105 protein-coding genes and 7 tRNA genes (2 of these 112 cut by a window edge) are annotated in these 113191 nt (G+C 70.8%); 27 read left to right on the top strand and 85 right to left on the bottom strand.

The features are described from left to right. Together AB0Q90_RS27480 and AB0Q90_RS27475 are read left to right on the top strand one after the other, a co-directional pair. Positions 1–1523: the 3' portion of a hypothetical protein gene (locus tag AB0Q90_RS27480; protein WP_363164624.1), read on the top strand. It extends 403 nt beyond the left edge of the window; the window shows 1523 of its 1926 coding nt (coding positions 404–1926); its start codon lies off the left edge, out of view; its stop codon occupies positions 1521–1523. After that, on the top strand, positions 1520–2581 hold the full coding sequence (locus AB0Q90_RS27475) for a hypothetical protein (protein WP_363164625.1): 1062 nt from the start codon (positions 1520–1522) through the stop codon (positions 2579–2581). Before AB0Q90_RS27480 ends, AB0Q90_RS27475 begins: the two co-directional genes overlap by 4 nt. A gap of 60 nt (positions 2582–2641) precedes the next feature. On the opposite strand, the gene metK is transcribed toward AB0Q90_RS27475, so the two are convergent. The 13 genes from metK to pyrR all read right to left on the bottom strand — a co-directional run bounded on the left by metK (position 2642) and on the right by pyrR (position 16901). Then, positions 2642–3850, bottom strand: coding sequence for a methionine adenosyltransferase (gene metK, locus AB0Q90_RS27470; protein ID WP_363164626.1), 1209 nt, complete (start codon positions 3848–3850; stop codon positions 2642–2644). 238 nt (positions 3851–4088) lie between these two features. After that, positions 4089–5291: a bifunctional phosphopantothenoylcysteine decarboxylase/phosphopantothenate--cysteine ligase CoaBC gene (coaBC, locus tag AB0Q90_RS27465; RefSeq protein ID WP_363164627.1), complete on the bottom strand. Its 1203-nt coding sequence runs from the start codon at positions 5289–5291 to the stop codon at positions 4089–4091. A gap of 119 nt (positions 5292–5410) precedes the next feature. Next, positions 5411–5683 (bottom strand): DNA-directed RNA polymerase subunit omega, encoded by a 273-nt coding sequence (rpoZ, locus tag AB0Q90_RS27460; protein ID WP_003982715.1) that lies wholly within the window; start codon positions 5681–5683, stop codon positions 5411–5413. A 53-nt stretch (positions 5684–5736) separates the two neighbouring features. Next, entirely contained in the window at positions 5737–6294 is a 558-nt protein-coding gene (gmk, locus tag AB0Q90_RS27455) for a guanylate kinase (RefSeq protein WP_363164628.1), read from the bottom strand. Positions 6295–6354: 60 nt separating this feature from the next. Then, positions 6355–6678, bottom strand: a complete 324-nt coding sequence (locus AB0Q90_RS27450) for an integration host factor (RefSeq protein ID WP_003977346.1) — start codon at positions 6676–6678, stop codon at positions 6355–6357. A gap of 297 nt (positions 6679–6975) precedes the next feature. Then, complete coding sequence (gene pyrF / locus AB0Q90_RS27445; RefSeq protein WP_363164629.1) at positions 6976–7830, bottom strand: orotidine-5'-phosphate decarboxylase; 855 nt, start codon at positions 7828–7830, stop codon at positions 6976–6978. Continuing rightward, positions 7827–8933 carry a quinone-dependent dihydroorotate dehydrogenase gene (locus tag AB0Q90_RS27440; RefSeq protein ID WP_363164630.1) on the bottom strand — a complete coding sequence of 369 codons (1107 nt, stop codon included), beginning with the start codon at positions 8931–8933 and terminating at the stop codon, positions 7827–7829. The genes pyrF and AB0Q90_RS27440 overlap by 4 nt, the downstream gene beginning before the upstream one ends. 54 nt (positions 8934–8987) lie before the next feature. Beyond that, the gene (gene carB, locus AB0Q90_RS27435; protein WP_363164631.1) at positions 8988–12296 is read right to left on the bottom strand and encodes a carbamoyl-phosphate synthase large subunit; all 3309 of its coding nucleotides are present in this window, start codon (positions 12294–12296) and stop codon (positions 8988–8990) included. Continuing rightward, a complete protein-coding gene (gene carA / locus AB0Q90_RS27430) occupies positions 12289–13431 on the bottom strand; it encodes a glutamine-hydrolyzing carbamoyl-phosphate synthase small subunit (protein WP_363164632.1) in 1143 nt (380 codons plus the stop codon). Before carA ends, carB begins: the two co-directional genes overlap by 8 nt. Next, positions 13428–13988, bottom strand: coding sequence for a hypothetical protein (locus AB0Q90_RS27425; protein WP_363164633.1), 561 nt, complete (start codon positions 13986–13988; stop codon positions 13428–13430). Before AB0Q90_RS27425 ends, carA begins: the two co-directional genes overlap by 4 nt. Continuing rightward, complete coding sequence (locus AB0Q90_RS27420; protein ID WP_363164634.1) at positions 13985–15271, bottom strand: dihydroorotase; 1287 nt, start codon at positions 15269–15271, stop codon at positions 13985–13987. Before AB0Q90_RS27420 ends, AB0Q90_RS27425 begins: the two co-directional genes overlap by 4 nt. 5 nt (positions 15272–15276) lie before the next feature. Beyond that, positions 15277–16254 (bottom strand): aspartate carbamoyltransferase catalytic subunit, encoded by a 978-nt coding sequence (locus AB0Q90_RS27415; RefSeq protein WP_363164635.1) that lies wholly within the window; start codon positions 16252–16254, stop codon positions 15277–15279. A gap of 86 nt (positions 16255–16340) precedes the next feature. Further along, positions 16341–16901, bottom strand: a complete 561-nt coding sequence (pyrR, locus tag AB0Q90_RS27410) for a bifunctional pyr operon transcriptional regulator/uracil phosphoribosyltransferase PyrR (RefSeq protein WP_363164636.1) — start codon at positions 16899–16901, stop codon at positions 16341–16343. 252 nt (positions 16902–17153) lie between these two features. Here pyrR and bldD point away from each other — a divergent pair, with 252 nt between their 5' ends. Then, positions 17154–17654 carry a transcriptional regulator BldD gene (gene bldD / locus AB0Q90_RS27405; RefSeq protein WP_019059743.1) on the top strand — a complete coding sequence of 167 codons (501 nt, stop codon included), beginning with the start codon at positions 17154–17156 and terminating at the stop codon, positions 17652–17654. Positions 17655–17817: 163 nt separating this feature from the next. Here bldD and nusB read toward each other — a convergent pair whose 3' ends face one another. The 14 genes from nusB to AB0Q90_RS27335 form a co-directional block, all read right to left on the bottom strand. Continuing rightward, positions 17818–18252 carry a transcription antitermination factor NusB gene (gene nusB, locus AB0Q90_RS27400; RefSeq protein WP_363160659.1) on the bottom strand — a complete coding sequence of 145 codons (435 nt, stop codon included), beginning with the start codon at positions 18250–18252 and terminating at the stop codon, positions 17818–17820. Positions 18253–18254: 2 nt separating this feature from the next. After that, positions 18255–18821 (bottom strand): elongation factor P, encoded by a 567-nt coding sequence (gene efp, locus AB0Q90_RS27395; RefSeq protein ID WP_363160660.1) that lies wholly within the window; start codon positions 18819–18821, stop codon positions 18255–18257. A gap of 51 nt (positions 18822–18872) precedes the next feature. Continuing rightward, the gene (locus tag AB0Q90_RS27390) at positions 18873–19976 is read right to left on the bottom strand and encodes an aminopeptidase P family protein (protein WP_363160661.1); all 1104 of its coding nucleotides are present in this window, start codon (positions 19974–19976) and stop codon (positions 18873–18875) included. 117 nt (positions 19977–20093) lie between these two features. Next, a complete protein-coding gene (locus AB0Q90_RS27385; protein ID WP_363160662.1) occupies positions 20094–20939 on the bottom strand; it encodes a Pro-rich N-terminal domain-containing protein in 846 nt (281 codons plus the stop codon). Positions 20940–21103: 164 nt separating this feature from the next. Then, on the bottom strand, positions 21104–22195 hold the full coding sequence (aroB, locus tag AB0Q90_RS27380) for a 3-dehydroquinate synthase (protein WP_363160663.1): 1092 nt from the start codon (positions 22193–22195) through the stop codon (positions 21104–21106). Further along, positions 22192–22704 (bottom strand): shikimate kinase, encoded by a 513-nt coding sequence (locus tag AB0Q90_RS27375; protein ID WP_363160664.1) that lies wholly within the window; start codon positions 22702–22704, stop codon positions 22192–22194. The genes aroB and AB0Q90_RS27375 overlap by 4 nt, the downstream gene beginning before the upstream one ends. Next, positions 22701–23885, bottom strand: a complete 1185-nt coding sequence (gene aroC / locus AB0Q90_RS27370) for a chorismate synthase (RefSeq protein ID WP_363160665.1) — start codon at positions 23883–23885, stop codon at positions 22701–22703. The genes AB0Q90_RS27375 and aroC overlap by 4 nt, the downstream gene beginning before the upstream one ends. 181 nt (positions 23886–24066) lie before the next feature. Further along, a complete protein-coding gene (locus tag AB0Q90_RS27365) occupies positions 24067–24390 on the bottom strand; it encodes a hypothetical protein (protein WP_363160666.1) in 324 nt (107 codons plus the stop codon). Positions 24391–24437: 47 nt separating this feature from the next. Further along, positions 24438–25277: a shikimate dehydrogenase gene (locus AB0Q90_RS27360; protein ID WP_363160667.1), complete on the bottom strand. Its 840-nt coding sequence runs from the start codon at positions 25275–25277 to the stop codon at positions 24438–24440. Between the two features lie 11 nt (positions 25278–25288). Further along, a complete protein-coding gene (gene mltG / locus AB0Q90_RS27355) occupies positions 25289–26938 on the bottom strand; it encodes an endolytic transglycosylase MltG (RefSeq protein WP_363160668.1) in 1650 nt (549 codons plus the stop codon). A 121-nt stretch (positions 26939–27059) separates the two neighbouring features. Next, a complete protein-coding gene (gene ruvX / locus AB0Q90_RS27350; protein WP_186285820.1) occupies positions 27060–27524 on the bottom strand; it encodes a Holliday junction resolvase RuvX in 465 nt (154 codons plus the stop codon). Next, positions 27524–30196: an alanine--tRNA ligase gene (gene alaS, locus AB0Q90_RS27345; RefSeq protein ID WP_363160669.1), complete on the bottom strand. Its 2673-nt coding sequence runs from the start codon at positions 30194–30196 to the stop codon at positions 27524–27526. Before alaS ends, ruvX begins: the two co-directional genes overlap by 1 nt. Next, on the bottom strand, positions 30196–30546 hold the full coding sequence (locus AB0Q90_RS27340) for a hypothetical protein (RefSeq protein WP_363160670.1): 351 nt from the start codon (positions 30544–30546) through the stop codon (positions 30196–30198). The genes alaS and AB0Q90_RS27340 overlap by 1 nt, the downstream gene beginning before the upstream one ends. 10 nt (positions 30547–30556) lie before the next feature. Continuing rightward, positions 30557–31003 (bottom strand): DUF948 domain-containing protein, encoded by a 447-nt coding sequence (locus tag AB0Q90_RS27335; protein ID WP_363160671.1) that lies wholly within the window; start codon positions 31001–31003, stop codon positions 30557–30559. Positions 31004–31156: 153 nt separating this feature from the next. On the opposite strand from AB0Q90_RS27335, the gene AB0Q90_RS27330 reads away from it, so the two are divergent. Beyond that, positions 31157–33331 (top strand): regulator, encoded by a 2175-nt coding sequence (locus AB0Q90_RS27330; RefSeq protein ID WP_363160672.1) that lies wholly within the window; start codon positions 31157–31159, stop codon positions 33329–33331. Positions 33332–33361: 30 nt separating this feature from the next. On the opposite strand, the gene rpsD is transcribed toward AB0Q90_RS27330, so the two are convergent. The 5 genes from rpsD to AB0Q90_RS27305 form a co-directional block, all read right to left on the bottom strand. Further along, on the bottom strand, positions 33362–33976 hold the full coding sequence (gene rpsD / locus AB0Q90_RS27325) for a 30S ribosomal protein S4 (RefSeq protein WP_015661793.1): 615 nt from the start codon (positions 33974–33976) through the stop codon (positions 33362–33364). Positions 33977–34279: 303 nt separating this feature from the next. Beyond that, complete coding sequence (locus AB0Q90_RS27320; RefSeq protein ID WP_363160673.1) at positions 34280–35635, bottom strand: replication-associated recombination protein A; 1356 nt, start codon at positions 35633–35635, stop codon at positions 34280–34282. 43 nt (positions 35636–35678) lie between these two features. Further along, a complete protein-coding gene (locus tag AB0Q90_RS27315) occupies positions 35679–36335 on the bottom strand; it encodes a vitamin K epoxide reductase family protein (protein ID WP_363160674.1) in 657 nt (218 codons plus the stop codon). Between the two features lie 176 nt (positions 36336–36511). Further along, positions 36512–37774, bottom strand: a complete 1263-nt coding sequence (gene hisS / locus AB0Q90_RS27310) for a histidine--tRNA ligase (protein WP_363160675.1) — start codon at positions 37772–37774, stop codon at positions 36512–36514. A 13-nt stretch (positions 37775–37787) separates the two neighbouring features. Next, on the bottom strand, positions 37788–38498 hold the full coding sequence (locus tag AB0Q90_RS27305; protein WP_363160676.1) for an MBL fold metallo-hydrolase: 711 nt from the start codon (positions 38496–38498) through the stop codon (positions 37788–37790). Positions 38499–38677: 179 nt separating this feature from the next. Here AB0Q90_RS27305 and AB0Q90_RS27300 point away from each other — a divergent pair, with 179 nt between their 5' ends. Beyond that, positions 38678–39526, top strand: coding sequence for a peptidylprolyl isomerase (locus AB0Q90_RS27300; RefSeq protein ID WP_363160677.1), 849 nt, complete (start codon positions 38678–38680; stop codon positions 39524–39526). A gap of 136 nt (positions 39527–39662) precedes the next feature. Continuing rightward, positions 39663–40892 carry a DUF349 domain-containing protein gene (locus tag AB0Q90_RS27295; RefSeq protein WP_363160678.1) on the top strand — a complete coding sequence of 410 codons (1230 nt, stop codon included), beginning with the start codon at positions 39663–39665 and terminating at the stop codon, positions 40890–40892. A gap of 64 nt (positions 40893–40956) precedes the next feature. Here AB0Q90_RS27295 and AB0Q90_RS27290 read toward each other — a convergent pair whose 3' ends face one another. The 15 genes from AB0Q90_RS27290 to pgsA form a co-directional block, all read right to left on the bottom strand. Then, positions 40957–43491: a RelA/SpoT family protein gene (locus AB0Q90_RS27290; protein ID WP_363160679.1), complete on the bottom strand. Its 2535-nt coding sequence runs from the start codon at positions 43489–43491 to the stop codon at positions 40957–40959. Positions 43492–43767: 276 nt separating this feature from the next. Further along, positions 43768–44307 (bottom strand): adenine phosphoribosyltransferase, encoded by a 540-nt coding sequence (locus tag AB0Q90_RS27285; RefSeq protein ID WP_363160680.1) that lies wholly within the window; start codon positions 44305–44307, stop codon positions 43768–43770. After that, complete coding sequence (gene secF, locus AB0Q90_RS27280) at positions 44304–45416, bottom strand: protein translocase subunit SecF (protein ID WP_363160681.1); 1113 nt, start codon at positions 45414–45416, stop codon at positions 44304–44306. The genes AB0Q90_RS27285 and secF overlap by 4 nt, the downstream gene beginning before the upstream one ends. Position 45417: 1 nt before the next feature. Then, complete coding sequence (gene secD, locus AB0Q90_RS27275; RefSeq protein WP_363160682.1) at positions 45418–47193, bottom strand: protein translocase subunit SecD; 1776 nt, start codon at positions 47191–47193, stop codon at positions 45418–45420. A 135-nt stretch (positions 47194–47328) separates the two neighbouring features. Continuing rightward, a complete protein-coding gene (yajC, locus tag AB0Q90_RS27270) occupies positions 47329–47805 on the bottom strand; it encodes a preprotein translocase subunit YajC (RefSeq protein ID WP_363160683.1) in 477 nt (158 codons plus the stop codon). Between the two features lie 175 nt (positions 47806–47980). Continuing rightward, complete coding sequence (gene ruvB / locus AB0Q90_RS27265; protein WP_363160684.1) at positions 47981–49051, bottom strand: Holliday junction branch migration DNA helicase RuvB; 1071 nt, start codon at positions 49049–49051, stop codon at positions 47981–47983. Between the two features lie 21 nt (positions 49052–49072). Then, positions 49073–49678, bottom strand: coding sequence for a Holliday junction branch migration protein RuvA (gene ruvA, locus AB0Q90_RS27260; protein WP_363160685.1), 606 nt, complete (start codon positions 49676–49678; stop codon positions 49073–49075). Further along, positions 49675–50214: a crossover junction endodeoxyribonuclease RuvC gene (gene ruvC, locus AB0Q90_RS27255; RefSeq protein WP_363160686.1), complete on the bottom strand. Its 540-nt coding sequence runs from the start codon at positions 50212–50214 to the stop codon at positions 49675–49677. The genes ruvA and ruvC overlap by 4 nt, the downstream gene beginning before the upstream one ends. A gap of 120 nt (positions 50215–50334) precedes the next feature. Further along, positions 50335–51087 carry a YebC/PmpR family DNA-binding transcriptional regulator gene (locus AB0Q90_RS27250; RefSeq protein ID WP_363160687.1) on the bottom strand — a complete coding sequence of 251 codons (753 nt, stop codon included), beginning with the start codon at positions 51085–51087 and terminating at the stop codon, positions 50335–50337. A gap of 49 nt (positions 51088–51136) precedes the next feature. Beyond that, the gene (gene pdxT, locus AB0Q90_RS27245; protein ID WP_363160688.1) at positions 51137–51742 is read right to left on the bottom strand and encodes a pyridoxal 5'-phosphate synthase glutaminase subunit PdxT; all 606 of its coding nucleotides are present in this window, start codon (positions 51740–51742) and stop codon (positions 51137–51139) included. Next, on the bottom strand, positions 51742–52653 hold the full coding sequence (gene pdxS, locus AB0Q90_RS27240; RefSeq protein ID WP_363160689.1) for a pyridoxal 5'-phosphate synthase lyase subunit PdxS: 912 nt from the start codon (positions 52651–52653) through the stop codon (positions 51742–51744). Before pdxS ends, pdxT begins: the two co-directional genes overlap by 1 nt. Before the next feature lie 113 nt (positions 52654–52766). Next, the gene (locus tag AB0Q90_RS27235; protein ID WP_363160690.1) at positions 52767–53309 is read right to left on the bottom strand and encodes a hypothetical protein; all 543 of its coding nucleotides are present in this window, start codon (positions 53307–53309) and stop codon (positions 52767–52769) included. 74 nt (positions 53310–53383) lie between these two features. Then, positions 53384–54547, bottom strand: coding sequence for a glycosyltransferase family 4 protein (locus tag AB0Q90_RS27230; RefSeq protein WP_363160691.1), 1164 nt, complete (start codon positions 54545–54547; stop codon positions 53384–53386). Next, on the bottom strand, positions 54544–55452 hold the full coding sequence (locus tag AB0Q90_RS27225) for a phosphatidylinositol mannoside acyltransferase (RefSeq protein ID WP_363160692.1): 909 nt from the start codon (positions 55450–55452) through the stop codon (positions 54544–54546). The genes AB0Q90_RS27230 and AB0Q90_RS27225 overlap by 4 nt, the downstream gene beginning before the upstream one ends. Then, positions 55449–56183, bottom strand: a complete 735-nt coding sequence (pgsA, locus tag AB0Q90_RS27220) for a phosphatidylinositol phosphate synthase (protein WP_363160917.1) — start codon at positions 56181–56183, stop codon at positions 55449–55451. Before pgsA ends, AB0Q90_RS27225 begins: the two co-directional genes overlap by 4 nt. A gap of 202 nt (positions 56184–56385) precedes the next feature. On the opposite strand from pgsA, the gene AB0Q90_RS27215 reads away from it, so the two are divergent. Further along, a complete protein-coding gene (locus AB0Q90_RS27215; RefSeq protein WP_363160693.1) occupies positions 56386–58584 on the top strand; it encodes an elongation factor G-like protein EF-G2 in 2199 nt (732 codons plus the stop codon). Between the two features lie 208 nt (positions 58585–58792). Beyond that, the gene (locus AB0Q90_RS27210) at positions 58793–60454 is read left to right on the top strand and encodes a hypothetical protein (protein WP_363160694.1); all 1662 of its coding nucleotides are present in this window, start codon (positions 58793–58795) and stop codon (positions 60452–60454) included. A gap of 3 nt (positions 60455–60457) precedes the next feature. Here AB0Q90_RS27210 and AB0Q90_RS27205 read toward each other — a convergent pair whose 3' ends face one another. Further along, positions 60458–61015, bottom strand: coding sequence for an HIT domain-containing protein (locus AB0Q90_RS27205; protein ID WP_363160695.1), 558 nt, complete (start codon positions 61013–61015; stop codon positions 60458–60460). Positions 61016–61082: 67 nt separating this feature from the next. Here AB0Q90_RS27205 and AB0Q90_RS27200 point away from each other — a divergent pair, with 67 nt between their 5' ends. Further along, a complete protein-coding gene (locus AB0Q90_RS27200) occupies positions 61083–61739 on the top strand; it encodes a potassium channel family protein (RefSeq protein ID WP_363160696.1) in 657 nt (218 codons plus the stop codon). Positions 61740–61770: 31 nt separating this feature from the next. Here AB0Q90_RS27200 and thrS read toward each other — a convergent pair whose 3' ends face one another. From thrS to AB0Q90_RS27185, 3 genes are all read right to left on the bottom strand, one after another. Continuing rightward, entirely contained in the window at positions 61771–63747 is a 1977-nt protein-coding gene (thrS, locus tag AB0Q90_RS27195) for a threonine--tRNA ligase (protein ID WP_363160697.1), read from the bottom strand. Positions 63748–63859: 112 nt separating this feature from the next. After that, a complete protein-coding gene (locus AB0Q90_RS27190) occupies positions 63860–65080 on the bottom strand; it encodes a hypothetical protein (protein WP_363160698.1) in 1221 nt (406 codons plus the stop codon). Then, positions 65077–65643: a DUF4365 domain-containing protein gene (locus AB0Q90_RS27185; protein ID WP_363160699.1), complete on the bottom strand. Its 567-nt coding sequence runs from the start codon at positions 65641–65643 to the stop codon at positions 65077–65079. The genes AB0Q90_RS27190 and AB0Q90_RS27185 overlap by 4 nt, the downstream gene beginning before the upstream one ends. Before the next feature lie 191 nt (positions 65644–65834). Between AB0Q90_RS27185 and AB0Q90_RS27180 the strand changes: the two genes are divergently transcribed. Next, complete coding sequence (locus AB0Q90_RS27180; protein ID WP_363160700.1) at positions 65835–66560, top strand: 3'-5' exonuclease; 726 nt, start codon at positions 65835–65837, stop codon at positions 66558–66560. A gap of 40 nt (positions 66561–66600) precedes the next feature. On the opposite strand, the gene AB0Q90_RS27175 is transcribed toward AB0Q90_RS27180, so the two are convergent. Continuing rightward, positions 66601–66672, bottom strand: a tRNA-Val gene (locus tag AB0Q90_RS27175). Positions 66673–66711: 39 nt separating this feature from the next. Then, on the bottom strand, positions 66712–67158 hold the full coding sequence (locus AB0Q90_RS27170) for an SRPBCC family protein (RefSeq protein ID WP_363160701.1): 447 nt from the start codon (positions 67156–67158) through the stop codon (positions 66712–66714). Between the two features lie 85 nt (positions 67159–67243). Between AB0Q90_RS27170 and AB0Q90_RS27165 the strand changes: the two genes are divergently transcribed. Then, positions 67244–69658, top strand: a complete 2415-nt coding sequence (locus AB0Q90_RS27165; protein ID WP_363160702.1) for a hypothetical protein — start codon at positions 67244–67246, stop codon at positions 69656–69658. Positions 69659–69738: 80 nt separating this feature from the next. Here the strand turns inward: AB0Q90_RS27165 and AB0Q90_RS27160 are convergent, their stop codons facing one another. From AB0Q90_RS27160 to AB0Q90_RS27130, 7 genes are all read right to left on the bottom strand, one after another. Then, positions 69739–72477 (bottom strand): Tat pathway signal sequence domain protein, encoded by a 2739-nt coding sequence (locus tag AB0Q90_RS27160; protein ID WP_363160703.1) that lies wholly within the window; start codon positions 72475–72477, stop codon positions 69739–69741. A gap of 108 nt (positions 72478–72585) precedes the next feature. Beyond that, complete coding sequence (locus AB0Q90_RS27155; RefSeq protein ID WP_363160704.1) at positions 72586–73176, bottom strand: hypothetical protein; 591 nt, start codon at positions 73174–73176, stop codon at positions 72586–72588. Positions 73177–73209: 33 nt separating this feature from the next. Beyond that, positions 73210–74082 carry a carbohydrate ABC transporter permease gene (locus AB0Q90_RS27150; RefSeq protein WP_363160705.1) on the bottom strand — a complete coding sequence of 291 codons (873 nt, stop codon included), beginning with the start codon at positions 74080–74082 and terminating at the stop codon, positions 73210–73212. After that, the gene (locus AB0Q90_RS27145) at positions 74079–75035 is read right to left on the bottom strand and encodes a sugar ABC transporter permease (protein ID WP_363160706.1); all 957 of its coding nucleotides are present in this window, start codon (positions 75033–75035) and stop codon (positions 74079–74081) included. The genes AB0Q90_RS27150 and AB0Q90_RS27145 overlap by 4 nt, the downstream gene beginning before the upstream one ends. Before the next feature lie 14 nt (positions 75036–75049). Next, entirely contained in the window at positions 75050–76336 is a 1287-nt protein-coding gene (locus AB0Q90_RS27140; RefSeq protein ID WP_363160707.1) for an extracellular solute-binding protein, read from the bottom strand. Between the two features lie 419 nt (positions 76337–76755). Next, positions 76756–76827: transfer RNA gene (locus AB0Q90_RS27135), tRNA-Val, on the bottom strand. An 88-nt stretch (positions 76828–76915) separates the two neighbouring features. Then, positions 76916–77368, bottom strand: a complete 453-nt coding sequence (locus tag AB0Q90_RS27130; protein WP_363160708.1) for a TIGR02611 family protein — start codon at positions 77366–77368, stop codon at positions 76916–76918. Between the two features lie 191 nt (positions 77369–77559). On the opposite strand from AB0Q90_RS27130, the gene AB0Q90_RS27125 reads away from it, so the two are divergent. Continuing rightward, positions 77560–77973 (top strand): SsgA family sporulation/cell division regulator, encoded by a 414-nt coding sequence (locus tag AB0Q90_RS27125; protein WP_004002642.1) that lies wholly within the window; start codon positions 77560–77562, stop codon positions 77971–77973. A 253-nt stretch (positions 77974–78226) separates the two neighbouring features. Further along, on the top strand, positions 78227–78787 hold the full coding sequence (locus AB0Q90_RS27120; RefSeq protein WP_363160709.1) for a CGNR zinc finger domain-containing protein: 561 nt from the start codon (positions 78227–78229) through the stop codon (positions 78785–78787). 499 nt (positions 78788–79286) lie between these two features. Here the strand turns inward: AB0Q90_RS27120 and AB0Q90_RS27115 are convergent, their stop codons facing one another. Together AB0Q90_RS27115 and AB0Q90_RS27110 are read right to left on the bottom strand one after the other, a co-directional pair. Then, positions 79287–79439 (bottom strand): hypothetical protein, encoded by a 153-nt coding sequence (locus AB0Q90_RS27115; RefSeq protein WP_010351316.1) that lies wholly within the window; start codon positions 79437–79439, stop codon positions 79287–79289. Between the two features lie 154 nt (positions 79440–79593). Beyond that, positions 79594–80028: a hypothetical protein gene (locus AB0Q90_RS27110; RefSeq protein ID WP_363160710.1), complete on the bottom strand. Its 435-nt coding sequence runs from the start codon at positions 80026–80028 to the stop codon at positions 79594–79596. A 239-nt stretch (positions 80029–80267) separates the two neighbouring features. Between AB0Q90_RS27110 and AB0Q90_RS27105 the strand changes: the two genes are divergently transcribed. After that, complete coding sequence (locus AB0Q90_RS27105) at positions 80268–80801, top strand: DsbA family protein (protein ID WP_363160711.1); 534 nt, start codon at positions 80268–80270, stop codon at positions 80799–80801. A 12-nt stretch (positions 80802–80813) separates the two neighbouring features. On the opposite strand, the gene AB0Q90_RS27100 is transcribed toward AB0Q90_RS27105, so the two are convergent. Genes AB0Q90_RS27100 through AB0Q90_RS27090 form a run of 3 tightly spaced genes read right to left on the bottom strand, consistent with a single transcriptional unit; the run spans position 80814 to position 83553 of the window. Next, positions 80814–81638: a GNAT family N-acetyltransferase gene (locus AB0Q90_RS27100; protein ID WP_363160712.1), complete on the bottom strand. Its 825-nt coding sequence runs from the start codon at positions 81636–81638 to the stop codon at positions 80814–80816. Positions 81639–81691: 53 nt separating this feature from the next. Then, positions 81692–82513 carry an aminodeoxychorismate lyase gene (locus AB0Q90_RS27095; protein WP_363160713.1) on the bottom strand — a complete coding sequence of 274 codons (822 nt, stop codon included), beginning with the start codon at positions 82511–82513 and terminating at the stop codon, positions 81692–81694. Then, positions 82510–83553 carry a chorismate-binding protein gene (locus AB0Q90_RS27090; protein ID WP_363160714.1) on the bottom strand — a complete coding sequence of 348 codons (1044 nt, stop codon included), beginning with the start codon at positions 83551–83553 and terminating at the stop codon, positions 82510–82512. Before AB0Q90_RS27090 ends, AB0Q90_RS27095 begins: the two co-directional genes overlap by 4 nt. A gap of 188 nt (positions 83554–83741) precedes the next feature. Between AB0Q90_RS27090 and AB0Q90_RS27085 the strand changes: the two genes are divergently transcribed. From AB0Q90_RS27085 to AB0Q90_RS27065, 5 genes are all read left to right on the top strand, one after another. After that, positions 83742–83814: transfer RNA gene (locus tag AB0Q90_RS27085), tRNA-Gly, on the top strand. A gap of 39 nt (positions 83815–83853) precedes the next feature. After that, a tRNA-Cys gene (locus AB0Q90_RS27080) sits at positions 83854–83927 on the top strand. Between the two features lies 1 nt (position 83928). Then, positions 83929–84000: transfer RNA gene (locus tag AB0Q90_RS27075), tRNA-Val, on the top strand. 40 nt (positions 84001–84040) lie between these two features. Continuing rightward, positions 84041–84112, top strand: a tRNA-Val gene (locus tag AB0Q90_RS27070). Between the two features lie 34 nt (positions 84113–84146). After that, a tRNA-Val gene (locus AB0Q90_RS27065) sits at positions 84147–84218 on the top strand. 46 nt (positions 84219–84264) lie between these two features. On the opposite strand, the gene AB0Q90_RS27060 is transcribed toward AB0Q90_RS27065, so the two are convergent. The 4 genes from AB0Q90_RS27060 to AB0Q90_RS27045 form a co-directional block, all read right to left on the bottom strand. Next, a complete protein-coding gene (locus AB0Q90_RS27060) occupies positions 84265–84552 on the bottom strand; it encodes a zf-TFIIB domain-containing protein (RefSeq protein WP_363160715.1) in 288 nt (95 codons plus the stop codon). 80 nt (positions 84553–84632) lie between these two features. Then, the gene (locus tag AB0Q90_RS27055) at positions 84633–85583 is read right to left on the bottom strand and encodes an aminoglycoside phosphotransferase family protein (RefSeq protein ID WP_363160716.1); all 951 of its coding nucleotides are present in this window, start codon (positions 85581–85583) and stop codon (positions 84633–84635) included. A 269-nt stretch (positions 85584–85852) separates the two neighbouring features. Beyond that, entirely contained in the window at positions 85853–86032 is a 180-nt protein-coding gene (locus AB0Q90_RS27050) for a hypothetical protein (protein WP_363160718.1), read from the bottom strand. Between the two features lie 196 nt (positions 86033–86228). After that, positions 86229–86504: a hypothetical protein gene (locus AB0Q90_RS27045; protein WP_363160719.1), complete on the bottom strand. Its 276-nt coding sequence runs from the start codon at positions 86502–86504 to the stop codon at positions 86229–86231. A 196-nt stretch (positions 86505–86700) separates the two neighbouring features. Here AB0Q90_RS27045 and AB0Q90_RS27040 point away from each other — a divergent pair, with 196 nt between their 5' ends. Next, a complete protein-coding gene (locus tag AB0Q90_RS27040; RefSeq protein WP_363160720.1) occupies positions 86701–88116 on the top strand; it encodes a protein kinase in 1416 nt (471 codons plus the stop codon). 155 nt (positions 88117–88271) lie between these two features. Here AB0Q90_RS27040 and AB0Q90_RS27035 read toward each other — a convergent pair whose 3' ends face one another. The 9 genes from AB0Q90_RS27035 to AB0Q90_RS26995 all read right to left on the bottom strand — a co-directional run bounded on the left by AB0Q90_RS27035 (position 88272) and on the right by AB0Q90_RS26995 (position 100640). Beyond that, the gene (locus AB0Q90_RS27035; protein ID WP_363160721.1) at positions 88272–89090 is read right to left on the bottom strand and encodes an RNA methyltransferase; all 819 of its coding nucleotides are present in this window, start codon (positions 89088–89090) and stop codon (positions 88272–88274) included. A gap of 64 nt (positions 89091–89154) precedes the next feature. Beyond that, entirely contained in the window at positions 89155–90387 is a 1233-nt protein-coding gene (gene cobA, locus AB0Q90_RS27030; protein ID WP_363160722.1) for a uroporphyrinogen-III C-methyltransferase, read from the bottom strand. 204 nt (positions 90388–90591) lie between these two features. Further along, complete coding sequence (gene cobT / locus AB0Q90_RS27025) at positions 90592–94539, bottom strand: nicotinate-nucleotide--dimethylbenzimidazole phosphoribosyltransferase (RefSeq protein ID WP_363160723.1); 3948 nt, start codon at positions 94537–94539, stop codon at positions 90592–90594. A 365-nt stretch (positions 94540–94904) separates the two neighbouring features. Next, entirely contained in the window at positions 94905–96116 is a 1212-nt protein-coding gene (gene cbiE, locus AB0Q90_RS27020) for a precorrin-6y C5,15-methyltransferase (decarboxylating) subunit CbiE (RefSeq protein WP_363160724.1), read from the bottom strand. Positions 96117–96220: 104 nt separating this feature from the next. Next, the gene (locus AB0Q90_RS27015) at positions 96221–96859 is read right to left on the bottom strand and encodes a GNAT family N-acetyltransferase (protein ID WP_363160725.1); all 639 of its coding nucleotides are present in this window, start codon (positions 96857–96859) and stop codon (positions 96221–96223) included. Positions 96860–96991: 132 nt separating this feature from the next. Further along, positions 96992–97822, bottom strand: coding sequence for a MetQ/NlpA family ABC transporter substrate-binding protein (locus AB0Q90_RS27010; RefSeq protein ID WP_363160726.1), 831 nt, complete (start codon positions 97820–97822; stop codon positions 96992–96994). A gap of 92 nt (positions 97823–97914) precedes the next feature. Further along, complete coding sequence (locus tag AB0Q90_RS27005; RefSeq protein ID WP_363160727.1) at positions 97915–98640, bottom strand: methionine ABC transporter permease; 726 nt, start codon at positions 98638–98640, stop codon at positions 97915–97917. Beyond that, positions 98637–99668: an ATP-binding cassette domain-containing protein gene (locus tag AB0Q90_RS27000; RefSeq protein ID WP_363160728.1), complete on the bottom strand. Its 1032-nt coding sequence runs from the start codon at positions 99666–99668 to the stop codon at positions 98637–98639. Before AB0Q90_RS27000 ends, AB0Q90_RS27005 begins: the two co-directional genes overlap by 4 nt. Positions 99669–99989: 321 nt before the next feature. Continuing rightward, positions 99990–100640: an HAD family hydrolase gene (locus tag AB0Q90_RS26995; protein ID WP_363160729.1), complete on the bottom strand. Its 651-nt coding sequence runs from the start codon at positions 100638–100640 to the stop codon at positions 99990–99992. A 69-nt stretch (positions 100641–100709) separates the two neighbouring features. Here AB0Q90_RS26995 and AB0Q90_RS26990 point away from each other — a divergent pair, with 69 nt between their 5' ends. Beyond that, positions 100710–101069 (top strand): hypothetical protein, encoded by a 360-nt coding sequence (locus AB0Q90_RS26990; RefSeq protein WP_363160730.1) that lies wholly within the window; start codon positions 100710–100712, stop codon positions 101067–101069. 1 nt (position 101070) lies between these two features. Next, positions 101071–101493 carry a hypothetical protein gene (locus tag AB0Q90_RS26985; protein ID WP_363160731.1) on the top strand — a complete coding sequence of 141 codons (423 nt, stop codon included), beginning with the start codon at positions 101071–101073 and terminating at the stop codon, positions 101491–101493. A gap of 70 nt (positions 101494–101563) precedes the next feature. Here AB0Q90_RS26985 and AB0Q90_RS26980 read toward each other — a convergent pair whose 3' ends face one another. From AB0Q90_RS26980 to AB0Q90_RS26970, 3 genes are all read right to left on the bottom strand, one after another. Continuing rightward, entirely contained in the window at positions 101564–102061 is a 498-nt protein-coding gene (locus AB0Q90_RS26980) for a GNAT family N-acetyltransferase (protein ID WP_363160918.1), read from the bottom strand. A gap of 45 nt (positions 102062–102106) precedes the next feature. Next, positions 102107–102613 (bottom strand): sigma-70 family RNA polymerase sigma factor, encoded by a 507-nt coding sequence (locus AB0Q90_RS26975; RefSeq protein ID WP_363160732.1) that lies wholly within the window; start codon positions 102611–102613, stop codon positions 102107–102109. A gap of 74 nt (positions 102614–102687) precedes the next feature. Then, on the bottom strand, positions 102688–103854 hold the full coding sequence (locus AB0Q90_RS26970) for a glycerophosphodiester phosphodiesterase (protein WP_363160733.1): 1167 nt from the start codon (positions 103852–103854) through the stop codon (positions 102688–102690). Positions 103855–104234: 380 nt separating this feature from the next. Between AB0Q90_RS26970 and AB0Q90_RS26965 the strand changes: the two genes are divergently transcribed. Then, on the top strand, positions 104235–104909 hold the full coding sequence (locus AB0Q90_RS26965) for a lysophospholipid acyltransferase family protein (RefSeq protein WP_363160734.1): 675 nt from the start codon (positions 104235–104237) through the stop codon (positions 104907–104909). 72 nt (positions 104910–104981) lie between these two features. On the opposite strand, the gene AB0Q90_RS26960 is transcribed toward AB0Q90_RS26965, so the two are convergent. From AB0Q90_RS26960 to argH, 4 genes are all read right to left on the bottom strand, one after another. Next, positions 104982–106505, bottom strand: coding sequence for an MFS transporter (locus AB0Q90_RS26960; protein WP_363160735.1), 1524 nt, complete (start codon positions 106503–106505; stop codon positions 104982–104984). Further along, a complete protein-coding gene (locus tag AB0Q90_RS26955; RefSeq protein ID WP_363160736.1) occupies positions 106502–107053 on the bottom strand; it encodes a helix-turn-helix domain-containing protein in 552 nt (183 codons plus the stop codon). Before AB0Q90_RS26955 ends, AB0Q90_RS26960 begins: the two co-directional genes overlap by 4 nt. An 84-nt stretch (positions 107054–107137) precedes the next feature. Then, a complete protein-coding gene (locus AB0Q90_RS26950; protein WP_363160737.1) occupies positions 107138–108109 on the bottom strand; it encodes an aldo/keto reductase in 972 nt (323 codons plus the stop codon). 170 nt (positions 108110–108279) lie between these two features. Next, complete coding sequence (gene argH / locus AB0Q90_RS26945; RefSeq protein WP_363160738.1) at positions 108280–109710, bottom strand: argininosuccinate lyase; 1431 nt, start codon at positions 109708–109710, stop codon at positions 108280–108282. Positions 109711–109984: 274 nt separating this feature from the next. On the opposite strand from argH, the gene AB0Q90_RS26940 reads away from it, so the two are divergent. The 4 genes from AB0Q90_RS26940 to AB0Q90_RS26925 all read left to right on the top strand — a co-directional run. Then, positions 109985–110806 (top strand): hypothetical protein, encoded by an 822-nt coding sequence (locus tag AB0Q90_RS26940; RefSeq protein ID WP_363160739.1) that lies wholly within the window; start codon positions 109985–109987, stop codon positions 110804–110806. Positions 110807–110918: 112 nt separating this feature from the next. Next, the gene (locus tag AB0Q90_RS26935) at positions 110919–111503 is read left to right on the top strand and encodes a pyridoxamine 5'-phosphate oxidase family protein (protein ID WP_363160740.1); all 585 of its coding nucleotides are present in this window, start codon (positions 110919–110921) and stop codon (positions 111501–111503) included. A 72-nt stretch (positions 111504–111575) separates the two neighbouring features. Then, positions 111576–112958, top strand: coding sequence for a ferredoxin reductase family protein (locus AB0Q90_RS26930; RefSeq protein WP_363160741.1), 1383 nt, complete (start codon positions 111576–111578; stop codon positions 112956–112958). 28 nt (positions 112959–112986) lie between these two features. Beyond that, positions 112987–113191, top strand: partial view of an FMN-binding protein gene (locus AB0Q90_RS26925; protein ID WP_363160742.1) — the beginning only. It continues 575 nt past the right edge of the window; only the first 205 of its 780 coding nucleotides appear in the window; it begins with the start codon at positions 112987–112989; its stop codon lies beyond the right edge, outside the window.

The following is a 113191-nucleotide window of genomic DNA, read 5'->3' as shown; positions in this document are numbered from 1 at the left end:
TCCTCGGCTTCTACAAGGTCCTCCTGGACCAGCAGGCCCACCTCGCCGTCGTGCTGCCGCACGCGTACCAGCTGAGTCCGGACTTCACCGAGTACCGCAGGACGGTCAGCCGTCCCGACGGCCTGCGAGTGATCGCCTCCCACCTGCGCGCCCACGGCGTCGACACGCGTGATCGGGAGCCGCCTCCGCCCGCCCTCGGGGAGTATCTCGCCGTCCACCCGCCCATGCGCGAACTGGCCCGGCTGGCCGACCTCATGCTGGAGGCACGCGAGACGCTCCAGCGCGGCGGCTCCTTCGCCGAGTGGTACGAGCTCGCGATCGCGGCTCAGGCCACCCGGTCCCATGAGGTGGACTCCTTCGTCCCCGCTCTGCGGAAGGGCTCCCAGCGCGCGCTGCTCCTGACGGTCGCCATGCTGCACGGGGCACCCGTGGACGCCGTTCACCACGCGGCGGCGAAGCTTCAGCAGCAGTTGGGCATCCCCCCGGACGACCGCCCGCTCCTGGAGCACAAGGGACTGGCAGAGCGCCTGCGGAAGGTGGCGGCGACCCGTGACGCCTTGTCCTGCGCGCACTTCGAACAGCTTCGCTACGACGATGCCGTGCGCCGTCACTTCTGGCTGAACATGCCGGATCTCCGCGAGCCGCTGCGGCACTGGGTGGACGAGGTGCTCACCCTGCCGCAGCTGCGCCCGGTCGACCACGAGCGCCTCGTCGAGCGCTTCGCCGAGCTGTTCCGGGCCACGGACGGACTGGCCGGCCTGATGCCCATCGCCTCCGAGTGGGCGGAGAGAGACGACAAACGCTCCGCCTACCAGCGTGCCGCCGCGGAGCTCCTCAGCTGGGGTGTGCGGAACGAGGACACCGGCTCGACGTTCCGGGCGGAGATCTACCGCTGGTCGGTCAGTCCGATGGGGGACGGGCTCCGCCGGGTCCTGGTCGAGGTGTGCGCGCAGGTCATGGCGGTCCAGTACCCGGAACAGGCAGTGGTCCGGCTGCACCAGCTGGGCCGACGAGAGCCTGACGGGCGCCGCAGGGCCCGTGACGCCCTGCTGGGATTCGTGGCCCAGGACGTCCATCTCCAGCGCCATCTCCTCTTCCGCCTGGCCGTTCACCCCCCGGCCAAGCCCGAGTACAGAGAATTCGACGCCCGGCTCTTCCTCGACCTCCTCGCCCTGCCGACCCGGCCCCCGCACGCCTTCCTGCGCGGAGCCGTGACCCGGGACTGGCTCACCGTGTGCTGGACCGCCGTGTTCCGGCACACCGACAGCACGATCCGGCCGGCCCGTCTCCAGCGGTGGATCGCCGAGGTGGACCGGGCAGAGGACCCGACGCTCCTCCCGCACGCCCTGAACGTGCTCATCGACGCCGCCGCCGACGACCACCCCGCCCTCAGCCAGGTCTACGCCACGGCCAGAAGGTCCCTCTCCGCCGAACAGACCTCCCTCCTGCTGGCCAGGATCCACGAGGTGCAGCGCGCCGGCCTGTCACGACGGACCAAGCCACAGGAGGAATCACCATCATGAGTTCGGGTCAGAAGACCGTGTCCGTCTTTCTGATGTTGATCAGCTCGATGCTCGTTCTGATCCTCGGCCTGTACGTCTCCTGGCCGCTGTGGGCCTGGCCCGTCGCCGTCCTCCTCCTCGGCGCCTCCTGGGCGGGGGCGACGGCCACCGCGTCCCGGTCGAACCGGGGGAAGCTGTTCCCGGACACCGTCACGGCACCGCCCGTGCCGGAGGTGGAACGCCGCGAGCTGTCCGTGAGGGACGTCGCGCTGCCCAGCGCCCTGGACGACTACGACTTCCTGCTGTCCGCGACGGTCCGCTGGTGTCCCGAGAAGCCCTATGCGCAGGAGACCGGTGTCCACCACGGAGGCCTGGCGGTGGAGGCCGTCCTCGCCCGCGCCGGAGAGCTCACCGCGGGCCGTGACCCGTTCCGCAGCTCCCTGGTCCAGCACGAACTGAGCGGCGCGCTGGCGGAGATGCGCCACGACCGCACGGGACACATCCGGGTGATGGCCCTCGATGTCGTCCTCCGGCTCTCCGAGGAGGACCAGCGCCGGCTGGACCGTCTCGCCGCGATCCGCAAGGACGAGGAGCTCTGGGAGCACGAGCGCAAGTGGGAGAAGAACCGGCGGGCCTATCTCGGCGAGGATGTCCTGCGGGACACAGGGCGTGCCGTCGTCTGGTGGCTCGCCAAGAACGAGGACCACGTGGAGAAGACGGTCCAGGACATCGGGCTCCTCGCCCAGCTCTCCTCGGCAGCCAACAACGAGCGCGTCGCCGAGCCCTTCCGGCACCTGGTGCCGGAAGCCTTCTCAGAGGTTCCGGTCACGGGGGCGGAGGTGGAGGCGGAGCGCGGTCCGGCCGACCAGTTCACCGACTTCATGCAAGGGCTGGGCTTCTCGCCCGGGGCGGACGACTGCGTGCTGCTCGCCGAGCAGGTGGCCATGGCCATCAAGGACAAGGACGTGGCCGAGGAGATCCGCAGGCGCTTCGCCCCGTCACCGGCCGAGGACGAAGACGCGGACGGGGAGGAACCCGAGCCGCCCTCGACCGGCCTGGGGCCCGCCGCCGAGGCCTAGAACGGCGGCGAGGCCCGGCTCCCCACCAGGGAACCGGGCCTCGCCCACGACTTCAGAGGCTTACAGCCCCACAGCCTTCCGCAGCGCCTCCACGCGGTCCGTGCGCTCCCACGTGAAGTCGGGCAGCTCACGGCCGAAGTGGCCGTACGCGGCGGTCTGGGCGTAGATCGGGCGCAGCAGGTCCAGGTCGCGGATGATGGCCGCCGGACGCAGGTCGAAGACCTCGTCGATGGCCTTCTCGATCCTCTCCGCGTCGACCTTGGCGGTGCCGAAGGTCTCGATGAAGAGACCGACCGGCTCGGCCTTGCCGATCGCGTACGCGACCTGCACCTCGCAGCGCGAGGCCAGACCGGCGGCGACGACGTTCTTGGCGACCCAGCGCATCGCGTACGCGGCCGAGCGGTCGACCTTGGACGGGTCCTTGCCGGAGAAGGCGCCGCCGCCGTGGCGGGCCATGCCGCCGTAGGTGTCGATGATGATCTTGCGGCCGGTCAGGCCGGCGTCGCCCATCGGGCCGCCGATCTCGAAGCGGCCGGTCGGGTTGACCAGCAGGCGGTAGCCGTCGGTGTCCAGCTTGATGCCCTCGTCCAGGAGCGCCTTCAGCTCCGGCTCCACGACGAACTCGCGGATGTCGGGGGCGAGCAGCGACTCCAGGTCGATGTCGGACGCGTGCTGCGAGGAGACGACGACCGTGTCCAGGCGGACCGCCTTGTCGCCGTCGTACTCGATGGTGACCTGCGTCTTGCCGTCCGGGCGCAGGTAGGGGATGGTGCCGTTCTTGCGGACCTCGGACAGCCGCTTCGACAGGCGGTGCGCCAGGAAGATCGGCAGCGGCATCAGCGTCGGCGTCTCGTCGGTGGCGTAGCCGAACATCAGGCCCTGGTCGCCCGCGCCCTGCTTGTCCAGCTCGTCCTCATCGCCCTCGACCCGGGACTCGTACGCCGTGTCGACACCCTGCGCGATGTCCGGGGACTGCGCGCCGATCGACACCGAGACGCCGCAGGAGGCGCCGTCGAAGCCCTTCTTCGACGAGTCGTAGCCGATCTCAAGGATCTTGTTGCGGACCAGCGTCGCGATGTCCGCGTACGTCTTGGTCGTGACCTCTCCGGCCACATGCACCAGGCCGGTGGTGATCAGCGTCTCGACGGCGACCCGGGAGGTCGGGTCCTCGCGCAGAAGCGCGTCGAGAATGGTGTCGCTGATCTGGTCAGCGATCTTGTCGGGGTGACCCTCGGTCACGGACTCCGAGGTGAACAGGCGACGGGACACAACGCTCCCTGGGGTTGCAGCGGCTGCTGGCTGATCATTGGCGGACGGGACGGGGGCTGCGCCCGGCGTCATCCGAGAACAGTTTATCGGTCGCGCTCGGCCGCGGGCCCACCTGTCTCGCCTCTCGGGAGCGCTGTGACCTGCGGCACGGGCATTCTGCCCAATCCCGAGCGGGCTTGACCAGGGGCGCCACGCCCCAATGTGCGGGGTTTCAGGGTCCGTGGGCCGAATGCAACATTCAGCTCAGGCGTTCGACGACGAGATCCCACACTGTTTCGGCCAGGGCTTCCTTGGGGCCGTGCGGTATGGGCTTCTCGGTGCCGTCGGCGCCCAGCACCACGGCCTCGTTCTCCTCGGAGCCGAAGGTCTTGCGCTCCCCCACCTCGTTCACCACGAGGAGGTCGCAGCCCTTGCGTTCCAGCTTTGCCCGGCCGTTGGCCAGCACGTCGTCGGTCTCGGCGGCGAATCCGACGACCACCTGACCGGGGCGGGCACGCTCGGCCGAGATCTCCGCAAGGATGTCCGGATTCCGCACCAGGACGATGGGCTCGGGCTCCTGGCCGTCCTTCTTCTTGATCTTTCCGGCGGCGTAGGCGGCGGGGCGGAAGTCCGCGACCGCCGCCGCCATCACGACGGCGTCGGCGTCCGCGGCCGCCTTCAGCACCGCCTCGCGCAGCTGCACCGCCGTGCCGACCTGGACGACGTCGACGCCCGCCGGGTCGGCCAGGCCCGTGTTGGCCGCGACCAGCGTCACCCGGGCGCCCCGGGCGGCGGCGGTGCGGGCAAGGGCGTAGCCCTGCTTGCCGGAGGAACGGTTGCCGAGGAAGCGGACGGGGTCGAGGGGCTCGCGGGTGCCGCCGGCGCTCACCACGACATGCCGTCCCTTGAGATCCGGCTCGGTGACACCCCGGGCCAGCACCCGGCGGCAGACCTCGAAGATCTCGCCGGGGTCCGGCAGCCGGCCCTTGCCCGTGTCGACGCCGGTGAGGCGGCCGACGGCCGGCTCGATGACGACGGCGCCGCGGCGGCGCAGCGTCGCCACGTTCTCCTGGGTGGCCGGGTGCTCCCACATCTCGGTGTGCATGGCCGGGGCGAAGACGACCGGGCAGCGGGCTGTGAGGAGGGTGTTCGTGAGGAGGTCGTCGGCGAGGCCGTGGGCCGCCTTGGCGAGCATGTCGGCGGTCGCCGGGGCGACGACCACCAGGTCGGCGTGCTGCCCGATGCGGACGTGCGGCACCTCGTGGACGTCGTCCCACACCTCGGTGGAGACGGGGTTGCCGGACAGGGCCGACCAGGTGGCCGCGCCGACGAAGTGCAGGGCGGAGGCGGTGGGAACGACGCGGACGTCGTGGCCCGACTCGGTCAGCCTTCTGAGCAGCTCGCAGGCCTTGTACGCGGCGATGCCACCGCTGACCCCCAGAACGACCTTCGGCTTGTCCACCGTCTCTCCCCGGACCTCGGAAAACACGCCGCGCTCCCGGCGTACGACTCCATCACACACCACAGGCCCGACAGTCGCGCTGCCGGGCCTGTGGAAAAGCCAACTGCAATCTGAAAGTACTACTGCGCCGGGCCCTCGACGGCCTCGGACGTCAGCAGACCCGCGTTGATCTCGCGGAGCGCGATCGAGAGCGGCTTCTCGTGGACGTGGGTGTCCACCAGCGGACCGACGTACTCAAGGAGGCCCTCGCCGAGCTGCGAGTAGTACGCGTTGATCTGGCGGGCACGCTTGGCCGCGTAGATCACGAGGCTGTACTTCGAGTCGGTGGCCTCAAGAAGCTCATCGATCGGCGGGTTGATGATGCCCTCGGGCGCGGTGATGGAAGAGGACACGCTCTACCTTCCGATGGGTGGAAAAGAATCAGGCATGATCACAGAATTCGTGATCACACAACATCCATCAAGGCTAGCAGCTCGCGCGCCACGTCCTCGACGGAGGTGTTGACCAAGGTCTCGTCGAACTCCGGCTCGGCCGCCAGCTCGACCTTCGCCGCCTCCAGGCGACGCTCGATCACCTCGGGCGGCTCGGTGCCCCGGCCGGTGAGCCTGCGCACGAGCTCCTCCCAGGAGGGAGGAGCCAGGAACACCAGATGGGCTTCCGCCATGGACTCGCGGACCTGTCGGGCGCCCTGGAGGTCGATCTCCAGCAGGACGGGCTCACCCGCCTCCAGTCGCTCCAGCACCGCCGTACGCGGCGTGCCGTAGCGGTTGCCGGCGAACTCCGCCCACTCCAGCAGCTCACCGTTGGCGATCAGCTTGTCCATCTCCTCGTCGGTGACGAAGAAGTAGTGGACTCCGTGCTTCTCGCCGGGGCGGGGCTTGCGGGTCGTCGCCGACACCGAGAGCCAGACCTCGGGGTGTTCCTTGCGCATATGGGCGACGACCGTGCTCTTGCCAACCCCTGAGGGGCCGGAGAGCACGGTCAGCCGCGGACGTTCACTCATGCAGCGATTATTCCAGCAATCCCGGAGTGCCCGGGACTCCCTTCCCGGCAGTGCCCGGGCTCAGGAGCCGGTGCTGCCGAACTCACGCTCCAGGGAGGCGATCTGGTTGGAACCGAGGCCACGCACGCGGCGGCTCTCGGAGATGCCGAGTCGCTCCATGATCTGCTTGGCGCGGACCTTGCCCACGCCCGGCAGGGATTCAAGGAGGGCGGAGACCTTCATCTTGCCGATGACGTCGTTCTCCTGGCCCTGCTTGATGACCTCGTGAAGGGAGGCGCCGGAGTGCTTGAGTCGATTCTTGACCTCGGCCCGCTCCCGGCGAGCCGCGGCGGCCTTTTCGAGCGCGGCTGCGCGCTGTTCAGGGGTAAGGGGCGGAAGAGCCACGCCTACGTCACCTCGGATGTTGAACTGTCGGATACGGACCGGTGAGGAACCTAGTCGCCCCACACCTGGGGAGCCACGAGCAACACGCTTGCCCGTTCTCTCGTCGGAGACTAGCGGCCAAGTCCGCCAGAGTCAGCGAGAACAGAGGAAAAGTCCTGGTCAGCCTCCGTCAGGACGGACATTTCTGACATACTGCCCCGGATTTGAGGATGTATTCAGACTCAAGTCGACGCCGAACCCGTCGTCAGGCCACTCGAACAAGCGTCTAGAAACACCTGGACGACCGCCCCGGACGACTCAGCCGGCCGTCACGGCCGCCCGGATCTCCTCCGCGAAGCGCTCCGCGGCCGCACGCAGCGCCGTGACGTCGGGACCGTGCCGCAGCACCCCCCGGCTGACGTTCGGCACGACATTGCGCACCGCGGCGCCGAAGACGCGCGGGAGATCGGCCGGAGTGGCCCCCTGGGCGCCGATGCCGGGCGCCAGGAGCGGGCCGTTGATCTCCAGGTCGTACGACGACAGATCGCCGAGCGTGGCGCCGACGACCGCCCCGAAGGAGCCCAGCGGCTCCTCCCCCGCGTTCTCGGCGGCCAGGTGGGCCAGCATGGTCGCGCCGACGTTGCGACCGTCCCCGTCCTGCGTGCGCACCGCGTGCTGGACCTCGCCGCCCTCCGGATTGGAGGTCAGCGCCAGCACGAACAGGCCCGCGCCGCTCTCGCGCGCGAGATCCACGGCGGGCTTGAGCGATCCGTAGCCGAGATACGGCGAGACGGTCAGGGCGTCCGAGAACAGCGGGGCGTCCTTGTGCAGGAAGGACTCGGCGTACGCGGCCATGGTCGAGCCGATGTCGCCGCGCTTGGCGTCCATGACGACCAGCGCGCCGGCCGCCCGCGCCTCCTCGACCGCCTTCTCCAGGACCGCGACTCCGCGCGAGCCGAAGCGCTCGAAGAACGCGCTCTGCGGCTTGAGGACCGCGACCCGGTCGGCCATCGCCTCGACGACCGTGCGGCTGAACCGCTCCAGGCCGGCCACGTCGTCGTTCAGGCCCCACTCGGCGAGCAGGGACGCGTGCGGGTCGATACCGACGCACAGCGGGCCCCGGTCGTCCATGGCCCGGCGCAGGCGGGCGCCGAAGGGCTCCAGAACTGTCATGCGGACTTCCTCACGTCGGCGCCGACCGCGTCGGCGAGGGTGGCGTACGGGCTGGTGCGCAGTCGGGCGGCGAGGCCCTTGTGGACGGCGCGGCTGTAGAAGGGCCCCTGGTAGATGAAGGCGCTGTACCCCTGCACCAGCGTGGCGCCCGCCAGGATGCGCTGCCAGGCGTCCTCGGCGTTCTCGATACCGCCGACACCCACCAGGGTGATCCGGTCGCCCACGCGCGCGTAGAGGCGGCGCAGCACCTCCAGGGAGCGTGCCTTGAGCGGCGCGCCGGACAGTCCGCCGGCCTCCTTCACCAGCGAGGGTTCGGATGTCAGACCGAGTCCCTCACGCGCGATGGTGGTGTTGGTGGCGATGATGCCGTCCAGGCCGAGCTCCACGGCCAGGTCGGCCACGGCGTCGACGTCCTCGTCGGCGAGGTCCGGGGCGATCTTCACCAGGAGCGGCACCCGGCGGTTGGCGACCGTGCGGTCGGCGGCCTCGCGCACGGCGCTCAGCAGGGGGCGCAGCGCCTCGGTGGCCTGGAGGTTGCGCAGCCCGGGCGTGTTGGGCGACGACACGTTCACGACCAGGTAGTCGGCGTAGGGCGCCAGGCGCTCGGTGGACTTCACGTAGTCGCCGACGGCCTCGGCCTCGGGTACGACCTTGGTCTTGCCGATGTTCACGCCGACCACCGTCCTGAAGACGGGATTGCGCGAGGCCAGGCGCGCGGCCACGGCCAGCGAGCCCTCGTTGTTGAAGCCCATGCGGTTGATCAGCGCCCGGTCCGGCACGAGCCGGAACAGCCGCTTCTTGGGGTTGCCGGGCTGCGCCTCACCGGTGACCGTGCCGATCTCGACGTGGTCGAAGCCGAGCATCGTCATCCCGTCGATCGCGACGGCGTTCTTGTCGAAGCCCGCGGCGAGCCCGAACGGACCGTGCATGCGCAGCCCGAAGGCCTCGGTGCGCAGTTCCTTGTGGCGGGGCGCGAGGGCGGCGGCGACGAACGTGCGCAGCACCGGAATCCGCACCGCCAGCCGGATCCAGCGGAAGGCCAGGTAGTGGGCCTGCTCGGGGTCCATCCGGGTGAAAACCAGACGGAAGAAAAGCTTGTACATGTCGGTGTCCTCACCAAGAGGGGGACACCGTTTCCGGTGTCCCCCTCAGGGCTGCTAGTCGCGGGCCGCGGTCAGGTGTTCGGCGTGTTCCTGGAGCGAGCGGACGCCCACGTCGCCGTGGTGGAGGGCGTCGATGCCCTGGACCGCGGCGGCCAGCGCCTGCACGGTCGTCAGGCACGGCACGGACCGCGCCACGGCCGCCGTACGGATCTCGTAGCCGTCCAGGCGGCCCCCGGTGCCGTACGGGGTGTTGACGATGAGGTTGACCTCGCCGTCGTGGATGAGCTGGACGATGGTCTTCTCGCCGTTCGGGCCGGTGCCCTCGGACTGCTTGCGCACCACGGCGGCGTTGATGCCGTTGCGCTTGAGGACCTCGGCGGTGCCGGAGGTGGCCAGCAGCTCGAAGCCGTGCGCGACCAGCTCACGGGCCGGGAAGATCACCGAGCGCTTGTCGCGGTTGGCCACCGAGATGAAGGCGCGGCCCTTGGTGGGCAGCGGGCCGTAGGCGCCGGCCTGCGACTTGGCGTAGGCCGTGCCGAAGACGTTGTCGATGCCCATGACCTCGCCGGTGGAGCGCATCTCCGGGCCGAGGACCGTGTCGACGCCGCGGCCGTGGATGTCGCGGAAGCGCGACCACGGCATGACGGCCTCCTTGACCGAGATGGGCGCGTCCAGCGGCAGCTCGCCGCCGTCGCCCGTCCTCGGCAGCAGCCCCTCGGCGCGCAGTTCGGCGACGGTCGCGCCCAGGGAGATCCGGGCGGCGGCCTTCGCCAGCGGCACCGCGGTCGCCTTCGAGGTGAAGGGGACCGTGCGCGACGCGCGCGGGTTGGCTTCGAGGACGTAGAGGATGTCGCCGGCCATCGCGAACTGGATGTTGATCAGGCCGCGGACGCCGACGCCCTTGGCGATGGCCTCCGTGGAGGCGCGCAGGCGCTTGATGTCGAAGCCGCCGAGGGTGATCGGGGGCAGCGCGCACGCGGAGTCGCCGGAGTGGATGCCGGCCTCCTCGATGTGCTCCATCACGCCGCCGAGGTAGAGCTCCTCGCCGTCGTAGAGCGCGTCGACGTCGATCTCGATCGCGTCGTCGAGGAAGCGGTCGACGAGGACCGGCCGGGAGGGGCTGATCTCGGTCGACTCGGCGATGTAGGACGACAGCCGGGTCTCGTCGTAGACGATCTCCATGCCGCGGCCGCCGAGGACGTACGACGGCCGGACGAGGACCGGGTAGCCGATCTCGTCGGCGATGGCCTTGGCCTCGGCGAAGGTGGTGGCGGTGCCGTGCTTGGGGGCGGGCAGGCCGGCCTCCTTGAGCACGCGGCCGAAGGCGCCGCGGTCCTCGGCGGCGTGGATCGCCTCGGGGGAGGTGCCGACGACCGGTACGCCGTTGTCCTTCAGCGCCTGCGCCAGGCCCAGCGGGGTCTGGCCGCCGAGCTGGACGATGACGCCCGCGATCGGGCCGGCCTGGGCCTCCGCGTGGACGATCTCCAGCACGTCCTCCAGCGTCAGCGGCTCGAAGTACAGCCGGTCGGAGGTGTCGTAGTCGGTGGAGACGGTCTCCGGGTTGCAGTTGACCATCACGGTCTCGTAGCCCGCGTCGCTCAGCGCGAAGGAGGCGTGGACGCAGGAGTAGTCGAACTCGATGCCCTGGCCGATGCGGTTGGGGCCGGAGCCCAGGATGATGACGGCCGGCTTCTCACGGGAGGCGACCTCCGTCTCCTCGTCGTAGGACGAGTAGAAGTACGGCGTCCTCGCGGCGAACTCGGCGGCGCAGGTGTCGACCGTCTTGTAGACCGGGCGGATGCCCAGCGCGTGCCGGACCTCGCGGACGACGTCCTCGCGCAGGCCGCGGATCTCGCCGATCTGCTGGTCGGAGAAGCCGTGCCGCTTGGCCTCGGCGAGCAGGTCGGGGGTCAGCTCCGGGGACTCGGCGAGCTCGTCCGCGGTCTCCTTGATCAGGAAGAGCTGGTCGACGAACCAGGGGTCGATCTTCGTGAACTCGAAGACCTCCTCGGGCGTGGCGCCCGCGCGGATGGCCTGCATGACCGTGTTGATCCGGCCGTCGGTGGGACGAACGGACTCGGCGAGCAGCGAGGACTTGTCGCCGGGGTCGCCGACGAACGTGAACTGGCTGCCCTTCTTCTCCAGCGAGCGCAGCGCCTTCTGGAAGGCCTCGGTGAAGTTGCGGCCGATGGCCATGGCCTCGCCGACCGACTTCATGGTGGTGGTCAGCGTGGAGTCGGCCTGCGGGAACTTCTCGAAGGCGAACCGCGGTGCCTTGACGACCACGTAGTCGAGCGTGGGCTCGAAGGAGGCCGGGGTCTCCTGCGTGATGTCGTTCGGGATCTCGTCGAGGGTGTAGCCCACGGCGAGCTTGGCGGCGATCTTGGCGATCGGGAAGCCGGTCGCCTTGGAGGCGAGGGCCGAGGAGCGCGACACGCGCGGGTTCATCTCGATGACGATGACCCGGCCGTCGTCGGGGTTCACCGCGAACTGGATGTTGCAGCCGCCGGTGTCGACGCCGACCTCGCGGATCACGGCGATGCCGATGTCGCGCAGGATCTGGTACTCGCGGTCGGTGAGGGTCATCGCCGGGGCGACGGTGATGGAGTCACCGGTGTGCACGCCCATGGGGTCGAAGTTCTCGATGGAGCAGACGACCACGACGTTGTCGTGCTTGTCGCGCATCAGCTCCAGCTCGTACTCCTTCCAGCCGAGGATGGACTCCTCCAGGAGCACCTCGGTGGTCGGGGAGAGCGTGAGGCCCTGGCCGGCGATGCGGCGCAGCTCGTCCTCGTTGTGGGCGAAGCCGGAGCCGGCGCCGCCCATGGTGAAGGACGGGCGGACGACGACCGGGTAGCCGCCGAGCGTCTCGACGCCCTGGAGGACGTCGTCCATGGAGTGGCAGATGACCGAGCGGGCGGACTCGCCGTGGCCGATCTTGGCGCGGACGGCCTCGACGACCTCCTTGAACAGGTCGCGGTCCTCGCCCTTGTTGATGGCCTCGACGTTGGCGCCGATCAGCTCGACGCCGTACTTGTCCAGCGTGCCCGCCGCGTGCAGCGAGATCGCGGTGTTCAGGGCCGTCTGGCCGCCCAGGGTGGGCAGTAGCGCGTCGGGGCGCTCCTTGGCGATGATCTTCTCGACGAACTCCGGGGTGATCGGCTCGACGTAGGTGGCGTCGGCGATCTCCGGGTCGGTCATGATCGTCGCCGGGTTGGAGTTGACCAGGATGACCCTGAGGCCCTCGGCGCGCAGGATGCGGCACGCCTGGGTGCCGGAGTAGTCGAACTCGGCGGCCTGGCCGATGACGATCGGGCCGGAGCCGATGACCAGGACGGACTGGATATCGGTGCGCTTAGGCACGCTGGCCCTCCATCAGGGAAACGAAGCGGTCGAACAGGTAGGCGGCGTCGTGCGGGCCGGCTGCCGCTTCGGGGTGGTACTGGACGCTGAAGGCCGGTCGGTCGAGGAGCTGGAGGCCCTCCACCACGTTGTCGTTGAGGCACACGTGGGAGACCTCGGCGCGGCCGTAGGGGGTGTCGGAGACCTGGTCGAGCGGCGCGTCGACGGCGAAGCCGTGGTTGTGCGCGGTGACCTCGACCTTGCCGGTCGTACGGTCCTGGACCGGCTGGTTGATGCCGCGGTGGCCGTACTTCAGCTTGTAGGTGCCGAAGCCCAGGGCGCGACCGAGGATCTGGTTGCCGAAGCAGATGCCGAACAGCGGGGTGCCGCGCTCCAGCACCTCCTGCATGACGGAGACCGGGTGGTCGGCGGTGGCCGGGTCGCCCGGGCCGTTGGAGAAGAACACGCCGTCGGGGTTGACGGCGTAGACGTCCTCGACGGTGGCCGTGGCCGGCAGGACGTGCACCTCGATGCCGCGCTCGGCCATGCGGTGCGGGGTCATGCCCTTGATGCCGAGGTCGACGGCGGCGACGGTGAACTTCTTCTCACCGATCGCGGGGACGACGTACGGCTCCTTGGTGGCGACCTCGGCGGAGAGGTTCGCGCCCTTCATCTCGGGGGCCTGGCGGACCTCGGTGAGCATGATGCCCTCGTCGGGCAGGGCGTTGCCGGAGAAGATGCCGACGCGCATGGCGCCGCGCTCGCGCAGGTGGCGGGTGAGGGCGCGGGTGTCGATGCCGGAGATGCCGACGACGCCCTGGTGGCGCAGCTCCTCGTCCAGCGACCGCTTGGCGCGCCAGTTCGACGGCACGCGCGCGGGGTCGCGCACGACGTAACCGGCGACCCAGATCCGCTTGGACTCGGGGTCCTCGTCGTTGACGCCGGTGTTGCCGACGTGCGGGGCGGTCATCACGACGACCTGGCGGTGGTACGACGGGTCGGTGAGGGTCTCCTGGTAGCCGGTCATGCCGGTGGAGAACACGGCTTCGCCGAAGGTCACCCCCACGGCCCCGTAGGCACGGCCGCGGAAGATCCGGCCGTCCTCCAGGACGAGGACGGCGGGAACCTTGGTGGCTCCCCTTGTGGAGGTCGTCATCGTGCGCCTTCCGTGTTGTTGATCATCTGGTTCAGGGTGTCGACCCACTCGTTGTGCTCGGCGGCCGTGTCCGAGCGGAAGCCGGAGTCGATCAGGCGTTCGCCGTGCGCCCAGGTCACCACGAGCAGTCCGCCCTCGGTCAGGACCTTGCCGGCGATGCCCTTGTCGAGCCGGGCCTCGCGCAGCTGCTCGGCCGGGACGAAGAAGTCGGTCGCGCCGGGGCGTACGACGTCCAGTCCCGCGTCCGTCAGCGTGAGCTCGACCCGGCTGCGGGTGCCCAGGCCGTGCGCCACGATGCGGTCGAGCCACTGCCCGGCGGTGGTGGAGCCGTGGTAGCGGCCGCTCATGCTCAGTCTCACCGGCCCCGGCTCATCAGGCGCGCTGGGCAGCTCCGGGAGGTCGCCCTGGAGCGTGCCGCGCCACTTCCAGCCCTCGCGCATCAGCCAGTAGACGAGCGCGACGAACAGGGCGAGGCCGACGAGCCAGCCGATGCGGGCGGCCCAGTCGGTCACCTCGGCCGACTTCTGTTCTGCGGCGATGGTCAGGAGTGGTGTCACGTGAGCTTCCCGTCGACGAGCGTGGCCTTGCCCCGGAGCCACGTGTGCGTCACTCGGCCCGGCAGCTCACGCCCCTCGTACGGGGTGTTGCGGCTGCGCGAGGCGAAGCCCGCGGGGTCCACGTCCCCACGGTATTCCGTGTCGACGAGCGTGAGGTTGGCGGGCTCACCAGCCGAGACGGGACGGCCGTGGCCCTTCGCCTGCCCGATCTCGGCGGGCTTGAAGGACATGCGCTCGGCGACCCCGGCCCAGTCGAGGAGCCCGGTGTCCACCATGGTCTCCTGCACCACTGACAACGCGGTCTCCAGGCCGACCATGCCCATGGCGGCCGCGGCCCACTCGCAGTCCTTGTCCTCGTGCGGGTGCGGGGCGTGGTCGGTGGCGACGATGTCGATCGTGCCGTCGGCGAGCGCCTCGCGCAGCGCCAGCACATCACGCTCGGTGCGCAGCGGCGGGTTGACCTTGTAGACCGGGTTGTACGTGCGCACCAGCTCGTCGGTGAGGAGCAGGTGGTGCGGGGTGACCTCGGCGGTGACGTCGATGCCGCGGGACTTGGCCCAGCGCACGATCTCCACGGAGCCGGCGGTCGACAGGTGGCAGATGTGGACGCGGGAGCCGACGTGCTCGGCGAGCAGGACGTCCCGGGCGATGATCGACTCCTCGGCCACCGCCGGCCAGCCCCCGAGCCCCAGCTCGGCGGAGACGATGCCCTCGTTCATCTGGGCGCCCTCGGTCAGCCGCGGCTCCTGGGCGTGCTGGGCGACGACGCCGCCGAAGGCCTTCACGTACTCCAGCGCGCGCCGCATGATCACGGCGTCGTCGACGCACTTGCCGTCGTCGGAGAAGACGGTGACGCCGGCCGCGGACTCGTGCATGGCGCCCAGCTCGGCGAGCTTCTTGCCCTCCAGGCCGACGGTGACGGCGCCGATGGGCTGCACGTCGCAGTAGCCGTGCTCCTGGCCGAGCCGGTAGACCTGCTCGACGACGCCGGCGGTGTCGGCGACGGGGAAGGTGTTGGCCATGGCGAACACGGCGGTGTAGCCGCCGCTGGCCGCCGCGCGCGTGCCGGTGAGAACCGTCTCGGAGTCCTCGCGGCCGGGCTCGCGCAGATGGGTGTGCAGGTCGACCAGGCCCGGCAGCAGCACCTTGCCGGCCGCCTCGACGACCTCGGCGCCCTCGTCCGGGAGTCCCGTGCCGACGGCCTCGATGACCGAGCCGTTGATCAGCACGTCCTGCGGCTCGCCGCCGAGCACCTTCGCACCACGGATCAGGATCTTGCTCATGTGTCTTACTTCTCCTCGATACGGGTGTGGCTGACGGCGGGCTCGCTGCCGCCGAGCAGCAGGTACAGGACGGCCATCCGGATGGAGACTCCGTTTGCGACCTGCTCCACGACGGTGCAGCGGTCGGAGTCGGCGACCTCGGCGGTGATCTCCATGCCGCGGACCATCGGGCCGGGGTGCATCACGATGGCGTGCTCGGGCATCCTCGCCATGCGCTCGCCGTCGAGCCCGTAGCGCCGCGAGTACTCGCGCTCGGTCGGGAAGAACGCGGCGTTCATCCGCTCGCGCTGCACGCGCAGCATCATCACCGCGTCGGACTTGGCCAGGGTGCGGTCGAGGTCGTACGACACCTCGCACGGCCAGGTCTCGACGCCGACCGGCACCAGGGTGGGCGGGGCGACGAGAGTGACCTCGGCACCGAGGGTGTGCAGCAGATCGACGTTGGAGCGGGCGACGCGGCTGTGCAGGACGTCGCCGACGATCGTGATGCGCCGGCCGGCCAGGTCCTGGCCGAGCCCGGCGTCCCGGCCGACGAGGCGGCGGCGCATGGTGAAGGCGTCCAGCAGGGCCTGCGTGGGGTGCTGGTGGGTGCCGTCACCGGCGTTGATGACGGCGGCGTCGATCCAGCCGGAGTTGGCCAGCCGGTACGGCGCCCCGGAGGCGCTGTGCCGGATCACGACCGCGTCGACGCCCATGGCCTCCAGGGTCTGGGCGGTGTCCTTCAGGGACTCGCCCTTGGACACGCTGGAGCCCTTGGCGGTGAAGTTGATGACGTCCGCGGACAGTCGCTTCTCGGCGGCCTCGAAGGAGATACGCGTGCGCGTGGAGTCCTCGAAGAAGAGGTTGACGACGGTACGGCCGCGCAGGGTCGGCAGTTTCTTGATGGGGCGGTCGGCCACCCGGGCCATCTCCTCGGCGGTGTCGAGGATCTGGACGGCGTCGTCGCGGGTGAGGTCGGCGGCCGAGATGAGATGACGCTGCATCTGTCAGGCTCCGTAAGGCAATTCGGGAGTTTTCGGGCAAACAGGTACGCACGTCGGCACACCGAAGTGGCCGTGCGCCCGGCCTGCTACTGGGCGGTCTGCTTCACACCGAGCAGCACGGTGTCGCGACCGTCCTCCTCGGCGAGCTGGACCTTGACCGTCTCCCGCAACGACGTGGGGAGGTTCTTGCCGACGTAGTCGGCACGGATGGGCAGTTCGCGGTGGCCCCGGTCGACGAGGACCGCGAGCTGTACCGCGCGCGGGCGCCCGATGTCGCCCAGCGCGTCGAGTGCGGCGCGGATGGTGCGGCCGGAGAACAGGACGTCGTCGACGAGGACGACAAGGCGGCCGTCGAGGCCGTCACCAGGGATCTCGGTGCGGGCCAGCGCACGCGGCGGGTGCATGCGCAGGTCGTCGCGGTACATGGTGATGTCCAGCGAACCGACCGGGATCTTGCGCTCGGTGATCTCTTCGAGCTTGACGGCGAGCCGCTGGGCGAGGAAGACGCCTCGGGTGGGAATGCCGAGGAGCACCACGTCGTCGGCGCCCTTGGCGCGTTCGACGATCTCGTGGGCGATGCGGGTCAACACCCGCGCGATGTCAGGGCCTTCGAGAACCGGCCTTGCATCGGACGCTTGCATGTCCATACGAAAAGGACCTCCTTCTCCGCCTCACGGGACGGACCTTAAAGGACGTCGGGTTTGCGCCATCCACCCTAGCAGCCCGCGCAGCGACCCCGGTTCACCCCCTTGGCGTAATCGGCCGCCGCTCCCACGGAAGAGTCGGTGTGGACCATTCGGCTTGACGCACAAGAGTCACGCTGCGTAACCTCACAGTGAGTTACCAGCCGCGCGGCGGGAACACAGCCGGCCGCGTCGACACAGTGTCCGGGGAGCTATATGTCCAGCGAATACGCCAAACAGCTCGGGGCCAAGCTCCGGGCCATCCGCACCCAGCAGGGCCTTTCCCTCCACGGTGTCGAGGAGAAGTCCCAGGGTCGCTGGAAGGCCGTGGTGGTCGGTTCGTACGAGCGCGGCGACCGTGCCGTGACCGTGCAGCGCCTTGCCGAGCTGGCGGATTTCTACGGCGTTCCGGTGCAGGAGCTGCTGCCGGGCACGACGCCGGGCGGCGCCGCCGAGCCGCCGCCGAAGCTGGTCCTGGACCTGGAGCGGCTGGCCCACGTGCCGGCCGAGAAGGCGGGCCCGCTGCAGCGCTACGCCGCGACGATCCAGTCGCAGCGCGGTGACTACAACGGCAAGGTGCTCTCGATCCGCCAGGACGACCTGCGCACACTCGCCGTCATCTACGACCAGTCCCCCTCGGTTCTCACCGAGCAGCTGATCAGCTGGGGCGTGCTGGACGCGGACGCGCGTCGCGCGGTGTCCCACGAGGAGAACTGAGCCTTCTCCCGACTCAGCAGAAACGTGCCGCCGGGGTGGCCGGAACTTCACGGTTCCGGCCACCCCGGCGGCTTTCTGCGGGCTTCGGGGGCCACGGACGTACACAGAGAAGCCGGAGGGCCCGCAGCGTGTCGCTGCGGGCCCTCCGGCGATGTGCGTGCCCTTACGCCTCGTCCCGGCGCAGCGAGGGCTTGAGCTCCTTGAGCCGACCGAGCAGGCCGTTGACGAACGCGGGCGACTCGTCCGTGGAGAACTCCTTGGCCAGCTGCACCATCTCGTCGAGCACCACGGCGTCCGGGGTCTCGTCGACCCAGATCAGCTCGTAGGCGCCCAGCCGCAGGATGTTGCGGTCGACGACGGGCATCCGGTCCAGCGTCCAGCCGACCGAGTACTGCGCGATCAGCTCGTCGATCCGCCGTGCGCGCTGCGCATAGCCCTCGACCAGCTGCATCGTGTACTCGCTCACCGGCGGCTGCCGCGTGTCGGCCCGGGAGAGCCGGATCCAGTCCGCGAGGACCGTCAGGACATCGGCGCCGCGCTGGTCGCCCTCGAAGAGGATCTGGAAGGCGCGCTTGCGAGCCGTGTTGCGGGCAGCCACGGTTAGCTGTTCACCCGGCCGAGGTAGCTGCTGTCGCGGGTGTCGACCTTGATCTTCTCACCGGTGGTGATGAAGAGCGGGACCTGGATCTGGTGGCCGGTCTCCAGGGTGGCGGGCTTGGTGCCACCGGTGGAGCGGTCGCCCTGGACGCCCGGCTCGGTCTCCTGGATGACGAGCTCGACGGCGGCCGGCAGCTCCACGAAGAGCACCTCGCCCTCGTGCTGCGCCACGGTGGCGGTGAAGCCCTCGATCAGGAAGTTGGCGGCGTCACCGACGGCCTTGCGGTCGACCATGAGCTGGTCGTAGGTCTCCATGTCCATGAAGACGAAGTACTCGCCGTCCATGTACGAGAACTGCATGTCGCGCTTGTCGACAGTGGCCGTCTCGACCTTGACGCCGGCGTTGAAGGTCTTGTCGACGACCTTGCCGGAGAGCACGTTCTTGAGCTTGGTGCGCACGAAGGCCGGGCCCTTGCCGGGCTTGACGTGCTGGAACTCGACGACGGACCAGAGCTGGCCGCCTTCGAGCTTGAGCACCATGCCGTTCTTGAGGTCGTTCGTGGAAGCCACGGTTGCGGAATCTCCTGGACTGACGTGGACGACCCCGGGGCACGCACCTGCCTAGAGGGCGAGCAGCTCCTTGGTCGTGATGGTGAGTAGCTCGGGTCCGCCGTCCGCCTCGGGGCGGACGACGAGCGTGTCATCGATCCGGACGCCGCCCCGGCCCGGGAGGTGGACCCCCGGTTCGACGGTGACCGGCACGCAAGCGTCCAGTTTACCCATGGCTGCGGGGGCCAACTGCGGGTCCTCGTCGATTTCGAGCCCGACACCGTGCCCGGTGAGCGCCGGCAGGCTCTCCGCGTACCCCGCGGAGTCCAGTACCTGGCGTGCCGCACGGTCCACGTCACGGCAGGCCGCGCCGGGCGCGAGGGTCTCCCGGCCGGCCCGCTGGGCGGCGAAGACGAGGTCGTACAGCTCGATCTGCCAGTCCGCGGGGGACGTGCCGATCACGAAGGTGCGGCCGATCTCGCAGCGGTAGCCGCGGTAGGTCGCGCCCAGACAGACGGAGAGGAAGTCGCCCTCCTCGACCCGCCGGTCGGTGGGCCGGTGGGCGCGGCGACCGGAGTTCGGGCCGGTGGCGACGGAGGTCGGGAAGGCGGGGCCGTCGGCGCCGTGGTCGACGAGACGGCGTTCCAGCTCCAGGGCGAGATGCCGTTCGGTGCGGCCGACGAGGATGGACTCCAGCAGCTCGCCCAGCGCCTGGTCGGCGATCTCGGCGCCGATGCGCAGGCAGGAGATCTCCTCCTCGTCCTTGACCACCCTGAGCTGCTCGACGGCTCCGCCCAGCTCCGCAAGGCGCAGGCGGGGAGCCACCGAGCGGATGGCCCGGTGCCGGGCGACGGTGAGGTGGTGCTCCTCCACCGCCAGTGAGTCACCGCCCTGCGCGAAGGCGAGATCGGCCGCCGCGACGGCCGGGTCGCCGCCGGAGCCGGGGAGCGTGTGCAGGCGCAGGGCCTCGTCCGGGCGGCCTTCGGAACGGTCGTCCGGCGGGCCGCCGCACACGAGGACGTCCTCGGTTCGGCCGATCAGCAGGACTGCGCCCTGGGGGGCCGCGCCCGCGAGGTAGCGGACGTTGGCGGGGCGGGACACGAGCGCGGCGGCGCTGCCGCCGGCTTGGCAGCGGTCCCTGAGCCTGGTTCGGCGGGTGGCGTACACCTCTGACATGACACGAGCGTAGGAGTTTCGCAGGTGTGGCGCCGTTTGAGAGAGGCCGAGTGGGTTGTTCGGCGGGTGCGGGCCGGTGGGGGCCGGTCGCTGAGATCCCCGCCCCCTATGGGGCGCCTACCACTTCGGCGGGCTCGCGATGGAGCGGGCCAGTACGTCGTCCAGGACCTGCGCCGTCTGCGGTACGTCCAGCTGGGAGTTGTCGATGATCGGCAGGCCCGAGCCGTACCAGCCGGCCATCCGGCCGTGGATGCGGGCGACCTCCTCGTCGGTGAGGCGGCGGTTGCCGGAGCGTTCGGCGTTGCGTTCCAGGACTATCTCCAGGCCCGGCAGGAGAACCACCGGCAGCAGCCCCGGACCCACATGGCGCTTCCAGCCGCCGAGGCCGACGACCGGGCGGTCGGGGAAAACGGCGTCGTCGAGGATGCAGGAGATGCCGTTGGCCAGGAAGTTGCGGGCGGCGAAGCCGCAGGTGCGGCGGGCCAGGCGGTACTGCGCCTCGGAGTGGTCGTTCCAGCCCGTCTGAGGGTCGGCGAAGCCCGAGCGGACCCATTCGCGTACGTCGTCGAGGCTGATGTGGGCGGTGGGGACCCTGCGGTGGTCCGCCCAGTACTTGGCGACGCTGGTCTTGCCGGCGCCGGCCGGGCCGATGAGCAGGACCGCGATGGTGGTGGTCGCCGGGTCGGGCACGGCGGTGGCCGGCGGCGGGCTCGGCATGGCGACGGGGCCGCCGGGGGGCAGCGGGACGTGCCCGGTGGTGTCCGGGGCCGGCGGGGCCGGGACGTGGTGCGGGGGCGGGACCTGTCCCGGCGGGGGCGCGGTGAAGCCCGGGGGCGGCGGGGGCGCGGGGGCGGATCCCTGGTGCTGGGGACCCGGGTGTTGTGCGGCCGGTGACCAGCCGACGGCCGGTCCGTGCCCCGGCTGGTGGGGCGGCGGCAGCGGAGAACCCACTGCGTGCTGCATCCGGTGCCACTCCATCTCGTACGGGCCATGGGCGCTGGCAGCGGGGTACGACCCCGCTCCCTACCGAACGGTACCGCCCCCGGCCATCGATTGGTGAACGGCCGGGGGCGGTCCGAAGTGCCCGTGCCCGCAGGGAAAATCGGGCGTTCGACGCGGTGGCGGACTTACTGGCCCACTTCTCCGTACGCGGCGAGCAGCACCGCCGGGTCCGGTCCTTCCAGGACGGTGGGCTTGGCCAGGCCGTCCAGGACGATGAAGCGCAGGAGGTCGCCGCGGGACTTCTTGTCGACCTTCATGTTCTCCACCAGCTTGGGCCACTGGTCGTAGCGGTAGGTCAGCGGCAGTCCTACCGCTTCCAGGATCGTGCGGTGGCGATCGGCCGTCGCGTCGTCCAGGCGTCCGGCCAGGCGGCCGAGTTCGGCGGCGAAGTGCATGCCGACGGCGACGGCCGCGCCGTGCCGCCACTTGTAACGCTCGTTCTTCTCGATGGCGTGCCCGAGGGTGTGGCCGTAGTTGAGGATCTCGCGCAGGCCCGCCTCCTTCAGGTCGGAGGAGACGACCTCGGCCTTCACACGGATGGAGCGCTCGATCAGCTCGGCGGTGTGCGGGCCGGCCGGGGTGCGGGCGGCCTCGGGGTCGGACTCGATGAGGTCGAGGATCGCCGGGTCGGCGATGAAGCCGGCCTTGATGATCTCGGCGAGTCCGGAGACGTAGTCGTTGACCGGGAGGGAGTCCAGCGCGGCCAGGTCGCACAGGACGCCGGCCGGCGGGTGGAAGGCGCCGACGAGGTTCTTGCCCTCGGCGGTGTTGATGCCGGTCTTGCCGCCGACGGCCGCGTCGACCATCGCCAGGACGGTGGTGGGGATCGCGATCCAGCGCACGCCGCGCAGCCAGGTCGCGGCCACGAACCCGGCGAGGTCCGTGGTGGCGCCGCCGCCGACGCCCACGACGACGTCGGTGCGGGTGAACCCGGACTGGCCGAGCGCCTTCCAGCAGTAGGCGGCGACCTCGGCGGTCTTGGCCTCCTCCGCGTTCGGCACCTGGATGGCGACGGCGTCGTAGCCCTGACCGACGAGGTCGGCGCGCAGTGCGTCACCGGTGTCGGCCAGCGCCTCGGGGTGGATGACGGCGACCCGCTTGGCCTTGTCGCCGATCAACCCACCGAGCTCGCCCAGGAGCTGACGGCCCACCAGGACCTCGTAGGGCTCGCTGCCCGCCGTGCCGCCGACCTGGATCCGCGTCACTGCCTCGCTCATGCTTCTTTCAACTCCAGTGCGTCCAGGGCGGCTTGGGTGACTTCTTCGGGGCTTCGGCCATCGGTGGCGACGACCGCCGTGGCGATCTGCTCGTACAGATGACGGCGGGCCTCCATCAGCTCGCGCCACTGCTTGCGCGGGTTGACCGCGAGCAGCGGGCGGGCAGCGTTCAGACCCGTGCGCTTGACGGCCTCCTCGACGTCCATCGAGAGGTAGACGACCCGCTGTCCGGCCAGCAGGGCGCGGGTGTCCTCGTCCAGGATCGCGCCGCCGCCGAGGGCGAGGACGCCGTCGTGCTCGGCCAGCGCGGAGTGCACGGCACGCTTCTCGATCGCGCGGAAGGCGGTCTCGCCCTCGTCCACGAAGATCTCGGCGATGGCCCGGCCCTCGGCGGCGACGATGTCGTCGTCGGTGTCCCGGTAGCCGACCCCGAGTCGCTCGGCCAGCAGCTGTCCGACGGTGGACTTGCCCACGCCCATCGGGCCGACGAGCACCACCACAGGGTTCATCGGATCGCCAGGTTGTCGAGGTACGAGCGGACGTTGCGGCGGGTCTCCACGACGTTGTCGCCGCCGAACTTCTCCGCGACCGCGTCCGCGAGGACGAGGGCCACCATGGCCTCCGCGACGATGCCGGCGGCCGGGACCGCGGAGACGTCGGAGCGCTGGTGGTGGGCCTGCGCGGCCTCGCCGGTGGTCACGTCCACGGTCTGCAGGGCGCGCGGCACGGTCGCGATCGGCTTCATCGCGGCGCGGACGCGCAGCAGCTCACCGGTGGACAGACCGCCCTCGGTGCCGCCCGCGCGGCCGGAGACCCGGCGGATGCCCTCGGGGGTGTTCACGATCTCGTCGTGCGCCTTGGAGCCGGGCACCCGGGCCAGCTCGAAGCCGTCGCCGATCTCGACGCCCTTGATCGCCTGGATGCCCATGAGGGCGCCGGCGAGACGGGCGTCCAGCTTGCGGTCCCAGTGCACGTGCGAGCCGAGGCCGACGGGGACGCCGTAGGCCAGGATCTCGACGACGCCGCCGAGGGTGTCGCCGTCCTTGTGGGCCTGGTCGACCTCCGCCACCATCGCCTTCGACGTGTCCGCGTCGAGGCAGCGCAGCGGGTCGGCGTCCAGCTTCTCCACGTCGGCCGGCGTCGGGTACACGCCCTGCGGCGCCTTCACGGAGCACAGCTCGACGACATGGCTGACGATCTCGATGCCGGCCGTCTCCTTGAGGTACGACCGGGCCACCGCGCCCAGCGCCACGCGGGCCGCCGTCTCACGCGCGGAGGCGCGCTCCAGGATCGGCCGGGCCTCGTCGAAGCCGTACTTCTGCATACCGGCGAGGTCGGCGTGGCCGGGACGGGGACGGGTCAGCGGCGCATTGCGGGCCAGGCCCGCGAGGATCTCCGGGTCGATGGGGTCGGCCGCCATGACCTGCTCCCACTTCGGCCACTCGGTGTTGCCCACCATGACCGCGATCGGGGAGCCGAGGGTCAGTCCGTGCCGGACGCCGCCGAGGAAGGTGACCTCGTCGCGCTCGAACTTCATGCGCGCACCGCGTCCATAACCGAGCCGGCGCCGGGCCAGGTGGTCCGCCACCATCTCCGTGGTGATCGGCACGCCGGCGGGAAGGCCCTCCAGCGTCGCCACGAGTGCGGGACCGTGGGACTCCCCCGCGGTCAGCCAGCGCAACCTGCTCAACGGTGCTCCTCAGTGCTCGCGCCCTGGTACTGCCCTCGTACGCGCGTCCTCGCGTACGGCGATGGCGGAACAGGTGCGCGGCCCCGGCCCGCCAACTCCGATCCTCCCACGTCCGGGACCCCGGCCCCGCCGCCGGTCCATCAGACGGACGGGCGGATGTCAGGTTCCTGCCGTGCGGCGATCAGGCGGAGCCGTTCTCCGGACGCTGCTGCGGGGCGTAGGCGCCGAGGAAGTCGGCGCCGCTGGGCTGCTGCGGGGCTGCCTGCTGAGGGGCGTACGGGCCCAGGAAGTCAGCGCCGCTGCGCTGCTGCTGTGGCGGGACCGGCTGGGCCGTGCGCCGGGCACGGCGCTGGACGATCTTGTTCCGCAGCTTGAGGATCCAGGCCGCCAGAACGGCGACGATGATCAGCACGAGCACGGTGTTCTGCACCCAGTCGGGCAGGAACCACAGCAGGCTCTCGAAGATCTGGCTCTTGGCAGACGCCAGCGGCACGCCTGTGGACATGGAACGTTTCCCCTCCCGGCTCCACCCCCTGTGGAACCGGTCGGATCTTAGCGTTCCGCGAGAGCGTGCTCTCCCGCTTTGCGCATGGCGTCCAGCGGCGCCGGCACTCGGCCCGTCATCTGCTCGACCTGCAGCACCGCCTGGTGCACCAGCAGATCGAGACCGCTGACGACGGCCCCGCCGAACATGGACCAGCGGGCCGCGAGTTCGGTGGGCCACGGCTCGTAGAGCACGTCGAAGAGGGTGGCGGGCCGTTCGGGTACGGCGGCGGCCAGGGCGTCCGTCGTCCCGGCCGGCGTGGTCGCGATCACCAGGGGCGCGCGCAGCGCCTCGGCCGCGTCCGCCCAGTCCGCCGTACGCACCTCGACGTCCAGCCGCTCGCCCCACTGCCGCATCTCGGCGGCGCGGGCCTCGCTGCGGACGTAGGCGACGACCTCGCCGGTGCAGACGCGGGCCAGCGCGGCCAGGGCGGACGAGGCGGTGGCGCCGGCGCCGAGGATCGCCGCCGAGCCGACCTGTTCGATGCCGCGTTCCCGCAGGGCGGCGACCATGCCGGGGATGTCGGTGTTGTCGCCGACGCGGCGGCCGTCCTCGGTGAACACGACCGTGTTGACCGCCTCGACCGAGCGGGCCGTCTCGCTGATCTCGTCGAGCAGCGGGATGACCGCCCGCTTCAGCGGCATGGTCAGCGACAGTCCGGCCCACTCGGGCCCGAGCTCCGCGAAGAACCCGGGCAGCGCCGCCTCGTCCACCTCGAACCGGTCGTACGTCCAGTCCGTGAGCCCCAGCTCCTCGTACGCGGTGCGGTGCAGCACCGGCGAGAGGGAGTGGGCGATGGGCGAACCGAGCACGGCGGCGCGGCGGGCGTCAGTGGCCCGAACGGTCATGGCACTGTTCCTCAGTCGTTGTTCCGCGACGCGTTGAATTCCTGGCGCAGCTTCTCGTGCTCCGCGAGCGTCTTGGTGAACTTGCTGGTCTTGCCGTCGAGGGAGATGAAGTAGTACCAGCCGTCGTCCGTCGGGTCGAGCGCGCCCTTGAGCGCCTCTTCGCCGGGGTTGTCGATGGGGCCGGGCGGCAGTCCCTTGACGTAGTAGGTGTTGTACGGGTTGTTGTACTGCTTCAGCTCGGCGATCGTCAGATCGATCTCGCTCTGGTTCTTGATGTAGTTGTACGTGGAGTCGAACTCCAGGGCGCCGTACGTCTGCGGGTTCCCGGGCTTGAGGCGGTTGTAGACGACCTCGGCCATCTTGCGGAAGTCGTCGTGGCTGGTGCCCTCGGCCTGCGCCAGGCTCGCCACGGTGAGCAGCTGCCAGGGGCCGTCGAGGCCCAGATCCTCGGCCTTCTGCTCCAGGCCGAGCTCCTCGTACTTCTCGGTGGCCCGGGCGACCATCTCCTTGAGGACGGTCTCGGGCTTCTGGCCCTTGCTGGCCGCGTAGGCGGAGGGGTAGAGGAACCCTTCCAGCGGGTCCTTCACATCGGGGTTGTCCAGGGCCCAGTCGGGCAGCCCGAGGTCGTCGGCCTTCTTCTTGGCCACGCCCGCCGTGGTGCCCTTGGACAGGCCCAGGCGCTTGTCGAGCTTCGCGTAGACCGAGGTGTTGCGCTCCCCCTCGGTGACGATCAGGTTGTTCTGGCTCTTGGGGTCGAGCATCAGTTCCACGGCGCTCTCGGCGGACATCTGCTTGTTCAGCAGATAGGAGCCGGCCTGGATGCTGCCGGCCTCCTCGTTCTGCGTGAACGCGGAGACGAACGCGTCGACGCTCTTGACGACGCCGGCCTCCTTGAGCAGCCGTCCGATCTCGGCGCCACCGGCGCCCTTGGGGACGGTGATGGAGACCTGCTCGCCCGTACCCTCGCCCGCGTAGTCGGGAGCCGAGGCGAAACGATCCTGGTAGAACTGATACCCGAAGTATCCGACACCGGCGATGCCGCCGCCGAACACCAGCATGACCACCAGACAGGCGCATCCGCTGCGGCGTTTCTTGCCGCCCTTGCCGCCCCGGCCCCGCCGGTCGCCGCGGCCGCGCCGGTCCCCCGGCTCGTCGAAGTCGTCGTCATCGTCGCCGCCGCCCGCGAAGAAGGCGTGCTCGCCCTGGTCGGGGCCCGGATCCCAATCGGTACGCGGCTCCGGTTCCGGACTCCGCCGGTTCGGGGGCTCCGGCGGCGGGTAGGCCTCGGGCGTGCCGTAGTAGTCCGGCTGCTGCCCCTGATACCCGCCGGACTGCTGGCCGTAGGGGTCAGCGGGGTCGGTGTACTGGACCTGCGGGTGCGTGCCGGTGCCCCAGCCGCCGTTGTCGTAACCCTGCTGGTAGCCGTCACCCGGGTACTGCTGCTGGTTGTACTGCTGCGCCTGACCGTATCCGGCCTGTTCGCCGGTGCCCCAGTCGCCGTACTGCGGCTGCTGCGGCTGCTCTGGATAGTGCTGCGGCTGGCCGCCGTAGGGGGACTGCTGGCCGCCGTGGGCCTGCTGTCCTCCCCATCCACCGTCCCCGTAGTACGGGTCCTCGGGATGCCACGGTTCGGAGCCCTGGCCCCGGCCATACTCAGTCATCGATCCCCTAGAGCCGCGAGGCGGCGGTCGCGCGGCGTCCGGCCCGGCTTCCGTTCCGCCTCTCTTTGTGCGGCAGCTGTTCGAACACCGCCGCATCGCGCGGAACGTTACCGTATCGCGATCAGATGACCACTTCGACGCCCTCGCCCGGTGCTTTACCTGACACCCGTTCGGATTCCAGCGCCTGCTGGAGGATGATCACAGCGGCTGCCTGGTCGATGACCGATCTGCCCTTCTTGGACTTCACACCCGAGGCGCGCAGTCCCTGACTGGCCGTCACCGTGGTCATCCGCTCGTCCACGAGCCTCACCGGAACCGGCGCGATCATGCGGGCCAGTTCCTGGGCGAAGCCGCGGACCTTGACCGCGGCCGGTCCCTCGCCTCCCTTGAGGGAGCGCGGGAGACCGACGACGACCTCGATCGGCTCGTACTCCTCGACCAGTTGCTTCAACCGGCGCTGAGCCGCGGGGATGTCCCGGCCGGGGACCGTTTCCACCGGGGTGGCGAGGATCCCGTCGGGGTCGCACGAGGCGACCCCGATGCGGGCGTCCCCGACGTCGATGGCGAGCCGACGTCCTCTGCGCATTACTTGGCCGTCTCCCCGACCAGGCGCTCCACGGCGTCCACGGCCTCGCCGACGGCGGCCGGGTTCTGGCCGCCGCCCTGGGCGACGTCCGGCTTGCCGCCACCGCCGCCGCCGAGGGTCTTGGCCGCGGCACGGACCAGGTCACCGGCCTTCAGACCGCGCTCGCGGGCGGGCTCGTTGGTGGCGATGACCGTCAGCGGCTTGCCGCCCGCCACCGTGAACAGCGCGACCACGGCGGCCCGGCCGCCCTGGATGCGACCGCGCACGTCGAGGACCAGCTTGCGCAGGTCGTCGGCGGTGGTGCCGTCCGGGACCTGACCGGTCACCAGCGCGATCCCGCGGACGTCCTTGGCGGACTCGGCGAGACCGGCGGCGGCCTGCAGCACCTTCTCGGCGCGGAACTTCTCGATCTCCTTCTCGGCGTCCTTCAGCTTGCCGAGCATGGCGGAGACCTTCTCCGGGAGCTCCTCCGGACGGCCCTTGATCAGCTCCTGGAGCTGGGCGACGACCGTGTGCTCACGGGCGAGGAAGTTGTAGGCGTCGACTCCGACGAGGGCCTCGATACGGCGCACACCCGAGCCGATCGACGACTCGCCGAGCAGCTTCACCAGACCCAGCTGGGCGGTGTTGTGGACGTGCGTACCGCCGCACAGCTCCTTGGAGAAGTCCCCGATGGTCACGACGCGGACGCGCTCGCCGTACTTCTCGCCGAACTCGGCGATGGCGCCCTGCTTCTTGGCCTCGTCGATGCCCATGACCTCGGCGCGCACATCGAGATCGCGGGCGAGCACCTCGTTGATCTTCTGCTCGACGTCGGTCATCACGGCCGTCGGAACGGCGGACGGGGAGCCGAAGTCGAAGCGGAAGCGGCCGGGCTGGTTCTCGGAACCGGCCTGGGCGGCCGTCGGGCCGAGGGCGTCGCGCAGGGCCTGGTGGGTGAGGTGCGTGGCCGAGTGGGCGCGGGCGATGGCCGTACGACGGCGGCCGTCGATGGAGGCGAGGGCCTTGGCGCCGACGGTCACCTCGCCGAACTGGACGACGCCCTTGTGGACGTACACACCCGGGACCGGCTTCTGGCAGTCGCGGATCTCGATAACGGCACCGGAGTCGACCTTGATCCGGCCGGTGTCGCCGATCTGGCCGCCGCCCTCGGCGTAGAACGGGGTGCGGTCGAGAACGATCTCGACCTCGTCGCCCTCGGTGGCGGCCGGGGAGGAGGAGCCGTCGACGAGGATGCCGACGATCGTCGACTCGCCCTCGGTGTCGGAGTAGCCGATGAACTCGGTCTCGCCGGCGGAGTCGGCGATCTCCCGGTAGGCGCCCATGTCGGCGTGGCCGGTCTTCTTGGCCTGGGCGTCGGCCTTGGCGCGCTCCCGCTGCTCCTTCATCAGGCGCCGGAAGCCGTCCTCGTCCACGGACAGGCCCTGCTCGGCGGCCATCTCCAGGGTGAGGTCGATCGGGAAGCCCCAGGTGTCGTGGAGCAGGAAGGCCTTGTCGCCGGCGAGGACCGTGCCGCCGGCCGACTTGGTCTCGGTGACGGCGGTGTCGAGGATGTTGGTGCCGGCCTTCAGCGTCTTGAGGAAGGCGTTCTCCTCGGCGACGGCGACCTTCTCGATGCGCTCGCGGTCGGTGACCAGCTCCGGGTACTGCTGCCCCATCATCGCGATCACGGTGTCCACGAGGTCCTTGACGACCGGACCCGTGGCGCCGAGCAGCCGCATGTTGCGGATGGCGCGGCGCATGATGCGGCGCAGCACATAGCCGCGGCCCTCGTTGCCCGGGGTGACGCCGTCGCCGATGAGCATCACGGCGGTGCGCATGTGGTCGGTGACCACGCGCAGGGAGACGTCCGAGGCGTGGGCGTCGCCGTAGGCCACGCCGGTCAGCTCGGTGGCCTTGTCGATGACGGCCATGGAGGTGTCGATCTCGTACATGTTCTGCACGCCCTGCAGAATCATGGCGAGGCGCTCCAGGCCGAGGCCCGTGTCGATGTTCTTGCTCGGCAGGTCGCCGAGGATCTCGAAGCTCTCCTTGCCGGTGCCCTCGCCCCGCTCGTACTGCATGAAGACGAGGTTCCAGATCTCCACGTACCGCTCGTCGTTGACGGCGGGGCCGCCCTCGACGCCGAACTCGGGGCCGCGGTCGTAGTTGATCTCGGAGCAGGGGCCGCAGGGGCCGGGGACGCCCATGGACCAGAAGTTGTCCTTCATGCCCAGGCGCTGGATGCGCTCCTTGGGCACGCCGACGACCTCGTGCCAGATCTGCTCGGCCTCGTCGTCGTCCTTGTAGACGGTGATCCACAGACGCTCGGGGTCGAGGCCGTAACCGCCCTTGTCCTGGGGGCTGGTGAGCAGCTCCCAGGCGAGCTTGATGGCGCCTTCCTTGAAGTAGTCGCCGAAGGAGAAGTTGCCGCACATCTGGAAGAACGTGCCGTGGCGCGTGGTCTTGCCGACCTCTTCGATGTCCGGCGTGCGCACGCACTTCTGCACGCTGGTGGCGCGGTCGAACGGCGGCTTGACCTCACCCAGGAAGTAGGGCTTGAAGGGAACCATGCCGGCCGGGACGAGGAGCAGAGTCGGGTCGTCCGCGATGAGCGACGCCGAAGGGACGACGGTGTGCCCGCGCTCCTCGAAGAAGCTCAGCCAGCGGCGGCGGATCTCAGCCGACTCCATCAGTGGTCCTCATTCCGGTTGTACGAGTACGTCGTGCTGTCGATGACGTACGTCTTCGGCTTGTTGCGGTTCTCGATCGCGGCATGGCGCCGCTGTGCGGGGAGTTCGGGGTCCGCGTTGATACCCAACGCGTCCTCCAGCTCGGCCTCCCGCTGAGCCATGTTGTCGCGGACGTCGAGCGCGAAACCCACTGCTCGGTCCTTGATGCGGTGGCCCGCTTCGAGCGCCTTGTTCGTCGCGGTGACGGCGAGGTGCTCGGGGGTCAGCTGCTTCAGCTTGCGGTTGACCTTGGTGGTGGCCCACACACCGGCGGCGACGCCCGTGGTGAACCAGAAGGTACGGCGGAACATCGCCTGGTCCTCAGCCCTTCTTCCGCTTGTCCCGCCGGGCGGCCGGAACCGTGCGGCCCACGATCACCGTACGCCGGGGTGTCCTCGCGGGCACGTCGTCGTCCTTGCGGCCGGAGATGGCCCGGCGCACGCCGTAGCCGAAGGCCGCGACCTTGACCAGGGGGCCGCCGAAGGTGGAGGCCACGGTGCTCGACAGGGCGGAGGCGTTGGAGGTGACCTCCTGGACGTCCGAGGCGATCGAGTCGACCCGGTCGATCTGGGTCTGCGCCGAGCGCACCGCCGCCGAGGCGTCCGCCAGGAGCGGTACGGCCTGGTCGGTCACGTCCGCGACCAGCTTGGTGGTCGCCCTGAGCGTCTGGGCCAGCCTCGCGAGAGCCACCGCGAGGAAGGAGACCAGGATCGCCCAGAAGACGGCCACCAGGATCCCGGCCACCTCGCCTCCGGACACTGTGTGCACCCGCTCCCTGAAACGTGCCTCAACATCGAAAAAGTCGTGGACCGAGCCTATCGCGCCGGGGGTGGGGCTCCGAACCGGATTACCGCCCGCCCGGGCCCGAGTTGCGCGAAGCGATTGTACGGACTGAATACGGTTCAGTACGCTCCGTATTTCATGCGAGATCATCAGCGCGCGGACGCCCCGGTCATCGGCAATCTGCCCCTGGAGCCCGACGAGTTCGTCGGACGCTCGGCCGAACTCTCCGCGCTGGCCGAGACGCTCGGCGGTGCGCGACTGGTGACGGTGACCGGGGTCGGCGGTGTGGGCAAGTCGCGGCTGGCGGCACGGGCGGCACGGCGGTCCGCGCCCCGCGACGGGATCTGGCGGGTGGAGCTGGCGCCGGTGCGCGATCCCGGGTTCGTCGACCACGCGGTCGTGGCGGCGCTGGGACTCACCGACCACACCACGCGCTCACCGCGCCAGACGCTGCTCACGCACCTCGCCGGGCGCGAACTCCTGCTGCTCCTGGACGGGTTCGAGCACCTGGTGGACGCCTGCGCCGAGCTGGTCACCGAGCTGCTGGGCCGGGTGCCGGGCCTCAGGGTCCTCGCCGTGGGCCGCAGACCGCTGGCCGTCGCGGGCGAGCGGCTGTTCCCGCTGGCGCCGCTCACCGAACAGGAGGCGGCCGCGCTGTTCGCGGACCGGGCCCGACGGCACGGGGTGCGGCTCGGCGACGACCCGGGCGTACCGGAGCTGTGCCGCCGTCTGGACGGGATTCCGCTGGCCGTCGAGCTGGCGGCCGGGCGGCTGCGGGTCCTGTCCCCGGGGCAGCTGGCGGAGCGGCTTGAGGACCGGTTCCGGCTGCTGACCGGGGGCGGGCGGGACGCGCTGCCGCGCCACCAGACACTGCGCACGGCGATCGGCTGGAGCCATGAACTGTGCACGCCCGACGAACGGTTGCTGTGGGCGCGGCTGTCGGTGTTCGCCGGATGCTTCGACCTGGAGGCCGTCGAGTACGTGTGCAGCGGGCACGGGCTGCACGCCGACGACGTGCTCGACGTGCTCTCGGAACTCCTCGCGCAGTCCATCGTCTCCCGCGATGAGACCGCGACGGGCGTGCGCTACCGCATGCTGGACACCATCCGCGCGTACGGCGCCGACTGGCTGGCGGCGACCGGTGACGCGCAGCGGCTCGCACGGCGGCACCGCGACTGGTACCTCGGGCTGGCGACCATGTGCGAGCTCGACTGGTTCTCGCCGCGCCAGGACGAGGTGGTGGCGCGGGTCGAGGCGGAGCTGCCGAATCTGCGCTCCGCGCTGGAGCACTGTCTGGGCGAGCCGGACGAGGCGCACCTGGGTCAGTACCTGGCGGGCTCCCTGTGGTTCTGCTGGGTGGGCTGCGGCCGGCTGTCGGAGGGGCGGCACTGGCTGGAGCAGGCCGTCCAGCTGGACTCCGGCAACGAGCGGTCCCGGCTGAAGGCCCTGTGGGTGCTCGGGTACGTGGCGATCCTCCAGGGCGACACGGTGGCCGCGCTGGGCACGCTGCACGAGTGCCGGGAGGAGGCGGAGCTCGCGGCGGACCCCCTGGCCTCGGCCTACGCCGAGCACCGCACCGGGTGTCTGGCCCTGGTCACCGATGACATGGCCCGTGCAGAAACGCTGCTGCGCTCGGCGCTGGAGCGCTACCAGGAGATCGGCGAGCTCAACAGCAATGTGCTGATGGGCCAGGTCGAGCTCGGGATGGCCCGCGCGTTCCGGGGCGATCTGACGGACGCGGTACGGCTGTGCGAGGACGTCCGCCGGGTGTGCGAGGACCACGGCGAGCGGTGGGCCAGGTCCTACGCCCTGTACGTGCTGGCGTTCGCGGCCTGGCGCGGGGGCGACGCGGCCCACGCCCGTGACCTGCTCCACGACTGCCTGGACAGCGCCCACTCCTTCCACGACCTGCTCGGCTCGGTCCTGGCGGTCGAGCTGCTGGCCCTGGTCACCGCGACGGACGGCGACGCGGCGGAGGCCGCGGTGCTCCAGGGAGCCGCGGCCCGGATGTGGCCCTCGGTTGGCCTGCCCCTGTTCGGCTCGGCCCACTACAACGCGCCGCACGAACGGTGCGAGGCGATGGCGCGCGAGGAACTGGGCGACGAGCGCTACGAGGAGTGCGTACGGCAGGGCACACGGCTCGGCCGGGAGGCGACGGTGACGCGGGCACTGGGCCGGCCGGGGGCCGGGGCGCTGGAGGCGCTCCCCGCGCCGCGCGGTCCGGTGCGGCACACCACCGTGACCACCCGGGCCCTGGACATGCAGCAGCCCGCCGCCTCGCCCACCCGGAAGGGCGGGGAGACGGCGGGCTGAGGCGCAGAGAGTGCTACGACCGCTGAAGGATCAACGGGCGTAGTACTCGACGACGAGCTGCTCGTCGCAGATCACCGGGATCTCCTTGCGGTTCGGCTCACGGTCCAGGCGGAACGCCAGGGCCTTGAGGTTCACCTGGAGGTAGCGCGGGGTCTCGCCCTCGGGGGCGAAGCCGCCCTCACGGGCGATCGAGAAGAGGGTCTTCTCGCGGCTGCGCTCGCGGACCATCACGACGTCGTCGGGACGGACGCGGAACGACGGCTTGTCGACCTTCTGGCCGTTGACCTCGATGTGGCCGTGCACGACCATCTGACGGGCCTGGTAGATCGTGCGGGCGATGCCCGAACGCAGCACCAGGGCGTCGAGACGACGCTCAAGCTCGATGATCAGGGCCTCACCGGTCTTGCCCTGGACCTTCGAGGCACGCTCGTAGGCGCGGACGAGCTGGCGCTCGGACACGTCGTACTGCGCACGCAGACGCTGCTTCTCCAGCAGACGGACCTTGTAGTCCGAGTTCTGCTTGCGGCCACGGCCGTGCTCACCCGGCGGGTAGGGACGGGCCTCGAAGTACTTGACGGCCTTCGGGGTCAGCGCGATGCCGAGGGCACGCGACTTCTTGACCTTGGGGCGGGACTGGTTCGCCACAATCTCTCATTTCTCAGTGTTCGGCTTGTCAGGGTTGAAGGAGGTCGCATCCGCAGCCGGGGAAACCCATCAGGTCCGCTCGGGACCTTCCGGGCAGCCGCTCCCCTGGTCTGGGCACATACGTGCAGCACGCGAGTGGCCCACCGACCGGTCCCGCCGTACGACGGATGGTGGTGGGCTGCCCGCGACACCATTCGAACGGTGCGCGACGCTCCTGGAGTCCGACCCGGGGGCCAGGACTCCGGCTGACTGTCCTGTTCTGACTGCACAGGACGCAGCACTTCCAGGGATTCTACAGGGCGCTCAGGACCGCCTGCGACCGAGGCGCTTGCGGGTCCACTCCACGGCGTCCGCGTACCGCGACTCCGCCCCGTGCCGGGACGGCTCGTAGTACTCACGGTCCTTGAGCGCGTCCGGGGCGTACTGCTGCTCGGCGATGCCCTCCGCCAGGTCGTGCGGATACACGTACCCCTGGGCATGCCCGAGCTTGGCGGCACCCTTGTAGTGCCCGTCGCGCAGATGCGGCGGCACAGCCCCGGCCAGCCCCTTGCGTACGTCCTCCATGGCGGCGCCGATCGCGGTGGTCGCGGAGTTGGACTTCGGGGCCAGGGCGAGAGCGATGGTGGCGTGGCTGAGGGTGAGGGCGGCCTCGGGAAAGCCGATCATGGCTACGGCCTGGGCGGCGGCGACCGCGATGGGCAGGGCGTTCGGATCGGCGAGGCCGATGTCCTCGCTGGCGGAGATCATCAGGCGGCGGGCGATGAAGCGGGGGTCCTCGCCGGCCTCGATCATCCGGGCCAGGTAGTGCAGGGCGGCGTCCACGTCGGAGCCGCGGATGGACTTGATCAGGGCGCTGGCCACGTCGTAGTGCTGGTCGCCGTCGCGGTCGTACTTCACGGCGGCCCGGTCGACCGTCTCCTCCAACGTCTGCAGACCGATCTCCTGCTCGCCCTTGTCGAGCGCGGCCCCGGCGGCGGCCTCCAGGGCGGTCAGGGCGCGCCGGGCGTCGCCACCGGCGATGCGCAGCAGGTGGGCCTCGGTGTCCTCGGCGAGGGTGACGGCGCCCTTGAGGCCCCGCTCGTCGGTCAGCGCGCGCCGCAGCAGGCCCCGCAGGTCGTCGTCCGTGAGGGGTTCGAGCGTCAGCAGCAGGGAGCGGGACAGCAGCGGGGAGATCACCGAGAAGTACGGGTTCTCGGTGGTCGCGGCGATCAGCGTCACCCAACGGTTCTCGACGGCCGGGAGCAGGGAGTCCTGCTGGGCCTTGCTGAAGCGGTGGATCTCGTCGAGGAAGAGAACGGTCTCCTTGCCGTAGCCGCCGGTGGCGCGGCGGGCGCCGTCGATGACCGCGCGGACCTCCTTGACGCCGGCGGTGATCGCGGACAGCTCCACGAAGCGCTTGTTGGTGGCCTTGGAGACGACGTACGCCAGGGTGGTCTTGCCGGTGCCGGGCGGGCCCCACAGGATCACCGAGGAGGGTCCGGCGGGGCCGCCGCCGGACTCGCCGACCAGTCTGCGCAGGGGTGAGCCCGGCTTGAGCAGGTGCTGCTGGCCCACCACCTCGTCGAGGGTGCGCGGGCGCATCCGTACGGCCAGCGGGCTGGCTGCCGGGTCCTTTTCCTGGCGTTCTTCTGCTGCGGCGGTGAACAGGTCGGGCTCCACGCTGAAACCCTAAATCACCGCACTGACAATCCCGTCCGGGCTGTCAGCCGGTCCAGAAGTCCCACCAGCGGGTCAGGATCAGCATGCCGATGATGCCGATGTGCAGCACGGGCAGGACCCAGGTGAACTCGCCGAAGAAGCTCTTCAGCCACTGCGGCGCGGGCAGCAGGCCGTTGCGCACGTTGAACGAGGTCAGGTACCAGAACATGATGATCGTGGCGACCCAGGCCAGCGAGCACCACAGGCACAGCGCGTTGATCCGGTACAGCGACTGGAACATCAGCCAGGCGCAGAAGCTCACGCCGAAGAGCGCGCCCGCGTTGAAGGTGAGCCAGTACCAGCGCGGGAAGCGGGCGCGGGCGAGCAGGCTGACGCCGACGCAGATGACGATGCCGTAGGCGACGAGGCCGAGCATCGGGTTGGGGAAGCCGAAGACCGAGGCCTGGTCGCTCTCCATGACGCTGCCGCAGGAGACGACGGGGTTCAGGCTGCACCCGGGGACGAACGTCCTGCCCTCGACCTTGGCTTCGAGCAGCTTGAACTTGTCGATCGTGATGACCCACGCGGCGAGCAGTCCGGCGGCGCCGGTGATCACCAGCATCAGCGCGAACGCGCGGCTGCCGCCCACCGTGCGCGGCGCCTCGGCGGTGCGCTCCGGCTCCGGCTCGGTGGAGACGTCTTTGACTGTCGTCTTGCTCATCACGCCGATTCCGTCACTTGAGAGTTGGACCTTCTCCGGACACGGGTCATTGTGCCGCACACGCGCGCGTGCCCACCGTTCGCTGGAGATAAGGGAACCCGCGCGAGGGAATCGGAGCGTTCGATTCAGGACAGACGACGGGGGCCTCGCGTTGACGCGAGGCCCCCGTCGACTGCTCAGCCGAGCCGCGCCTCCAGCTCGGCCACGATCTCGTTCACGCCGATCGCCGTCTGCTCGCCGGACTCCATGTCCTTGAGCTGGACGACACCCTCGGCCAGATCCCGCTCGCCGGCCACGACCGTGTAGCGGGCGCCGCTGCGGTTGGCGTTCTTCATGGCACCCTTCAGGCCCTTGGCGCCGTAGGAGAAGTCGGCGGCGATGCCGACCTTGCGCAGCTCGGTGACCTTCGCGAACAGCACGCGGCGGGCCTCCTCGCCGAGCGGGACCGCGAACACGCTGGTCGTGGAGGGGAGTTCGAGCTCGACGCCCTCCGCCTCCAGGGCGAGGACCGTGCGGTCCACGCCGAGGGCCCAGCCGACGGACGGCAGCGCCGGGCCGCCGATCATCTCGGACAGGCCGTCGTAGCGGCCGCCGCCGCCCACCGCGGACTGGGAGCCCAGGCCGTCGTGGACGAACTCGAAGGTCGTACGCGTGTAGTAGTCCAGGCCGCGCACCAGCTTGGGGTCGTCCTCGAAGGAGACGCCCGCGGCCGTGATCAGCTCACGGACCTCCTCGTGGTACGCCTTGCAGGCGTCGCAGAGGTAGTCGCGCAGCAGCGGGGCGTCGCCGAGCTGCTTCTGGACCGACTCGCGCTTGTCGTCCAGGACGCGCAGCGGGTTGATCTCCGCGCGGCGGCGCGTGTCGTCGTCGATGTCCAGGCCGCCCAGGAAGTCCTGGAGCGCGGCCCGGTAGACCGGGCGGCACTCCTTGTCGCCCAGGCTGTTCAGCAGGATGCGGAAGTTGCGCAGGCCCAGGGAGCGGTACGCCTGGTCGGCCAGGATGATCAGCTCGGCGTCCAGCGCGGGGTCCTCGGCACCGATCGCCTCGGCGCCGACCTGGGAGAAGTGGCGGTAACGGCCCTTCTGGGGGCGCTCGTAGCGGTAGTACGAGCCCGAGTACCAGAGCTTGACGGGGAGGTTGCCCGCCTTGTGCAGGTTGGCCTCAAGGGCGGCACGCAGCACGGAGGCCGTGCCCTCGGGGCGCAGGGCGAGCCTGTCGCCGCCCTTGGTCTCGAAGGCGTACATCTCCTTGGTCACGATGTCGGTGGACTCACCGACACCGCGTGCGAACAGCTCGACGTTCTCGAAGCCGGGCGTCTCGATGTAGCCGTAGCCGGAGTTGCGCAGCGGGGCCGCGATCGCCTCGCGGACGGCCAGGTACTTGGCGCTGTCCGGCGGGATCAGGTCGTAGGTGCCCTTGGGGGCCTTGAAGGTGCTCACGGAAGGTCTCTCGTCACATTCCTCGTCGGGGAGCCTGCTGGGCTGCTCCCTGGCCGGCGCTCACCTGCCGCAGATACGGGTTGGTGGCGCGCTCCTGGCCGATGGTCGTCTGGGGGCCGTGGCCGGACAGCACCACGGTCGAGTCGTCGAGCGGCAGGCACACGCGGGCCAGCGAGTCGAGCATCTCGGCCATGTCACCGCCGGGCAGGTCGGTGCGTCCGATGGAGCCGGCGAACAGCAGGTCGCCCGAGAACAGGATCGGCGGGATGTCCGCCGCCTCGGGCATGCCGAAGGTCACCGACCCCTTGGTATGGCCCGGCGCATGGGCGACCGACAGCTCCAGGCCCGCCAGCTCCAGCTTCGTGCCGTCGGTGAGCTCGTGGACGTCGTCCGGCTCCCCCACGGTCAGCTCGCCCATCAGCGGCATGCCGATCGAGCGGCCGAGCGCCTTCTCGGGGTCGCTCATCATGTACCGGTCCTCGGGGTGGATCCAGGCCGGTACGTCGTGCGCGCCGCACACGGGGACGACCGAGGCCACATGGTCGATGTGGCCGTGGGTGAGGACGACGGCGACGGGCTTGAGGCGATGCTTCTTCAGCGTTTCCTCGACACCTTGGGCGGCCTGGTGGCCGGGGTCGATGATCACGCACTCCTCGCCGACGGCGGGGGCGACGAGATAACAGTTCGTCCCCCAGGCCCCGGCGGGGAACCCGGCAATGAGCACGATCGTCCTTCGTTGTGTCGGTTCGGGTGACAAGTCGGTGGGCTGCGCCTGAGGTCAGAGCCTACCGGCGCTGCCGATTCCTCAGCGAACCCATATACGGTACGGGGCACACGCAGACGGTCGACCCGCTGCACACACGCGTACCGGTCGACGTACGAGACGCATGAGGAGACAACCCCGTGGTCAGCCAGGAACAGCGGCGGCGTCAGCTCGCCCGGGAGAAGTTCTTGCGGCAGCAGCAGCGGCGCACGGACGCGCGGCGCAAGTCACGCACGCGCAATGCGGTGATCGCGTCGGCGGTCGGCGTCGTCCTCATCGGCAGCCTCGGGCTCTACACGGCCGGCGCCTTCGACGGGGACGACGGCAAGTCGAACGCCGGCGCGGAGGTCACCCCGAGCGCCACGCCGACCAGCAAGGCGCCCGACCCCTGTGAGAAGGCCGCCGAGGGCAAGGTCGAGACCATGAGCTGGAAGAAGGAGCCGGCCATGACCATCGACAAGTCGGCGGACTACACGATGAAGCTGGCGACGACCTGCGGTGACATCGACATAGCGCTGAAGGCCTCGGCCGCCCCGCACACGGTCAACTCGTTCAACTTCCTTGCGGGCAAGGGCTACTTCGACCACACCCAGTGCCACCGGCTGGTCGACAGCGGCATCTTCGTGCTCCAGTGCGGCGATCCGACGGCCACCGGCAGCGGCGGTCCCGGCTACACGATCCCGGACGAGAACCTCAAGGACAAGACCCTCAAGGGCGACGTCTATCCGGCGGGCACGGTCGCGATGGCCAACCAGTACAACGCGCAGACCGGGGAGGGCCGCGACTCGGGCGGCAGCCAGTTCTTCCTCGTCTACCAGGACAGTCCGCTGCCGGCCGACTACACGCCGTTCGGCACGGTGTCCGAGTCGGGCATGAAGGTCCTCAAGGAGCTGGCGGCCGCGGGAGCGCAGGCCGCGGACCCCACGACGGGCAACACGGCGCCGAACGCGACCGTGGTGATCAACAAGGCAACTGTCACCAAATCCTGACCCCTCAAGTGCGAAATTTCGGTCGCGCGGGATGCGGACAGGCAACCCGCCGGTCGCCTATGTTGGCCGTGACGAAACTGTGGACGATGCCCAGGGGCCCTGAAGCCCCTCGCAGGCATCATGTGGAGGAGGCGCTGTGAGCAGCGACCCGTGGGGCCGCGTCGACGAGACGGGGACCGTGTACGTGCGTACGGCCGACGGCGAGCAGGTCGTCGGTTCCTGGCAGGCCGGCTCCCCTGAGGAGGCGCTGGCCTACTTCGAGCGCAAGTACGAGGGCCTGGTTGTCGAGATCGGCCTCCTCGAAAAGCGAGTGAAGACCACCGACCTGTCCGCGAAGGACGCGCAGACGGCGATCGACCACCTGCGGGAGCAGGTCGACGCCCATCACGCGGTGGGCGACCTGGCCGCCCTGCGGGTCCGGCTGGACAAGCTCGTGGAGACCGTCGACAAGCGGCGTGAGGAGCGCAAGGCGCAGCGCGCCAAGCAGTCCGACGAGGCGCGGCACTCCAAGGAGGCGCTGGTCGTCGAGGCGGAGGAACTGGCCCAGTCCGACCAGTGGCGGGCCGCGGGTGAGCGGCTGCGCGCGCTGGTGGACACCTGGAAGGGGCTGCCGCGGCTGGACCGCAAGTCGGACGACGAGCTGTGGCACCGCTTCTCGCACGCCCGGTCGGCGTTCTCCAAGCGCCGCAAGGCGCACTTCGCGCAGCTGGACGCGCAGCGCGAGGAGGCCCGCAGGACCAAGGAGCGGCTGGTCGGCGAGGCCGAGGCGCTGTCCGGCTCCACGGACTGGGGTCCGACGGCGGCGCGCTACCGCGACCTGATGGCGGAGTGGAAGGCCGCCGGCCGTGCCCAGCGCGAGCACGAGGACGACCTGTGGAACCGCTTCCGCGGCGCCCAGGACGTCTTCTTCGCCGCCCGCAGCTCGGTCTTCGCCGAGCGCGACGCCGAGCAGTCCGAGAACCTGAAGCTGAAGGAGGAGCTGGCCCATGAGGCCGAGAAGATCCTCCCGGTGACGGATCTGAAGGCCGCACGCGCCGCGTTCCGCTCGATCAACGAGCGCTGGGAGGCCATCGGCCATGTGCCGCGGGACGCCCGGCCGAAGGTCGAGGGCCGGATGCACGCCGTGGAGCGGGCCATCCAGGAGGCCGAGGAGGCCGAGTGGCGCCGGACGAACCCGGAGGCACGCGCGCGTGCCGAGGGTCTGACCGGTCAGCTCCAGGCCGCCGTGGACAAGCTGCGCGGCCAGATCGAGCAGGCGCGCGCCCAGGGCAACAACGCCAGGGCCGACAAGCTGCAGCGTGAGCTGGACGGCCGCCAGGCCCTGCTGGACCAGGCGCTGAAGGGTCTTCAGGAGTTCGGCGGCTGACGACGCCGGTGCACATGAGAAGGGGCTCCCCGCGGGGAGCCCCTTCTTCGTTCTCCTACGGCCGTTACGACCGGCTGCGCGCCGAGGTCACCCGGTAGACGTCGTAGACGCCCTCGACGCCCCTGACCGCCTTCAGGACGTGTCCCAGGTGCTTGGGGTCGCCCATCTCGAAGGTGAAGCGGGAGGTGGCGACGCGGTCGCGGGAGGTCTGGACGGCCGCGGAGAGGATGTTGACGTGCTGGTCGGACAGGACGCGCGTGACGTCCGACAGGAGCCGGGAGCGGTCGAGGGCCTCGACCTGGATGGCGACCAGGAAGACCGAGGACTGGGTGGGCGCCCACTCGACGTCGAGGATGCGCTCGGGCTCACGGGAGAGTGACTCCACGTTGACGCAGTCGCTGCGGTGAACCGATACGCCACTACCCCGGGTGACGAAGCCGATGATCGGGTCGCCGGGGACGGGCGTACAGCAGCGGGCGAGCTTGACCCAGACGTCGTCGACGCCCTTGACCACGACACCGGGGTCCTGGCTGCTGCGGCGCTTGCGGCTGCGGCCGCGGGCCGGCGGTACCGACTCGTCGATCTCCTCGGTGGCCGCCTCCTCGCCGCCGAGGGCCTGCACCAGCTTCTGTACGACGTTCTGCGCGGCCACATGGCCCTCGCCGATCGCCGCGTAGAGCGAGGAGATGTCGGGGTAGCGCATCTCGTGCGCCAGCGTGACGAGCGAGTCGCCGGTGAGGATGCGCTGGATCGGCAGGTTCTGCTTGCGCATCGCGCGGGCGATGGCGTCCTTGCCCTGCTCGATGGCCTCGTCGCGGCGCTCCTTGGAGAACCACGCCCGGATTTTGTTGCGGGCGCGCGGCGACTTCACGAAGCCGAGCCAGTCGCGGGAGGGGCCGGCGCCGGCCGCCTTGGAGGTGAAGACCTCGACCAGGTCGCCGTTGTCCAGGGTGGATTCGAGCGGTACGAGACGGCCGTTGACCCGCGCCCCTATGGTGCGGTGGCCGACCTCGGTGTGGACGGCGTAGGCGAAGTCGACCGGGGTGGCCCCGGCCGGGAGCGCTATGACATCGCCCTTGGGGGTGAAGACGAAGACCTCGTTGCGGGACAGGTCGAAGCGCAGGGACTCCAGGAACTCGCCCGGGTCCTCGGTCTCCTTCTGCCAGTCCAGCAGCTGGCGCAGCCACGCCATGTCGTTGAGGTGGTCGTCCTTGCCCTTGCCGGCCTTGGGCACGTCGGTGCGCACCTTCGAGGCGCCGGCGACGGCCTCCTGCTTGTACTTCCAGTGCGCGGCGATGCCGTACTCGGCGCGGCGGTGCATGTCGAAAGTGCGGATCTGGAGCTCGACCGGCTTGCCGTTGGGTCCGATGACCGTCGTGTGCAGCGACTGGTACATGTTGAACTTGGGCATCGCGATGTAGTCCTTGAACCGCCCCGGAACCGGGTTCCAGCGGGCGTGGACGGTGCCCAGGGCCGCGTAGCAGTCGCGGACGGTGTCCACCAGGACGCGGATGCCCACCAGGTCGTAGATCTCCGCGAAGTCACGGCCGCGGACGATCATCTTCTGGTAGACGCTGTAGTAGTGCTTCGGGCGGCCGGTGACGGTGGCCTTGATGCGGGCCGCGCGCAGGTCCTGCTGGACCTCGTCGGTCACTATGGCCAGGTACTCGTCACGCTTCGGTGCCCGCTCGGCCACCAGCCGGACGATCTCGTCGTACATCTTGGGGTAGAGGATCGCGAAGGCGAGGTCCTCCAGCTCCCACTTGATGGTGTTCATGCCCAGGCGGTGGGCGAGCGGCGCGTAGATCTCCAGGGTCTCGCGCGCCTTCTTCTCCTGCTTCTCGCGCTTGAGGTAGCGCATGGTGCGCATGTTGTGCAGGCGGTCGGCGAGCTTGATGACCAGGACGCGCGGGTCCTTGGCCATGGCGACGACCATCTTGCGCACGGTCTCGGCCTGCGCGGCCTCGCCGAACTTGACCTTGTCCAGCTTGGTGACGCCGTCGACGAGGAGGGCGACGGAGTCGCCGAAGTCACGGCGGAGCTGGTCGAGGCCGTACTCGGTGTCCTCGACGGTGTCGTGCAGCAGGCCCGCCATCAGCGTGGCCGGATCCATGCCCAGCTCGGCGAGGATCGTGGTGACGGCGAGCGGGTGCGTGATGTACGGGTCGCCGCTCTTGCGCTTCTGGCCGCGGTGCCAGCGCTCGGCGACCTGGTAGGCGCGCTCGATCTGGCGGAGGGTGGCGGTCTCGATCTTCGGGTCGTTGCTGCGCACTATCCGCAGCAGCGGCTCCAGCACCGGGTTGTACGGGTTGGAGCGCTGGACGCCGAGGCGGGCGAGACGGGCGCGGACGCGGTTGGAGGAGCCGGAGCGGGGTGGCTGGCCGGTGTTGGGGCGGACCGCGGGCGTCGTGGGGCGCTCGGGCGGGGCCGGCTTGGGGCGCGACTGCTCGGCCGACTTGTCGACGGGCGCGGACTGGGCGTGCTCGACCGGCCCGCGGGTGTCGTTCTTCGCGTGCGACGTGTTCGGCGCGGGCTTGGCCGCGGGGCCCGAGGCGGACTCGGGCTTGGCGGCGGTCAGGTGCTGGGCCTCGTCTGGCAAGAGGACTCCTCGTGCGCGATCCGGGTCCCCCGGTCAGGCTCCGGAGACCCCATGGTAGCGATCCTGCGCCCGAGGATCGCCTTCAGGCCGATGTGAGGGCCGTACACCGAAGTAACGCAAGAGGTGACCCAGGGATTCCTGGGCGGTGTCCCGGGGGTGGCCGACGGCTTTCGCGGGGCTCTTGTACGGGCGTCTTTGCGTCGTTGCGCGGCCCGCACATGCGCGCGGGGCGCACGCTTCCCCCAAGGGATGCGTGCGCCCCGCGCGCGTGGTGGCTCAGAGCCTGAGCAGCGCCTCCAGTGGGGCGCCGGCCAGGGCCGGCTCCAGGCGGACGCGGCCGCCGAGGAAGCCGAGTTCCATCAGGACGGCGAGGCCCGCGACCTCGGCGCCCGCCCTGCGGACCAGCTGGATCGACGCCTCGGCGGTGCCGCCGGTGGCAAGCACGTCGTCCACCACGAGAACGCGGTCGTCCGCGCGCAGGTCCTCCGCGTGCACCTCGATCTCCGCCGAGCCGTACTCCAGGTCGTAGGCCTGGCTGAGGGTGGCTCCGGGGAGCTTGCCCGCCTTGCGTACGGGGATGAAGCCGAGGCCGGCGCGGACGGCGACCGGGGCGCCGAGGATGAAGCCCCGGGCCTCCAGGCCGACGACCTTGGTGGCGTTGGTGCGCTCGGCGATCCCGGCGAGGGCGTCGGTGAGCGCCATGAACGCGGACGGGTCGGCCAGCAGCGGGGTGATGTCCTTGAACATCACGCCCGGCTCCGGGTAGTCGGCCACGTCGCGGATGCGGCTGAGCAGCAGCTCCTCGATGTCGGTCATCGGCGCTTCCCCGAGGGGCGGCCACGGCCCCGGGTGCGGGACGCGGGCTGGTTGCGCGGGCCGACGACCGCCGGAGCGGCGTCCTCGGGCTCGTCGTCGTACGGCTCCTCGACCGCGGCGTCCAGGGACTCGCCCTTGGCGGCGGCCTGGGCCCGCTTGGCGAGCACACGCTTCCGCAGGGCCTTCATCTGCGGCTCGCGCTCCTTGAGGTCGGCGACGAGCGGCGTGGCGATGAAGATCGAGGAGTACGCACCGGCCGCGAGGCCGACGAACAGCGACAGCGAGATGTCGTTGAGCATGCCGGCGCCGAGGAAGCCGCCACCGATGAACAGCAGGCCCGCTACCGGCAGCAGCGCGACCACGGTCGTGTTGATGGACCGGACCAGGGTGCTGTTGATCGAGCGGTTGGCGACGTCGCTGTAGGTCCAGCGGGTCTGTTTGGTGATGTCCCTCGTCTGCTCCTTGAGGCTGTCGAAGACGACGACCGTGTCGTAGAGCGAGTAACCGAGGATCGTCAGCAGACCGATCACCGTGCCCGGGGTGACCTCGAAGCCCACCAGGGCGTAGATGCCGACCGTGATGGTGATGTCGTGGATCAGGGCGACGAACGCGGCGACGGCCATGCGCCACTCGAACGCGATCGCCAGGTAGATCACCACGAGGACCAGGAAGATCCCGAGTCCCTGCCAGGCCTTGTTGGCGATCTGCTCACCCCAACTGGGGCCGACCAGCTCGCCGGTGACGTCGTTCTCGTCGACCTTCAGGTCCTTGGCGAGCTCCGCGGAGACCCGGTCGGCCTCCTTGGTCTCGATGCCCGCGACCTGGATGCGGAGCTTGCCGTCGCCGAGCTTCTGGACGATCGCGTCGTGGCCGGAGGCCTCTTCCGCGTACTCCTGCGCCTGGGAGACCGAGACGGAGGTCTTCGGGGTGGTGAAGACCGCTCCGCCCTGGAACTCGATGCCCATGTTCAGGCCGCGCACCGCCAGGCCGACGATGGCCGTGATGGTGATCAGGATGGACAGGCCGTACCAGATCTTGCGGTTGCCGACGAAGTCGTAGCCGACCTCGCCGCGGTGCAGTCGGGCGCCGAGGTTGCCGAGCTTCGACATCTCAGGCCTCCTTCGTCTCGACGGGGCCCGCGGCAGGTCCGGCGGGACGGCGGGTACGGCGCAGCGGCGGCTTGGCTCCCAGCCGCTTGGGGTCGAGCCCGGACCACGGGTGGCCGTTGGCGAAGAACTTCCTGCGCGCCAGGATGGTCAGCAGCGGCTTGGTGAACAGGAACACGACCACCACGTCGAGCACGGTGGTCAGGCCGAGCGTGAACGCGAAGCCCTGGACCTTGCCGACCGTGACGATGAACAGCACCGCGGCGGCGAGGAACGACACGAAGTCGGAGACCAGGATGGTGCGCCGGGCGCGCGGCCAGGCCCGCTCGACGGCGGGGCGCAGCGAACGGCCCTCGCGGATCTCGTCCCGGACGCGTTCGAAGTACACGATGAACGAGTCCGCCGTGATGCCGATGGCGACGATGGCGCCGCAGACGGCCGGCAGGTTCAGCGCGAAGCCGATGGCCGGGCCGAGCAGCGACATGATCACGTAGGTGAGGGCGGCGGAGACCAGCAGCGAGGCGACCGCGATGAGCGACAGGCCCCGGTAGTAGGCCACCAGGTAGATGACGACCAGGGCGAGACCGATCGCGCCCGCGATCAGGCCGGCCCGCAGCTGCTCGCCGCCGAGCGCGGCGGTCACCGTGGTGACGCTGTCCTCGCTGAAGGACAGCGGCAGGGCGCCGTACGACAGCATGTTGGCGAGGCTCTGCGCCGACTCCTGGTTGAAGTTGCCGGAGATCTCGGCGCTGCCGCCGGTCAGCGCCTGGCTGACGGACGGGTCCGAGACGACCTCGTTGTCCAGGACGATGGCGAACTGGTTCTGCGGCTGCTGGTTCTGGGCGAGCTTGCCGGTGATCTCACCAAACTTCTTGGTGCCCTCGCCCGTGAACTTCATGGTGACGGTCCAGCCCGCGGCGCTCTGCGTGTTGAAGACCGCCTCGGCCTCGTCGACGTCCGTACCGTCGACCTCGGCCGGGCCCAGGATGTACTTCTGCCACTGGCCGCCGGCGTTCTGGCCGCAGGCGACGGTGGAGTCCTCGGGCTTGGCGCCGTCGCCGGCCTTGGCGCGGGCCGTCTCGTCGGTGCAGTCGAGCGCGGCGTACTGCGCTTCGAGCTTGCTGGTGTCGGCGGAGGCGCTGCTGCTCGCGGACGGGGAGGCGTCGCCGCTCGCCGACGCGCTGTCCGACGGGGTGGGGTCGGCCTTCAGGGCGTCGGTGACCGCGCGGCCCTGGGTGGTGGAGGTCGCCGACGGCGTGGCGGACGCCGAGGGGGACGAGGAGGAGGTCGCCTTGTCGGTCGCCTTGTCCGTGGCCTTGTCCGTCGCGCTGCCGGAGGCGCTCGGGGACGGGCTGGTCGTCGCGGCGGCGCCGGAGACCTCGGTGGCGATGACCGGGCGGAAGTACAGCTTGGCGGTGGTGCCGACCTGTTCCCGGGCTTCCTTGGAGTTCGTGCCCTTGGGGATGTTGACGATGATGTTCTTGTCGCCCTGGGTCTGAACCTCGGACTCCGAGACACCAAGACCGTTGACGCGCCGTTCCATGATCTCGACGGCGGTGTCCATATTGGTCTTGTTGATCGCGGATTCCTGGCCCGGCTCGGCCTCCGCCCGGAGCGTGATGCTCGTACCGCCGGCAAGGTCGATGCCGAGACGCGGAGTGGTGTCCCCGGTGAGGAACATTCCCCCGGTGAGCGCCACCATGGCGATCAGAATGAGGACCAGCGAGCGCCCTGGCCTGCTCTGGGCGCTCGCGCTCCGGCCCTTCTTAGGTGCTGCCACCTTCTCGTACTCCCTCTCGGGCCGCCTCGCGCCGGGTCGGCGAGCGGGCGGCCATGACATGGTGTCGGGATCCCCGTGCGAGAGCTGCGCATGTCCCGGGGCGCGCGGGCGGCGCCCACGCGCTCCGGGAGGCGGCTACTTCGCGTCGGAGTCGCCGTCGGTCTTCTTCGGCTCGACGTCGGCCTTCGGCTCCTCGTCCGCGTCCTCGTCCTTCTTCCCGAGGTCGACGGGCTTCTCGTCGGAGGCGGCGGCAGCGTCGGCGGACTCGGACTCGGTGAGGGAGGAGGCGTCGTCCGGGACGACGTCGGCGTCGGTCTTCAGGTCGTGCTCGACGCCGTGGACGATGCGGTTGTACTCGTCGTCCGAGAGGACGGCACCGATGGCGTTCTTCGCGAAGAGCAGTTCCACACCCGGACCGGCGTCAACGAGGACGGTGTCGTCGTTGACCTCCTTGACCGTGGCGTACATGCCCCCGATCGTGCGGACGCCGGAACCGGGCTGCATCTGGTTCCGCATGTCGGCAGCCTGCTGCTGCTTCTTCTTGGCCGACCGAGTCATCAGGAACATGGCCCCGATGAGCACGATGAACGGGAGGAGGGTCACGAGACTCACGGGTCGGAACTTCCTTCACACGACCGCGATGGTGAGCGGCCTGATGGTTGGGGGTATGTGTGCCGCCGACAACGGCGGCATCGGCGGAGTCTAAGCGAGTCCGCGTGCAAGGAACAACGCTCAGCATGGCACCCAGGTTCCTGACCCTGCCAATGCCCGCGCCGTCACGAAGCCGTCACGCCCCGAAGAGGTCCTGTTGTCCGTTTCCCGTGGTCTGCGAGCGGGGCGGGGTGAGGCCGAGATGCGCCCATGCGGCGGGCGTGGCCACCCGGCCGCGGGGGGTGCGGGCGAGCAGGCCCTCCCGTACGAGGAAGGGCTCGGCGACCTCCTCCACGGTCTCGCGCTCCTCCCCCACCGCCACCGCGAGGGTGGACAGGCCGACGGGACCGCCGCCGAACAGCTTGAGCAGCGCCTCCAGGACCGCCCGGTCCAGGCGGTCCAGGCCGCGCGAGTCGACCTCGTAGACCGCGAGGGCCGCCGCCGCGATGTCCTTGGTGATCACGCCGTCGGCCTTGACCTGCGCATAGTCGCGGACACGGCGCAGCAGACGGTTGGCGATACGGGGCGTGCCGCGGGAGCGGCCGGCGATCTCGGCGGCGCCCTCGGACCCGATCTCGACGTCCAGGAGGTTCGCCGAGCGGTGGATGACCCGCTCCAGCTCGGTGGGCTCGTAGAACTCCATGTGCGCGGTGAAGCCGAAGCGGTCGCGCAGCGGGGGCGGCAGCAGGCCCGCGCGCGTGGTGGCGCCGACCAGGGTGAAGGGGGGCAGTTCGAGCGGGATGGCGGTGGCGCCGGGGCCCTTGCCGACGATCACGTCGACGCGGAAGTCCTCCATCGCCATGTAGAGCATCTCCTCGGCGGGCCGGGACATGCGGTGGATCTCGTCGAGGAAGAGGACCTCGCCCTCCTGCAGGGAGGAGAGGATCGCCGCGAGGTCGCCGGCGTGCTGGATGGCGGGGCCCGAGGTGATGCGGATCGGGGCGCCCATCTCGGCGGCGATGATCATCGACAGGGTGGTCTTGCCGAGGCCGGGGGCGCCGGAGAGCAGCACGTGGTCGGCGGTGGCGCCACGCGCGCGTGCGGCGCGCAGCACCAGGTCGAGCTGCTCGCGCACCTTCTCCTGGCCGATGAACTCGCCCAGGTCCTTGGGGCGCAGCGCCGCCTCGACGGCCTGGTCCTCACGGTCGGCGACAGAGCCCACCAGCCGCTCGGAGGCGGTGGCGTCGGTCGTGTCGTCCCAGTTCACTGACGTTCTCCTCGGTGCGGGCTAGCGGGCGCGGTTCAGCGTCTGAAGGGCTGCCTTCAGCAGCTGGCCCACCTGGGGCGTGCCCTCGGCGGCCTCGGCCTGGGGGGCGACCGCCGTCACGGCCTCGTCGGCCTCGCGGGTGGCGTAGCCGAGGCCGATCAGGGCGGCGTGCAGCTGGTCGCGCCAGCCCTGGGAGACCGGTGCGCCGATCGCGGGGGCGCCGATCGGCTCGCCGAGGCGGTCCTTGAACTCCAGCAGCAGCTTCTGCGCGCCCTTCTTGCCGATGCCGGGGACGGCGGTGAGCGCCTTCTCGTCGCCGGTGGCGACGGCGCGGCGCAGCGCGTCCGGCGTGTGCACGGCGAGCATCGCCTGGGCCAGGCGCGGTCCGACGCCGCTCGCGGTCTGGAGCAGCTCGAAGACCTGGCGTTCGTCGTCGTCCACGAAGCCGTACAGGGTCAGCGAGTCCTCACGGACGACGAGGGAGGTGGCGAGCTTGGCCGGCTGGCCGAGACGCAGGGTGGACAGCGTGTTGGGCGTGCATTGCACGGCCATGCCGACGCCGCCCACTTCGACCACCGCGGCGTCGGGGGCGAGTGCGGCGACCGTGCCGCTCACGAAGGCGATCATGCCGTACGGCCTTTCGATGCTGTGGCTGTGTGCAGGGCCACGGCCTGCTGGAGTCGGTTCTGGGCGGGGGCCCGCCAGATGTGGCAGATGGCGAGCGCGAGGGCGTCGGCGGCGTCCGCGGGCTTGGGCGGCGCGCTGAGCCGCAGCAGACGGGTGACCATGGCGCCGACCTGCGCCTTGTCGGCGCGGCCGCTGCCGGTGACGGCGGCCTTGACCTCGCTGGGGGTGTGCAGGGCGACGGGGATGCCACGGCGGGCGGCGCAGAGCATGGCGACGGCGCTGGCCTGGGCGGTGCCCATCACCGTGCGGACGTTGTGCTGGCTGAAGACCCGCTCCACGGCGACGTATTCGGGCCGGTGTTCGTCCAGCCACTCCTCGATGCCCTGCTCGATGGCGACGAGCCGGTGGCCCAACTCGGCGTCCGCGGGCGTGCGTACGACGCCCACACCGAGCATGGTGAGCGGCCGGCCCGCGACTCCCTCGACGACGCCGACACCGCACCGCGTCAGTCCGGGGTCCACCCCCAGTACGCGCACCGCGCCCCCCTCACTTTCGATCGCCTGTTTGTGCAGGCTATCGGGTGCCACTGACAACGCCCGACAACGCGACGGGCCGACGGGTGTGTCCCGTCGGCCCGTTCGAGCGTGAGCGTCGGCTCAGGCGTCTACCTTCTCCATGATCTCGTCGCTGACGTCGAAGTTGGCGAAGACGTTCTGCACGTCGTCGCTGTCCTCCAGCGCGTCGATCAGCTTGAAGATCTTCTTGGCGCCCTCTTCGTCCAGTTCGACCTGGACGGACGGCACGAAGCTGGAGTCGGCCGAGTCGTAGTCGATGCCGGCCTCCTGGAGGGCGGTGCGGACCGCGACCAGGTCGGTGGCCTCGCTGATGACCTCGAAGGACTCGCCGAGGTCGTTGACCTCTTCGGCGCCCGCGTCCAGGACGGCACCCAGGACGTCGTCCTCGGTCAGCTCGCCCTTGGGGACGATGACGACGCCCTTGCGGCTGAACATGTACGACACCGAGCCCGGGTCGGCCATGTTGCCGCCGTTGCGGGTCATGGCGACGCGGACGTCGGAGGCGGCGCGGTTGCGGTTGTCGGTGAGGCACTCGATGAGCACCGCGACGCCGTTCGGGCCGTAGCCCTCGTACATGATCGTCTCGTAGTCGGCGCCGCCGGCCTCAAGACCGCCGCCGCGCTTGACCGCGGAGTCGATGTTCTTGTTCGGGACCGACTGCTTCTTCGCCTTCTGGATGGCGTCGTAGAGAGTCGGGTTGCCCTCGACGTCGACGCCGCCCATCCGGGCCGCGACCTCGATGTTCTTGATCAGCTTCGCGAAGAGCTTGCCACGCTTGGCGTCGATCACGGCCTTCTTGTGCTTCGTCGTAGCCCATTTAGAGTGGCCGGACATCTGCCTGTCTCCTTCGCGTAACCCATCCAAACAACGAACGCCAGAGATCCTACAAGGACTCCGCCGTTCGGTTCGCGCGCACCATGTCGACGAACAGGGAGTGCACGCGGTGATCGCCGGTCAGCTCCGGGTGGAACGACGTGGCGAGCGCGGTGCCCTGGCGGACGGCGACGATGTGCCCCTCGTGCTCGGCGAGCACTTCGGCCTCGGCGCCGACGGACTCCACCCACGGGGCGCGGATGAAGACGCCCTCCACAGGATCGCCCGTGATGCCCTTCACGTCGAGCGCGGCCTCGAAGGACTCGTTCTGGCGTCCGAAGGCGTTGCGGCGCACGATCATGTCGATGCCGCCGATCGTCTCCTGGCCCGAGCGCGGGTCGAGGATCTTGTCGGCCAGCATGATCATGCCGGCGCAGGTGCCGTAGACGGGCATGCCGGCCCGCACGCGCGCGCGGAGGGGCTCCATCACGCCGAACAGGACGGCCAGCTTGGAGATGGTCGTGGACTCACCGCCGGGGATGACCAGGCCGTCCACCTCGGCGAGTTCCTCGGGGCGCCGCACCGGCCTGGCCACGGCGTCGGCCGCGGCCAGGGCGATGAGGTGCTCCCGTACGTCGCCCTGGAGTGCGAGCACTCCGACAACGGGAGCGGTCATTACCAGCCCCGGTTCGCGTAGCGCTCGGCCTCGGGGAGGGTGTCGCAGTTGATGCCCACCATGGCCTCGCCCAGGTTGCGGGACGCGTCGGCGATGATCTTCGGGTCGTCGTAGAAGGTGGTGGCCTTCACGATGGCGGCGGCGCGCTTGGCCGGGTCGCCGGACTTGAAGATGCCGGAGCCGACGAAGACGCCCTCGGCACCGAGCTGGCGCATCAGCGCGGCGTCGGCGGGGGTGGCCACACCACCGGCGGAGAAGAGGACGACCGGCAGCTTGCCCAGCTCGGCGACCTCCTTGACGAGCTCGTACGGGGCGCGCAGCTCCTTGGCGGCGGCGTACAGCTCGTTGTTGTCGTAGCCGCGCAGGCGGGCGATCTCGTTCTTGATCTGGCGCAGGTGGCGCACGGCCTCGACGACGTTGCCGGTGCCGGCCTCGCCCTTCGAGCGGATCATCGCGGCGCCCTCGGCGATACGGCGCAGGGCCTCGCCCAGGTTGGTGGCACCGCAGACGAAGGGGGTGGTGAACGCCCACTTGTCGGAGTGGTTGACCTCGTCGGCCGGGGTGAGGACCTCGGACTCGTCGATGTAGTCGACGCCGAGGGACTGCAGGACCTGGGCCTCGACGAAGTGGCCGATGCGGGACTTGGCCATCACGGGGATGGAGACCGCGCCGATGATCTCCTCGATCATGTTCGGGTCGGACATACGGGCCACGCCGCCGTCCTTGCGGATGTCGGCGGGGACCCGCTCCAGGGCCATGACGGCCACGGCGCCGGCGTCCTCGGCGATCTTCGCCTGCTCGGCGTTGACCACGTCCATGATCACGCCGCCCTTGAGCTGCTCGGCCATGCCGCGCTTCACGCGGGCGGTGCCGGTCTCGGGGGCCTGGTTTTCGGAGAGCGTGCTGGACACGGATGACCTCGCTGAAGTGAAAGAGGGTTTCTGCAGCACTGAGGAAACGTGAGCGGACCAGGCCACAGCAAGGGCCAATGATGAGGCGGTGGCTCGTTTTCCGGCCAGTGGCCTCAGGCCGAGCGCTCGGCGAGGGCCGCCGGCGGCTCGTCGTCCATCTCGAACGCCAGCGGGAACGGGGCGTGTCCCGCCAGCCGGAACCAGCGCACCTTGCGGTGCCGGCGCAGGGCCCGGGCCGCCCGCACGGCGTCGTTGTGGAAGCGGCGCGCCATCGGCACCCGGAGCACCGCCTCGGTCAGCTCACGGGCGGCCGCCTCACCCCCGGGCGCCTCCCGCACCGCCTCCACCTGCTGGGTCTCGGCGAACACGGCACGCAGCGCCTGGCTCAGTTCGCTCTCGGCCACCTCGCGCTGCTCCTCCTCGGCCTGCCGGGCGGCGTGGGCCGCCTCGTACAGGACGATCGAGGCCGCCGGGTCGAGCACCCCGGAGGTCGCCAGTTCCTGGGTCACCGAGGCCCGCCGGAGCAGCTGTGCGTCGAGCCCGGCGCGGGTCGCGTCGATCCGGGCGTGCAGCCGGTCCAGACGGCCCGCCGTCCAGCTCAGGTAGAGGCCGATCGCGACGAGGGCGACAAGGATCCAGATCAGGGTTGCGGTCACGGGCGGCAAGGTTACCGAGGCGCGCCGCCGGCGCTACGGGACCCCACGCCAGGGGCTCGGTCCCGCACCCCGGTTCAGTCCCGCGCCAGCCCCAGCCGCGCCCGCAGCCCCGACGTCCGCTCGTCCGCGGCCACCGCAGCGGCGCCGGCCGTCACCGTCTCGTAGACCGAGAGGATGTCGGCGCCGACCGTCGACCAGTCGAACCGCCGTACGTGCGTGCTGCCGCGTTCGCGCAGCTCGGCGCGGCGGGCGGGGTCCTCCAGCAGCCGTACGGCCGCCTCGGCCAGCGCGTCGGCGTCCTCGTTGGCGAACAGCTCGCCCGCCGCCCCCTGGTCGAGCACCTGCGCGAAGGCGTCCAGGTCGGAGGCGAGGACCGGCGCCCCGGCCGACATCGCCTCGACGAGGATGATCCCGAAGCTCTCCCCGCCGGTGTTGGGGGCGACGTAGAGGTCGATGCTGCGCAGCAAGCGCGCCTTGTCCTCGTCGCTGACCATGCCGAGGAACTCCACGCGCGAGCGCAGTTCCGCGGGCAGGTTCTCCACGGCCTCCTCCTCGTCGCCGCGGCCCGCGACCAGGAGCCTGGCCTGCGGCCGGGCGGCGAGGATCTTCGGCAGCGCCCTCATCAGCACCGGCAGGCCCTTGCGGGGCTCGTCGATCCGTCCGATGAAGCCGATCGTCTCGCCCTGCCACTCCGGCTTGGGCTCGGCCTTGGCGAAGAAGTCGACGTCGACACCGTTGGGGATGACGACCGCGTCGCCGCCCAGATGCTCGACGAGGGTACGGCGGGCGTACTCGCTCACCGCGATCCGCGCGCTGATCTTCTCCAGGGCGGCCTGGAGGATCGAGTACGCGGCGATCATGGCCTTGGAGCGCGGGTTGGAGGTGTGGAAGGTGGCCACGAGCGGGCCCTGCGCGGCCCAGCAGGTCAGCAGGCCCAGGGAGGGCGAGGACGGCTCGTGGATGTGGACGACGTCGAACTCGCCGTCGTGCAGCCAGCGCCGCACCCGGGCCGCCGACAGGAAGCCGAAGTTCAGCCGGGCCACCGAGCCGTTGTACGGCACCGGGACCGCGCGGCCTGCCGAGACGACGTACGGCGGCAGCGGGGTGTCGTCGTCGGCGGGTGCGAGCACGGACACCTCGTGGCCGAGGCGGATGAAGTACTCGGCCAGATCCCGGATGTGGAACTGGACGCCTCCCGGCACGTCCCAGGAGTACGGGCAGACGATGCCGATCCTCACGACGGGCCCTTCTCGGGGTCGAGGTCGGCGACCCACAAGCGCTGCAGCATGTGCCAGTCCTCCGGATGTTCGGCGATCCCCGTGGCGAAGGCATCGGCCAGCGCCTGTGTCATGACAGACGTCTTCTCGGCCCGGGTACCTGTCTCGGGCACCTCGACCGGTGGATGCACGCGCCCTTGCATCACGGGCGAGTCGTCGTACCAGAGCGTCACCGGCAGCAGCAGCGCGCCCGTCTGCTGCGCGAGCAGGGCCGGTCCGGCCGGCATCCGGGCCGTCTCGCCGAAGAACTTCACCTCGACGCCGGAGGCGGACAGGTCACGGTCGGCGACCAGGCAGACCAGGCCGCCGTCGCGCAGCCGCCGGGCCAGCGTGCCGAAGGCCGAGCCGCCGCTGTGCGGCAGCACCTCCATGCCGAGGCCCTCGCGGTAGGCGACGAAGCGGTCGTAGAGGGTCTCCGGCTTCAGGCGTTCGGCGACCGTCGTGAAGGGGGTCTCCAGCTTGGTGGTGACCCAGGCGCCCGCCAGGTCCCAGTTGCCCAGGTGGGGCAGGGCCAGGATGACTCCCTTGTCGGAGGCGAGGCCCTCGGTCAGGTAGTGCACGTCCTTGGGCTCGAAGCCGCCCTTGACGCGTTCGGCGCTCCAGGCCGGGAGCCGGAAGGACTCCATCCAGTAGCGCAGGTACGAGCGCATGCCCGCGCGCGAGAGCTCCGCGAGCCGCTCGGGGCTCGCGTCGGGCACCACGCGCGCGTAGTTGCTCTCCAGCCGCTGCACGCCCTTGCCGCGCCGCTTCCAGGCGGCGTCGGCGACGGTGCGGCCGAGCCGGACGGCGACCGGCTCGGGAAGCTTCTTGACGGTGCTCCAGCCGAGGCCGTACAACGCGTCCGTCAGCCGCTCCTGGGCCCTCATGTCGCGGCCTCGCTCCCCTGTGCGGCGTTCTCCTGCGCGGCCGCCGCGTCCGCCTCCGCGGACTCCCGGCGTACGGTGACGACCCGCTGGATCAGCGTGACCAGGCTGCCCACGGCGACGATCCACAGCGCTACGGGCAGCAGGTACTGGATGCCGGGTACCCCGAATTTGTGCAGGCCCGCGAGACCGGCCGCGACCAGCGAGATCACCAGGCGCTCGGCGCGCTCGACCAGGCCGTTGACGGCGACCGGCAGCCCGATCGACTCGCCCCGGGCCTTGGTGTACGACACCACCTGGCCGCTGGCCAGACAGAAGATCGACACGGCGCACAGGACGAGGTCGTCGCCGCCGCCGGCGTACCAGAGGGCGAAGCCGCCGAAGATCGCGCCGTCGGCGACCCGGTCGAGCGTGGAGTCCAGGAAGGCGCCCCAGCGGCTGGAGCGGCCCAGCTGGCGGGCCATGTTGCCGTCGACCAGGTCGGAGAACACGAACAGCGTGATCACGACCGTGCCCCAGAAGAACTCGCCCTGCGGGTAGAACACCAGCGCGCCCGCCATCACGCCGGCGGTGCCGATCAGCGTGACCGTGTCGGGGCTGACGCCCCGCCGGATCAGAAACGCGGCGAACGGTGTGAGGACACGCGTGAAGAATGCACGCGCGTACTTGTTCAGCATGGCCTTCCCGAGGGTCGGTGTGGCCGCGCGGCCCCTGCTGGCCACCGGCTGGCCCATCGTAGCCACGCGCGCGCGTGGGCGACGGCCGGGCGCCTTCTCACGGAATCGAGCGGGACCCACTGGCGCGATCACGTCCGCCGTATGGACGCACCGTGACGGGAGTGGAAAGCTCGAAGAACCGCGGGCGTCACCGGAGCCGCCACCGCGGATCCGCATGTCCGCGCCCACAGTGACCTCACCGTGCACGGGAGGCAAGGCCATGGGCGACAAGGCGAACGCACACCCCGGGGCCGCCGGCAGGGCAACAGCGGCCGACCACCCCGCGTCCGTACGGAATGTGGTGCTGGTCGGCCACAGCGGATCGGGCAAGACGACATTGGTGGAGGCTCTCGCCCTCACGGCGGGAGCGGTGAACCGGGCGGGCCGCGTGGAGGACGGCGGCACCGTCTCCGACTACGACGACATCGAGCACCGGCAACAACGCTCGGTACAACTCTCCCTGGTGCCCGTCGAATGGGACGGCATCAAGGTCAATCTTCTGGACACCCCCGGATACGCCGACTTCGTCGGGGAACTCAGGGCCGGTCTGCGAGCGGCGGACGCGGCCCTTTTCGTCGTCTCGGCCTCCGACGGCGTGGACGGCTCGACCCGCATGGTGTGGGAGGAGTGCGCGGCCGTCGGCATGCCGCGCGCCATCGTGATCACGCACCTGGAGGCCGCGCGGGCGGACTACGAGGAGATGACGCGGATCTGCGCGCAGGCCTTCGGCGCCGACGACCCCGACGCGGTCCTGCCGCTGTACCTGCCGCTGCACGGCCCGCAGGCGCCCGACGGGCACGCGCCCGTGACCGGGCTGACCGGGCTGCTGTCGCAGAAGCTGTTCGACTACTCCTCCGGCGAGCGCAAGGAGTCCGAGCCCGGCGAGGACCAGCTGCCGCAGATCGCGGAGGCCCGCAACCGGCTGATCGAGGGGATCATCGCCGAGAGCGAGGACGAGACCCTCATGGACCGCTATCTCGGCGGTGAGCAGGTCGACGTCAAGACGCTCGTCGAGGACCTGGAGCGGGCCGTCGCGCGCGGGGTCTTCTTCCCCGTCCTGGCCGCCGCCCCCGCGGCCGAGGGCGCCCGGCAGGGGCTGGGCACGGTCGAGCTGCTGGAACTGGTCACCGGCGGTTTCCCGACCCCGCTGGAGCGGGAGGCACCCCGGGTCACGACGGTCGACGGCAAGCCGCGCGAGCTGAAGCTGTGCGACCCGGACGGGCCGCTGGTGGCGGAGGTCGTGAAGACGGCGTCCGACCCCTACGTCGGCCGGGTCTCGCTCGTCCGCGTGTTCTCCGGCACCCTGCGCCCCGACGAGACGGTGCACGTCTCCGGGCACGGTCTCGCCGACCGCGGGCACGAGGACCACGACGTCGACGAGCGGATCGGCGCGCTGTCCCGGCCGTTCGGCAAGCAGCAGCGGGTCCTCACCCACTGCATCGCCGGGGACCTGGCGTGCGTGGCGAAGCTGAACCGCGCGGAGACCGGCGACACCCTCTCCGCCAAGGACGACCCGCTCCTGATGGAGCCCTGGCAGATGCCCGACCCGCTGCTGCCGCTCGCCATCCAGGCGCACAGCAAGGCGGACGAGGACAAGCTCTCCCAGGGCCTGTCCCGGCTGGTCGCCGAGGACCCGACCATGCGCCTCGAACAGAACCAGGACACCCACCAGGTCGTGCTGTGGTGCCTGGGCGAGGCCCACGCCGACGTCGCGCTGGAGCGACTGCGCAGCCGGTACGGCGTCCAGGTCGACGTCGTACCGCACAAGGTCTCCCTTCGGGAGACGTTCGCGGGGAAGTCCGGCGGGCGCGGACGGCATGTGAAGCAGTCCGGCGGGCACGGGCAGTACGCCATCTGCGAGATAGAGGTCGAGCCGCTGCCGGGCGGCTCGGGCATCGAGTTCGTGGACAAGGTGGTCGGCGGGGCGGTGCCGCGGCAGTTCATCCCCTCCGTCGAGAAGGGCGTAAGGGCCCAGGCGACCAAGGGGGTTGCGGCCGGTTATCCGCTCATCGACGTGCGGATCACCCTGCTCGACGGCAAGGCGCACTCGGTGGACTCCTCCGACGCCGCGTTCCAGACGGCCGGCGCGCTGGCGCTGCGGGAGGCCGCGGCCGACGCGAAGATCCATCTCCTCGAACCGGTGGCCGAGGTGACGGTGCTGGTCGGCGACGAGTACGTGGGCGCCGTGATGAGCGACCTGTCGGGGCGGCGCGGCCGGGTGCTGGGCACGGAACAGACCGCGGGCAACCGCACGCTGGTCCGGGCCGAGGTACCGGAGATCGAGATCGGCCGGTACGCCGTCGACCTGCGCTCGCTGTCGCACGGCACCGCCCGCTTCAGCCGCTCCTACGCGCGGCACGAGCCGATGCCGCCGCAGGTCGCCGAAAGGATCCGCGAAGACAGCCGCGATTCCTCGTAGTTGGCACCGGGCACAACACCGGTGGGGCCAACGGGCCCCGGACAACCGACCTTTGTGGAACGCTCCCCTCCGAGTCGGCGGGCGGCTTCGGCCGTCCGCCGACGAATGTCGGTGGCGGCGGATACGCTGATGACCTGATCAACAGGTGTGCGAAGCAAGCAAGTCGGGAAGGCCGCAGGAGCGACAGTGGCGGCGATCGGGGGCGGGAATGACCGTAGGGATTGAGAACGTCTTCGGACCGCAGGTCCCCCTCACGGGCAACGACGACCAGACGGCCACGTTCGCACTCGCATCCGCCGCATACCGGGACAACCCGGTCGAGGACATCACCAAGGCCAACAGCGAGTGGCACGAGACGACCGTCAAGGACGGTCAGAAGTGGGCCGGCAAGCTCTTCAGGCCGAACCTGGGCGAGGCGTACTCCCGGGCGGTCATCGACCGCATGATCGGTCCGGGCCGCAAACCACTGATCCAGTCCTTCGGCACCGAGCCCCAAGTCGTCGTCGACCACTGCCTGGCCGCCTATCGGCTGCGCCGGGACCGGGACAAACGACTGTCCGCCGTCATGGTGGTGTGCGGTGTGCTGTTCCTGCCCGGACTCCTGGTCTGGCTCCTGGTCTTCCAGTTGCGCACCAGCATCGACAAGAACACCAACAAGAAGGCCTCCGCCCTCGCCACGGCCCTCCTCGTCGCCGTCGGCGCCCTCGCCGTCCTCTTCCTCGTCCGCATGCCGTTCGCGGGCTTCTGGGGCTGGTACGCACGCGCGTGCGTGGTCGTACCCGTCCTCGGCTGGTTCCTGGCCAAGCAGATCTGCGAACGCTCCACCAAGGACCTGCGCGCACGCTGGAACGGCCTGCTCGCGGGCAGCAGCATCGGGGCCCAGGTTCCCGAGGCGGTGCCGAGCAGCCCCAGCGAGACCCAGGCCGAGCAACTGCGCCAGTCCCTCGCCAGGCTCAGCGCCGAGCAGCAGTCCAACTCCGTCTTCTACGCCGGACCCAAGGGCATCCTGGGCATGGGCACCCGCTGGGGCAGCTGGCAGCTCGCCGAGGACCTCGCGCCCGCCGACCCGACCCGCGAGATCCACCCCTTCCGCAGCTGGGACGTCATCCGCGCCATCCACGACAAGCTGCGCATGCTGGAGCGGAACACGATCAACACCGGCGGCTTCCCCAAGGCCTCGATACGGCACTGGATCGTCACACCGGTCGGGGAGAACGCCAAGGGAGTGGCCCGCACCGAACAGTCCTCGGACGTGGAGGCGTTCCAGCACAAGCCGCACTCCATACAGGACATCTGCAACAAGCAGCAGTTCGGCAGCGGAAACCGGCACTACCTCGGCGTGCAGTGGACGCTGTGGGACGGCCAGTTGATCCTCACCATGATGATCACCGTCACCGTGCTGCACGAGACCCTGCGCATCGAGGTGACCGGGCACGCGCTGGGCCCCGTCAACCCGCTCTTCATGGGCAAGCCGGAGGACCCCACGAAGCAGGTCCAGAAGTCGCTCAAGCCCTGGGAGACCCGCACGGTGAAACTCCCGCTGGTCCCCACCAACGAGGTCGTACGCCTCGCCGTCCGCGCCCCGCTCTCCTGGTATCCGCCGCTGCTCAACTGGCTCGGCGGGACGATAAGCCTGCCCGAGCCCTTCGGCCTGCGGCACGTCTGGGCGGACAAGCCGTGGCGCCACCGCTTCATGGCCGACGACGCGATGCGCGCCGCGACGCCCGTGCTGCGCGTGGTGCACGCCGCGGCGATCCGGGTCCTTGAGGACAACGGCGTGGACACGGAGAAGTTCGGCGCACGCTCGGCATTCCTCAGCACGGCGGTGCAGGATCCGTCACCGAGGAAGGCCGATCTGTACGACGCGTGAGGCCTAGGCTGGCCACGCCTCCGCCAGCATCTTGCGCGTGTCCGCCAGCAGCTGCGGCAGCACCTTCGTGTGGCCGACGACCGGCATGAAGTTCGTGTCGCCTCCCCAGCGGGGGACGATGTGCTGGTGGAGATGGGCGGCGATGCCCGCGCCGGCGACCGTGCCCTGGTTCATGCCGATGTTGAAGCCATGGGCGCCGGACGCGGTACGCAGGGCCTTCATGGCCTGCTTGGTCAGCGCCGCCAGCTCGACCGTCTCGGGCTCGGTGAGGTCGGTGTAGTCCGCGACATGGCGGTAGGGCACGACCATCAGGTGGCCGCCGTTGTACGGGTACAGATTGAGCACCGCGTACACCAGCTCGCCGCGCTGGACGATCAGCCCGTCCTCGTCGGACTTGGCCGGAATCGAGCAGAAGGGACAGCCGTCGTCGGCCCCCGGGCCGGTCGGCTTGTTCTCGCCCTGGATGTAGGCCATCCGATGGGGTGTCCACAGGCGCTGGAACGCGTCCTGCGTCCCCACTCCCCACTGCTGCTCCGGCTCACTCGTCATGCAGTGCAGCATATGGCGTCGCCCATTCGGAGCGTGTCGCCGGGGCTGCGGGAAAAGGGTCCCGGGCCAAGCTGGGCGGGTGGACGACGACAGCTTCAAGGCCCGCTGGGAGCAGCACTCCGAGGTACCCCTCGCCATGGCGTCACTGGTCTACCTCGCCTCGTACGCGGTCCTGGTGCTGGCCCATGACCTGCCGGAGGGCTGGCGGGTGCTGTGCCTCGTGGTGCTGTTCACCGCATGGGCGGTGTTCGCCGTCGACTACGCGGTGCGCTGGCGGCTGAGCGGACAGCGCCTGCGCTTCGTCCGCGCCCACTGGCTCGACACCGTGGTGCTGGCGCTGCCCCTGCTGCGCCCCTTGCGGATCGTGAAGATCTACGAGTCGGCGCAGCGCCGGCGCGGCCGGCCCCGGCTCGCCCTGCACGGCCGTGTGATCGCCTACTCGGGCCTCTCCACCCTCCTGCTCGGCTTCTCCGGAGCCCTCGCCGTCTACCACCAGGAGTACGGCGCCAAGGGCGCGAGCATGCGCACCTTCGGGGACGCCATGTGGTGGACCTGCGCCACCCTCGCCACCGTCGGCTACGGCGACATCGCCCCGGTGACGCCGCTGGGCCGCGTGATCGCGGTCGGCGTCATGGCCTGCGGACTTGCGCTGCTCGGGGCGGTGACGGGGTCCTTCTCGTCCTGGCTGCTGCAGGTGTTCTCCCGCGAGGACGACGAAAGGCCCCCGGGGAGCTGAACTCCCCGGGGGCCTCGCGTACGGCGTCGGATCAGACCTGCGTCCGCTCCTCGACGACCTTCGCGATCTTCGCGATGGCCTCGTCGAACGGGATGCCGTTCTCCTGCGAGCCGTCGCGGTAGCGGAAGGAGACGGCGTTGTTGGCCATGTCCTCGTCGCCCGCGATGACCATGAAGGGCACCTTCTGCTTCTGGGCGTTGCGGATCTTCTTCTGCATGCGGTCGGAGGAGGAGTCCACCTCGACCCGCAGGCCCTTGCGCTTGGCGGCCGCGGAGAACTTCGCCAGGTAGTCCACGTGCGCGTCGCCGATCGGGATGCCGATCGCCTGGACGGGCGCGAGCCACGCCGGGAAGGCGCCCGCGTAGTGCTCCAGCAGCACCGCGAAGAAGCGCTCGATGGAGCCGAACAGCGCGCGGTGGATCATGACCGGCCGCTGCTTGGTGCCGTCCGCGCCCGTGTACTCCAGGTCGAAGCGCTCGGGCAGGTTGAAGTCGAGCTGGATGGTCGACATCTGCCAGGTGCGGCCGATGGCGTCCTTGGCCTGGACGGAGATCTTCGGGCCGTAGAAGGCGGCGCCGCCCGGGTCCGGGACCAGCGGCAGGCCCTGCTTCTCGGCGACCTGGCGCAGGGTCTCGGTCGCCTCCTCCCAGACCTCGTCGGAGCCGACGAACTTCTCCGGGTCCTTGGTGGACAGCTCCAGGTAGAAGTCCTCCAGGCCGTAGTCGCGCAGCAGACCGAGGACGAAGGTGAGCGTCTTGTCGAGCTCCTCCGACATCTGCTCGCGGGTGCAGTAGATGTGCGCGTCGTCCTGCGTGAAGCCACGCGCGCGGGTGAGGCCGTGCACGACGCCCGACTTCTCGTACCGGTACACGGTGCCGAACTCGAAGAAGCGCAGCGGCAGCTCACGGTAGGAGCGCCCGCGGGCGTCGAAGATCAGGTTGTGCATCGGGCAGTTCATGGGCTTGAGGTAGTAGTCCACGCCCTCGTCGAGCTGCATGGGCGGGTACATGCCCTCGGCGTACCAGTCCAGGTGGCCCGACGTCTCGAAGAGCTTCCCCTTCGTCGCGTGCGGGGTGTAGACGAACTCGTAGCCCTCTTCCTCGTGGCGGCGGCGCGAGTAGTCCTCCATCACGCGGCGGACGATGCCGCCCTTGGGGTGGAAGACGGCAAGGCCGGAGCCGATCTGCTCCGGGATGGAGAACAGGTCGAGCTCGTTGCCCAGCTTGCGGTGGTCTCGCTTCTCGGCCTCGGCGAGGAAGTCGAGGTAGCCCTTCAGCTCGTCCTTGGACGGCCAGGCGGTGCCGTAGATGCGCTGGAGCATGGGGTTCTTCTCGCTGCCGCGCCAGTAGGCGGCCGCGTTGCGCATCAGCTTGAACGCCGGGATGAGGCGGGTGGAGGGCAGGTGGGGACCGCGGCAGAGGTCCTTCCAGCACAGCTCGCCGGTCTTGGCGTCCAGGTTGTCGTAGATCGTCAGCTCGCCGGCGCCGACCTCGACGTCCGCGCCGTCGTCCGAGGAGGCGGAGCCCTTGAGGCCGATCAGCTCCAGCTTGTAGGGCTCGTTCGCGAGCTCCTCGCGGGCGGCCTCGTCGGTCACCACGCGGCGGGCGAACTTCTGCCCGCGCTTCTGGATCTCCTGCATCTTCTTCTCGACGGCCTTGAGATCCTCGGGCGTGAACGGCTTCTCGACGTCGAAGTCGTAGTAGAAGCCGTCCTTGACGGGCGGGCCGATGCCCAGCTTGGCCTCGGGGAACAGCTCCTGCACGGCCTGCGCCATGACGTGCGCGGTGGAGTGGCGCAGGATGTTGAGACCGTCCTCGGAGGAGATCTCGACACCCTCGACGGTCTCGCCGTCCGCCAGGACGTAGGTGAGGTCCTTGAGCTCGCCGCCCACGCGCGCGGCGATGATCGAGCGCTCGCCGGCGAAGAGGTCGGCCGCCGTAGTCCCCGTCGTCACCACGCGCTCTTCCCGCTCGGAATCGCGTTGGATGATCACACGGACGTCTGACACCGGTCTCTCCTGACTGCAGGTGGGGTGCGGCGCCATACCGGGAGCGCGCGCAAGAGGGAATCGTACCGACCCGCACCCTCCGACCGCGAAATCATTCCTCTGCGCAGTCCGCTCAGTCCCCTGCGCAGGCCTCCTCGAAGAAGTCGAGGTTCTCCTGGAGCGACTTCATCAGCCGGTCCCGCTCCGCCTCGTCGACCTGCACGGGTACGACCGAGGAGGCGCCGGTGAGCTTGCGGAACCCGCCCCGGCTCTCCAGCCGCCCGTGCACGCGGACCGGCAGTCCCACGAGGTGGGCGTGCCCGGCGATGCGGTAGGCCTCCTCGTCCAGGGTCAGCCGGACGTGCGGGATCTCGGCCCCGGCCAGCACCCGCAGCCGTACGGCGCCCTCCCCGCGCGGCCCCGACCTGCGCATCCGCACGACCGCTCCGGTGATGCGGACGGACACGGAGGGCTCCTCGCGCAGATAGCGGGCCCCGGCCTCGCGCAGCACCGGCAGGTCGCCGGGTGAGAACTCCACGGCCTCGGCGGGGGCCGCGCAGCCCTCGGGGACGCCCGCGCCGGGCGCCCACTCGACGGCGACGCGTGCGCCCTCGGTGCCCCGGACGAGGGCGATCAGCGCCTCGGTGAGCTCGCGGCTGACCCCGGCCTCGACGGCGCCGTCGAAGGCGTCCATGCCGCCGGTGGCCCGCTGGTAGTCGATGGCCTCGCGGGCGGCGTACAGCGCCTGGTGCAGGCGTACGGCGAGGGGGCGGCCGGTGGCGACCGGGACGAAGGCGGTCAGGCGGCGGCCGCCGGCCGGGGAGCCGACGAGGACGTTCTCCAGCATGGCCGCGGCGGGTCGGCGGTGCCGGGCGCCGTAGTAGCCGGCACGCGCGCGTGTGGCGAGGGCGGCGGCGAGGAGCATCTGGCGGGCGGAGGCGCGCAGCTGCTCCTCGACGGTCCAGGGCACGGTGCCGGCCGGACCGGCGGGGGCGTCGCGCCACCAGCGGATCTCGTCGCTGGGGACGGCGAGGGAGACGAGCACCTCGCGCGCGGAGGGTGTGCCGCTGCGGGAGAGGGCGACGAGTGCCTCGCCGAGCAGGTCGTCGCTGTCGGGGAAGGCGCGGCTCTCGGGCACGAGCAGGCTGGTCCCGCCGCCGCCCGGTCCGGGCGGGGTCCAGCGTCCGTAGCGTCCGGCGGCGCCGCCGCGGCGCTGCCAGCCGTGCCGGTGCAGCAGGGCGCTGAGGACGGCGGGGTCGACCTCGTCAGGCTCGGGGGGCCGCTGCCAGGCGACGGCGTCGACGGGGTGCGGCCGGACCGGTCGCAGGGGCTCCTCGATCGGGCGGTGCGTCATGGTCTGCCTCCCGTCCCGACCCGCGTCATGATCTCGCACAGCGCCCGGTCGTCGAAGACGCGTGAGGTCGGTATCCGCACGGTGGTCCGGGTCCGGCCGGTGACCGGGTGGCCGGCGAGGTTGACCCAGTAGCAGCAGTGTCTGAGGTCGAGCCGGTCGTGGCTGGCGCGCAGCCAGTCGTCCTGGGACCGGGGCACGAGCATCACGACGAGGATCTTGTGGACGGAGACCGGGGTGCGGGCGAGCTTGCGCAGGTGGTCGTTGTCCAGCGTGAAGGAGAAGGAGCGGCCGGGCGGGTTGGGCGCGATCTGGTACGTGCACTTGAGCTGGACCTTGATGGTGACCTCGTCGTCGACGGTGTGCCCGGGTGAGCCGTGGCTGACGTGCCAGTCGATGCCGTTGTCCGGGAACGGCTGCGACAGTGAGCAGCCGGCCGCCGCCGCGACCGCGTGCAAGTAGCCCACCTGCAGTGTCTCCATGCAGGCGGTGGTGGCGAGTGTGCCGCGATGGGGGCCCGTACGTTCGGGCAGCAGCCCGCCCCGCTCGGGCTGCGCTATCGCCATGACCAACAGCCTTCCAAGCCAAGTGAATTGCCCGCACCGGGGCCGAGTGAATCCCGCGCCGGGCCGCTGAACTGCAAAGACCCGTACCTCTGTTGTCTCCTTCCGGCGTACGGCGCAAACAGCCCGGGTATCACCAAACGGGCAGAAGACGGTGCGTCAGCTGCCGTGGGTGAACGAGGGGTTGTGTAGGTATGGCGTGCTGGTATGAGGGCCCGCTGGCGGCATTCGACACGGAGACGACAGGCGTGGACGTCGAGACCGACCGGATCGTTTCGGCGGCCGTCGTCGTGCAGGACGCCCCGGGCACCCGGCCGCGGGTGACCCGGTGGCTGGTGAACCCGGGTGTGCCGGTGCCGGAGGCGGCGACGGCGGTGCACGGGCTGACGGAGGACCATCTGCACCGCAACGGCCGCTGGCCGGCGCCGGTGATGCAGGAGATAGCCGAGGTACTGGCCGAACAGGCCGTCGCGGGCCGCCCGCTGGTGGTGATGAACGCGCCGTTCGACCTGACCATCCTGGATCGCGAGCTGCGCCGCCATCGCGCGTCGTCGCTCGACCACTGGTTCGAGACGAGTCCGTTGCTGGTGCTGGATCCGCGGGTCCTCGACAAGCATCTGGACCGCTACCGCAAGGGCCGTCGCACGCTCACCGACCTGTGTGCGCACTACGGCGTCACGCTGGACGGCGCGCACGACGCGGGCGCGGACGCACTGGCCGCGCTGGATGTCGTACGGGCGGTGGGGCGCCGGTTCGCGGCGCGTCTTGAGCGGCTCTCCCCCGCCGAACTGCACACGTTGCAGGCGGTGTGGCACGCGGCGCAGGCCCGTGGGCTTCAGGCGTGGTTCGCGCGCAGCGGGAGCGAGGAGGCGGTGGATCCGGCGTGGCCGCTGCGTCCGGATCTGCCGGCGGCGGCATGAAGAAGGCCGGTCCGCGTTTTTGCGGACCGGCCTTTCCCGGTGGGCGATACTGGGTTCGAACCAGTGACCTCTTCGGTGTGAACGAAGCGCTCTCCCACTGAGCTAATCGCCCGGGAACGCACTGAACAATACAGGCCCCCGCGGGTTTCCTTCAAACCGCTTCCAAGTGGGCGGCCAGCCCCCGTCGTCCGGCCCGCATCATCAGCCAGTGGTTGGCGCGGAAGACCGGCCGCCCGGGCACGGCGAGCCGCCGCAGCAGCGGCTTGCGCACGTCGACGACCTGGTCGTAGCGGGCGAGGGTGCCCGTGCCGTCCGGGGTGAGCGTCCAGCGCGCCCAGCCCTCCATGTCGCCGGTCATGGCGATCTCCAGGACCCCGGCCGCCGGATCGCGCCGCACCTCGCGCGCGGTGAAGGTCATGTCGTACGGCAGGAAGGCACGGATCCGGATCGCGCCGCTGGTGTCGTCGAGGCGGTTCACCTCGCGCACCTGCGGCCACCAGAGGGGGTATTCCTCGGCGCGCTCCAGGGCGTCGTAGACCGCGGCCGGGGGCGCGGGCAGGGTCCACTGGGTGCGGAAGCGGTAATGGGACCAGTCCATGAGCAGAGTGTGGCACCGGATCTGAGTACGTTCTGAGTACGCGGACTCATGTCCGGCGGCGTGACGCGGACCACACTTTCGAGACATGACGCACAACCCGTCCCCGGCCGAGGAACTGCGGGTCCTCGACACCGAGCTGTGGCAACTCGACGCGCGCCGCGCCCAGTTGCTGGCCCGTCGCGTGCGGCTGGTCGCCGCACTCGACGCGGCCCGCCCGGCGCAGCCCTTCGCTGCGCCCTTCACACCCCCGCGTCCCGAGGCCCCCGGGCCGCGGGTGCAGAACGTGCTGCTGGTCCTCGGCGGGGTCCTTTTCACCATCGCCGCGACGGCGTTCACGCTGGTCAGCTGGGGGCATCTGGGCATTGCCGGGCGCGCCCTGGTGCTGGGCGCGATCACGGCGGCCGCGTTGTGCGCGCCGGTGCCGCTGCTGGGGCGCGGGCTGCGCTCGACGGCCGAGTCGGTGGCCGGGCTCGGGCTGGCGCTGACGGTCCTGGACGCCTATGCGCTGCACGAGGTGGCGCTCGCCGGCGTGGACGGCGTCGGCTACACGGCGGCCGCGACGGCGACGCTGGCTGCCTTGTGGACGGCGTACGGGCTGCTGCCGCGCGTGGGAGAGCTGCGCCTGCCGCTGCCCGCCGCGTTGGCCGCGGCCCAACTCCCGCTGCTGCTCTGGGCGGTGGCGGCCGGCGCCGGACCGTACCTGACGACGGCCGCCCTGCTGGTGACGGCCGGGTTCGACACGGGTGTGGCGCTCCGGGTGCCCGTCCGTTCCGTACGCCTCGCCGCGACCGTCGGCGCGTACGGCATGGGCGCCTGGGGCGCGCTGACGGCCGGAGGTCTGTCCTGGACGGCCACCGGTCCGAGCGCCGCCGCCCGTGCGGCGGCGCTCCTTCTCCTCGCCGCGGCGATCGCGCTCACGGCCGCCCGGCTGACGGCACATCCCCGCACCTCGGCACTGACCGCGCCGGCCGGGGGGCTGCTGCTGGTCGCGGCGTTCGGCGGCATGCTGCGCGTGGTGCTGCCGGACGTGTGGACGGTTCCCGCCCATCTCGCCTGCGGTGTCGCGCTGTTCGCCGCGACCCGGCTGTCGGAGCCGCTGCGCCGTGGCCTGCTCCTGGCCTCCGCCGGTGTCCAGGCCCTGACACTGCTGTGGACCGTGCCGCTCGTCGCCGTCACGCTGCTGGGCCCGGTCGCGTGGGTCGAGCGGGCCTGGTCCGGGACGCCGTCGGACATCCGCGCCGCAGTGACGGTGGACGCGCCCTGGCCTCCGCGGATGGAGACGGTCCCGGTCGTGCTCGCCGCCGTGGCCGCCGTACTGGCGCTGGCGGTGCGGGACACGACGTGGCGTCCCCGGGCCCTGACGGGTGCGCTGACGCTGACCTGGGCGGCGCTGCTCACGCTGCCGGCGGTGCTGGAACTCCCGTACGCCGTCGGCCTGTCGGCCCTGGTGGTCACGACGGCGGCCGCCCTCGCGACGGCGGCGCTCCTGCGGCCGTCCGCGGACGCCGAGAAGGAGCCCGAGCCCGGCGCCGCACCGGCCTTCCCCTTCCCGACCGCTCAGCCGACCGCTCTGGTCCTCGCCCTCCTCTCCTCCCTCACCCTCGCCTTCCTCTCGCTCGCCGCACAGACCGCGACCCTCGCGGTTCTGTCCGTCCTGACCGCGCTCTTCGCGGCGGCCTCGGTCCGGTCCGCCCCCGTCACCGCCCCGGCCGCGCTCGCGTATGCCGCCGCGCTGGCCTGCGCCGTGGGCGCCGCGGCCAACTGGCCGACGCAGCACACCGCGCTGCTGGTCCTCACGGTCCCGGTGGCCGCGGCGCTGCTCGCCGCACGGTTCACGGGCGGCTCACGGGCGACGCTCCCGGTCGAGGTGGCGGGCGCGGCCGCGGGGCTGCTGGCCGTGGGGCTCGCGGTCACCGACCTGCCGATGCTCGCCCTCGTCCTCTCCCTGTGCGGTGTGATCACCGCGGGCACAGCGGTACGGCCGGACCGCCGCCCCGTCGCCTACGCGTCCATCGCCCTGTTCGCGCTGGCCACCTGGGTACGCCTGGCGGCCTGGGAGGTGACCACCCCCGAGGCCTACACGCTGCCGGTGACCGTCCCCGCCCTGATCGTCGGCGCCCTGCGCAGGCGCCGCGACCCGCAGGCCTCGTCCTGGACGGCGTACGGCCCCGGCCTCGCCGCGACCCTCGTGCCGAGCCTGGCCGCGGCCTGGGGCGACCCGGGCTGGACGCGCCCCCTCCTGCTCGGCCTCGCGGCCCTCACGGTCACCCTGCTGGGCGCCCGCCACCACCTCCAGGCCCCGCTCCTGCTGGGCGGCGCGGTCCTCGCCCTGGACGCACTGCACGAGCTGGCCCCGTACCTGATCCAGATCGCGGGCGCGCTCCCCCGCTGGGTGCCTCCGGCCCTGGCCGGCCTCCTTCTGCTGGCTCTGGGCGCGACCTACGAACAGCGCATCCGGGACGCCCATCGAGTGCGGGACATGCTGGGCAAGCTGCACTGAATCCTGCGCCCCAAAGGGGCGCGGGGAACTGCGCGACCAGTCACAACGGACCCGCAGTCACCCCGCGCCCCAGCGGAGCGTCACGGCATCTTGTGACCCAGCAGCGCCAGGTTCTCAATCGCGGCAAGACCGTACAGCGCCGTGTCGTTCGTCGACACCCATGTCGCCTCGCTGCCCGGCACCAACGTGACCGGCCCGCTCAGCTGCTCGGTCTTCCAGGGCGCCGACTCCTTGTACCCGTCGGAGTTGTAGAACTTCTGCCACGCGCGCGTGGCGAGCTTCTCGTCCCCGGTCTTGACGGCCGCGTAGGCGTCCAGTCGCGAGTGGCCCTGGAACAGCAGCAGCGTGCCGAAGTTGGAGCCGTACCGCGCCGCCTGCTCGGCCTTGGTGGCGTTGAAGTAGCGGCAGTAGTCGAAGTACGCCTCGTTGAACTTCGGCATGTCGACGAGGTCGATGAGCTCGGCGCACAGTTCGTTGAGACCGAAGACGGCGGACAGGTGCGAGACGCCGACCACCGGCTTCTCGGCGATGGCGAACTTGCCGGTGTCCAGGTCGTACAAGCCGGTGCCCTGCACGAATCCGTTGGGCTGGGCGGCGATCGTCTCCATCGTCGACAGGACGCGCGCCTTGGCCTTCTCCCACTTCGGGCCCTTGCGCTCCCACTCGGTGAGCCAGGCGGACACAAGGCCGCTCCAGTCCGTGCCGAAGCCGATCGACAGCGCGTGCCGGTCGGGGGTGTACGGCTCGGTGCGGATCTTGCGGATCGGGTCGAGGACGAGGAAGGTCTCGTCGGAGTCGACATTGGCGTGCATGAGGTCGCCGACGCGTTCGTCGCCGGTGAGGAAGTAGTAGTAGCGCCGGTAGGTGGTGTTGGCGATGCGCTGCTGCTTGGCGCTGTCGGCGTAGTGCTGCACACCGTGCCGGGTGCCGAGGCCGGCCCATTCGCCCAGGTGGTAGACGTCGACCTCGCCGGTGTGCCGGGTCATCGCCTCGGCGAAGCGGAAGATGTCCGCGCGGCCGGAGCGCAGGTAGGCGAACCACAGCCACAGGTCCGGCGACAGCTCGGAGTTGTCCCAGGCGTAGCCGCCGATGTCGTAGCGCCACTGGTGCCGGGCGGTGTCGTAGGTGTGCATGATGTCGCCGTAGTCCCAGAAGCCGTACCAACGACGCATCTCCACCTGGTCCTTGTAGTAGGTGAAGAGGAAGTCGAGGTGGTCCTCGATCTTGGCCTTGGCGGCGGTGGAGCGGTCGGGCTCGGAGTACAGGCCCTTGCCGAACACGCCCGCCTTGATGAGCTGCTGGGGCGGGGCGGCGAGCTGCGGCAGGACGCGCACGGCCTCGATCTGCTGGGCGAGGGCGTTGGCCGACGGGGTCAACTCGTTGGCCCAGAAGAGGAGTTCGGAGGTGCGCGCGATGCCGTACGGGGTGCCGAAGCCGGGCTCGTAGTCCTCGTAGGTGATGTTGAGGCCTTCGAGCTGCTCGGGGAAGGTGTCCTGGCCCATGCCGTCGTGGTAGAAGCGCAGGTCCATGGGCTGTGCCTCGGGCGACCAGAGCCAGAGAGTGACCTCGGCCTCCTCGGTCTGGGCATCGCGGATGTCGAGTTGGGCGGGGAACTTCTCCCAGAAGTCGCGCAGGCCGAAGGAGAGTCCGCCGCTCGCGCCGCCGACGTAGCCGAAGCCGTTCGCGCGGCGGCCGCCGCCGGTGCCGATCCAGCCGTGGCCCTTCTTGGTCCTCTTGCGGAGGGTGAAGCCGTCGGCGGAGAGCTGGGAGAGGGTGTAGTCGCCCCACTCGGGGATGTACTGGAGACGGGTGGTGACGCGCTGGTCCCAGGTGGCGGGGTCGGGCAGCTTCTTGCCCTCGAACTGGGCGGCCTGGACTGCGGCGCCCGGGTCGCGGCGCAGTCCGGTGATGCCCTTGACCGCCTCGCGGAGCATGCCGGTGCCCTCGCCGCCGATGCGGATGTGGCGGTCGTAGGACTGGTCCCGCATGGGGACGGTGAAGCGGACGCCGAGGCCGCGGATGAAGTCGCCGCTGGCCTTGCCCGGTTCCTGGGTGCCGTCGAAGGTGATGGTGTGCACCATGCGGAAGGAGTCGGCGCCGGCGTAGAAGTAGAGGCGGATGGAGAACGGCAGCCAACTGCGGTCGCCCTTGCGGTGCTTGCCGTCGATGCGGACGACCGCGCGGACCGGGCCGTCCTGTTCGACGGTGACCTCGGAGATGGCGCCGTCGAAGCGTTCGCACTTCGCCGTGCCCTGGTCGCCGTCCTCGATCTCGGGCTGGCGGAGCAGGACGAGACGGCCGTCCTTGGCGATCTCGGTGCCGCCGCGGGTGACCGACTTGACGAGCGTGGCGCCGGACTTACCGATCTTCGCGGTGATCACGCCGGTCGATACGTCGATGGTGCCGCCGCTCCTGTCGACGGTGACCTTCTTCTCGGGGGCGGCGGGCTCGCCGGCGGCGAGGGTGAGCTTGCCGGTGCCGCCCGAACCCACCGCGTGCGCGGTCCACTTGAGGGAGCCGTCGGGCCAGTAGGCGAGGGGCCAGGTCTGTACGGGCACGGCCTTGCCGTCCGCGTCCGTCAGCGCGAACGTCTGGTCCTCCTGGAAGGCGCCCTTCGGCCAGGGCACACCGAGGGTCGAGCCGGGTGCGGCGCCCAGGCCGCCGTCCTCCAGCCAGTCCAGGGTCACGGGGTCGGCGTCGCTGGCCGCGGCTCTGGGCGCCGCCTGGGCGTCCTTCGCCCCTAGCGCCCAGCTGAACTGCGCGGCGGCTCCGGCGACGGCGGCCGCCTTGAGGAGGGACCTGCGGGGGATGGGAGACATAGGAGAGTCAGCCTTTCCTTCCGTGCGGGATGCATTCGGGTAGTCAGGGGCATGACAGAGGGAGGTACGACGCCGAAGGCGCCGACCTGGTGACTGGGGCGCCGCCCGTCAGCGGCGCCGGTACCGCTCCTCGACGGCGACGGCCGCCGCGGCGACGGCCCCGAGAACGGGGACCGCCAGAGGTGTGATGAACGCACCGGACAGGGCCACAACCGCCAGTCCGCCGACGACCAGGAAGGACCCGGCGGGATCGAGCACGGTCCGGCGCACGGCGGCCACGAGCAGCGCCCGCCAAGACGCGCCCGGCGCCCAGACGGCGGCCGCCCGCAGCAGCGCCACGGTCAGGCCGATCAGCGCGAACAGGCCGACGGCGCCGACGAACGGCCCGCCGGGCAGGCCTGCCCGGGCGGCCAGGACGTCCACCCAGACCGCGGCGGCCACCGCCCAGCCGGCGAGCCCGACGGCCCACCCACCGCGCAGGGCGGCCCGGAAGTCCGCGACGAACTCCCGCCACCCGCCGCCCTCGTGGCCGGTACGGCGCCTCAGATGCCGTGCGCCGGCGGCGAAGGCGGCGGGATAGGTGACGCCCCCGAGGCAGGCCACGGCGATCCACACGCCGGTGAGCATCGACTCGGCGAAGACCGAGAACCGCTCGCCGAACACGGACTCCTTGCGTGCCTTCACGCGTGCTTGCGCCATGGTGAACGCCTCAGCCCTTTCACTTCAGACCGGTCACTTCAGTCCGGACGTCGCCATGCCGTCGATGAGATAGCGCTGGAAGGCCATGAAGAAGGCGATGACCGGTATCAGCGCCACCAGCGACATCGCGATCATGCTGCCGTAGTTGGAGATGCCCTCCTGATCGCGGAACATCATCAGGCCGAGCGAAACGGTGTACTTCTCGGGGGTGTTGAGGTAGATCAACGGGCCCATGAAGTCGTTCCAGGCATTGATGAAGGTGAAGATGGCGCTGGTGATGAGGGCGGGGCGGGTCAGCGGCAGCACGATGGACCAGTAGGTCCTGAAGTGCCCGCAGCCGTCGAGCTTGGCGGCCTCGTCCAGCTCGCGCGGCAGCCCGCGCATGAACTGCACCATCAGGAAGACGAAGAACGCCTCCGTGGCCAGGAACTTGCCCGCGACCAACGGCACCAGCGTGTCGACCAGTTCCAGGTTGCGGAACAGCACGTACTGCGGGATGAGCAGGACGTGGTAGGGCAGCAGCAGCGTGCCGATCATCAGCGTGAACAGCAGGTTCCGGCCGGCGAAGCGGATCTTGGCGAAGGCATAGGCGGTCAGCGAGCTGGACAGCACGACACCGGCCACGGCGAGGCCCGCGTACATCAGCGAGTTCCAGAAGAAGCTGCTGATGGAGATGCCGGAGATGCCGTCCGCGAGCCCGGAGAAGTTCTCCCAGACCGGCTCGGTGGGCAGCAGGTCGAGGCTGGCGATGATGTCCTTGCTCGGCTTGAACGCGGCACCGACCACCCAGATCACGGGGTACAGCACGACCGCGAGGACCAGGAGCGCGCCCACGTGCCAGGCGATCGATCCGAAGCGCCGCCGTTCGTTCGCGGTGCGCGGGGCAGGGGTGGTGGCAGTGGTCACTTGGCGGCCTCCTCGTAGTGCACCCACTTCTTCTGCGACCAGAACAGGACCGCCGTGACCAGCGCCACCGCGATCACCAGTGTCCAGGCCATCGCGGAGGCGAAGCCCATCTGGGCCTCCTTGAAGCCCTTCTGGTACAGGTAACAGGTGTAGACGAGCGTGGCGTCGGCGGGCCCGCACCGGGTGTCGGAGACGACGTAGGCGGAGCCGAACACCTGGAACGCGTGGATGGACTCCAGCAGCACGTTGAAGAACAGCACCGGGGAAATCATCGGCAGCGTGATGTTCCAGAACCGGCGGAAGGGTCCCGCGCCGTCCACCTCGGCGGCCTCGTACAGCTCCCGCGGGACCTGCTTGAGGCCGGCGAGGAAGATGACCATCGGCGCACCGAACTGCCAGATGCTCAGGGCGACCAGGGCGTAAATGACGTAGTCCGGGTTGCCGATCCAGCCGCCCACGTCGAGGCCGAAGATCTTCTGCCCGCGGTCCACGATCGCGTCGTCGGAGAACAGCGCCCGCCACACGAAGCCCACGGAGACGCTGGCGCCGATCAGCGAGGGCATGTAGAACGCGGCCCGGTACAGGCCCTGTCCGCGCCGGCTCTGCGCGAGCAGCAGCGCGACGCCGAGCGCGAGCAGCAGCTTCAACGGAGTGGCCACGACGACGTACTTCAGCGTGACCTCGACCGACTTCTGCCAGCGCGGGTCCTGGAACATCGTCGTGAAGTTGTCCAGGCCGACCCACTTGGGCGGCGTGAACAGGTTGTAGCTGGTGAACGCGTAGTACAGCGACGCGATCATCGGCCCCGCCGTGAGCAGCAGGAACCCCGCGATCCACGGCGACATGAAGAGGTAGCCGGCGAGGTTCTCGCGGCGCCGCCCGCGCCGCCCGGCGGCAGGAGCGGCGGACCGCTTCTTCGCCGGGCGCACGGGCGCTTCCTTGACGAGCGTCATGGTGGTACGTCCCCTCAGCCCGCGAACGCGGCCTTGGCCTCGCTGAACAGCGCCTTGGCGGCGTCGGCCGGCTTGGTCTTGCCCTGGGCGACCTCGGCGCCGAGACGCAGGAATGCCGCTTCGATGACATCGGCGCCGGACGGGTGCGGAGTGATCTTCCCGAGCACTCCGGCCGCGGCGACCTCCTCCTCGTACGCCTTGACGCCCTTGTTGTTGTCGTCGGTGGGCGTGAACGCCTCGTACTGCTCGTTCGTGGCGAGGATGCCGCGGTCGTAGCCCATGATCTTGCCGACCTCGGGGTCGTGGACCATGAAGTCGATGAACTGGGCGACCTCCTTGGGGTGCTCGGTCCCGGAGAAGGCGCTGAGCATCAGCGAACCGAGGTACTGGCCGGTGGCCTTGCCGTCCGTGGTGGGGATCGGCGCGAGCCCGTAGTCCGACTCGCCCTCACCCTCGTAACGGATGGAGAAGTTGTCCCAGGTGAACTCGGCGGCGGCGAGACCCGCCGACAGACCGGACTTGGGCGCGACCTGCTCGATCTTCTTGGGGTCGGCGACGAGCCCGGAGCGCACGCGCTTGTAGCCGTCCTCCCACCACTGCGTCAGATCGTCCTCGGTGAAGCCGAGATCGGAGTCGGTGAAGAACGCCTTGCCGTTCTGACGCAGATACAGGTCGTAGAGGTACATGATGCCGAAGTAGCCGGTGTCACCGGCGATCTTCAGCTTGTCCTGGATCGTCTGGAGCGCGTCGAAGTACTCGTCCCAGGTCCAGCCCATCTTCGCCTCGACGCCCGCCTTCTTGAAGGCCTTGAGGTCGATGACGAGCGCCATGGTGTTGGCGCCGACGGGGATGCCGAGCTGCTTGCCGTCGACCTGACCGTTCGCCAGAACGCCGTTGCGGAAGCTGTCCAGGCTCAGATTCCCGGCGTCCGCCTGGGTTTTGAGATCCAGCAGAACACCGCGCTTGTCGTACTTGCGCAGGAAACCGACCGCATTCTGGAAAACGTCCGGCGGATTCCCGCCGGAGGCCTGGGTCTGGAACTTCTCCCAGAACGCGGCGTAGTCGGTGAATTCCGGCTTGATCTTGATCTTCGGGTACTTCTTCTCGAAGAGCGCGATCGTCTTCTTGATGGCGATGGTGCGCGGCTCGCCGCCCCACCACGCGTAACGGAGTGTCACCGTCCCGTCGCCGGAACCGCTGTCCCCGCCGCATCCGGTCGTCAGGCCCAGCCCGACGGTGGCCGCCGAAGCACCGGCCACCTTCAGGATCGTACGCCTCTCAACATTCCTGCTGGTTCCCACAGTCGGGCCCTCCCCGCAGCGTCGTTGCCGCCTGCATGAATCGTTTCAAGTAAGCGCTTGCTGGCACAAGTTACGGAGGGCCTCGTGGTGCGTCAATGATTCGGACAGGAATTTCTTGGCGGCCGCCTCGGCGCGTCAGCGCCAGACCGGGGCCGATGAGCGCCAGTCGCGGGAGGACATCGCAGGTGAGGCGCTTGGGATCGACCGGCCGAACAGGATGTAGGCGGTCGCACTTGGGCCCGGGTCGGCCGAAAGTCGTCTACGGTCCGGCCACCTGACGAGACGGCGGATCACGCCGAGTGGGGCGCGAGGCCCGATACGCGGCCCGCACCCCCTCGGAACCGCGGACACGCGGGCCGACGGAGCCACGAACGACGGCGGCCCGCCTGCATCACTGCAGACGGGCCGCCATCTCCGGGTGGGCGATACTGGGTTCGAACCAGTGACCTCTTCGGTGTGAACGAAGCGCTCTCCCACTGAGCTAATCGCCCGGGCGCAGGAAGAACATTACCCCATGTCAGGGGGTGCTTGTGACCAGCACGAACGAGCACCGGCCGGCACCCGCACCCCCGTCACGGATCACTGATCCTTGATGTTCCAGGGCATCTCGAAACCGAACTTCCACAGATAGACGCCGCCGATGACGGCCACGATCACGAGGCCGATCGACGTCAGGATGATGTTCCGGCGTCTCACCTTGGGATCGAGGGCACGCTGTGCCGCCTCGGTGACCTTGCGCTTGGTCCAGCGCAGTACCAGCTGGGCCCAGACGAACTCGGTCGCCCAGATCGCCATACCGCCGAAGATCACGACCCAGCCGGGTCCCGGCAGCGGCAGCATGACGATGCCGGCGGCCACGACGGCAAGGCCGATGATGAAGACGCCCACCTGCCAGCTGAGGTGCAGCACGCGGCGGGCCTTGATGAACTCCGGCGCTCTGGAGCCGAGTGGCTGCTCCTTCTTCACACCGTCCACTTCGGTCTCGTTCGAGGCCATGGCTACCTCGCCACCCTCGTCACTCCCCGTATTCATACGGCCAAACCCTACCCGAGAGAAACCAGTCACCGAAATGGTCGTACCTCGCGAACGGTGTCTCGGCCGGAAGAGTTACGTAAAGACACGCAAAACACTCAGAGGGGTTTACAACGGCACCGTAGGTGGCATGTCGATTTCGCCGACGTGCGAATCCCCGAGCGCACACTGAGCGAAAGGCCCTGGCGCTTATGAACACCACGGTCAGCTGCGAGCTGCACCTGCGCCTCGTTGTGTCGAGCGAGTCCTCCCTGCCTGTCCCCGCAGGCCTGCGGTACGACACGGCCGACCCCTACGCCGTGCACGCCACCTTCCACACCGGAGCCGAGGAGACCGTCGAGTGGGTGTTCGCCCGCGACCTCCTCGCCGAGGGCCTCCACCGGCCCACCGGTACCGGCGACGTCCGTGTCTGGCCGTCACGCAGCCACGGTCAGGGAGTCGTCTGCATCGCCCTGAGCTCCCCGGAGGGCGAAGCCCTGCTGGAAGCCCCGGCGAGAGCCCTGGAGTCCTTCCTGAAGCGAACCGACGCCGCCGTGCCTCCCGGCACGGAGCACCGGCACTTCGATCTCGATCAGGAGCTCTCACACATCCTGGCGGAGAGCTAGGCGGGGCGCCCACGAAGCCGCCCGGCGCCGTCCACTCGGGGAGACGGCTCGGGCCAAGACAACCGCATACGGTATGCATCTCCGCCGTCACGCTTCCGCGTGGCGGCGTTGGTGTGTTTCGGCGCCCGAGGGGGCCGATTCGGTTGCCCCCGGCTACCACTCGTACGGCGGGTCCGGACGGCTTCTCCTGGAGCCACTACCATCGGCCAGCATCGGCGGGCGTCCGCCCGACCCTCAGGCCAGGGAGCGAAACGTGCTGATCACCCACGACACCCGGTGCGCCCTCGACGCCGTCGTGGATCTGGTGAACACCGCGCCGGAGGACGACGCGACGCCGGACGCGCTGCCAGATGTGCCCGCACTCGCCGATTTCGTGCGAAGGCACGAGATCAGTGACGTCGGTGTGCTCTCGGAGTTCGACCTGTCCGCGGTGCGCAAGATCCGCGGCAGATTCGCCGGGATCTTCGCTGCCCCGGACCCGCGGACCGCCGCCGCACTGATCAACGAGCTGGTCGCCGCCGCGGGCACCACCCCACGGCTCACCGACCACGACGGCTACGACTGGCACGTGCACTACTTCGCCCCCGGCGCCTCCGTCGCCGACCACCTGGCGGCCGACTGCGGAATGGCTCTGGCCTTCTTCGTGGTCGCCGGCGAGCAGGAACGTCTGCGCCGGTGCGAGGCTCCGGACTGCCGCCGCGCCTTCGTCGACCTCTCCCGAAACCGCTCCCGCCGCTACTGCGACAGCCGCACCTGCGGCAATCGACTCCACGTCGCCGCCTACCGGGCCCGCCGCAAGGAGGCGGCGGGCTAAAACCCGCCTGCCCCGCTCCCGGAGCCCGCCCCGGTGGGAGCGGGGGCGAGTGCGCGAGCACAGGGCACCGGGGGCGCCCTGACGGCGCGGGGGCATACGGCTGCCTCGACGACGGGGTATCTGGGCCCCGCCGCGCGAGCGCGGGACGAGGCGGCAAGCAACACGACGTCGAAGTGCCCGCGCGACGTAGCCACCAGGGCGGCTCAGCCGCACGGCATGCGAGTCTCACCGCGGAAGCGCAGGGCGCCGGAGCGCCTTCGCCCCGGAGGCGCGCGGCCGTCTCGGAAAGATCACGCGGTGCCCCGAAAGCGGCCTGCGGGCGAGCACAAGGCGCCGGAGTGCTCTCAAGCGGGGGCGCACGGCTACCCCTCGGCGACCGGGCATCGGAGGCCCTCCGCGCGAGCGCGGGGCGGGGCGGAATGGTGTTCGGCACGGCAGTGCCGAGGGGCCCGTGGCGACGCGGGCCCCGGCGGGTGGCGCCGGGGGCCGCGGGTACGGCTCAGAGCAGCAGCAGGTCGTGCAGCGCAGCCATGAGCAGCAGAGACCCGATCACCGCAAGGAAGATCATCAGCGGTGGCTGGGAAAGGGCGAAGAGGCATCCGCGCGGCTCGTCCTGCGGCGGCGCGGCCTCGCTCTGTGTTGTGTCCAGCATCTCGCGCCGATGATGGCGCAGCAGGGGGGTCCGTGGCGATCAACACGCCCGGAAGGAGCGGGAGTTCGCCGGATTCCGTGACGTCCGGTGCAGGTCGTGATCGATTACGAGCGGGCGTCGACCCACTGTGTCGTTTCAGTCCGGCATGCGGGGGTCATATGCCGTGCTTCTTGAGGATGGCCTCGATGTCGCTGAAGTCCTCCTCGGCACGGGGTGCCGTCGCGGGCCGGGCTGCCGGACGGGAGGCGGCGCCGAGCGAGGGCGCCGAGGCAGCCGGGGCCACCGCGTCGCTCTGCGCGGACCGGGCCGCCTTGCGCTCCTTGCGGGTCGTGCCACGGCGGCGCTCCACCGCGCGTGTGCTCGCGAGCAGCAGCCAGGCGGCGCCCAGCACGCCGAAGCCCGCCCACGCGGTCGGGCTGAACGCGGTGTCCGCCAGCCACTCGACGACCCCGGTCATCACCAGACCGAGGGGAATGAGCGCATACGCGGCGATGCGCGCGGCGGACAGGAAACGCTTGCGGTACGCCGTGACCGCCGCGATGCCCAGGCCGGCCGCGGAGACGGCGGAACAGACGGTCTCGGCAATCATCCGGTCCTCCAGACAGGATTCGGTCGGGCGCAGCCCTTTCGTCCCTTCCATCCTGCACCTGCCGGGCCCCGCCGGGCCATGCCCCGGCCCGACATCAGGGACATCTCCGGGTCGACTCCTCCGCAGGTGCCGGTCCGGTCGTACGCAGTCCGTGGCAGCGGGCCGATGCAGCCGGTGGCGCGCGTCCCGGGTGGACGGCCCGGTTGGGAGCGGTCGGCGCGGGCTGGGAGACTGTGCGCATGAGCGACTCCTCCCCCGTCCGTCCCGCCGCCCCCGCTGTCGTCCTCGACGTGTGGTGCGAACTCCAGTGCCCGGACTGCCGTGACGCCCTCGACGACCTGCGAGCCCTGCGCGCCCGCTTCGGCGACCGGCTGGAACTGCGGCTGCGGCACTTCCCGCTGGAGAAGCACAAGCACTCCTTCGCGGCCGCCCAGGCCGTCGAGGAGGCCGTGGAGCAGGGGCAGGGCTGGGCGTACGTGGAGGCCGTCCTCGGCCGGGTCGAGGAGCTGGACCGCAAGGGAGAGTCCGTCCTGGTCGAGGTGGCCCGGGAACTCGGCCTGGACGCCGAGGAGTTCGACACCGCGCTGATCGACGGCCGGCACATCCTGATCGTCGATGCCGACCAGGCCGAGGGCAAGGCGATCGGCGTGACCGGCACCCCGACGTACGTGATCGGCGGCGAGCGCCTCGACGGCGGCAAGAGCCAGGAAGGGCTGCGCGAGCGCGTCGAGGAGATCGCGGACCGGCTGCTGGCCGAGGCCGGGCAGGGCTGAGCCGGGCTGGGCTCAGAGCAGGTCCTTGTACATCGAGTAGCCCACCGGCACATAGCCCAGCGACTCGTAGAGGCGCTCGGCCGGGGTGTTCTCAGCGAAGACATTGAGGCCGATGAGCCGCTTCCCGGCGGCCACCGCCTGCGCCTCGGCCAGCAGCATCAGCGTGCGGCCGTGGCCCCGGCCGCGGAAGCGCTCGTGGGCCTCGACGTCGAAGACGAACGCCTTGTCCCCCGCCACCGACAGCCAGAGCGTGCCGACGGCGGTCCCCTCGTGCTCCAGCACGCTGATCAGCGTGTCCTCGGTGTCCAGGCCCTGCGGCAGCAGCCTGCCCATGTCCGTCACGGCCTTGGCCCACGCCTGCTCGCGAGGGACTCCGCGGTCGATCCAGCTCTGCGCGTAGTGCGCGTTGCCGTATTCCATCCACGGCCCGTACTCGGCCTCTGTCATCGGGCGGCCCCGGCTGCCCGCGGGCAGTTCGGGCGGGGTGTCGCCGAGTCGTTTCTCCATGCCGCGGTTGCGGTGGACGTAGCCCAGCGCGGTGGCGAGCCGCAGGGCGGGCCCGGCGTCGCCCGGCACCCTGATCTCGACGCGGGTGCAGCCCCAGCCGCGGGCCACCTCCTCGGCGGCGAGCGCGGCCACGGTGCCACGGCCGCGCCCGCGGTCGGGCGCCTCGATGCTCAGGTCGCTGATGTGCGCGACGGTGGGCCCGAAGACGGGGTCCGTCGCGAGGTGTATCGCGCCGACGGGACGGCTGTTCACGCACACCTGGTAGTGGCGGGACAGCACCCCGTCGGCATCACGCTGAAGCGGCTCGGTCGGCCGCAGGGTCGTGGTCATCAGTGGTGTTCTACCCGCCGGGCACCACGACGTCAGCCGGTTTTCCCGGGCTCTTACGGATCTTGGTCCTGTCCGGACCGCTCGTCGAAGATGCGCATGGCCTTCGCGGTCACCGGGCCGGGCGTGCCGGGCAGTTCGCGCTCGTCGACCCGGTGCACGGCCTGGACGTCCCGCAGCGTGGAGGTCAGGAAGACCTCGTCGGCGCGCTCCAGCACGTCCAGCGGCAGGTCGGTCTCCTTGGCGCCGGTCCACTCCACGGCCAGCGCGCGCGTGATGCCCGCCAGGCAGCCGGAGGCGACCGGCGGGGTGTGGATCTCGCCGTCCAGGACGACGAAGACGTTCGACCCGGTGCCCTCGCAGAGCTGACCGACGGTGTTGGCGAACAGGGCCTCGGAGGCGCCGTGTTGGTGGGCGCGGGCGAGGGCGACGACGTTCTCGGCGTACGAGGTCGTCTTCAGGCCGGTGAGCGCGCCGCGTTCGTTGCGGGTCCAGGGGACCGTGATCACGGCGGTGGAGTCGGGGCGGCGGGTGGTCTCGCCGAGGGCGACCACGAGGGTCGGGCCGTACTCGCCGCGGTCGGAGCCGAGGGGGCCGTGTCCGCCGGTGTAGGTGATGCGCAGCCGGCCGAGCGGCATGGGGTTGGCGGCCAGGACGGCGGCGCAGGCGCGCCGGACCTCGTCGTGGTCGGGGTCGGGCAGCCCGAGACCCCGGGCGGACCGGGACAGCCGGTCCAGGTGCCGGGTGAGCGCGAACGGCTTGCCGTCGGTCGCCTTCACCGTCTCGAAGATGCCGTCGCCCACGGTCAGCCCGTGGTCGAAGACGGAGACGCGGGCGGACTCGATGTCCTGGAGCCCGCCGTCGAGCCAGATCTTCACGTCAGTGCCTCTCCCTTCACCTCGTACGCCCCCGACGCTACCGCGAGCAGCCGGGACGCCTTCAGCTCGGTCTCCCGCCACTCCCCCTCGGGGTCGGAGCCCCAGGTGATGCCGGCGCCCGTGCCGAAGCGCAGCACGCCTTCGGTGCGGTCGATCCAGAACGTGCGGATCCCGACCGCGAGCTCGCCCGTGCCGTTGTCGGCGTCGACCCAGCCGATGCCTCCGCAGTACGGCCCCCGGGGCGCCGTCTCCAGGGCGTCGATGATCCGCAGGGCGCTCGACTTGGGCGCGCCGGTGACCGAGCCGGGCGGGAAGGCCGCGGCGAACAGCTCGGGCCAGTCGGCGTCCTCGCGCAGCTCGCCGCGCACGGTGGAGACGAGGTGCACCAGTCCCGGATGCTTCTCCACGGCGCACAGGTCGGGGACGGTCACGGAGCCGGTGGCGCAGACCCGCCCGACGTCGTTGCGGACCAGGTCCACGATCATCACGTTCTCGGCGTAGTCCTTCTCCAGGAGGTCCGCCTCGGTACGCCCCGTGCCCTTGATCGGCCCGGACTCGACGACCCGGCCCTTCCGGCGCAGGAACAGTTCCGGTGACGCGGTGGCGATCTCCACGCCGTGCCCGGGCAGCCGGATCGTTCCTGCGTACGGCGCCGGGTTGCCGCGCGCCAGCAGGGAGGTCAGGGCGTCCACGTCGGCGTCGGGCGCCACGGGCGCGGAGAGCACCCGGCAGAGGTTCGCCTGGTAGACCTCGCCGGCCGCGATGTACTCGCGGATACGGCGCACACCGGCCGTGTAACCGGCGTGGTCGAGGGAGGACGTCCAGTCCCCCGCCGCCGGTCCCCGCCATGCGCCCGGCACCGGCGCGGGCACGGGAGCCTCCCGCACGTCACGGAAGCGGGCGCAGGTCAGTCGGCCCTCGAAGTCCGCGGCGACGGCCCAGAAGCCGGTGGAGTCGAGGACCGCGGGGTCATGGGTGACGTCGAGGAGGCCGGTGGCGAGGCGGTCGCCGAAGCGGGCGAGGGGAGGGAGGTCGAGCACGCTGTCGAGTCTATGGCGGGTGTCCTCCGGGTGACCTGGGCATGTCCCGGCGGGAGCCCTGGCCAGGCGTCCGAGCAGGTCCGCGCAGGTCCGGCGCAGCACGCTGCACAAACGCGTTTTTGTACTGGCCCGGGAATCCGCTAGAGTTCAACACGTCGCCGGGACGCGCAAGCGGAACGGAAAGACAGGCGAACGTAGCTCAGTTGGTAGAGCGCAACCTTGCCAAGGTTGAGGTCGCGAGTTCGAACCTCGTCGTTCGCTCGAAAGAGCAAGGGGATCTTCCCGAACCCCTACACTCCTGGTGGAGTGGCCGAGAGGCGAGGCAACGGCCTGCAAAGCCGTCTACACGGGTTCAAATCCCGTCTCCACCTCCAAGGACGATTAGCTCAGCGGGAGAGCGCTTCCCTGACACGGAAGAGGTCACTGGTTCAATCCCAGTATCGTCCACTGAAGCCTTCGGGCTTCGGGAGCCGCAAGGCTTCGACCCGCGCGATTAGCTCAGCGGGAGAGCGCTTCCCTGACACGGAAGAGGTCACTGGTTCAATCCCAGTATCGCGCACGCAAGATCCACAGCCTCCGGGCTGTGATCCCGAGGACGATTAGCTCAGCGGGAGAGCGCTTCCCTGACACGGAAGAGGTCACTGGTTCAATCCCAGTATCGTCCACACATCGCAAGCCCCCGGTCGCTCACCGCGACCGGGGGCTTCGTCGTCAGCTGGAGAACAGCATGTGGCCGAAGCTCTTGTGACGCTTGTGGCCGTAGTGACCGCCGTGCGGGGCTCCCCAGGCGGGTGCCGCGGGAGCCACAGGGGCGGCCGGGTACGCCTGCGGGGCGGGCGGCGCCGGCGGGGCAGGCTGGGTCCACTGGGACTCCAGGCGGGTCAGTGCCTCCAGCTCGCCGTAGTCGAGAAATATCCCGCGGCAGCCACTGCACTGCTCGATCTGGACGCCGTTGCGGTTGTAGGTGTGCATCGCTGCACGGCACTTCGGACACTGCATGGTCGGCTCAACTCCTCGCCGGTCGGTCCTGCTTCGCGTATCGCCAGGACAGACTCTGTCCGGCTGCGGTCGGTTGCACCCTACTTGGCGGATTCGTACGTCAACTCGGGCGGGGCCGCGGCCATTCGGACACATGCGTCGATCACGGACTGCTCGACCTCGTCCAGATCACGGCCGGCCGCCGTCGCCTTGGCGATCGCGGTGGCGGCCGTCTGGACGGTCAGGGCACGGGCCGGGACGTCCAGGGCGGGCCAGGGGTCGCCGTCGGCGGGGACGGCGGGGCCGCCTGCCGCGCGGTACGCGCTCAGGAAGCGGGTCCATTCGTCGGGCGGGAGAAGGCCGCAGGCGTACCAGGCGGCGGGGCGGGCGAGGTCCCAGGCGGGTTTGCCGGTGCCGAGGTCGTCGACGTCGATGAGGAGCCAGGAGCCGTGCGGGGCGGGATGGCGGACGAGTTGGCCCAGGTGGAAGTCGCCGTGGCACAGGGTCGGGGTGCCGTCGTCCGGTGCGGAGGGCTCGGCGCGGGCCCAGGCGGGGAGCGTGTGCCAGGCACGGAGGACGGCGGGCGCGGCCGGGTGCGGGGCTGCCGCCCGGAGGCGGCTGACGGCTCGGGCGGCCTTGTGCGGGCCGCGCATGGGAGGCAGGGCCTGGGTGAGAGGGGTGACTGCTCGGTGCAGACGGGCCAGGAGGGTGGCGGCGGCCTGCCAGGGAGCGTCGTCCGGGGTCCTCGGGTCGACGGGGGTGCCGTACGGCCAGCAGGTCACCAGGCGGCCGTGCAGGGGCGCCGGGGTCGGGGTGAGCGGGGACAGCAGGACGTCGGGGAGGGCTGTGGCCGTGGCGAGGCGCAGGGTGAGTTCGGTGGGGTCGGTGTCCGCGGCGTGGGCCTTCGCGACGGTGTCCGCGTGCCGGACGACCGTGCCGTCGGCGCGGTCGGCGAGGGTGGCGGGGGCTCCACACGGGCAGGCGGAGGTGCGGGAGTGAGCGGCGGCCTTGGCTGCGCGGCTCAACTCCGGCACGAGGGCGTTCGCGGTCACGGGGCTCCCTGCGGGCACGGGTGGGTCTTTGCGTGAGGGTACGCGGGCTGCCTGCGGGGGTCGGGCGGGTACGTGGGAGTCGTCTGCCGGGGGTGGGTCGCGCGGTTCCCCACGCCCCTTCGAAACGCAACCGCACCGCGGAAAAGGTAATGCCGGCGCAGCTCCCCAGCTGCGCCGGCATTGGTGCCGTCCGCCGCACCCCCGTCCCCACGGGGTTTCATGGGTGGATGTCCCCGCCCGGACCGCTCTTCCGGGCCTGGGGTCGCCGCTCAGCGCCCCAGCATCACGCCCACGGACGACGCTTGTGTGGCCACTGTCTCCCACCCGTCGAAGACGAGGAGGAGCAGGGCTGCCAGGGGAAGGGCCATCAGCGTCGCCACCAAGGGGTGGCGCCGGCCCTGGCGGCGCTGTTGTGTGCGGATCAGTGTCCGCGGTGCCGTCTGGGCCATGGTCCCTCTCCTGACCGTTCCGTTGTCGTTGGCAGCGGCGGGTGTCTGACCTCGGGGGACGAGTGCTGCACCCGCCGCTTGACTTCAAATCTACGGGCGAGGCGGTCGCCCGGCGTCATGCCCTCGTACCGATTGCCTGGCCTCCCGGAGGATGAGCCATGAGCTGGGGAGTACTCCCCTGGGTGGAGACGGAGACCTAGGTCTCGGGGTCTTCCCGGAGGGGGCGCCCGCTGTGCCCTGCTTTCTCCGAGCTGTCCTCCCGCGGTACCGGCTGCTCGACCAGCGCCAGGACCCGGTTCGCCATGAAGCGGGCCGTGCGGACCACGGAGCCGCTGCGGGTGACTTCGCTCACTTCCACCACGCCCCGGCGCACCGCCGTCTCCACCCGGCGGCCCGCCCTGCTCGCCACCACCTCGTACGTGCGGGTCGTGTCCCCCGCGTCCACGACTATCTCCACGCGATCACCCTTCACGGGTTCAATCCCCCTTCTGTGACGGGTGGTTGGCAGCGCGGGGAGGCCGAAGTGCGCCTGTCCACCGGCTCCCTGACCACTCCTCAAGTCTCCCACCGGGCACTGACAATCCGTCGAACCGAGAGGGCGCGGCCTCTGCGCGCGGGGGGCCGCGGAAACGTAAGCTGTGGCTCGTCACAGGGACCGGGCAGCGGGGATGAACATGGCGATGATGCGCCTGAGGCGCGAGGACCCGCGCGTCGTCGGCTCGTTCAGGCTTCACAGACGGCTCGGCGCGGGCGGGATGGGCGTGGTCTACCTGGGCTCCGACAAGAAGGGGCAGCGGGTTGCGCTGAAGGTCATCCGGCCGGATCTGGCGGAGGACCAGGAGTTCCGGTCGCGGTTCGCGCGCGAGGTCTCCGCGGCCCGGCGCATTCGCGGCGGGTGCACCGCGCGGCTGGTCGCGGCGGATCTCGACGCCGATCGGCCCTGGTTCGCCACGCAGTACGTTCCCGGGCCCTCCCTGCACGACAAGGTCGGGGACGAGGGCTCGCTGGGCGCGGCGGAGGTCGCCGCCATCGGGGCCGCCCTGTCGGAGGGCCTGGTCGCCGTGCACGAGGCCGGGGTGGTGCACCGGGACCTCAAGCCGTCCAACATCCTGCTGTCCCCCAAGGGGCCGCGGATCATCGACTTCGGCATCGCCTGGGCGACGGGCGCCTCGACGCTCACGCACGTCGGTACGGCCGTCGGCTCGCCGGGCTTCCTCGCCCCGGAGCAGGTGCGCGGCGCGGCTGTCACCCCGGCCACGGACGTGTTCTCGCTGGGGGCGACCCTGGCGTATGCGTCGATGGGCGACTCGCCCTTCGGGCACGGCAGTTCCGAGGTGATGCTGTACCGGGTCGTGCACGAGGAGCCGCAGCTGCACGGCGTGCCGGACGCGCTGGCTCCGCTCGTACGCGCCTGTCTGGCCAAGGACCCCGACGAACGGCCCAGCACGCTCCAGTTGTCGCTGCGGCTGAAGGAGATCGCGGCCCGGGAGGCGCAGGGGCTCGCCGAGCTGCGGCCGCCCGCCCCGCGCGCGGGTGAGGCGGACCGGCCCACCGGGCGGCTCGCGGAGGGCTATCCGGAGCGCACCCAGCGTCGTCCGCAGGGCCAGCCGGGGCAGCAGGGCGGCGGTCCGCAGGGCACGCCCGCGCCACGGAGTGCCGGCGGCCCCTCCTCCCGTGGCCCTGCCGCCTCACGGGGCGGGGTGCCGTCCCGGGGCGGCGGTCCCACACGCGGGGGTGCCTCCGCGCGGCCCACACCCGTCTCGCGCAACACCACGCGCTCGGGCGGCGGGAGCCGGCCCGCGCCGCGCAGCGGCACCGGCCGTCCGGCGCCCCGGAACACGGGGACGGGGCGGCGCCCCGCCAACCCGCAGTTGCTGCGCCAGCGGCTGTTCGTGTTCGTCGTGGTGACCCTGCTGGTCGCGCTGGGCATCGCCGCGGCGCAGGGCTGCCAGGGCCCGCAGCGGGGCCTCGGCGGCGACGGCAGTGTCGTACGGCAGGAGCAGTCGTCGGCGCCGGGGTACGACCGGATGGACGGGCCGTTGACGGCCGAGCGGTACGGGTCGACGTCCGAGGCGACCGACTAAGCGGGTCGGGTGAAGTCGGCTGCGGTTCGGTAGCGCCCCGAAGGGGCGCGGGGAACTGCGCGACCAGCCACGACGGCGCCGCGGCCGACCGACGGCACAGCGCTGCACTTCGAGCGGAGCGCTTAGCTCCGGTCGCCTCGGAAGGGCCGGGGCCGCTACGCCTCGGGGCGGCCGGTCGCCACCGCGTAGAAGGCGACCGCGGCCGCCGCGCCCACGTTCAGGGAGTCGACGCCGTGGGCCATCGGGATGCGTACCCATTCGTCGGCGGCGACCAGGGCCTGGCGGGAGAGGCCGTCGCCCTCGGCGCCGAGCATGAGGGCCACCCGGTCCATGCGGTGCGGGGCGGCCTCGTCCAGGGACTTGGCCTTCTCGTCCGGGGTCAGGGCGAGGAGGTTGAAGCCGGCCTCGCGCACCGACTCCAGGCCCTTGGGCCAGCTGTCCAGTCGGGCGTACGGGACGGAGAACACCGCGCCCATGGAGACCTTCACGCTGCGGCGGTAGAGCGGGTCCGCGCAGTCGGGCGACAGCAGGACCGCGTCCATGCCGAGGGCGGCCGCGGAACGGAAGATCGCGCCGATGTTGGTGTGGTCGTTGACCGACTCCATGACCACGACCCGGCGGGCGGTGCGCAGCAGGTCGGCCGCCGTGGGCAGCGGTTTGCGCTGCATGGAGGCGAGCGCGCCGCGGTGCACGTGGTAGCCGGTGACCTGTTCGGCGAGCTCCGGGCTGACCGCGTACACGGGCGCCGGAAGCTCGTCGATCACGTCACGCATGACGTCGACCCACTTCGCGGACAGGAGCATCGAGCGCATCTCGTACCCGGCGTCCTTGGCCCGTCTGATGACCTTCTCGCCCTCGGCGATGAACAGGCCCTCGGCCGGTTCGCGCTTACGGCGCAGTTCGACGTCGGTCAGGCCCGTGTAGTCGCGCAGGCGCGGGTCGTCGGGGTCCTCGACGGTGATGAGATCGGCCACAGAGTGATACTGCCTTGTCCTGGGTGCGGTGCCAACGGCTCGGGAGGGGTTGTGTTACCTCGGGTTACGCCGAGGTCTCCGGGCCGACCTTCACGACCTCGCCGATCACGATGACCGCCGGGGGCTTCACGTCCTCGGCGCGGACCGTCTCGGCGACCGTCGCGAGGGTGGCGTCGACCCGGCGCTGCGCGGCCGTCGTGCCCTCCTGGACAAGCGCGACCGGGGTGTCCGGGGACTTGCCGTGCGCGATGAGCGTCTCGGCGATCCGGCCGATCTTGTCGACGCCCATGAGGATCACGAGCGTGCCGGTGAGCTTGGCGAGCGACGGCCAGTCGACCAGGGAGCGCTCGTCGTCGGGGGCGACATGGCCGCTGACCACCGTGAACTCGTGGGCGACGCCGCGGTGGGTGACCGGGATGCCGGCCGCACCCGGCACCGAGATGGAGCTGGAGATGCCGGGGACGACGGTGTACGGGATGCCGGCCTCGACGAGCGCCTGGGCCTCCTCCATGCCGCGGCCGAAGACGTACGGGTCGCCGCCCTTGAGCCGGACGACCGCCTTGCCCTGCTTGGCGTGCTCGATGAGCGCGTTGTTGATGGCCTCCTGCGCCATGAAACGGCCGTAGGGGATCTTCGCCGCGTCGATCACCTCGACGTGCGGCGGGAGTTCGGCGAGGAGGTCGCGGGGGCCGAGGCGGTCGGCGATGACGACGTCGGCCTCGGCGAGCAGGCGGCGGCCGCGGACGGTGATCAGGTCCGGGTCGCCGGGGCCGCCGCCGACCAGGGCGACGCCGGCGGTGCGGGTGCGGTGGTGCGGGGCGACGAGGGTGCCGTCGCGCAGGCCCTCGACGACCGCGTCGCGGATGGCGGCGGTGTGGCGGGGGTCGCGGCCGCGGGCGCTGGTGGTGAGTACGGCGACGGTGACGCCTTCGCTGTGGCCGGTGGCCGGGGTCCAGGCGGTGGCCTGGTCGGCGTCGTCGGAGCGGACGCACCAGACGCGGTGGCGCTCCGCCTCGGCGGAGGCTCGGGTGTTCGCTTCCGTGTCGCCGGTGGCGATCAGGGCGTACCAGGCGTCGGCGAGGTCGCCGTCCTCGTACGGGCGCCGCTGCCAGGTGATCTCGCCCGCGTCCGCCATGGCCTCGACGGAGGGGGTGGCTTCGGGGGATACGAGGAGGATGTCGGCGCCTGCTGCGATCAGTGCCGGGAGGCGGCGCTGGGCCACCTGACCGCCGCCGAGGACGACGACCTTGCGGCCGGTGAGGCGGAGGCCTACGGGGTAGGCGGGGTTTTCGGCCATGAGGGGCGGCTCCTCTTTACGGCGGTGCAGTGGCCCTGACGTGCGGATTTTACGGGGCGGCGGGACTGGGCGGGTCAGGTGTCCGGTGGCTGGGCAACGTTGCCGGGTGCGGGCTGTGGGCGGCTGTGCCCACCCGTTCCGCCGTGCGGAACGCGTGGCAGAGGGACCCGGGGCTGTAGTTCCCCCGGGTCCCCCGCCCACCGCCTACTTCTCGGTTACCCCTGCCGAGTCGAACGTCGCCACCTCGTGCATTGCGCGGGCCGTGCTCTGGACCAGGGGGAGGGCCAGGAGGGCGCCGGTGCCCTCGCCGAGGCGGAGGTCCAGGTCGACCAGGGGGCGCAGGCCGAGCTTGTTGAGGGCGGCCACGTGGCCGGGTTCCGCGCTGCGGTGGCCCGCGATGCAGGCCGCGAGGACCTCGGGGGCGATCGCGCGGGCGACCAGGGCGGCGGCGCCCGCGCTGACGCCGTCCAGGATGACCGGCGTGCGGAGGGATGCGCCGCCCAGGAGGAGGCCCACCATCGCCGCGTGTTCGAAGCCGCCGATCGCCGCGAGGACGCCGATGGGGTCGGCCGGGTCCGGCTGGTGGAGTTCGAGGGCGCGGCGCACGACCTCGGTCTTGCGGGCGAGGGTCTCGTCGTTGATGCCGGTGCCGCGGCCGGTGACCTCGGCCGGGTCGGCGCCGGTGAAGACGGAGATCAGGGCCGCCGAGGCCGTCGTATTGGCGATGCCCATCTCGCCCGTGAGCAGGGCCTTGTTGCCCGCCGCCACGAGGTCGCGGGCCGTCTCGATGCCGACCTCGATGGCCTGCTTGCACTCCTCGCGGGTCATCGCGGCGCCGGTGGTCATGTCGGACGTGCCCGCGCGGACCTTGCGGGGCAGGAGGCCGGGGGTCGCGGGGAGGTCCGCGGCCACGCCGACGTCCACCACGCACACCTCCGCGCCCACCTGGCCGGCGAAGGCGTTGCAGACCGCGCCGCCGCCGAGGAAGTTGGCGACCATCTGGGCCGTCACCTCCTGCGGCCAGGGGGTGACGCCCTGGGCGTGCACGCCGTGGTCGCCGGCGAAGATCGCGACGGCCGCGGGCTCCGGGATCGGCGGCGGGCACTGGCGGGACAGGCCGGACAGCTGGGCGGAGATGATCTCCAGCATGCCGAGCGCGCCGGCCGGCTTGGTCATGCGCTTCTGGCGCTCCCATGCCTCGCCGAGCGCCTTGGCGTCCAGCGGGCGGATCTGGGCGACCGTCTCGGCGAGCAGGTCGTGCGGCTCCTCGCCGGGCAGCGCGCGACGGCCGTACGTCTCCTCGTGGACCACCCAGGACAGCGGGCGGCGCTTGGACCAGCCCGCCTGCATCAGCTCGGGCTCGTCCGGGAACTCGTCGACGTAGCCGACGCACAGGTAGGCGATGACCTCAAGGTGCTCGGGCAGGCCGAGCGAGCGGACCATCTCGCGCTCGTCGAAGAAGCTGACCCAGCCGACACCGAGGCCCTCCGCGCGCGCGGCGAGCCAGAGGTTCTCCACGGCGAGCGCGGCGGAGTACGGCGCCATCTGCGGCTGGGTGTGACGGCCGAGCGTGTGGCGGCCGCCGCGGGTCGGGTCGGCGGTGACGACGATGTTCACCGGGGTGTCGAGGATGGCCTCGATCTTCAGTTCCTTGAACTGCTTCGCCCGGCCCTTGGGCAGGGACTTCGCGTAAGCCTCGCGCTGACGCATCGCCAGTTCGTGCATCGTGCGCCGGGTCTCGGCGGAACGGATGACGACGAAGTCCCAGGGCTGCGAGTGGCCGACGGACGGGGCCGTGTGGGCGGCCTCCAGGACGCGGAGCAGCACCTCGTGCGGGATCGGGTCGCTGCGGAAGCCGTTGCGGATGTCACGGCGCTCGCGCATGACCTTGAGGACGGCCTCGCGCTCGGCGTCGTCGTAGGCGGGCGCGGCCGGACCGGTGGACTGTCGCGCTTCTGCCACGGGGGCCGTGCTCTCTTCCTGCTCGGCGGCCCTGGTGTCCAGGTCCTCCGCGCTCTGTACGAGTTCGGGGTCGCCCTCGCGGGGTGCGGGCACCGTCAGGGCGTCCCCGGCGGGGAGGACGATCGGCTGCGGCGGGGTCGGCGCGAGGTGCGGGGTGGTGGGCACCGAGCCCTCCACCGGCACGAACTGCCCCAGAGGCTGCTCCGGGTGCGGCTCCAGCGGAACGCCGGCCTGCACGGACACGGCGACCTCGGACGGCTGCACCTGGGGACCGGCCGGGTCGGCGACGTAGGCCTGCGACGCGTGCGCGTCGGGCGTGGGGGCCTCGGCCTCCGCCGCTACGGCCATGGCGGCGTCCTCGGTCGGGATCTGGGCGGCCGGCACGGGCTGGGGAGCCTGCGTCGGGTCCACGGCGACCGGGAACGGGACGGGTTCCGGGGACTCGGGGGCCGGGGCCTCGGAGGGCTGGGTGAGTTCGGGGGCGGCAGGCTCGACGGCCTGGACGGGCTCCGGCTCCGGGGCGGGGGGCTCGGTGACCGGCGCCTCGGGGGCCTCGGGGTTCTGGGGGGCTTCCTGCGTCACGGGTTCCGCGACCTGAGCGGCGTCGGGCGCGGGGGCCTCGGCGGGCCGGCCCGCATCGGGTACGGCGGCCGCGGCGACCGGCACGGCACCTTCGGCGGCCTGCGGGGTCACGTCGGCGGCCCGCGCGGCGTCGGTCACGGCCGCGTCCGGCGCCTGGAGGGCCTCAGGCGCCATGGCCTCGGGAGCAGCCTCAACGGCCTCGGTCCCGCCGCCCACGACGACCTCCGGCGCAGCCGTCTCGGGCGTCGGCACGGCGTCGGGAGTCGGGGCGTCGGGAACCTGCGCACTCTCGGGAGCGGGCACGGGCTCGGCAGCCGGGACGTCCTCGGGGCCGGTCCCGGCCTCGACCGCCTGCTCGGTTCCCGGCATCTGCGGCTCCGCCGGAGCCTCACCAGCGACCGGCGCGGGAATCTCCACGGCAGCCGGAGCGCTCTCGTGCGCCGGGGGCTGGCCTGCGGTCATCACCGGCTCCCCCACTTCCGGGGCCACCGCGGCCTGAGCGCTCTCCGGCTCGGCAACCGGCTCGGCCGCGTCTCCCGACGCGTCCGGGCCCTGGACGACGTGCCCGCCCTCCGGCCCCTCGGCGGGCTGCGGAACGGTCTCGGCGGCGACGGCCTGGGGCTGAGCAACGCCCTCTGCGACAGCCTGAACCTGCGGAACAGCCTGCATCTGCGGAACAGCCTCAACAACAGCCTGCATCTGCGGGACAGCCTCGGCGACGACCTGAACCTGGGGAACGGCGTCAGCGACGACCTGAACCTGCGGAGCCACCTCAGCGACAACCTGAACCTGCGGAGCCACCTCAGCGGCAACCTGAACCTGCGGGACGGCCTCCGCCGCAACCTGAACCTGCGGAACAGCCTCAGCGGCGACCTGAACCGGAACAGCCTCCGCAACAGCCGTGCCCTGCGGGACAGCCTCCGCCACAACCTGCGCCTGCGCCGTACCCTCCGCAACAGCCGTGCCCTGCGGAACAGCCTCCGCAACAGCCGTCACCTGCGGCATCCCCTCAACAGCGCCCGTGGCCGCCGCATCCGCCGGCTCCACGTGCTGCTCGGGGACCGGGGCCCCCTGCGGAACAACCGTTTCCGCAGCCTGCGGCTCCTGGCCCAGCGGCGCGGGGGCGCCCCACGGCACCGCGCCCTGCGGGGCGGGCTGCGGGATGTCGAGGTACTCGGGGCCGGCCGTCGGCGGGCCGGGCTGCCGTACGGGTGCGCCCACGGCGCCGCGGTCGGCGAGGGAACGGACCGGGCTGGCGGAGGCGTCGGGGATCGGCGGGCCGAGGTGCAGGGGGCGGCGCGGTGCCGTCGGCGGCACCGGGGCCGGGCCCGGCAGGCGGACGCCGCTGAGGTCGACCGAGCCGCTGTCGCGGCCGGCCGTCTCGTGCGGGCCCGGCTCGTGCACGGCCTCGACGACGGGCTCCGGTGCGGGCGGGGCGACCTCGTTGCCCCAGGCGCTCTGGGCGCCCGGCAGCAGCAACAGGTCTTCGTCCTCGGCGGTGGTCTCGGAGAGGTAGGTGTACGCACCGTGCGCGGGGACGCCCGGCTGCTCCACCATGCCTGCGTTCTCCGGCAGTCCCTCGCCCGGGACCTGGCCGGTGTCGGTCATGCGTACCCCTCGCCCATCGGTTAGTGCTTCTACGACCAGCTCACCGGAGCGGCGCACCGACCGCCCCGCAGTGAAGAACGAGCGTGCGTGCCCAGCGGCACGAACGACCCGTCCACAAAGACGACAAAGCCATTAACTGGCATTGTCGCGGCCGTTGCCCCGTCGCGACAGCTTGATCCGCGACGATCCCGCTGTGGACTGCGCCACGTTGCGCGTCCTCCGGTTCTGCCGTACCACACCCACCCCAAAACGGGCGTGTTTTCCGGACATTGACCTACGAAGCGCCGGGTGCCCGAGTGCGGTACAACGATCGGCCAGCCTACCGCGCGCGGTACGACAACAGGATCACGGGGACGGGATCCGTATCAGCTCGTTCGGTCGGGCAGCAGGCCGCTGAGCAGGAACGCAACGCTCCGCTCCGTCTCCGTCCAGGCCCGCGTGTCGAGTTCGACGGACTGGAGGAGGGCGCACTCGACGCGATAGCCGTGTTCGGTGAGGTCGCGGCCGACGAGTTCGGCGGCGTCGCGGGTGGCCGCGTGCGTGACGATGCGCTGCGGACGGCGGTCGGCGACCGCGGAGACGACCGCCGCTCCCCCGCCGCCGACGCGGACGACGTCCGGCTCGGGAAGGTTCTCCAGGACGTGCGGGGCGGAGCCGTGCACGATCTGGAGCTGGACGCCGTGGCGGCGCGCGGCGCTCTCGGTGCGGGCGCAGGCCTCCGGGTTCCGGTCGACGGCGATGACGGCGGCGCCGGCCCGCGCGGCCTCGACGGCGAAGGCACCGCTGCCGCAGCCGATGTCCCACACCAGGTCCCCGACGCGCGGTCCGAGGCGGGCGAGTTGGGCCGTGCGCAGGACCTCGGTCTCGCCCTCGCCCTGGAGGTCGCCGTACGCCTCGGCGGGCAGCGTCCAGCCGCGCGGGCCCGCGCCCGGGTCGCGTCCGGCGAGCCAGCCGCCACTGTCCCCGGCCACCACCGGGCCGCCGATGACGATGACGACGTTGGGGTCGCGCCAGGTGTGGTCGGCGGCCTTGTCGGAGGTGACGACGGTGACCTGCTCGCGTTCGGTGCCGAGCTCCTCGCAGATGACGAAGGTCCGGTGGACGCCTTCCAGCAGCAGGCCGAGCTCGGCGGGGCCAGCGCCGGGTGAGGTGAGGACGGCGACCTTGGTGTGGGCGCGGCACACATTCACCGCGCGTCGCAGGGTGCGGCGGTGTGCGACGACCACTTGTGCGTCGTCCCAGGGCATACCGGCGCGGGCGAAGGCGGCGGCGACCGAGGAGACGGCGGGGACGACCTCGACCTCCAGGCCGAACTCAGGTGCGCGCAGGGTCCGTACGACGCCGAAGAAGCCGGGGTCGCCGTCGGCGAGGACGACCGCGGTGCCGCGGTGGCCGGCGATACGGCGGGCGGCGAGGGAGACGCTGCCGAGCCGGATGCGCTCGGCTGCGGGGGGCACCTCGGGCAGCGCCAGGTGGTGTGCGGCACCGGCCACGAGCGTGGCGGCGCCGAGGGCGGCGCGCGCCGCGGCGGTCAGCGGCGAGCCGTCCCAGCCGATCACCGTGACCCGGTCGGCCATCTTCGTCAGTCTCCAGAGGGTTTGCGCAGGTCGTCAGGGGCGGGCTCGCTGAGGGTACCTGGTGAACCCGTCGGACGCTTCAGCGGTGCCGTGCGCCCTCTGGTTCAGTTCCAGTCGCCGTAGGACGTGAAACCGCCGGTGTCGGCCAGCTGCTCGCCGGCGCCCTCCAGGTCCTCCGGCAGAAGGCTCCAGACGATGAAGTCGGTGCGGACGTCGGTCCAGGTGCCGTCGTCGGTGCGCAGGCGCGCTATGCAGGCGTTGCGCAGGACGCCCTCGCTGATGCACCCGATCTTCTGGGCGACCTGTTGGGAGGCGGTGTTGTCGGCGGCCGTGCGCAGTTCGATGCGCTCGAACTTCTGGTCGCCGAAGAGCCATTGGGCGGTGGCGAGCGCGGCCTCGGAAGCGTAGCCCTCGCCGCGCGCCCAGGGGGCGATGATGTACGACAGCTCGGTGGAGCGGATGTACCAGTTGGTCTTGGTCAGTTGGACGATGCCGACCAGGCGCTGGGTGAGGAACTCGGTGACGGCGAGGTCGAGGCCGCGGCCCGACTCGCGTTCGGCGGGCGCGTAGTCGGTGATCCAGGTGTGCGCGCCGTCCTCGGTGAAGGGCTGCGGGACATGGGTCCAGGCGGCGACCTGCTCGTCGTTCATCATCTCGGTCAGCGCGGGCACGTCGTCCTCGTCGAGGGGACGCAGCACCAACCGCTCCGTGCTGATGGAGATGTTGGGGAAGGTGCTCGTCATGCGCCGCTCCGTAACCTTCGGAAAAACCGTCAGGACCTGCTGAACTGCCCAGCATGCAGCATGAAAGCACTGAACCGCACCACAGGGTCCACTCGGGGTGACCCGGAGTGGACCCTGAGGTGCGGGTTGATGTCAGAAGGAGGCGATGACGGAGCCGTCGTAGGTGTCCTCGATGAACTTCTTGACCTCGGGGGAGGTCAGGAGCTTGGCGAGCTTCTTCACGCGCGGGTCGTCCTCGCTGCCTTCCTTCACGGCAAGGAAGTTGCCGTAGGGGTTGTCCTTGGCGGACTCCAGGACGAGGGCGTCCTCGGCGGGCTTCAGGTCGGCCTCGATGGCGTAGTTGCCGTTGATGACCGCGGCGTCCACGTCGTCCAGGGAGCGCGGGGTCTGGGCCGCCTCCAGCTCCTTGAACTTGAGGTTCTTGGGGTTCTTGGCGATGTCGGCCGGGGTCGCTTCGTTGCCCACGCCGTCCTTGAGCGTGATGATCCCGTTGGCGTCGAGGAGCTTGAGGGCACGGGCCTCGTTGACGCTGTCGTTCGGGACGGCGACGGTGGCACCGCTCTTGAGGTCGTCGGCGCTCTTGACCTTGTTGGAGTACAGGCCGAGCGGCTCCAGGTGGACCGTGACGACGGGCACGATGTGGGTGCCGTTCTTCTTGTTGAAGTCGTCGAGGTACGGCTGGTTCTGGAAGTAGTTGGCGCCGACGGAGCCGTCCTCCGTGGCCGTGTTCGGCGTGACGTAGTCGGTGAACTCCTTGACCTCCAGGTCGAGGCCCGCGTCCTTCGCCAGGTTGTCCTTGACGAAGGTGAGGATCTCGGCGTGCGGGACGGGGCTCGCGGCGACGACCAGCGGTCCGCTGGTGTCGGAGGAGGCGGAGTCACTGTCGGAGCCGCAGGCGGTGAGCCCGAAGGTGAGGGCTCCGGCGGCGAGGACGGCGGTGGTGATCTTGGCGGTGTTACGCACGAAAAGTGCCTTTCCTGATGGGTGGTGCGACCCCGTCATGGGTGGGACGGGGAGTTCTTGGGGGGGGAACGGGGAGTTCTTGGGGGGTGTCGTCAGGCCGTGTTGCTGGTGGCCGTCGACGCCTTCAGCAGCCGGAGCCTGGGGCCCGGGCCGGAGCGGCCGCCGCGGCGGTGCAGGGAGCGGGCCGCGTAGTCGCCGGCGAACTGGATGAGGGAGATGACCACGGCGAGGATCGCCACGGTGATCCACATCAGTTCGGTCTCGAAGCGCTGGTAGCCGTAGCGGATGGCGATGTCGCCGAGGCCGCCGGCGCCGACCGTGCCGGCCATCGCGGAGTAGCCGATGAGAGCGACGATCGTGGTGGTGGTGCTGGCGATCAGCGAGGGCAGGGACTCGGGGACGAGGACCTTGCGCACGACCGTCCAGGTGTTGCCGCCCATGGACTGCACGGCCTCGACGAGCCCGCCGTCCACTTCGCGGACAGCCGTCTCGACGAGACGCGCGAAGAAAGGGATGGCACCGATGGCGAGCGGCACGATGGCGGCCTCGCGGCCGATGGTCGTCCCGGTGATGGAGCGGGTGAAGCCCATCAGGGCGACCATCAGGATGATGAACGGCATCGAGCGGGCGACGTTCACGACCTGCCCGATGACCTTGTTGGCCACGACGTTCTGGAGCAGTCCGTCCTTGTCGGTGAGGACGAGGAGGATGCCGAGCGGGAGTCCGCCGACGACGGCGATCACGGTGGACCAGCCGACCATGTACAGGGTGTCCCAACACGCCTGCTCCAGCAGCGGCTGCATCTCGGACCAGGTCACTTGGCACCCGCCTTCACGAGCTCGGGCCCGTTCACGATGTCGATCTGGAGGCCCTGTTCGCGCAGGAAGCCGATGGGTACGACGTTGTCCTCGTAGCGGCCGGGCAGTTCGATGCGCATCCGGCCGACCTGGAGGCCGCCGACGGTGTCGATGGCGGCGCCGAGGATCGATATGTCGACGTTGTAGGTGCGTGAGAGCTGGGAGATGACCGGCTGGGTCGCGCTCTCGCCGTGGAAGGTGACGTCGAGGACGGTGCGGTCGGCGCCGGTGGCCTCGCCGCCGACCGGGAAGAGCGCCGAGGCCAGCTCGGAGCCCGGGGTCGCCAGCAGCTCGCTGACCGTGCCGGACTCGACGATGCGGCCGCGGTCCATCAGGGCGGCGGAGTCGCAGATCGACTTCACGACGTCCATCTCGTGCGTGATGAGCAGGACGGTCAGGCCCAGCTGCCGGTTCAGGTCGCGCAGCAACTGGAGGATGGAGCGGGTGGTCTCCGGGTCGAGGGCGCTGGTGGCCTCGTCGGAGAGCAGCACCTTGGGGTCGCCGGCCAGGGCGCGGGCGATGCCGACGCGCTGCTTCTGACCGCCGGAGAGCTGGGCGGGGTAGGCCTTGGCCTTGTCGGCGAGGCCGACCAGGTCCAGCAGTTCGAGCGCCTTGCGGGAGCGGTCCTTGCCGGACGTGCCGAGGATCTCCAGCGGCAGCTCGACGTTGTCCTGCACGGTCCGCGTGGACAGCAGGTTGAAGTGCTGGAAGACCATGCCGATACGGCTGCGCGCCTGCCGCAGCTCCTTGCCGGCGCGCGGTCCGCGGCCGGCGAGCGCGGTGAGGTCCTGGCCGGCGACGGTGACCGTGCCGGCGGTGGGGCGCTCCAGGAGGTTGACGCAGCGGATGAGCGAGGACTTGCCGGCGCCGGACTGGCCGATGACGCCGTACACCTCGCCTTCGCGGACGTGCAGGTCGACGCCGTCGAGGGCGGTGACCTCGCGACCGCGGGAGCGGTAGACCTTGGTCAGGCCCGAGGTGGTGATCACGTGGGTTTCCGTCACTGTCGAGTACGCGGGCGTGGGTGTGCCCTGGTACGGGAGGGAATGTGTGCGCGGGGCAGCTGGGTCACGTACGGCGGAACGCGTACGGACATGCCGTGGCAGCTCGCTTCGGGGCGCGAGGCTCAGAGAGAAGTGGTGCGGGGGCCCTCTAGAAGGCGCACATTCGACACATACAGCGAGCACCGGGCGTCATGGTCGCCTCGGTCGCAGGGATGCGGTTGCTCGTCGTGGTCATGCGATCAGTAAAGCAGACGGAGGTGTGCCACCAAGAACCGCTGTCCGCAATGCGGACAGCGGTGGACAGTGTCAGGGGCGTACGGAGATCTCCACGCCCCGGCCGGTGACCAGTGCCGACAGGGCGGAGAGGTCCTTGACCACGAGGTCGGCGTCGAGCTCGTGGGCCTGGTGGGTTGTGGCCAACGCCACGGTGGTCATGCCGGCGGCGCGGCCCGCCTGGAGGCCGGCGGGGGCGTCCTCGAAGACGACGCAGCGGGCCGGGTCGACGCCCAGTTCACGGGCGGCGAGCAGGTACGGCTCGGGGTCGGGCTTGCCGCGTGTGATGTCGTCGGCGGCGATCAGGGTCTTGGGGCGGATGCCGACGGCGTCGAGGCGGGCCTCGGCGAGCCGCCGGGTGGCGGAGGTGACGACGGCCCACAGCTCTGCGGGGAGCGAGTCGAGGAAGGCCCTGGTGCCGGGCAGCAGCTCCACTCCCCCGTTGGGGACGTCGTCCACCTCCAGGTTCTCGATGCGCGCGACGGCCTCCGGCACGATGTCGGCGGGCAGCAGGTCGGCGGCTATCTCGGCGGCCGGCCTGCCGTGCAGGGCGATGCGTGCGAACGCTTCGGCGGTGATCCCGTACTCCTCGGCCCACTGCGTCCAGCAGCGGTCGACGGAGGCGAGGGAGGAGACGAGGGTGCCGTCGTTGTCGAACAGGAGGGCTTCGGCGTGGATCTGCATGTCCTCGACCCTACGGTGCCCGCCGGGGTCGGCCGCGGCAGGGCTTTTGGCCCGTAATAGGCTCGCCGCATGCTTGATGCCCTGACGCTCGTGACCGGCGTCGCCGCGCTGCTGCTCGCCGCCTGGTGCGGCTGGGCCGCCTACCGTGACCAGCCGACGAAGGACTGGCACTTCATCGGGATGGCCGTGGTGACCGTGCTGGCGCTGGTCCAGCTGGTGGTCGGGATCGTGCAGCTGGCGCGGGGCGAGGATCCGGCGCAGGGTACGACGATCTTCGTCGCGTATCTGCTGGGTGCGTTCGCCTGCATTCCGGCCGCGGGGTTCATGTCGCTCGCGGAGCGCACGCGGTGGGGGTCGATCACGGTCGCCGCCGGCGGTGTGGTGCTGGCCGTCCTCGAAGTGCGGCTCTACGACATCTGGGGAGGCTGAGATGACGGCGGCTCAGGAGAAGCCCACGCGGCTGATCGGCGGACCCGGGATGCTGCTCGTCTGGCTCTACGGCGTGATGGTCGTCGGGGCGGTGTCGCGCTCGGCCGTCCAGATCTCCACGGAGTTCGACCACGCCCCGCTCGCCTACTCGCTGTCGGCGATCGCCGGGCTCGTGTACGGGTTCATCACGTACTCGCTGGTGCGGGGCGGTGAGACGGCTCGCAGGGCGGCGCTGTACTGCTGCGCCGCGGAGTTGTTGGGCGTGCTGACGGTCGGTACGTGGACGTTGGTCGAGCCGTCGGCGTTCCCTGACGCAACCGTGTGGTCGGACTACGGCATGGGGTACATCTTCATCCCGGTGCTGCTGCCGTTGTCGGCCATCTACTGGCTGCGGAACGCTCCGCGCCAGGGGGATGCCGCCTGAGGCTCGTCGGCGGCATCCGGCCGCTTGTGGCTGGTCGCGCAGTTCCCCGCGCCCCTTTGGGGCGCATCCGTCACGCCGTCGCCGCGTACGTCCCCGCCGCCTTCTCCAGGACGATCATCGGCACCCCGTCGGTGCCCTCGGACGTGCCCACCGTCTGGTAGCCGACCTTGCGGTAGAGGCGGAGGTTGCCCTCGCTGCGGTGGCCGGTGTGGAGGCGGAAGCGCTTGGCGCCGTGCTGTTCGGCGAGGGCCGATTCGGCGGCGCGCAGGAGCCGGGCGCCGATGCCGTGGCCCTGGAGGCGGGGGTGGACGCAGAGCTTGCCGATGGCGGCGGCGCCGTCCTCGGTGACCGAGCCGCGGACCGAGCCGACCACCTCGTCGCCGAGCCGTGCGACGAAGACGCAGTCCCGGGCGACCTCCTCGCGCAGTGAGTCCAGGGTCTGGACGAGCGGGTCGATGCGGTAGTTGCCGTACAGCGCCGCCTCGCTCTGGAAGCACAGGTACTGCAGCTTGAAGATCTGCTCCGCGTCCTGCTCGGCCGCCGCAGAGATGGTCACGCTCATGCCCATGTGCGCACGCCTCCCGCTCACCTGATCACCTGTCGTCCCTCACTCCTATCCCCGTGCTCCGCCGACCGCAACCTCCGGCGTGAGCAATCGACGAAGACAACCCAGGCATCTGGAACGTTCCGGGCCAAGACTTCCCTGTGAGATACCCAACTCCCCCGCGATCTCCCGGTATGTCAGGTCCTGCGGGGAGAGCAGGGCCTCCACGAGACCGGGGCAACGCCCGGGAAGCCTGCGCACGGCGTCACGCAGGGCGCGGTGGCGGGCGGCGGTGAGCGCGAGGTGCTCGGGGCCGCGGTCCGTAGCGTCCGCGGGTTCGGTGTCGTACGGCCGTTCGAGGCGGGTTGTGCGGCGGGTGCGGCGGGCCTCGGAGCGGACGGCCGAGCGCAGCCAGCGCTGCGGGTCGGGCGGCGGGCCCTGGGCGTCGAGGAGTTCCAGAAGGCGGAGCCAGACCGCCTGTTCCAGGTCGCCGGGTTCGGTACCGGAGGCATGCGCCTCCGCGGAGGCCTCGGCGGTGAGCAGCGGGCCCAGGGCGGTGACCAGGTCGGGTGTCATATGCGGCACGACGCGGCCGCCCGGGCGGCGGGTTGCCCGGGCGGCCGTATGTCACCCCAACCGGGGCACGGGGCTCAGCCGTTGACGAAGTCCTCGCGGGCCAGCAGGCCGGTGTCCGGCTGGTCGGTGAAGACACCGTCGATGCCGGTCGCGAAGTACGTCTTGTACGCGCCGAAGACATCGCCGTAGGCGTCCGCGTCGGTGCCCTTGCGGAAGTTCGCCGGCAGGAAGGGGTTCTCGTTGCGCAGCGTCCAGGGGTGCAGCACGAGGCCCACCTTGTGCGCGTCGGCGACGAGGGTGGTCGGCGTGGTGAGGTTGCCGCCCACGTCCTTCGGGATGACCAGGTCGAGGGTCGGGCCGATGCCCTGGGCGTAGGAGGCGATCTCGCGCAGGCCGGCCGGCTTGACCAGGTCGGCGACGGTGCGCGGGTCGCCGTTCTCCACGAAGTCGTACGGGCGGGTGCTCGCGCCGGACAGCAGCACGACGAGCGGGTTGTCGATGAGCTTGTTCAGGCGCTGGATGCTGGTCGGCTCGAACGACTGCACGATGACCGGCGAGTTCCACTTGTGCTTGCCGTACTTGCGCAGCGCCTTGGCGATCCGCTCCTCCAGGCCGAGGCCCAGCTTGCGGAAGTAGGTGGGGTGCTTGAGCTCGGGGTAGATCCAGACCTGCTTGCCGCGCGCCCGGGTCTGCTCCTCCTGCCACTGGAGCACCTCTTCGAAGGTGGGGATCTCGAAGCGGCCGTTGTAGAGGGTGTTGTGCGGGCGGTTGGCGGGGATCCGCTCGATCGCGCGCAGCGTCTTGAGCTCGGCGAGCGTGAAGTCCTCGGTGAACCAGCCGGTGACGGAGACGCCGTCGAGGAGCTTGGTGGTCTTGCGGCCGGCGAACTCGGGGTGGTCGGCGACGTCCGTGGTACCGCCGATCTCCGGCTCGTGCCGGCACACGAGGTGGCCGTCCTTGGTGGGCACCAGGTCGCCGGCCTCGACGATGTCGGCGCCCAGGTCGAGGGCGAGCTGGTAGGCGGCGAGGGTGTGCTCGGGGCGGTAGCCGCTGGCGCCGCGGTGGCCGATGATCGTGGGCTTGGGCAGGCTCTTCACGCCGCCGCCCGCCTCTCCCGTACCGGCCGCTCTCGCCGTGCCGGAGAGTCCGAGGACCGCTCCGCCCGCGCCGAGCACGGCCGCTCCGAGCAGCGCCCGCCGTCCGGTGCCGCGCGCCTGCTCGTTCGACTCCTGCGTTCCCATGAGCGCCCTCCTGCCGTCGCCTCCTGATTGCGGGCCGATCGTAGGTGCGTGTACATGACCGGCGGGAGACCTCGGACCGAACACGGGGGTGACGCCCGATGTCGTGTGGGAGTGGAGTTCTGACGATCCGTCGGCTTCGGGCGCATGCCTCAGGGTAGGCGTCCGCTGCGGGCCGGGGCGATGTCCGTCACACCGTTCCGCGGGCGTTACCGGCGCGCTACGGCACGTCACCGCAGGTAAACCTGCGTCAACAGTGCGTAAGACCTCGGTGAACCCGATGTGCGCGACCCCCGGAACCGCGAGTATCGTCCTCACCTGCACATACTCATACCGAATCCGCAGAGATCCGCTCGCCGTTTCTCTCGACACCGGAGGGCCCGTTGTCCCGCTTCGCGCTCATCAAGGCAGTGCTCGGACCGATCATGCGCCTGATGTTCCGCCCACGGGTGGAGGGCGTGGAGAACATCCCGGGCGATGGCCCCGTCATCCTGGCCGGCAACCATCTGACGTTCATCGACTCGATGATCCTGCCGCTGGTCTGCGACCGTCAGGTCTTCTTCATCGGCAAGGACGAGTACGTCACCGGCAAGGGCCTCAAGGGCCGGCTGATGGCCTGGTTCTTCACCGGCGTCGGCATGATCCCCGTCGACCGGGACGGCGGCCGCGGCGGTGTCGCGGCGCTGATGACCGGCCGCCGGGTGCTGGAGGAGGGCAAGCTCTTCGGCATCTACCCCGAGGGCACGCGGTCGCCCGACGGGCGGCTGTACCGGGGCCGTACCGGCATCGCGCGGCTGACCCTGATGACCGGCGCGCCGGTCGTCCCCTTCGCCATGATCGGCACGGACAAGATCCAGCCGGGGGGTGCGGGGATGCCGCGGCCCTCGAAGGTGACGGTGCGCTTCGGCGAGGCCATGGAGTTCTCGCGGTACGACGGGATGGACCGCGACCGCTATGTGCTGCGGGCGGTCACCGATTCCGTGATGGCAGAGGTCATGCGGCTGTCGGGGCAGGAATACGTCGACATGTACGCGACGAAGGCGAAGGAAGCCGCGTAGGCCACCTGTCGCCCGCGGGCCGGGTGGGCGCTTGTCGCGCCCACCCGGCGGAGCAGCACGGTCCCGCTGCCCTTACGGGCGGCTCTCCAGCCGCTCGTTTCGCAGCATGAACCACGCCGCCACCGACGCCAGCAGCAGCACCGCCGCTCCCGCGCCCGCCGCCAGCGTCAGGCCGTCCACGAAGGCGTCCCGGGCCGAGGTCAGCAGCGCCTGACCCGTCTGCGCCGGCATCCCCGCCGCCGTCTCCACCGCGCCGCCCAGCGACTCGTGCGCCTCGGCCGGTGTGCCCGCCGGGCCCGTGAAGCCGCGGTACACACCGGTGACGATCGAGCCCAGTACGGCGATACCGAGGGCCGCGCCCAGTTCGTACGCCGTCTCCGACACCGCCGATGCCGCGCCCGCCTGCTCCTTGGGCACGGAGCCCAGGATCACGTCGGCCGTCACCGTGAAGGAGAAGCCCGCGCCGATGCCGACGACCAGCAGAGCGGCGCCGAGCAGCGGATAGCCGGTCGAGCGGTCGAGCACCGTCAGCGCGGCCAGCGCCAGGCCGACCGCCGCGAGTCCGCCGGAGACCACGGCACGCACCGAGAAGCGGCGCGCCACCCGGCCCGCGACCAGACCGGCCGCCACCGCGCCGACCGCGGCGGGCAGTTCGGCCAGGCCCGCCTCGAACGGGCCCCGGCCCTGCACGAGTTGCAGGTACTGGGAGAGGAAGAACACCAGGCCGGACAGTCCGAGGATGGTCAGCAGGTCGGCGAGGACCGCCCCGCTGAAGCCGCGGTTGCGGAACAGGCGCATGTCCAGCAGCGGCGCCGGCAGGGTCAACTGGCGGCGTACGAAGCCGTGGAGCGCGGCGGCGCCCAGCAGGCCGACGGCCAGCGGCTGCCACGCGAAGCCGTGCGCGGCGGCCTCCTTGACGCCGTAGACGACGCCGACCATGCCGACCAGCGACAGCACGACGCTGAGCAGGTCCCAGGGGCCGGGGTCGGGGTTGCGGGACTCCGGCAGCATCCTGATGCCGACGAGGACCAGGACGGCCATCACGGGCAGGTTGATCAGAAAGACCGAGCCCCACCAGAAGTGTTCGAGCAGAAAGCCGCCGACGATGGGGCCGACGGCCGTACCGGCGGAGGCGGTGGCGCCCCAGATACCGACGGCGAGGCTGCGTTCGCGCGGGTCGTGGAAGAGGTTGCGGATCAGGGCGAGCGTGGCCGGCATCAGGGTGGCGCCGGCGACACCGAGCAGCGCCCGGGCCAGGATCATCAGCTCGGGGGTCGTCGCGTAGGCGTTGAGCACGGATATCGCGCCGAACGCCGTCGCGCCCACGAGCAGGATCTTCTTGCGGCCTATTCGGTCGCCGAGGCTGCCCATGGAGACGAGCAGACCGGCGATGACGAAGGAGTAGACGTCGCCGATCCACAGGAGCTGGGTGCCCGACGGCCTCAGGTCCTCGCTGATGTAGGGGGTCGCGAGACCGAGGACGGTCGCGTCGACGGCCACCAGCAGCACGGCGAGCACGAGGACGGACAGCGCGAGCCAGCGGCCGGGGCGCTTCACCGCCTCGGTCGTGGTCGCCGGCTGCAGGGTGCTGGTCATGATTCCTCTCTCCGTAGTGCGCCGCCGAGCAGCAGCTCGACGATCATGAATTGGAAGTCCTTGGCGGCCACCCGGCCGTCCAGTACGGACCAGGCGGCGGAGCCGACGAGCCCGTAGAACGCCTCGGTGAGCCACACGGGCGACAGGTCGATGCGGAACTCTCCGCCGAGCTGGCCGCGCCGGAACAGGGCGGCGATGCGGGCGTCGAGCCGGGCCCAGCCCGCGTTCTGCTCCTCGCCCTCGAAGAGCTGGTTCTCGGTGACGAGGAAGGCGAGCAGTCCGGCCGCGGGCTCGATCTCGCGCACGAGCCGGCGTACGGCCTCGGTGGCGGTGCCCTCGTCCAGGCGGGCCGCGTCCATCGCGGCCTCGCACTCGGCGATGCCGAGCGACTCCAGCGCCCGTACGAGCGCGTCGCGTCCGGCGAACTGCCGGTGCAGCGTGGCGCGGCTGATCCCGGCGGCCCTGGCGACCTCGTCCATGGTCGCGGTGGATTTCCGGGTCAGCAGGGCCGCGGCACTGCGCAGCACGTGGTCACGATCGACAGCCATGAGACGACTATAACCCAAGTGAGACATTGATGTCTCACGCTGGGCATGCGTGACTCACCTATGCGCCGGTCGGGGCGATTTCTCTCAGTGCCAGGGCAGCTGCCCGCGCCGCTCCCAGTACGCCTGCGGGTCCTCCACGAGCGCCGCGAGCCGCGCCAGCTGGTCCTCGTCGAGGTCGACCACGGGAGCGTGCAGGTTGGAGGCGAGCTGGACGGCGGTGGCGGCGCCGGACAGGACGACCCCGGCCCAGGGCTGCCGCAGGACGAGCGCGAGGGCCACGGCGTCGCAGCCCAGGGATGTCTCGGCGGCCACGGCCTTCAGCGCGTCCGGCGCGTACGGCTCGGCGAGCCGCCCGTTGGCCATGCCCTCCTTGACGATCACCGTGAGTCCGGCGTCGTGGGCCTCGGCCAGGGCGGGGGCGGCGGAGGTCTCCAGGACGTTGTACGTCGACTGGACGGTACGGAAGAGGGGCTCGCCGTCGACCGTCACGGCGAGGGCGGCGCGGATCGCGTCGGCCTGCGCGGGGCCGCTGGTGGAGAAGCCGACGGTGAGGCCCTGGGCGGCGGCCTCGGCCAGCCTGGCGTGCAGGTCCTTGTCGGTGAGGGCGGGAGAGTCCGGGGTCACCGAGTGGATCTGGTAGAGGTCGAGCCGCTCGCCGAGCAGGGCGTCGGTCTCGGCGCGCTGGCGCTCGTACGCCGCCAGGCTGTGGTCCTTGACCTCGTGCGTCTCGGCGTCCGCCGTCCAGCCGGCGGTGTAGGTGTAGCCCCACTTGCTGCCCACGACGATGTCGTCGATGTCGGGGCGGGCGTTCAGCCAGTCGGCGAGGAACTCCTCCGAGCGGCCGTAGGAGCGGGCCACGTCGAAGTAGCGCACGCCCTGGGCGTAGGCGGCGTCGAGGAGTTCGTGGGTGCGGGTGCGCAGCGTGTCGACGCTGCGGTTCTCACCTAGGTCCTTGTCGCGGCCGAGGTTGATGTAGCCGGGGCGGCCGACGGCGGCGAGGCCCAGTCCGATGTGGCAGGTGGGGGTGGTTGCGGTCGCGAGGCGGGCGAAGGGCATCGCGGGCTCCGTTCGGTCGGCTCCGGTACGACTCCTGACCAACGTAACCTGCGATGACCTTCGGTTCTCGCCTCAGAGCTCGGTTTGTGCGGTGCTGTGGCGAGCGCGGGTGCGTCGTGGCTTGTCGCGCCCACGCGGCGGAGCCGCACATCGACACAGCCCCGCGCCCCTCAGCCCTGCTGCCGTGCCGCCCACTTGTGCTGTGCCGCCACGTCCGACTTGACCTCCGCCAGCTGCACCGCCACCGCGCTCGGCGCCGTGCCGCCGCGGCCGTTGCGGGAGGCCAGGGCGCCCGGGACGTTGAGCACCGTGCGCACCTCCGGGGTCAGGTGGGCGGAGATCTTCGCGAACTGGTCGTCCGTCAGCTCGTCCAGTTCCTTGTTCTCGGACTCGGCGACCTTGACGCACTCGCCGGCGACCTCGTGCGCGACCCGGAACGGGACGCCCTGCTTGACCAGCCACTCGGCGATGTCGGTGGCGAGGGAGAAGCCGGCCGGGGCCAGCTCCTCCATGCGCTCGCGGTGGACCGTGAGGGTCGCCATCATGCCGGTGAAGGCGGGGAGCAGGACCTCCAGCTGGTCGATGGAGTCGAAGACCGGCTCCTTGTCCTCCTGGAGGTCGCGGTTGTAGGCGAGGGGCAGCGCCTTGAGGGTCGCCATCAGGCCGGTGAGGTTGCCGATCAGGCGGCCGCTCTTGCCCCGGGCCAGCTCCGCGATGTCCGGGTTCTTCTTCTGCGGCATGATCGACGAGCCGGTGGAGAAGGCGTCGTGGAGGGTCACGAAGGAGAACTCCTTCGTGTTCCAGATGATGACCTCCTCGGCGATCCGGGAGAGGTTCACGCCGATCATCGCGGTGATGAAGGCGAACTCCGCGACGAAGTCACGGGAGGCCGTGCCGTCGATGGAGTTGGCGACGGAGCCGTGCTCGAAGCCGAGGTCCTTCGCCACCGCCTCCGGGTCCAGGCCGAGGGAGGAACCGGCCAGGGCGCCCGAGCCGTACGGCGACACGGCCGTCCGCTCGTCCCACTGGCGCAGCCGCTCGGCGTCCCGGGACAGGGACTGCACATGGGCGAGGACGTGGTGGGCGAAGAGCACCGGCTGGGCGTGCTGGAGGTGGGTGCGGCCGGGCATGGCCACGTCCGGGTGCGCCTCCGCGAGGCCGACCAGCGCGTCCTGGAGCTCGGCGATCAGGCCGCCGACCGTGCGGGCGTGGTCCCGCAGGTACATCCGGAAGAGGGTCGCGACCTGGTCGTTCCTCGACCGCCCCGCACGGAGCTTGCCGCCCAGGTCGGGGCCGAGGCGCTCCAGCAGGCCCCGCTCCAGGGCGGTGTGGACGTCCTCGTCGGCGATCGTGCCGACGAAGGAGCCGTCGGCGACATCGGCTTCGAGCCGGTCCAGGCCCGCGATCATCCGGGTCAGCTCGTCCTGTGTGAGCAGCCCCGCCTTGTGCAGCACGCGCGCGTGGGCACGCGAGCCGGCGATGTCGTAGGGCGCGAGCCGCCAGTCGAAGTGGACGGACGCGGACAGCTTGGCCAGGGCCTCGGCGGGTCCGTCGGCGAAACGACCGCCCCAGAGCCGTACGTCACCGGTGTTGCTGCTCACTAGCTGTGCTCCTCGGAGGTCTGAATGGTGTACCGCCTCCCCGTGGCGTGAACGGGGAGGCGGCCGTCTGGGTGGTGCCCGGTCGCGCTTCATTCACCGACATGCATGAGTATGCAGTGCTCTGCATGATTCGTCAATCGAGGGTGCGGTGCGGGCGAATCCCCGCTCCCTTTGAACGCGGGAAACCGCTTTCCCGTATCTCTCGCCGAACGCAGGCGCCGCGTTTGTACACCGAAGACACCACAACACCCCCCGACCCGAGTGAGGCTTCCGCATGTCCAGGGCTCTTCCGAAGTACAACAAGCGCCGCGTCGCGATCATCGGCGGCGCCGCCGCGCTGGCGCTGTCCGGCGCGGTGATCGTCAACTCCGCACTCGCCGGGGAGTCCGCGAAGAGCAACGGCTCGGCCCGCACGCTGGCCGGCCCCGGCACGATCAGCTGCCCGGACGTCCGCTCCAAGCTGCCGGCGGTCCCGGCCTCCGCCAGGGCCGAGGTCGACCGCAACCTCACCCTCCTCAACACCCAGATCCAGGAAGCCAACCAACGACTCGTCAACACCGTCGGCCAGGGCGGACCCAACTTCGTCCAGAACGCAATCCTCGGCCCCCTCGCCAGCAAGCGCACCGCCACCATCGACCGCATCGCCATCTCCATCGGCCGCACGGCCGCCAAGCCCCAGGGCCTCAACTCCCTCGCCACCTGCACCCTCAACGCCACCGGGACCAACGCGGGCGGCGGCGCCAAGGCCACCCCCACCCCGGCAGCCGGCGGGAACACGGGCAATACCGGCAACGCGGGTGCGGTCGGCACGATCAGCTGCCCGGACGTCCGCTCCAAACTGCCGGCGGTCCCGGCCTCCGCCAGGGCCGAGGTCGACCGCAACCTCACCCTCCTCAACACCCAGATCCAGGAAGCCAACCAACGACTCGTCAACACCGTCGGCCAGGGCGGACCCAACTTCGTCCAGAACGCAATCCTCGGCCCCCTCGCCAGCAAGCGCACCGCCACCATCGACCGCATCGCCATCTCCATCGGCCGCACGGCGGCGAAGCCCCAGGGCCTGAACTCCCTCGCCACCTGCACCCTCGTCAAGTGACGTGACAGGCAGCCATGGCCGCCCCGCTGGCACGCCGGCCGGGGCGGCCGTGGCGTTCGCGCGCCCGGAATTCGTTAGACAGGCAAACGATCCTCGCCCATAATCGGTTGACGTGGGAAAAACTTATGAGCGCATAGACGGCAGGCTGCGGACCTTCATCGAGGAGCAGCCCCTCTTCTTCACCGCGACCGCTCCCCTGTCCGCCGACGGAACCGTCAACCTCTCCCCCAAGGGCCTCAAGGGCTCCTTCGCGATCCTCGACGAACTCACCCTGGCCTACCTCGACTTCGCCGGCTCCAACGCCGAGACCGTCGCGCATCTTCGGGAGAACGGCCGGATCACGCTCATGTGGTGCGCCTTCCAGGGCCCGCCCAACATCGTCCGCGTGCACGGCCGCGGCGAGCCGGTGTTCCGCGACGACCCGCGCTTCCCCGAACTCCTCGCCCGCTTCCCGGACATCGACCCGAGCCTGCACGGCCTGCGCGCGATCATCGTGGTGACGGCCGAGGTCATCCGCGACTCCTGCGGTTACGCGGTGCCCCTCATGACCTACGACGAGGACCGCGACCTGCACGGCAGGCGCTTCGCGCGCGAGGACGACGACTCGCTCAGCGCCTACTTCGCCAAGCGCTCCATCGCCACCAGCCTGGACGGCCTGCCCGGGGTGCCGCTGCCGCTCCCGCCGTCGGGTCGCTGAACACACCGCAGTTCTCGCACGTACCTCTGGGCCAAGGGACCACGCCCACCCTTGTCCGTCCCCGGAGGAACCGTGACCACCACGCTCGCAGGCGGCCGTGCCGCCCGCCGCCAGACGATGCGCCGCATCCGTCCGCGCCGCTCCCCGGCGACCCTGCTGCTGCTCGCCGTGTGGGCGGGCGCGGCCGGGGTGCTGTGGCTGTGGTGGCAGAACACCCCCGCCGTCACCGACACCACCAGCCGGATCATCAACGCGGGGCGGATCACCGGACTGCTGGCCGGCTATCTGATGGCGCTCGTGGTCCTCCAGATGGCCCGGGTGCCCGCCCTGGAACGCCGGGTGGGCTCCGACCGGGTCGCCCGCTGGCACGCGATGAGCGGCCGCTACACGCTCTGTCTGACCCTCGCCCACGTCTTCCTCATCATGTGGGGCTACGCCCTCCAGGCGGGCAAGGGTCTCGGCGACATCGTCCAGCAGACGATCGACTCGATCAACCAGCTGCCGGACATGGGCAAGGCGGCCATCGGCACCGGCCTGCTGTTCTTCATCGGACTGATCTCGATCGGCCCGATCCGCCGCAGGATCCCGTACGACACCTGGTACCACGTGCACCTGCTGACGTACGCGGCGGTCTTCCTGACGTTCTGGCACCAGATCACCACCGGCAACGACTTCGCCGTCGAACCGGCCGCGAAGACCGTCTGGTACGGGCTGTACGGCTCGGTCACCGCCCTGGTGGTCTGGTACCGCGTCATCACCCCGGTCCGGCTCAACCTGCGGCACCGGATGCGGGTCGAGGCGGTGTACGAGGAGACGCCGGGGATCGTGTCGGTGCTCATCCGCGGGCAGAAACTGCACCGGATGGGCGCGGAGGCCGGGCAGTTCTTCCGGTGGCGGTTCCTGGCGCCGGGCATGCGGTTCAGCTCCCACCCGTACTCGCTGTCGGCGGCACCGCGCCCCGACATGCTGCGGATCACCGTCAAGGCGATCGGCGACCACAGCGCCCGGCTGCGCGAGCTGGAGCCCGGCACCAAGGTGTGGGCGGAGGGCCCGTACGGCGCGCTGACCGCCCAGCGCCGCAGCCGCGGCAAGGTGCTGCTGGTGGCCGGCGGGGTCGGCATCACGCCGATGCGGGCGCTGTTCGAGACCCTGCCGGGCGCCTCCGGCGACATCACCCTCCTGTACCGGGCCAACAGCACCCAGGACCTGGCCCTGTGGGACGAGCTGGCCGCCATCGCCGACGAGCGGGGCGCACGGCTGATGTACGCCGTCAACAGCCCGGACGGCGAGCGCCCGGACATCTCCGCCGAGCGGCTGCGGGACAAGCTGCCGGACATCGACCAGCACGACGTCTTCCTGTGCGGGCCGCCCGGCTTCGCGCAGTCCGTCTACGAAGCACTGCGCGGCGCGGGAGTGCCCGCCCGCCGCATCCATCACGAGTCGTTCGAGATGTGAGCGACGGGACTTCAGGAGCTGTAGGAGCATGAGGAAGAGTCACCCCATCCGACGGGTCGTGCTGGCCGGCGCCGCCACCGTGTCCGGGATCGTGCTGCTGCTGTCGCTGAAGCCGGGCTCCGACCCGGCCTCCGCGTCGGCCGCGGGCGGTGCGGCCCCGCAGCAGACCGCGGCGGCCCAGGAGTCGGCCCAGGGCGGCAGCTCCGCCGAGCAGCCCGGGACGGTCACCGGGG

The sequence above is a fragment of the Streptomyces sp. NPDC079141 genome (assembly GCF_040686775.1).
In the GTDB taxonomy this organism is placed as follows: Bacteria; Actinomycetota; Actinomycetes; order Streptomycetales; family Streptomycetaceae; genus Streptomyces.
This window is presented reverse-complemented; position numbering and strand designations above follow the sequence as displayed.

Excerpts from the sequence above, each read along its gene's own strand:
- AB0Q90_RS27210 (WP_363160694.1), top strand. The coding sequence starts at position 58,793 with ATGACCGTAGGGATTGAGAACGTCTTCGGACCGCAGGTCCCCCTCACG.
- AB0Q90_RS27440 (WP_363164630.1), bottom strand. The coding sequence starts at position 8,933 with ATGTACAAGCTTTTCTTCCGTCTGGTTTTCACCCGGATGGACCCCGAG.
- AB0Q90_RS27180 (WP_363160700.1), top strand. The coding sequence starts at position 65,835 with ATGGCGTGCTGGTATGAGGGCCCGCTGGCGGCATTCGACACGGAGACG.
- AB0Q90_RS27100 (WP_363160712.1), bottom strand. The coding sequence starts at position 81,638 with ATGACCACGACCCTGCGGCCGACCGAGCCGCTTCAGCGTGATGCCGAC.
- secF (WP_363160681.1), bottom strand. The coding sequence starts at position 45,416 with ATGTCGAAGCTCGGCAACCTCGGCGCCCGACTGCACCGCGGCGAGGTC.
- carA (WP_363164632.1), bottom strand. The coding sequence starts at position 13,431 with ATGACGACCTCCACAAGGGGAGCCACCAAGGTTCCCGCCGTCCTCGTC.
- AB0Q90_RS27155 (WP_363160704.1), bottom strand. The coding sequence starts at position 73,176 with ATGGCGCAAGCACGCGTGAAGGCACGCAAGGAGTCCGTGTTCGGCGAG.
- AB0Q90_RS27060 (WP_363160715.1), bottom strand. The coding sequence starts at position 84,552 with ATGCAGTGTCCGAAGTGCCGTGCAGCGATGCACACCTACAACCGCAAC.
- AB0Q90_RS26970 (WP_363160733.1), bottom strand. The coding sequence starts at position 103,854 with ATGGGAACGCAGGAGTCGAACGAGCAGGCGCGCGGCACCGGACGGCGG.
- AB0Q90_RS27205 (WP_363160695.1), bottom strand. The coding sequence starts at position 61,015 with ATGCTGCACTGCATGACGAGTGAGCCGGAGCAGCAGTGGGGAGTGGGG.
- AB0Q90_RS27365 (WP_363160666.1), bottom strand. The coding sequence starts at position 24,390 with ATGTCCACAGGCGTGCCGCTGGCGTCTGCCAAGAGCCAGATCTTCGAG.
- AB0Q90_RS27125 (WP_004002642.1), top strand. The coding sequence starts at position 77,560 with ATGAACACCACGGTCAGCTGCGAGCTGCACCTGCGCCTCGTTGTGTCG.
- AB0Q90_RS27105 (WP_363160711.1), top strand. The coding sequence starts at position 80,268 with ATGAGCGACTCCTCCCCCGTCCGTCCCGCCGCCCCCGCTGTCGTCCTC.
- cobT (WP_363160723.1), bottom strand. The coding sequence starts at position 94,539 with ATGACCGACACCGGCCAGGTCCCGGGCGAGGGACTGCCGGAGAACGCA.
- aroB (WP_363160663.1), bottom strand. The coding sequence starts at position 22,195 with ATGAGCGAGGCAGTGACGCGGATCCAGGTCGGCGGCACGGCGGGCAGC.
- cobA (WP_363160722.1), bottom strand. The coding sequence starts at position 90,387 with ATGGCCGAAAACCCCGCCTACCCCGTAGGCCTCCGCCTCACCGGCCGC.
- AB0Q90_RS27415 (WP_363164635.1), bottom strand. The coding sequence starts at position 16,254 with ATGCAGCGTCATCTCATCTCGGCCGCCGACCTCACCCGCGACGACGCC.
- AB0Q90_RS27340 (WP_363160670.1), bottom strand. The coding sequence starts at position 30,546 with ATGTTCCGCCGTACCTTCTGGTTCACCACGGGCGTCGCCGCCGGTGTG.
- AB0Q90_RS27185 (WP_363160699.1), bottom strand. The coding sequence starts at position 65,643 with ATGGCGATAGCGCAGCCCGAGCGGGGCGGGCTGCTGCCCGAACGTACG.
- AB0Q90_RS26990 (WP_363160730.1), top strand. The coding sequence starts at position 100,710 with ATGCTTGATGCCCTGACGCTCGTGACCGGCGTCGCCGCGCTGCTGCTC.
- AB0Q90_RS27375 (WP_363160664.1), bottom strand. The coding sequence starts at position 22,704 with ATGAACCCTGTGGTGGTGCTCGTCGGCCCGATGGGCGTGGGCAAGTCC.
- AB0Q90_RS27160 (WP_363160703.1), bottom strand. The coding sequence starts at position 72,477 with ATGTCTCCCATCCCCCGCAGGTCCCTCCTCAAGGCGGCCGCCGTCGCC.
- AB0Q90_RS26980 (WP_363160918.1), bottom strand. The coding sequence starts at position 102,061 with ATGGGCATGAGCGTGACCATCTCTGCGGCGGCCGAGCAGGACGCGGAG.
- pyrR (WP_363164636.1), bottom strand. The coding sequence starts at position 16,901 with ATGGACATGCAAGCGTCCGATGCAAGGCCGGTTCTCGAAGGCCCTGAC.
- alaS (WP_363160669.1), bottom strand. The coding sequence starts at position 30,196 with ATGGAGTCGGCTGAGATCCGCCGCCGCTGGCTGAGCTTCTTCGAGGAG.
- AB0Q90_RS27385 (WP_363160662.1), bottom strand. The coding sequence starts at position 20,939 with ATGCAGCACGCAGTGGGTTCTCCGCTGCCGCCGCCCCACCAGCCGGGG.
- ruvX (WP_186285820.1), bottom strand. The coding sequence starts at position 27,524 with ATGCGCAGAGGACGTCGGCTCGCCATCGACGTCGGGGACGCCCGCATC.
- AB0Q90_RS26960 (WP_363160735.1), bottom strand. The coding sequence starts at position 106,505 with ATGACCAGCACCCTGCAGCCGGCGACCACGACCGAGGCGGTGAAGCGC.
- AB0Q90_RS27170 (WP_363160701.1), bottom strand. The coding sequence starts at position 67,158 with ATGGACTGGTCCCATTACCGCTTCCGCACCCAGTGGACCCTGCCCGCG.
- AB0Q90_RS27315 (WP_363160674.1), bottom strand. The coding sequence starts at position 36,335 with ATGAGCAAGACGACAGTCAAAGACGTCTCCACCGAGCCGGAGCCGGAG.
- gmk (WP_363164628.1), bottom strand. The coding sequence starts at position 6,294 with ATGAGTGAACGTCCGCGGCTGACCGTGCTCTCCGGCCCCTCAGGGGTT.
- AB0Q90_RS27475 (WP_363164625.1), top strand. The coding sequence starts at position 1,520 with ATGAGTTCGGGTCAGAAGACCGTGTCCGTCTTTCTGATGTTGATCAGC.
- AB0Q90_RS27390 (WP_363160661.1), bottom strand. The coding sequence starts at position 19,976 with ATGTCAGAGGTGTACGCCACCCGCCGAACCAGGCTCAGGGACCGCTGC.
- pdxT (WP_363160688.1), bottom strand. The coding sequence starts at position 51,742 with ATGACCGCTCCCGTTGTCGGAGTGCTCGCACTCCAGGGCGACGTACGG.
- pgsA (WP_363160917.1), bottom strand. The coding sequence starts at position 56,183 with ATGGGCCAGCCGGTGGCCAGCAGGGGCCGCGCGGCCACACCGACCCTC.
- AB0Q90_RS26955 (WP_363160736.1), bottom strand. The coding sequence starts at position 107,053 with ATGGCTGTCGATCGTGACCACGTGCTGCGCAGTGCCGCGGCCCTGCTG.
- AB0Q90_RS26940 (WP_363160739.1), top strand. The coding sequence starts at position 109,985 with ATGTCCAGGGCTCTTCCGAAGTACAACAAGCGCCGCGTCGCGATCATC.
- AB0Q90_RS27190 (WP_363160698.1), bottom strand. The coding sequence starts at position 65,080 with ATGACGCACCGCCCGATCGAGGAGCCCCTGCGACCGGTCCGGCCGCAC.
- AB0Q90_RS27145 (WP_363160706.1), bottom strand. The coding sequence starts at position 75,035 with ATGACGCTCGTCAAGGAAGCGCCCGTGCGCCCGGCGAAGAAGCGGTCC.
- AB0Q90_RS27250 (WP_363160687.1), bottom strand. The coding sequence starts at position 51,087 with ATGTCCGGCCACTCTAAATGGGCTACGACGAAGCACAAGAAGGCCGTG.
- AB0Q90_RS27225 (WP_363160692.1), bottom strand. The coding sequence starts at position 55,452 with ATGAGGGCCCAGGAGCGGCTGACGGACGCGTTGTACGGCCTCGGCTGG.
- AB0Q90_RS26975 (WP_363160732.1), bottom strand. The coding sequence starts at position 102,613 with ATGACACCCGACCTGGTCACCGCCCTGGGCCCGCTGCTCACCGCCGAG.
- AB0Q90_RS27110 (WP_363160710.1), bottom strand. The coding sequence starts at position 80,028 with ATGATTGCCGAGACCGTCTGTTCCGCCGTCTCCGCGGCCGGCCTGGGC.
- AB0Q90_RS27330 (WP_363160672.1), top strand. The coding sequence starts at position 31,157 with ATGCGAGATCATCAGCGCGCGGACGCCCCGGTCATCGGCAATCTGCCC.
- ruvA (WP_363160685.1), bottom strand. The coding sequence starts at position 49,678 with ATGATCGCCTTCGTGAGCGGCACGGTCGCCGCACTCGCCCCCGACGCC.
- AB0Q90_RS26995 (WP_363160729.1), bottom strand. The coding sequence starts at position 100,640 with ATGCAGATCCACGCCGAAGCCCTCCTGTTCGACAACGACGGCACCCTC.
- AB0Q90_RS26985 (WP_363160731.1), top strand. The coding sequence starts at position 101,071 with ATGACGGCGGCTCAGGAGAAGCCCACGCGGCTGATCGGCGGACCCGGG.
- AB0Q90_RS27215 (WP_363160693.1), top strand. The coding sequence starts at position 56,386 with ATGGGCGACAAGGCGAACGCACACCCCGGGGCCGCCGGCAGGGCAACA.
- AB0Q90_RS27165 (WP_363160702.1), top strand. The coding sequence starts at position 67,244 with ATGACGCACAACCCGTCCCCGGCCGAGGAACTGCGGGTCCTCGACACC.
- AB0Q90_RS27115 (WP_010351316.1), bottom strand. The coding sequence starts at position 79,439 with ATGCTGGACACAACACAGAGCGAGGCCGCGCCGCCGCAGGACGAGCCG.
- AB0Q90_RS27420 (WP_363164634.1), bottom strand. The coding sequence starts at position 15,271 with ATGAGCAAGATCCTGATCCGTGGTGCGAAGGTGCTCGGCGGCGAGCCG.
- AB0Q90_RS27040 (WP_363160720.1), top strand. The coding sequence starts at position 86,701 with ATGAACATGGCGATGATGCGCCTGAGGCGCGAGGACCCGCGCGTCGTC.
- AB0Q90_RS27015 (WP_363160725.1), bottom strand. The coding sequence starts at position 96,859 with ATGACGAGCACCTTCCCCAACATCTCCATCAGCACGGAGCGGTTGGTG.
- AB0Q90_RS26950 (WP_363160737.1), bottom strand. The coding sequence starts at position 108,109 with ATGCCCTTCGCCCGCCTCGCGACCGCAACCACCCCCACCTGCCACATC.
- AB0Q90_RS27360 (WP_363160667.1), bottom strand. The coding sequence starts at position 25,277 with ATGACCGTTCGGGCCACTGACGCCCGCCGCGCCGCCGTGCTCGGTTCG.
- AB0Q90_RS27130 (WP_363160708.1), bottom strand. The coding sequence starts at position 77,368 with ATGAATACGGGGAGTGACGAGGGTGGCGAGGTAGCCATGGCCTCGAAC.
- pyrF (WP_363164629.1), bottom strand. The coding sequence starts at position 7,830 with ATGACAGTTCTGGAGCCCTTCGGCGCCCGCCTGCGCCGGGCCATGGAC.
- AB0Q90_RS27050 (WP_363160718.1), bottom strand. The coding sequence starts at position 86,032 with ATGGCCCAGACGGCACCGCGGACACTGATCCGCACACAACAGCGCCGC.
- bldD (WP_019059743.1), top strand. The coding sequence starts at position 17,154 with ATGTCCAGCGAATACGCCAAACAGCTCGGGGCCAAGCTCCGGGCCATC.
- cbiE (WP_363160724.1), bottom strand. The coding sequence starts at position 96,116 with ATGGCCGACCGGGTCACGGTGATCGGCTGGGACGGCTCGCCGCTGACC.
- mltG (WP_363160668.1), bottom strand. The coding sequence starts at position 26,938 with ATGACTGAGTATGGCCGGGGCCAGGGCTCCGAACCGTGGCATCCCGAG.
- AB0Q90_RS27285 (WP_363160680.1), bottom strand. The coding sequence starts at position 44,307 with ATGACCGACATCGAGGAGCTGCTGCTCAGCCGCATCCGCGACGTGGCC.